Origin of the sequence: Nocardia panacis (assembly GCF_003598715.1) — a bacterium.
Classification (GTDB): domain Bacteria; phylum Actinomycetota; class Actinomycetes; order Mycobacteriales; family Mycobacteriaceae; genus Nocardia; species Nocardia panacis.
The window spans coordinates 57115-171656 of record NZ_QZFU01000055.1; the positions used below are offsets into that span (position 1 = coordinate 57115).

The 114542-nt window shown below is 68.0% G+C and carries 113 protein-coding genes (2 of these 113 only partly in view); 49 read left to right on the forward strand and 64 right to left on the reverse strand.

Annotated elements, in window-relative coordinates; translation table 11 throughout:
* Window positions 1-271: the 3' end of a RecB family exonuclease gene (locus tag D5S18_RS32680; RefSeq protein ID WP_120045004.1), read on the forward strand. It extends 617 nt beyond the left edge of the window; the window shows 271 of its 888 coding nt (coding positions 618-888); its start codon lies beyond the left edge, outside the window; its stop codon occupies window positions 269-271.
* A 5-nt stretch (window positions 272-276) separates the two neighbouring features.
* Here the strand turns inward: D5S18_RS32680 and D5S18_RS35130 are convergent, their stop codons facing one another.
* The 9 genes from D5S18_RS35130 to metH all read right to left on the reverse strand — a co-directional run bounded on the left by D5S18_RS35130 (window position 277) and on the right by metH (window position 11361).
* Window positions 277-444, reverse strand: coding sequence for a hypothetical protein (locus D5S18_RS35130; protein ID WP_158608042.1), 168 nt, complete (start codon window positions 442-444; stop codon window positions 277-279).
* Between the two features lie 106 nt (window positions 445-550).
* Window positions 551-1402: an ATP phosphoribosyltransferase gene (gene hisG / locus D5S18_RS32690; RefSeq protein WP_120045006.1), complete on the reverse strand. Its 852-nt coding sequence runs from the start codon at window positions 1400-1402 to the stop codon at window positions 551-553.
* 49 nt (window positions 1403-1451) lie between these two features.
* Complete coding sequence (locus D5S18_RS32695) at window positions 1452-1715, reverse strand: phosphoribosyl-ATP diphosphatase (protein ID WP_120045007.1); 264 nt, start codon at window positions 1713-1715, stop codon at window positions 1452-1454.
* 57 nt (window positions 1716-1772) lie between these two features.
* Window positions 1773-3590 carry a choline/carnitine O-acyltransferase gene (locus D5S18_RS32700; protein ID WP_120045008.1) on the reverse strand — a complete coding sequence of 606 codons (1818 nt, stop codon included), beginning with the start codon at window positions 3588-3590 and terminating at the stop codon, window positions 1773-1775.
* The gene (locus D5S18_RS32705; protein ID WP_120045009.1) at window positions 3587-4408 is read right to left on the reverse strand and encodes a class I SAM-dependent methyltransferase; all 822 of its coding nucleotides are present in this window, start codon (window positions 4406-4408) and stop codon (window positions 3587-3589) included. The genes D5S18_RS32700 and D5S18_RS32705 overlap by 4 nt, the downstream gene beginning before the upstream one ends.
* A gap of 16 nt (window positions 4409-4424) precedes the next feature.
* Window positions 4425-5282 (reverse strand): HalD/BesD family halogenase, encoded by an 858-nt coding sequence (locus D5S18_RS32710; RefSeq protein WP_120045010.1) that lies wholly within the window; start codon window positions 5280-5282, stop codon window positions 4425-4427.
* Window positions 5283-5348: 66 nt separating this feature from the next.
* The gene (locus tag D5S18_RS32715) at window positions 5349-6017 is read right to left on the reverse strand and encodes an HAD family hydrolase (RefSeq protein ID WP_120045011.1); all 669 of its coding nucleotides are present in this window, start codon (window positions 6015-6017) and stop codon (window positions 5349-5351) included.
* Between the two features lie 25 nt (window positions 6018-6042).
* Complete coding sequence (locus tag D5S18_RS32720) at window positions 6043-7611, reverse strand: serine/threonine-protein kinase (protein WP_120045012.1); 1569 nt, start codon at window positions 7609-7611, stop codon at window positions 6043-6045.
* Window positions 7612-7749: 138 nt separating this feature from the next.
* Window positions 7750-11361, reverse strand: a complete 3612-nt coding sequence (metH, locus tag D5S18_RS32725) for a methionine synthase (protein WP_120045013.1) — start codon at window positions 11359-11361, stop codon at window positions 7750-7752.
* Between the two features lie 156 nt (window positions 11362-11517).
* Here metH and D5S18_RS32730 point away from each other — a divergent pair, with 156 nt between their 5' ends.
* Together D5S18_RS32730 and D5S18_RS32735 are read left to right on the forward strand one after the other, a co-directional pair.
* Window positions 11518-12402 carry a PAC2 family protein gene (locus D5S18_RS32730; protein ID WP_120045014.1) on the forward strand — a complete coding sequence of 295 codons (885 nt, stop codon included), beginning with the start codon at window positions 11518-11520 and terminating at the stop codon, window positions 12400-12402.
* A gap of 79 nt (window positions 12403-12481) precedes the next feature.
* The gene (locus D5S18_RS32735; protein WP_239004157.1) at window positions 12482-15052 is read left to right on the forward strand and encodes an AMP-binding protein; all 2571 of its coding nucleotides are present in this window, start codon (window positions 12482-12484) and stop codon (window positions 15050-15052) included.
* On the opposite strand, the gene D5S18_RS32740 is transcribed toward D5S18_RS32735, so the two are convergent.
* Window positions 14954-15259 (reverse strand): hypothetical protein, encoded by a 306-nt coding sequence (locus D5S18_RS32740; protein WP_120045015.1) that lies wholly within the window; start codon window positions 15257-15259, stop codon window positions 14954-14956. The two genes, D5S18_RS32735 and D5S18_RS32740, sit on opposite strands and share 99 nt — an antisense overlap.
* 351 nt (window positions 15260-15610) lie before the next feature.
* On the opposite strand from D5S18_RS32740, the gene D5S18_RS32745 reads away from it, so the two are divergent.
* The 5 genes from D5S18_RS32745 to D5S18_RS32765 all read left to right on the forward strand — a co-directional run bounded on the left by D5S18_RS32745 (window position 15611) and on the right by D5S18_RS32765 (window position 25241).
* A complete protein-coding gene (locus tag D5S18_RS32745) occupies window positions 15611-16750 on the forward strand; it encodes an NsdA family TPR-like regulatory protein (RefSeq protein WP_120045016.1) in 1140 nt (379 codons plus the stop codon).
* Window positions 16751-16840: 90 nt separating this feature from the next.
* Window positions 16841-18328 carry a TIGR02677 family protein gene (locus D5S18_RS32750; RefSeq protein ID WP_120045251.1) on the forward strand — a complete coding sequence of 496 codons (1488 nt, stop codon included), beginning with the start codon at window positions 16841-16843 and terminating at the stop codon, window positions 18326-18328.
* Entirely contained in the window at window positions 18328-19689 is a 1362-nt protein-coding gene (locus D5S18_RS32755; RefSeq protein ID WP_120045252.1) for a TIGR02678 family protein, read from the forward strand. Before D5S18_RS32750 ends, D5S18_RS32755 begins: the two co-directional genes overlap by 1 nt.
* A gap of 1 nt (window position 19690) precedes the next feature.
* A complete protein-coding gene (locus D5S18_RS32760) occupies window positions 19691-23860 on the forward strand; it encodes a TIGR02680 family protein (protein ID WP_120045017.1) in 4170 nt (1389 codons plus the stop codon).
* 73 nt (window positions 23861-23933) lie between these two features.
* Window positions 23934-25241 (forward strand): MFS transporter, encoded by a 1308-nt coding sequence (locus tag D5S18_RS32765; protein WP_120045253.1) that lies wholly within the window; start codon window positions 23934-23936, stop codon window positions 25239-25241.
* On the opposite strand, the gene D5S18_RS34655 is transcribed toward D5S18_RS32765, so the two are convergent.
* The 3 genes from D5S18_RS34655 to D5S18_RS32775 are packed head-to-tail and all read right to left on the reverse strand — an operon-like array spanning window position 25148 to window position 28019.
* The gene (locus tag D5S18_RS34655) at window positions 25148-25723 is read right to left on the reverse strand and encodes a TetR/AcrR family transcriptional regulator (protein WP_147404334.1); all 576 of its coding nucleotides are present in this window, start codon (window positions 25721-25723) and stop codon (window positions 25148-25150) included. The two genes, D5S18_RS32765 and D5S18_RS34655, sit on opposite strands and share 94 nt — an antisense overlap.
* Window positions 25724-25782: 59 nt before the next feature.
* Entirely contained in the window at window positions 25783-26286 is a 504-nt protein-coding gene (locus D5S18_RS32770; RefSeq protein ID WP_120045018.1) for a M15 family metallopeptidase, read from the reverse strand.
* A 56-nt stretch (window positions 26287-26342) separates the two neighbouring features.
* On the reverse strand, window positions 26343-28019 hold the full coding sequence (locus tag D5S18_RS32775; RefSeq protein ID WP_120045254.1) for a fumarate hydratase: 1677 nt from the start codon (window positions 28017-28019) through the stop codon (window positions 26343-26345).
* A gap of 130 nt (window positions 28020-28149) precedes the next feature.
* Here D5S18_RS32775 and D5S18_RS32780 point away from each other — a divergent pair, with 130 nt between their 5' ends.
* Entirely contained in the window at window positions 28150-28617 is a 468-nt protein-coding gene (locus D5S18_RS32780) for a MarR family winged helix-turn-helix transcriptional regulator (protein WP_120045019.1), read from the forward strand.
* Here the strand turns inward: D5S18_RS32780 and mftD are convergent.
* Both mftD and mftE read right to left on the reverse strand, forming a co-directional pair.
* On the reverse strand, window positions 28603-29775 hold the full coding sequence (mftD, locus tag D5S18_RS32785) for a pre-mycofactocin synthase MftD (RefSeq protein ID WP_120045020.1): 1173 nt from the start codon (window positions 29773-29775) through the stop codon (window positions 28603-28605). The genes D5S18_RS32780 and mftD overlap by 15 nt on opposite strands.
* On the reverse strand, window positions 29775-30476 hold the full coding sequence (mftE, locus tag D5S18_RS32790) for a mycofactocin biosynthesis peptidyl-dipeptidase MftE (protein ID WP_120045021.1): 702 nt from the start codon (window positions 30474-30476) through the stop codon (window positions 29775-29777). Before mftE ends, mftD begins: the two co-directional genes overlap by 1 nt.
* A 66-nt stretch (window positions 30477-30542) precedes the next feature.
* Here mftE and mftR point away from each other — a divergent pair, with 66 nt between their 5' ends.
* From mftR to D5S18_RS32825, 7 genes are all read left to right on the forward strand, one after another.
* Window positions 30543-31163 (forward strand): mycofactocin system transcriptional regulator MftR, encoded by a 621-nt coding sequence (mftR, locus tag D5S18_RS32795; protein ID WP_120045022.1) that lies wholly within the window; start codon window positions 30543-30545, stop codon window positions 31161-31163.
* A gap of 87 nt (window positions 31164-31250) precedes the next feature.
* Complete coding sequence (locus D5S18_RS32800) at window positions 31251-32153, forward strand: STAS domain-containing protein (protein ID WP_120045023.1); 903 nt, start codon at window positions 31251-31253, stop codon at window positions 32151-32153.
* A 12-nt stretch (window positions 32154-32165) separates the two neighbouring features.
* Entirely contained in the window at window positions 32166-32558 is a 393-nt protein-coding gene (locus tag D5S18_RS32805) for an STAS domain-containing protein (protein WP_120045024.1), read from the forward strand.
* On the forward strand, window positions 32548-32961 hold the full coding sequence (locus D5S18_RS32810) for an anti-sigma regulatory factor (protein WP_120045025.1): 414 nt from the start codon (window positions 32548-32550) through the stop codon (window positions 32959-32961). Before D5S18_RS32805 ends, D5S18_RS32810 begins: the two co-directional genes overlap by 11 nt.
* Window positions 32954-33586 (forward strand): SpoIIE family protein phosphatase, encoded by a 633-nt coding sequence (locus D5S18_RS32815; RefSeq protein WP_120045026.1) that lies wholly within the window; start codon window positions 32954-32956, stop codon window positions 33584-33586. Before D5S18_RS32810 ends, D5S18_RS32815 begins: the two co-directional genes overlap by 8 nt.
* Window positions 33583-35823: a SpoIIE family protein phosphatase gene (locus D5S18_RS32820; RefSeq protein ID WP_120045027.1), complete on the forward strand. Its 2241-nt coding sequence runs from the start codon at window positions 33583-33585 to the stop codon at window positions 35821-35823. Before D5S18_RS32815 ends, D5S18_RS32820 begins: the two co-directional genes overlap by 4 nt.
* A gap of 84 nt (window positions 35824-35907) precedes the next feature.
* Entirely contained in the window at window positions 35908-36246 is a 339-nt protein-coding gene (locus D5S18_RS32825; RefSeq protein WP_120045255.1) for an STAS domain-containing protein, read from the forward strand.
* Window positions 36247-36249: 3 nt separating this feature from the next.
* On the opposite strand, the gene D5S18_RS32830 is transcribed toward D5S18_RS32825, so the two are convergent.
* Window positions 36250-37287, reverse strand: coding sequence for an LLM class F420-dependent oxidoreductase (locus D5S18_RS32830; RefSeq protein ID WP_120045028.1), 1038 nt, complete (start codon window positions 37285-37287; stop codon window positions 36250-36252).
* 73 nt (window positions 37288-37360) lie between these two features.
* Between D5S18_RS32830 and D5S18_RS32835 the strand changes: the two genes are divergently transcribed.
* Window positions 37361-37990: a cyclodeaminase/cyclohydrolase family protein gene (locus D5S18_RS32835; RefSeq protein ID WP_239004159.1), complete on the forward strand. Its 630-nt coding sequence runs from the start codon at window positions 37361-37363 to the stop codon at window positions 37988-37990.
* Window positions 37991-37993: 3 nt separating this feature from the next.
* Here D5S18_RS32835 and D5S18_RS32840 read toward each other — a convergent pair whose 3' ends face one another.
* Complete coding sequence (locus tag D5S18_RS32840; RefSeq protein ID WP_120045030.1) at window positions 37994-38887, reverse strand: NADP-dependent oxidoreductase; 894 nt, start codon at window positions 38885-38887, stop codon at window positions 37994-37996.
* A 67-nt stretch (window positions 38888-38954) separates the two neighbouring features.
* Here D5S18_RS32840 and D5S18_RS32845 point away from each other — a divergent pair, with 67 nt between their 5' ends.
* Both D5S18_RS32845 and D5S18_RS32850 read left to right on the forward strand, forming a co-directional pair.
* On the forward strand, window positions 38955-39371 hold the full coding sequence (locus D5S18_RS32845) for a winged helix-turn-helix transcriptional regulator (protein WP_120045031.1): 417 nt from the start codon (window positions 38955-38957) through the stop codon (window positions 39369-39371).
* A gap of 77 nt (window positions 39372-39448) precedes the next feature.
* The gene (locus D5S18_RS32850) at window positions 39449-40195 is read left to right on the forward strand and encodes a L,D-transpeptidase (protein WP_120045032.1); all 747 of its coding nucleotides are present in this window, start codon (window positions 39449-39451) and stop codon (window positions 40193-40195) included.
* Window positions 40196-40202: 7 nt separating this feature from the next.
* On the opposite strand, the gene D5S18_RS32855 is transcribed toward D5S18_RS32850, so the two are convergent.
* Complete coding sequence (locus D5S18_RS32855; RefSeq protein WP_120045033.1) at window positions 40203-41945, reverse strand: ABC transporter ATP-binding protein; 1743 nt, start codon at window positions 41943-41945, stop codon at window positions 40203-40205.
* Between the two features lie 142 nt (window positions 41946-42087).
* On the opposite strand from D5S18_RS32855, the gene D5S18_RS32860 reads away from it, so the two are divergent.
* Window positions 42088-42435 (forward strand): MarR family winged helix-turn-helix transcriptional regulator, encoded by a 348-nt coding sequence (locus tag D5S18_RS32860; protein WP_239004180.1) that lies wholly within the window; start codon window positions 42088-42090, stop codon window positions 42433-42435.
* A gap of 172 nt (window positions 42436-42607) precedes the next feature.
* On the opposite strand, the gene D5S18_RS32865 is transcribed toward D5S18_RS32860, so the two are convergent.
* Both D5S18_RS32865 and D5S18_RS32870 read right to left on the reverse strand, forming a co-directional pair.
* Window positions 42608-43198, reverse strand: coding sequence for a protein-tyrosine phosphatase family protein (locus tag D5S18_RS32865; RefSeq protein ID WP_203237028.1), 591 nt, complete (start codon window positions 43196-43198; stop codon window positions 42608-42610).
* A 17-nt stretch (window positions 43199-43215) separates the two neighbouring features.
* Window positions 43216-43929: a TetR/AcrR family transcriptional regulator gene (locus D5S18_RS32870; RefSeq protein ID WP_120045035.1), complete on the reverse strand. Its 714-nt coding sequence runs from the start codon at window positions 43927-43929 to the stop codon at window positions 43216-43218.
* A 52-nt stretch (window positions 43930-43981) separates the two neighbouring features.
* Here D5S18_RS32870 and D5S18_RS32875 point away from each other — a divergent pair, with 52 nt between their 5' ends.
* Window positions 43982-44317 carry a DUF1330 domain-containing protein gene (locus tag D5S18_RS32875; protein ID WP_203237029.1) on the forward strand — a complete coding sequence of 112 codons (336 nt, stop codon included), beginning with the start codon at window positions 43982-43984 and terminating at the stop codon, window positions 44315-44317.
* Between the two features lie 59 nt (window positions 44318-44376).
* On the opposite strand, the gene D5S18_RS32880 is transcribed toward D5S18_RS32875, so the two are convergent.
* Complete coding sequence (locus D5S18_RS32880; protein WP_120045037.1) at window positions 44377-44721, reverse strand: MerR family transcriptional regulator; 345 nt, start codon at window positions 44719-44721, stop codon at window positions 44377-44379.
* A gap of 59 nt (window positions 44722-44780) precedes the next feature.
* On the opposite strand from D5S18_RS32880, the gene D5S18_RS32885 reads away from it, so the two are divergent.
* Window positions 44781-45656, forward strand: a complete 876-nt coding sequence (locus D5S18_RS32885; RefSeq protein ID WP_203237030.1) for an aldo/keto reductase — start codon at window positions 44781-44783, stop codon at window positions 45654-45656.
* Here the strand turns inward: D5S18_RS32885 and D5S18_RS32890 are convergent.
* Window positions 45653-46489: a bifunctional 5,10-methylenetetrahydrofolate dehydrogenase/5,10-methenyltetrahydrofolate cyclohydrolase gene (locus D5S18_RS32890; RefSeq protein WP_120045257.1), complete on the reverse strand. Its 837-nt coding sequence runs from the start codon at window positions 46487-46489 to the stop codon at window positions 45653-45655. The genes D5S18_RS32885 and D5S18_RS32890 overlap by 4 nt on opposite strands.
* Window positions 46490-46651: 162 nt before the next feature.
* On the opposite strand from D5S18_RS32890, the gene D5S18_RS32895 reads away from it, so the two are divergent.
* Both D5S18_RS32895 and D5S18_RS32900 read left to right on the forward strand, forming a co-directional pair.
* Complete coding sequence (locus D5S18_RS32895) at window positions 46652-47506, forward strand: YdcF family protein (RefSeq protein ID WP_439651210.1); 855 nt, start codon at window positions 46652-46654, stop codon at window positions 47504-47506.
* A gap of 16 nt (window positions 47507-47522) precedes the next feature.
* The gene (locus D5S18_RS32900) at window positions 47523-48284 is read left to right on the forward strand and encodes a putative protein N(5)-glutamine methyltransferase (protein ID WP_120045039.1); all 762 of its coding nucleotides are present in this window, start codon (window positions 47523-47525) and stop codon (window positions 48282-48284) included.
* On the opposite strand, the gene D5S18_RS32905 is transcribed toward D5S18_RS32900, so the two are convergent.
* From D5S18_RS32905 to recC, 13 genes are all read right to left on the reverse strand, one after another.
* Window positions 48274-48768 (reverse strand): hypothetical protein, encoded by a 495-nt coding sequence (locus tag D5S18_RS32905; protein ID WP_120045040.1) that lies wholly within the window; start codon window positions 48766-48768, stop codon window positions 48274-48276. The genes D5S18_RS32900 and D5S18_RS32905 overlap by 11 nt on opposite strands.
* A gap of 3 nt (window positions 48769-48771) precedes the next feature.
* Entirely contained in the window at window positions 48772-49944 is a 1173-nt protein-coding gene (locus D5S18_RS32910; RefSeq protein ID WP_203237031.1) for a TFIIB-type zinc ribbon-containing protein, read from the reverse strand.
* Window positions 49945-50310: 366 nt separating this feature from the next.
* A complete protein-coding gene (locus D5S18_RS32915; RefSeq protein WP_239004161.1) occupies window positions 50311-51483 on the reverse strand; it encodes an SPFH domain-containing protein in 1173 nt (390 codons plus the stop codon).
* 122 nt (window positions 51484-51605) lie between these two features.
* Window positions 51606-53081 carry a flavin-containing monooxygenase gene (locus D5S18_RS32920; protein WP_120045043.1) on the reverse strand — a complete coding sequence of 492 codons (1476 nt, stop codon included), beginning with the start codon at window positions 53079-53081 and terminating at the stop codon, window positions 51606-51608.
* Between the two features lie 371 nt (window positions 53082-53452).
* Window positions 53453-54007 (reverse strand): DUF3558 domain-containing protein, encoded by a 555-nt coding sequence (locus D5S18_RS32925; RefSeq protein WP_120045044.1) that lies wholly within the window; start codon window positions 54005-54007, stop codon window positions 53453-53455.
* Window positions 54004-54390, reverse strand: a complete 387-nt coding sequence (locus tag D5S18_RS32930; protein ID WP_147404336.1) for a hypothetical protein — start codon at window positions 54388-54390, stop codon at window positions 54004-54006. Before D5S18_RS32930 ends, D5S18_RS32925 begins: the two co-directional genes overlap by 4 nt.
* Before the next feature lie 73 nt (window positions 54391-54463).
* Window positions 54464-54712: an Ada metal-binding domain-containing protein gene (locus D5S18_RS32935; protein WP_203237032.1), complete on the reverse strand. Its 249-nt coding sequence runs from the start codon at window positions 54710-54712 to the stop codon at window positions 54464-54466.
* A gap of 2 nt (window positions 54713-54714) precedes the next feature.
* Complete coding sequence (locus D5S18_RS32940; RefSeq protein WP_120045046.1) at window positions 54715-55434, reverse strand: 2OG-Fe(II) oxygenase; 720 nt, start codon at window positions 55432-55434, stop codon at window positions 54715-54717.
* Window positions 55434-56045 carry a methylated-DNA--[protein]-cysteine S-methyltransferase gene (locus tag D5S18_RS32945; protein ID WP_120045047.1) on the reverse strand — a complete coding sequence of 204 codons (612 nt, stop codon included), beginning with the start codon at window positions 56043-56045 and terminating at the stop codon, window positions 55434-55436. Before D5S18_RS32945 ends, D5S18_RS32940 begins: the two co-directional genes overlap by 1 nt.
* Window positions 56045-56530: an RNA polymerase sigma factor gene (locus D5S18_RS32950; protein ID WP_203237033.1), complete on the reverse strand. Its 486-nt coding sequence runs from the start codon at window positions 56528-56530 to the stop codon at window positions 56045-56047. Before D5S18_RS32950 ends, D5S18_RS32945 begins: the two co-directional genes overlap by 1 nt.
* Window positions 56531-56573: 43 nt before the next feature.
* A complete protein-coding gene (gene recD, locus D5S18_RS32955) occupies window positions 56574-58463 on the reverse strand; it encodes an exodeoxyribonuclease V subunit alpha (RefSeq protein ID WP_120045048.1) in 1890 nt (629 codons plus the stop codon).
* Entirely contained in the window at window positions 58460-61717 is a 3258-nt protein-coding gene (locus tag D5S18_RS32960; RefSeq protein WP_120045261.1) for a UvrD-helicase domain-containing protein, read from the reverse strand. Before D5S18_RS32960 ends, recD begins: the two co-directional genes overlap by 4 nt.
* A gap of 151 nt (window positions 61718-61868) precedes the next feature.
* The gene (gene recC / locus D5S18_RS32965; RefSeq protein WP_120045049.1) at window positions 61869-65195 is read right to left on the reverse strand and encodes an exodeoxyribonuclease V subunit gamma; all 3327 of its coding nucleotides are present in this window, start codon (window positions 65193-65195) and stop codon (window positions 61869-61871) included.
* Window positions 65196-65427: 232 nt separating this feature from the next.
* On the opposite strand from recC, the gene D5S18_RS32970 reads away from it, so the two are divergent.
* Entirely contained in the window at window positions 65428-65625 is a 198-nt protein-coding gene (locus tag D5S18_RS32970; RefSeq protein WP_239004162.1) for a hypothetical protein, read from the forward strand.
* Window positions 65626-65768: 143 nt separating this feature from the next.
* Window positions 65769-66614 carry a serine hydrolase gene (locus D5S18_RS32975; protein ID WP_239004163.1) on the forward strand — a complete coding sequence of 282 codons (846 nt, stop codon included), beginning with the start codon at window positions 65769-65771 and terminating at the stop codon, window positions 66612-66614.
* Here D5S18_RS32975 and D5S18_RS32980 read toward each other — a convergent pair whose 3' ends face one another.
* On the reverse strand, window positions 66615-68087 hold the full coding sequence (locus D5S18_RS32980; protein ID WP_120045052.1) for a cytochrome P450: 1473 nt from the start codon (window positions 68085-68087) through the stop codon (window positions 66615-66617).
* A gap of 132 nt (window positions 68088-68219) precedes the next feature.
* Here D5S18_RS32980 and D5S18_RS32985 point away from each other — a divergent pair, with 132 nt between their 5' ends.
* Together D5S18_RS32985 and D5S18_RS32990 are read left to right on the forward strand one after the other, a co-directional pair.
* Window positions 68220-69644 carry an NAD(P)/FAD-dependent oxidoreductase gene (locus D5S18_RS32985; protein ID WP_439651205.1) on the forward strand — a complete coding sequence of 475 codons (1425 nt, stop codon included), beginning with the start codon at window positions 68220-68222 and terminating at the stop codon, window positions 69642-69644.
* A 118-nt stretch (window positions 69645-69762) separates the two neighbouring features.
* The gene (locus tag D5S18_RS32990) at window positions 69763-70530 is read left to right on the forward strand and encodes a hypothetical protein (protein ID WP_239004164.1); all 768 of its coding nucleotides are present in this window, start codon (window positions 69763-69765) and stop codon (window positions 70528-70530) included.
* Window positions 70531-70586: 56 nt separating this feature from the next.
* Here the strand turns inward: D5S18_RS32990 and D5S18_RS32995 are convergent, their stop codons facing one another.
* On the reverse strand, window positions 70587-72062 hold the full coding sequence (locus D5S18_RS32995; protein WP_120045054.1) for an MFS transporter: 1476 nt from the start codon (window positions 72060-72062) through the stop codon (window positions 70587-70589).
* A 103-nt stretch (window positions 72063-72165) separates the two neighbouring features.
* Between D5S18_RS32995 and D5S18_RS33000 the strand changes: the two genes are divergently transcribed.
* Window positions 72166-72837: a TetR/AcrR family transcriptional regulator gene (locus tag D5S18_RS33000; protein WP_120045055.1), complete on the forward strand. Its 672-nt coding sequence runs from the start codon at window positions 72166-72168 to the stop codon at window positions 72835-72837.
* A 6-nt stretch (window positions 72838-72843) separates the two neighbouring features.
* Here D5S18_RS33000 and D5S18_RS33005 read toward each other — a convergent pair whose 3' ends face one another.
* The 3 genes from D5S18_RS33005 to D5S18_RS33015 form a co-directional block, all read right to left on the reverse strand.
* Window positions 72844-73521, reverse strand: coding sequence for an O-methyltransferase (locus D5S18_RS33005; RefSeq protein ID WP_120045263.1), 678 nt, complete (start codon window positions 73519-73521; stop codon window positions 72844-72846).
* Between the two features lie 95 nt (window positions 73522-73616).
* Window positions 73617-74876, reverse strand: coding sequence for an SPFH domain-containing protein (locus tag D5S18_RS33010; protein WP_120045056.1), 1260 nt, complete (start codon window positions 74874-74876; stop codon window positions 73617-73619).
* A complete protein-coding gene (locus D5S18_RS33015; protein ID WP_120045057.1) occupies window positions 74876-75310 on the reverse strand; it encodes an NfeD family protein in 435 nt (144 codons plus the stop codon). The genes D5S18_RS33010 and D5S18_RS33015 overlap by 1 nt, the downstream gene beginning before the upstream one ends.
* A gap of 62 nt (window positions 75311-75372) precedes the next feature.
* Here D5S18_RS33015 and D5S18_RS33020 point away from each other — a divergent pair, with 62 nt between their 5' ends.
* The 3 genes from D5S18_RS33020 (at window position 75373) to D5S18_RS33030 (ending at window position 77799) form a co-directional block, all read left to right on the forward strand.
* On the forward strand, window positions 75373-76182 hold the full coding sequence (locus tag D5S18_RS33020; RefSeq protein ID WP_120045264.1) for a DUF3097 domain-containing protein: 810 nt from the start codon (window positions 75373-75375) through the stop codon (window positions 76180-76182).
* A gap of 62 nt (window positions 76183-76244) precedes the next feature.
* Window positions 76245-77057 carry an Rv1486c family protein gene (locus D5S18_RS33025; RefSeq protein ID WP_120045058.1) on the forward strand — a complete coding sequence of 271 codons (813 nt, stop codon included), beginning with the start codon at window positions 76245-76247 and terminating at the stop codon, window positions 77055-77057.
* A gap of 1 nt (window position 77058) precedes the next feature.
* Complete coding sequence (locus D5S18_RS33030; RefSeq protein WP_120045059.1) at window positions 77059-77799, forward strand: serine protease; 741 nt, start codon at window positions 77059-77061, stop codon at window positions 77797-77799.
* A 29-nt stretch (window positions 77800-77828) separates the two neighbouring features.
* On the opposite strand, the gene D5S18_RS33035 is transcribed toward D5S18_RS33030, so the two are convergent.
* From D5S18_RS33035 to D5S18_RS33075, 9 genes are all read right to left on the reverse strand, one after another.
* Window positions 77829-78200: a hypothetical protein gene (locus D5S18_RS33035; RefSeq protein WP_120045060.1), complete on the reverse strand. Its 372-nt coding sequence runs from the start codon at window positions 78198-78200 to the stop codon at window positions 77829-77831.
* A gap of 121 nt (window positions 78201-78321) precedes the next feature.
* Window positions 78322-79362: a ferrochelatase gene (locus tag D5S18_RS33040; protein WP_120045061.1), complete on the reverse strand. Its 1041-nt coding sequence runs from the start codon at window positions 79360-79362 to the stop codon at window positions 78322-78324.
* On the reverse strand, window positions 79362-80198 hold the full coding sequence (inhA, locus tag D5S18_RS33045) for an NADH-dependent enoyl-ACP reductase InhA (RefSeq protein ID WP_120045062.1): 837 nt from the start codon (window positions 80196-80198) through the stop codon (window positions 79362-79364). The genes D5S18_RS33040 and inhA overlap by 1 nt, the downstream gene beginning before the upstream one ends.
* 44 nt (window positions 80199-80242) lie before the next feature.
* Window positions 80243-80962: a 3-oxoacyl-ACP reductase FabG1 gene (fabG1, locus tag D5S18_RS33050; RefSeq protein ID WP_120045063.1), complete on the reverse strand. Its 720-nt coding sequence runs from the start codon at window positions 80960-80962 to the stop codon at window positions 80243-80245.
* A gap of 79 nt (window positions 80963-81041) precedes the next feature.
* On the reverse strand, window positions 81042-82040 hold the full coding sequence (locus D5S18_RS33055; RefSeq protein WP_120045064.1) for a VWA domain-containing protein: 999 nt from the start codon (window positions 82038-82040) through the stop codon (window positions 81042-81044).
* Window positions 82037-83023: a DUF58 domain-containing protein gene (locus D5S18_RS33060; protein ID WP_120045065.1), complete on the reverse strand. Its 987-nt coding sequence runs from the start codon at window positions 83021-83023 to the stop codon at window positions 82037-82039. The genes D5S18_RS33055 and D5S18_RS33060 overlap by 4 nt, the downstream gene beginning before the upstream one ends.
* Entirely contained in the window at window positions 83020-84159 is a 1140-nt protein-coding gene (locus D5S18_RS33065) for an AAA family ATPase (RefSeq protein ID WP_239004165.1), read from the reverse strand. The genes D5S18_RS33060 and D5S18_RS33065 overlap by 4 nt, the downstream gene beginning before the upstream one ends.
* 103 nt (window positions 84160-84262) lie before the next feature.
* The gene (locus D5S18_RS33070; protein ID WP_120045067.1) at window positions 84263-85702 is read right to left on the reverse strand and encodes an NlpC/P60 family protein; all 1440 of its coding nucleotides are present in this window, start codon (window positions 85700-85702) and stop codon (window positions 84263-84265) included.
* A 293-nt stretch (window positions 85703-85995) separates the two neighbouring features.
* The gene (locus tag D5S18_RS33075) at window positions 85996-86547 is read right to left on the reverse strand and encodes an Rv1476 family membrane protein (RefSeq protein WP_120045068.1); all 552 of its coding nucleotides are present in this window, start codon (window positions 86545-86547) and stop codon (window positions 85996-85998) included.
* A 345-nt stretch (window positions 86548-86892) separates the two neighbouring features.
* On the opposite strand from D5S18_RS33075, the gene D5S18_RS33080 reads away from it, so the two are divergent.
* Entirely contained in the window at window positions 86893-89694 is a 2802-nt protein-coding gene (locus D5S18_RS33080; RefSeq protein ID WP_162501001.1) for an aconitate hydratase, read from the forward strand.
* A 111-nt stretch (window positions 89695-89805) separates the two neighbouring features.
* Window positions 89806-90378 carry a TetR/AcrR family transcriptional regulator gene (locus tag D5S18_RS33085; protein ID WP_120045070.1) on the forward strand — a complete coding sequence of 191 codons (573 nt, stop codon included), beginning with the start codon at window positions 89806-89808 and terminating at the stop codon, window positions 90376-90378.
* Window positions 90379-90384: 6 nt separating this feature from the next.
* Here the strand turns inward: D5S18_RS33085 and D5S18_RS33090 are convergent, their stop codons facing one another.
* Window positions 90385-90897 carry a MarR family winged helix-turn-helix transcriptional regulator gene (locus D5S18_RS33090; RefSeq protein WP_120045071.1) on the reverse strand — a complete coding sequence of 171 codons (513 nt, stop codon included), beginning with the start codon at window positions 90895-90897 and terminating at the stop codon, window positions 90385-90387.
* A 70-nt stretch (window positions 90898-90967) separates the two neighbouring features.
* On the opposite strand from D5S18_RS33090, the gene D5S18_RS33095 reads away from it, so the two are divergent.
* From D5S18_RS33095 to D5S18_RS33110, 4 genes are all read left to right on the forward strand, one after another.
* Window positions 90968-91471, forward strand: coding sequence for a cupin domain-containing protein (locus D5S18_RS33095; RefSeq protein WP_120045265.1), 504 nt, complete (start codon window positions 90968-90970; stop codon window positions 91469-91471).
* 108 nt (window positions 91472-91579) lie between these two features.
* Entirely contained in the window at window positions 91580-91984 is a 405-nt protein-coding gene (locus D5S18_RS33100) for an acyl-CoA thioesterase (protein WP_239004166.1), read from the forward strand.
* A 337-nt stretch (window positions 91985-92321) separates the two neighbouring features.
* Complete coding sequence (locus D5S18_RS33105; RefSeq protein ID WP_120045073.1) at window positions 92322-92774, forward strand: hypothetical protein; 453 nt, start codon at window positions 92322-92324, stop codon at window positions 92772-92774.
* Window positions 92775-92786: 12 nt separating this feature from the next.
* A complete protein-coding gene (locus D5S18_RS33110; protein ID WP_120045074.1) occupies window positions 92787-93746 on the forward strand; it encodes an MvdC/MvdD family ATP grasp protein in 960 nt (319 codons plus the stop codon).
* A 27-nt stretch (window positions 93747-93773) separates the two neighbouring features.
* Here D5S18_RS33110 and D5S18_RS33115 read toward each other — a convergent pair whose 3' ends face one another.
* Together D5S18_RS33115 and D5S18_RS33120 are read right to left on the reverse strand one after the other, a co-directional pair.
* Window positions 93774-94007 carry a helix-turn-helix domain-containing protein gene (locus tag D5S18_RS33115; protein ID WP_120045075.1) on the reverse strand — a complete coding sequence of 78 codons (234 nt, stop codon included), beginning with the start codon at window positions 94005-94007 and terminating at the stop codon, window positions 93774-93776.
* A gap of 155 nt (window positions 94008-94162) precedes the next feature.
* Window positions 94163-95794, reverse strand: coding sequence for an ABC-F family ATP-binding cassette domain-containing protein (locus D5S18_RS33120; RefSeq protein ID WP_120045076.1), 1632 nt, complete (start codon window positions 95792-95794; stop codon window positions 94163-94165).
* A 174-nt stretch (window positions 95795-95968) separates the two neighbouring features.
* On the opposite strand from D5S18_RS33120, the gene D5S18_RS33125 reads away from it, so the two are divergent.
* Window positions 95969-96730, forward strand: a complete 762-nt coding sequence (locus D5S18_RS33125; protein WP_120045077.1) for an SDR family oxidoreductase — start codon at window positions 95969-95971, stop codon at window positions 96728-96730.
* A 6-nt stretch (window positions 96731-96736) separates the two neighbouring features.
* Here the strand turns inward: D5S18_RS33125 and D5S18_RS33130 are convergent, their stop codons facing one another.
* Complete coding sequence (locus D5S18_RS33130) at window positions 96737-97714, reverse strand: hypothetical protein (RefSeq protein ID WP_147404338.1); 978 nt, start codon at window positions 97712-97714, stop codon at window positions 96737-96739.
* Between the two features lie 63 nt (window positions 97715-97777).
* On the opposite strand from D5S18_RS33130, the gene D5S18_RS33135 reads away from it, so the two are divergent.
* The 7 genes from D5S18_RS33135 (at window position 97778) to D5S18_RS33165 (ending at window position 102199) form a co-directional block, all read left to right on the forward strand.
* On the forward strand, window positions 97778-98851 hold the full coding sequence (locus D5S18_RS33135) for a lycopene cyclase family protein (RefSeq protein ID WP_120045079.1): 1074 nt from the start codon (window positions 97778-97780) through the stop codon (window positions 98849-98851).
* Between the two features lie 3 nt (window positions 98852-98854).
* Complete coding sequence (gene ku / locus D5S18_RS33140; protein ID WP_120045080.1) at window positions 98855-99748, forward strand: non-homologous end joining protein Ku; 894 nt, start codon at window positions 98855-98857, stop codon at window positions 99746-99748.
* 106 nt (window positions 99749-99854) lie between these two features.
* Window positions 99855-100205, forward strand: a complete 351-nt coding sequence (locus tag D5S18_RS33145) for a hypothetical protein (protein ID WP_120045081.1) — start codon at window positions 99855-99857, stop codon at window positions 100203-100205.
* Window positions 100202-100924, forward strand: a complete 723-nt coding sequence (gene atpB, locus D5S18_RS33150; RefSeq protein ID WP_120045266.1) for a F0F1 ATP synthase subunit A — start codon at window positions 100202-100204, stop codon at window positions 100922-100924. Before D5S18_RS33145 ends, atpB begins: the two co-directional genes overlap by 4 nt.
* A 29-nt stretch (window positions 100925-100953) precedes the next feature.
* The gene (gene atpE, locus D5S18_RS33155) at window positions 100954-101214 is read left to right on the forward strand and encodes an ATP synthase F0 subunit C (RefSeq protein ID WP_120045082.1); all 261 of its coding nucleotides are present in this window, start codon (window positions 100954-100956) and stop codon (window positions 101212-101214) included.
* Window positions 101215-101219: 5 nt separating this feature from the next.
* Window positions 101220-101672, forward strand: a complete 453-nt coding sequence (locus D5S18_RS33160) for a F0F1 ATP synthase subunit B family protein (protein WP_120045267.1) — start codon at window positions 101220-101222, stop codon at window positions 101670-101672.
* A complete protein-coding gene (locus D5S18_RS33165; protein WP_120045083.1) occupies window positions 101669-102199 on the forward strand; it encodes a F0F1 ATP synthase subunit B family protein in 531 nt (176 codons plus the stop codon). Before D5S18_RS33160 ends, D5S18_RS33165 begins: the two co-directional genes overlap by 4 nt.
* Before the next feature lie 3 nt (window positions 102200-102202).
* On the opposite strand, the gene D5S18_RS33170 is transcribed toward D5S18_RS33165, so the two are convergent.
* A complete protein-coding gene (locus D5S18_RS33170; protein WP_120045084.1) occupies window positions 102203-103690 on the reverse strand; it encodes an alpha/beta fold hydrolase in 1488 nt (495 codons plus the stop codon).
* A 171-nt stretch (window positions 103691-103861) separates the two neighbouring features.
* Complete coding sequence (locus D5S18_RS33175) at window positions 103862-104728, reverse strand: MetQ/NlpA family ABC transporter substrate-binding protein (protein WP_120045085.1); 867 nt, start codon at window positions 104726-104728, stop codon at window positions 103862-103864.
* 136 nt (window positions 104729-104864) lie between these two features.
* Here D5S18_RS33175 and D5S18_RS33180 point away from each other — a divergent pair, with 136 nt between their 5' ends.
* Genes D5S18_RS33180 through D5S18_RS33190 form a run of 3 tightly spaced genes read left to right on the forward strand, consistent with a single transcriptional unit; the run spans window position 104865 to window position 107426 of the window.
* On the forward strand, window positions 104865-105740 hold the full coding sequence (locus D5S18_RS33180) for a MetQ/NlpA family ABC transporter substrate-binding protein (protein WP_120045086.1): 876 nt from the start codon (window positions 104865-104867) through the stop codon (window positions 105738-105740).
* Window positions 105741-105745: 5 nt separating this feature from the next.
* Window positions 105746-106774, forward strand: a complete 1029-nt coding sequence (locus D5S18_RS33185) for a methionine ABC transporter ATP-binding protein (RefSeq protein WP_120045268.1) — start codon at window positions 105746-105748, stop codon at window positions 106772-106774.
* The gene (locus D5S18_RS33190) at window positions 106764-107426 is read left to right on the forward strand and encodes a methionine ABC transporter permease (RefSeq protein ID WP_120045087.1); all 663 of its coding nucleotides are present in this window, start codon (window positions 106764-106766) and stop codon (window positions 107424-107426) included. The genes D5S18_RS33185 and D5S18_RS33190 overlap by 11 nt, the downstream gene beginning before the upstream one ends.
* Before the next feature lies 1 nt (window position 107427).
* Here D5S18_RS33190 and D5S18_RS33195 read toward each other — a convergent pair whose 3' ends face one another.
* The 9 genes from D5S18_RS33195 to D5S18_RS33235 all read right to left on the reverse strand — a co-directional run.
* Complete coding sequence (locus tag D5S18_RS33195; RefSeq protein ID WP_120045088.1) at window positions 107428-107850, reverse strand: DUF4189 domain-containing protein; 423 nt, start codon at window positions 107848-107850, stop codon at window positions 107428-107430.
* 40 nt (window positions 107851-107890) lie between these two features.
* Entirely contained in the window at window positions 107891-108316 is a 426-nt protein-coding gene (locus D5S18_RS33200) for a DUF4189 domain-containing protein (protein ID WP_120045269.1), read from the reverse strand.
* A gap of 436 nt (window positions 108317-108752) precedes the next feature.
* Entirely contained in the window at window positions 108753-109121 is a 369-nt protein-coding gene (locus D5S18_RS33205; RefSeq protein ID WP_120045089.1) for a metal-sulfur cluster assembly factor, read from the reverse strand.
* Window positions 109114-109611, reverse strand: a complete 498-nt coding sequence (gene sufU / locus D5S18_RS33210) for a Fe-S cluster assembly sulfur transfer protein SufU (RefSeq protein WP_120045090.1) — start codon at window positions 109609-109611, stop codon at window positions 109114-109116. The genes D5S18_RS33205 and sufU overlap by 8 nt, the downstream gene beginning before the upstream one ends.
* 3 nt (window positions 109612-109614) lie before the next feature.
* Window positions 109615-110904 carry a cysteine desulfurase gene (locus D5S18_RS33215; protein ID WP_120045091.1) on the reverse strand — a complete coding sequence of 430 codons (1290 nt, stop codon included), beginning with the start codon at window positions 110902-110904 and terminating at the stop codon, window positions 109615-109617.
* Window position 110905: 1 nt separating this feature from the next.
* Window positions 110906-111688, reverse strand: a complete 783-nt coding sequence (gene sufC / locus D5S18_RS33220) for a Fe-S cluster assembly ATPase SufC (RefSeq protein ID WP_120045092.1) — start codon at window positions 111686-111688, stop codon at window positions 110906-110908.
* A 33-nt stretch (window positions 111689-111721) separates the two neighbouring features.
* Window positions 111722-112918 (reverse strand): Fe-S cluster assembly protein SufD, encoded by a 1197-nt coding sequence (gene sufD / locus D5S18_RS33225; protein ID WP_120045093.1) that lies wholly within the window; start codon window positions 112916-112918, stop codon window positions 111722-111724.
* A complete protein-coding gene (sufB, locus tag D5S18_RS33230; protein WP_120045094.1) occupies window positions 112918-114354 on the reverse strand; it encodes a Fe-S cluster assembly protein SufB in 1437 nt (478 codons plus the stop codon). The genes sufD and sufB overlap by 1 nt, the downstream gene beginning before the upstream one ends.
* Window positions 114351-114542 carry the end of a helix-turn-helix transcriptional regulator gene (locus D5S18_RS33235; RefSeq protein ID WP_120045095.1) on the reverse strand. The gene runs 618 nt beyond the window's last position, so only the last 192 of its 810 coding nucleotides appear in the window; its start codon lies off the right edge, out of view — the gene reads right to left on this strand; its stop codon occupies window positions 114351-114353. The genes sufB and D5S18_RS33235 overlap by 4 nt, the downstream gene beginning before the upstream one ends.

The window sequence follows — 114542 nt, forward strand, 5'->3', positions numbered from 1 at the left end:
CTACCTGGCCGACGAGGTGACGCTCACCTACGCCCCCGAGGAGGCGGAGCTGCTGCGCTTCGAACGCACGCTCGCGGCGCTGTGGGCGGCGGTGCGCGAGGCCGGGCGCACGGGCGAGTTCGCGCCGAATCCCAGTTGGCTGTGCGGATATTGCGCCTACCGCCCGCTGTGCCCCGAATTCGGCGGCACGCCACCGCCCTATCCGGGCTGGCCGGAGGGCGGGGCGGGCGAATCGGAGGCGGAGATCCTCGCCGAGGCTCTCGCCGAGTAGCGAACTCAGCGGTGGTGCACGATCGAGGCCACCAGATCCATGGCCTCGCCGTGCGAACCGATCAGGGCGATCACCGCGATGAGCACCAGCACACCCATCACATCACCCGTCACGACCAAGACGTTGCGGATGCGCGCCCATGCGCCGGTCGATACCGACTCGACAGCCTTCACTTCTTCCTCCCTGGCGCACATTACAGCGCACTTTAGCGATAGTGCGCGCCGATGCGGATCATTCTTCCGAACGATTCGTGAGGTTTTCGTGAATTGCGGCGGTGGGTCAGAAGGCGCGGCAGGACCGAATATCGGTGGCCAGAATGGCTTTCGCGCCGATATCGGCGAGTCGGTCCATCACCTCGTTGCCCTGCTTGCGCGGCACCAGCGCGCGCACCGCGACCCAATCAGGGTCGGTGAGCGGGGCGATGGTGGGCGATTCCAGGCCCGGCGTGATCGCCACGGCCGCCTCCAGCAGTTCCTTCGGGCAGTCGTAGTCGAGCATCAGGTACTGCTGGGCGAAGACGACACCCTGGACCCGCGCCACCAGCTGGTTGCGGGCCTTGTCGCGGTGATCGGATCCGGTGCGCTCGATGAGCACGCCCTCCGAATCACACAGCGTCTCGCCGAAGGGCGCCAGGTTGTGCTGGCGCAGCGTGCGCCCCGAACCGACCACATCGGCGATGGCGTCGGCGACGCCGAGCTGGATGGAGATCTCCACCGCGCCGTCGAGCCGGATGACCTCGGCCTCGATCCCGTGGCGCTGCAGGTCGCGCAGCACCAGATTCGGGTAGGAGGTGGCGATGCGCTTGTCGTAGAGGTCCTGCACCGACCATTCGCGCCCGGCCGGTGCGGCGTAGCGGAAGGTGGAGCGGCCGAAGCCGAGGGCCAGCCGCTCCTGCACCTGGGCGCCGGAGTCCAGGGCCAGGTCCCGGCCGGTGATGCCGAGGTCCAGTTCGCCGGAGCCGACGTAGATGGCGATGTCCTTGGGGCGCAGGAAGAAGAATTCCACCTGGTTCGCCGGGTCGAGGACGGTCAGGTCGCGCGAATCGGTGCGCCTGCGGTAGCCCGCCTCGGCCAGGATCGAGGTGGCGGATTCGGACAGAGCGCCCTTATTGGGGACGGCGACGCGCAACATGGATGGGGTTCCTTCCGGGGGTGGGGTCAAAGAATGGGGACTCGCGACATCACAGATGTCGGTAGACGTCCGCCAACTTCAATCCCCGGCCCACCATCAGCACCTGGACCCAGTACAGCAACTGCGAGATCTCCTCGGCGAGGGATTCATCGCTCTCGTGTTCGGCGGCCAGCCACACCTCGCCCGCCTCTTCCAATACCTTCTTGCCCTGGGCGTGGACGCCCGCATCCAGTGCGGCGACGGTGCCCGACCCCTCGGGGCGGGCGACCGCGCGATCCTGCAGCTCGGCGAACAGGGTCTCGAAAGTCTTCACGAGCGGTCATTCTCTCAGACCGGCGCGAACCCGCCGCAATTCGGTCGGGGCGGGCCGCTACCCGGCGGTCTCGAACAGCTCGATCAGCTCGGCCGCGGCCGCGCGCAGTCGCTCGGCGAAGGCGTACATCTGAGCGGCCACCGGTTTGGGGGTGGCGAGGTAGATGTTCCAGCGATCGGGCAGCAGGACGTAGGCGACGCCGATACATTTCGGGCTGGTGGAGCCGAAACCGAAGTAGCGGATATTCACCGAGGGCGCGGAGCTGGTGGACAGGTAGTCGTCGCGCATGATCGTCCAGCCGGGGCAGTCGTAGAGCGGAATCGGCGCGGTGACACCGAGTTCCGCGCCGCGGCGGCGCTGGATCCACTGCAGTTCCCACAGGTGCTGTTCGGGCGCGTCGCCCGCCCGACACTGTTTGGCCCGCGCCACGTGCGCGGCGGCGGCGCTCAGCGCGGCCGCGCGCCGGGCGGCGGCGTCGGCGGCCGGGTCCTGCATGGCGTCGACGAAGGCCACCATCTCGGGGGTGACCACCCGCATGGCCTCGGTGCGACCGTTGCGGTACTGCCTGGTGGCGATGGATTCGTAGGTCGCACCGGTCAGGCCCTTGCTGCGCCGGTGGGCGAGCTGATAGCTCAGCTGCGCGAAGGCATCGGGCGACAGGCCGAGCCGCTTGGCCCGATCGGTGCCGAAATCCTCGAAGGCGAGGGTGGCGGTGGCATTGTCGGCCGCGTAGTGGGCGAAGGACGCGCCCGCCGCGGCGATATCGGTGCGCTGGGCGGCGGTCAGCGCGAATTCGATCGGTTCGAGCGCGGGCAGGCCCTGCGCCGTCGCACCCGAGCGGTCGGCGTGCTCGGTCACCGTGGTCTCGAGCAGGCTGTCCACGAAGGACAGGATGGTGGTGCCGTCCAAGCCGCAGTGCTCGACATTGATACCCGCCTGGCCATCGCCGAAGACGACGAGCGAGACCGATTTGTCGAACCAGCGGTTGGCGCTGTCGCCGTGCAGCAGTTGGTCGCAGGCTTGCAGGGTGTCGCGGGGCGCGAAATCCTCCAGGCACAAGCAGAACAGCGCCGTCTCGATGACATCCAGCGCGACGGCGTTGACCGGGTCGGTGCGCAGATCGGCGCGGCTGCGCGCCCATTCGGCCCTGGCCTTGGTGGTCAGATGGCCGACGGCGGTATCGGTGCGGGCCGGGCGCGCGCCCGCCTTGAGCACGGCGCGCAGACCGTCGGCCAGATCCGCCGCCGAATACGGAAGGCCGTTGGGCCCGAGCACATCGAGCCGGAACATACTGCCCCGGAAGAACACTACGATATGGCGGGCCTGCGACGGGCCGGGCCACTGTGGACTGTAGGGCGCCCGCACGGTGTCCTGGAGCTCGCCGGGAATCCTGGTCTCGGAGAACAGGTATTTGTTCTGCCACATCGAAAGCCGCTGTCCACGTTGACGAACCGGCGCGACGGTCTCCTCGTCCAGTGCGCGCTTGTAGGCGAGCGCGGCCGTGATCAGACCGGCCGCGCGCGGAATCTGCCCCGGTCCGGTCGAGGCGGCGAGCGGGGTGTCGTCGCGGAAGAGGAAGAAGAAGTTGGCATTGAGCGCGATACGGTCGCGGCGGCCCAAATAGCGGGAGGGCCAGAACAAGTCGAGCCAACTGCCGACGCCGGGGGTGGCATCGTATTCGCGCAGCGCGCCATCCAGAACGCGACCGGGACCGTCGGCGCGCAGCAGATCGGCGACGGCGGCCTCGGTCGCCGCGTACTCCGCGGCGGTGAGCAGCGGCGCGGACCATTCCAACAGGCGCGCGCAACTGTGCTCGAGTGTCGGCAGCGGCACCCTGGGCAGGGTGTCCTCGGCGGCGAAGGTGCGTTCGGTCACTGCGGATCCTCGGATTCGGTCTGTGGTCGGGACAGGTAGAGGTGTGTATAGAGCCAACCGTCGGCTTCGCAGTCGGTGCTGTCGATCCCTTTGGCGGCCAAGGTGTTCAGCACTTGGTCGCGCTCGTCGTCGGAGGCGAAGCGGCGCTGCTCGAACAGGCCGGGCGCCCGCACGGTGCGGTAGCCGAGTCCGGCCAGGCGCGCCGCGATCGTCTCGAAGCCGTACATGCGCAGCACGAAGTGTGCCATCCACGGCCGCCGCACGGGATCGGCCGCGGCCACGCGCGTCAAGGTGCGCTCGGTGATGTAGCCGACGCAGCCGGTGGAGACGACCAGGTCGACGCCCGCGAGTACGCGGCGCTGCTCGGGTGTGGGATCGGAGTTCTCGAGATCGGCGTGCACGGTCTCGTGCAGCAGACCCGAGTCGCGCGCGTAGTCCAGCGGAGGCCGGGAGGCGTCCAAACCGACGAAGCGCACCTCGGGTCCGACATCGGCGGCGGCCAATCGCGTGGCGTCGCGATGGATCATGGCCGCGCGGTCCCCCTCGGCGGCATAGTAGTCGGTGAGGCCGCGCATGGTGGCGCCGAAGCGCAGAATCGCGGCGTTGACACCGTAGGAACAGCAGATATCGAGCACGGTCGGCGTCTGAACCCCGGTGGCGCGCCGGTATTCGGCCAACTGCCGCTCGAAATACGGCTTCGCCAATTCCGGTATGCGGTAGTTCAATTCGGCCATGCGCGCGTAGTAGCCGCGTGGATCGGGGCGTCGATATATCTCGTCGAAGGAGGCTTTCCCGGTCGTGTGCGGCGACACTGGCATATCCCCGAATTTCCTCTCAGTCGAGCAGTCGGTCGCCCCGTATCGCGGCCGACTCGCGGTGCTCGGCGCGCACCCGGCCGAACAGTTGGCGGGTGCGCGCGGCCGTCCCGATGACACCGGGACGGTCGGTATAGGCGAAGATCGCCGAATGACGTTGCCGTGCACCGGATACCGGCGAGACCCGATGCAGCGAGTAGCGGCCGAGGAACAGTTGCAGGTCGCCGGGGCGCAACTCGAGCCGCTTGATGAGGTGTTCGCCCGCGCCGGTCAGCACCGCGCGCACCGCGTCCGGACGCTCGGCGCGCGGCGCGCGAATATTGGGGCAGTACTCGAAGATTCCGCCCGATTCGGCGGGCTGGGTGAGCATGCTGACGGTGAATTCGTTGGTGTCGAAATGCCACGGATGCGCCATCCCCGGTGCGACCACATTCAGGCACAGTCCGGCCAGCGGGTCGGCGTATTCGTGCAGTTCGTCCATACCGAAACATTCGGCGACGAAACGTTGGAACGCCGCGTCGGTGTAGAGCCGCTCGATCAGCGCGCCCTCGGGGATGCGGTCGCGGGCGACGAAGGCATTGCCGCGTTCGAACACGATACGACCCGGATGATCCTCGGGCAGCGGCTCATCGAGCGGCAGGTTGTAGGCGTTGACCCGCTCGACGGTGTAGTAGGCGTGCGGCGCCGCCCGCTCCCCCTGCGCGCGCAGCGCCTCGAGCCGATCGGGCCGAATAAAACCGGACAGCACCGTGCATCCGGTCTCCGATAGCTCGGCGCGTGCCAGGGCGACGACGGCCGCGCGGGCTGCCGCGGCGCGCTCGGCAAGCGGATACCGTGCGGTATCGACGATCTCGTCGAGGACCCCCAGCGCAACCATGCGCGCAATTCTGGTGCAGCGCCCCGCGTCGCGCGCCCCTTTCGGCGAGATTGCCAGTGACAACTGTCACAAACCGTCGAGCGCCACCCGCAGATCGTCAATGGTGAGCCCCACCAGGGATTCCCGGAAGGTGCGACCGGGCGCGGCGGGCACCGGGATCTCGCACGGAATCACGATCACCGCGCATCCGGCCGCCTGCGCGGCCGCCGCCCCGGTCGGCGAATCCTCTACCGCGACACAGCTTTCCGGCGCGACACCGACGAATTCCGCGGCCCGCAGGTAACCGTCGGGCGCGGGTTTGCCGCGCGGCACCTCATCCCCGCACACAGTGACGTCGAAATACTCGCGCCCCAGCGTGTCGAGGCCGTACTCGGTGAACGCGCGCTTGGTATTGGTGACCAGAGCGGTCGACAGACCTGCCTCGCGCACCAGCGCCAGCGCATCCTTGGCGCCGGGCCGCCACGGGATCGGACCGGACATCAGTTCGACCATGCGTCGATCCAGGAACGCGGCGCACCGGTCGAAAGCCGCGGGCGTCGGCTCGATATCGAGTCCGGTGAAGATGATGCGCAGCGAATTCTCCACTGAGGAACCGATCAGCGCGTGCCGGATCTCGTCGGTCATCTCGCGGTCGAACTCCCGCGCCAATTCGCGCACCGCGAGATCCCACAGCTTCTCCGAATCGAGCAGGGTGCCGTCCATATCCCAAAGCACCGCGCCCAGTCGCGCACCCATCTGCCGCCCAGCCCTTCTCACAAACTTACAAACCCGAAGCCGCGATGAGCAGCCTGCCGCCGTCCGAGGAGACCTGGAACCAGCGGCTCTCCGAGGAGGTCGTGCCGTTCTTCAGGCTATAGGTGAGGCCTGCGACCACCCGATTGTCCCCGCTCGGAGTGATGCTCTGCACCCGCACGGACGACACCGACGACCAGAACTGGGCGTAGCTCTGATAGCCACCGGTCTGGGCCTGATAGGACGGCGCGAGCTGAGACCACGCGCCCGACACATTGCCCGGCAGCATCCCGTAGTAACCGCCGATGAATTGGGCGACCCGCTCACCCGCCGGCGGGCCGAACGGGGTGCTGGTGATGGTGTTGGGCTGCGAGGTGCTCGGCGCCGGAGTGCTGCTGGGTGTCGAGGGAGGAGAGCTGGGTGGCGGTGTGCTCGGCGTGATCTGTTGCGGCGCTTCGCCGATGGCCGCCGGGGGCGGCGGCGTCGCACTGGCGGGCGCGGCCGAGGACGCCGGCGCGGCGGTGGTCTCGTCCTTGCGACCGAGGGTGGCCGCGACGGCGACAACGCCCGCGATCAGCAACACCGCGACGGCGACCACCGCGGCCAACACCACGGGCCGACGGCGCGAACCACTCGGCAGCGCGGTGGTGCCCGGCGTGGTCGGCGGCGGTGTTGTCGGCACCACCGTGGTGAGCTGATCCGGTGCGGCCAGCACCGTCGTCGGTGCGACGGCGGCGGGCAGCACCCTGGTCTCCGGTAGCGGCTCGAGTTCCGGATCCCGGCCCGCCGCAACGGCTTCCAGCGCCCGCACGGCCTCGCGCATGGTCGGTCGCTGGTCGCTGGTCGGCGCGAGCAACCGCAGCAGCACCGGCGCCAGCGCGCCCGCGTTGACGGGTGCGGGCACCTCGCCGCGGGCCACGGCGTGCAACACGGCCAGCGGATTGTCGCCCTCACCGAAGGGCGGGCCGCCCTCCACCGCCGCGTACAGCGTGGAGCCGAGGGCGAAGACATCGGAGGCGGCCTCCGGCTTCTCCCCCCGCGCCACCTCCGGCGCGAGGTAAGCCGGTGTGCCCGCGAGGAATCCGGTGGCGGTCACCGTGACATCGCCGGAGGCGTGCGAGATGCCGAAGTCGGTGATCTTGACGGTGCCGTCGTCGCCGACGAGCAGATTGGCGGGTTTCACATCGCGGTGCATGATGCCCGCGTCGTGCGCGGCGGCCAGCGCGCCCGCCGCCTGCGCCCCGATCCTGGCCACCTCGGTGGGCGGCAGCGTGCGCTTACCGGACAGCCGCGCCGCCAGACTCGGCGCGTCCATGAACTCCATTACCAGCCACGGCTGCTCGTCCTCCTCGGCCACGTCGAAGACGGTGATGGCATTGGGGTGGTGCAGTCGCGCCGCGATGCGCCCCTCCCGCATGGCGCGCAACTTCGCTTCCAGCGCTTGGGTTTTCGACAATCCCGGCCCGAGCAGCAGCTGTTTGACCGCCACGGTGCGACGCAGCCGCACATCGGTGGCCCGCCAGACCACACCCATCGCGCCCGTGCCGATCGGATCGGTCAACCGATACCGGCCCGCGATCAACCGATCCGAAGTCATGGTCCGTGCCTCCCGCTAACCAAAGCTCAACGCGCCGAAGCGCTTTGCCCACGACAATGGCATATTCACCCGACAGACATCCACCGGCGACACTGCCATTGGGGATACACGGTGACCGCCGTCACATCACGAGGTCCACTAAACGTTGAAATATTTGGCCTCGGGATGCAGCAGCACGAACGCGTCGGTGGACTGCTCGGGATGCAACTGCAATTCCTCCGACAACCTCACCCCGATGCGGTCCGCGCCGAGCAGATCCACCAGTTTGGCACGATCCTCCAGATCGGGGCACGCACCGTAACCGAAGGACAGGCGCGCGCCCCGGTAGCCGAGCTTGAAATAGTCGAGCACATCGTCGGGATCCTCGGCGGCGACCGCGCGCCCCTCGAGCACGAGTTCCTCGCGCACGCGACGATGCCAGTACTCGGCCAGCGCCTCGGTGAGCTGGACGCCGATCCCGTGCACCTCCAGATAGTCGCGGTAGTTGTCGGCGGCGAACAGCTCATTGGCGAAATCGGCGATCGGCTGCCCCATGGTGACCAACTGGAACGGCAGCACATCCACCTGGCCGCTCGCACGGGCGTGCTCGCGCGAGCGGATGAAATCGGCCACGCAGAGGAACCTGTCGCGCTGCTGACGCGGGAAGGTGAACCTATAGCGCTGCGGCGCATCGGGATTCGGCTCGGTCAGCACGACCACATCATCACCCTCGGAGACCGAGGGGAAGTAACCGTAGACGACCGCCGCGTGCTGGAGCACACCCTCGGTGCTCAACCTGTCGAGCCAGGCGCGCAACCGCGGCCGCCCCTCCGACTCCACCAGCTCCTCATACGAGGGGCCGTCACCACCGCGCTGACCGCGCAGCCCCCACTGCCCGAGATAGAGCGCCCGCTCGTCGAGCAGCCCCGAATACTCTTGCAGGGAAAGACCTTTCACCACCCTGGTCCCCCAGAACGGCGGCACCGGCACCGGGATATCGGCGGCGACATCCGAGCGGGCGGGCACCAGCACCGGCGCCTCGGCCGCCTTGCGTTCGGCGGCGATGCGCTGGGAACGCTCGTGCCTGGCCCGGCGTTCGGCCGCCTTCGCCCGCTCGGCCGCGGCCTCGGGACTGTCGGGATCGCCTGCCCCGCCGCGCTTGCGGGTCATGATGTCGTCCATCAGGCGCAGACCCTCGAAAGCGTCGCGGGCGTAGTGCACATCGCCCGCGTAGACCGCGGTGAGATCGTTCTCCACATAGGAGCGGGTCAGCGCCGCGCCACCGAGCAGCACCGGGTACTGCTCGGCCATCCCCCTGGCATTGAGCTCCTCCAGGTTCTCCTTCATCACCACGGTGGATTTGACCAGCAGGCCGGACATGCCGATCACATCGGCCCTCTTGTCCACCGCGGCGTCGATGATGGTGGAAATCGGTTGTTTGATACCGAGATTCACCACCTCATAACCATTGTTGGACAGGATGATGTCCACCAGATTCTTGCCGATATCGTGCACATCGCCCTTGACGGTGGCCAGCACGATGCGACCCTTGCCGGAATCGTCGGTGGCCTCCATATGCGGCTCGAGGTAGGCCACCGCCGTTTTCATCACCTCGGCCGACTGGAGGACGAAGGGCAACTGCATCTGCCCCGAACCGAACAGCTCGCCAACGGTTTTCATCCCGGACAGCAGGGTCTCGTTGATGATCCGCAGCGGCGGGACCGTGGCCATGGCGGCGGTGAGATCGGCATCCAGTCCGGCCTTCTCGCCGTCCACGATCCGCCGCTCCAACCGCTCGAAAAGCGGAAGCGCCGCGAGCTCCTCCGCGCGCGAGGCCCGCGAGGACGCCGCCGAGACGCCCTCGAACAATTCCATCAACTTCTGCAGCGGGTCGTAGTCGGGCGTGCGGCGGTCGTAGATCAGATCCAGCGCGGTCTCGCGATGCTCCTGCGGAATCCGGCTGATGGGCAGGATCTTCGAGGCGTGCACGATCGCCGAGTCCAGCCCGGCCTGCACGCACTCGTGCATGAACACCGAATTGAGCACCTGACGCGCGGCCGGATTCAGGCCGAAGGAGATATTCGAAAGACCCAGTGTGGTCTGCACATCGGGATGGCGGCGCTTCAATTCCCGGATGGCCTCGATGGTTTCGGCGCCATCGCCGCGCGACTCCTCCTGGCCGGTGCCCAGGGTGAAGGTGAGCGTATCGATGATGATGTCGCTCTCGGCCAGCCCCCAGTTGCCGGTGATATCGGCGATCAGCCGCTCGGCGATCTCCACCTTCTTCGCGGCGGTGCGGGCCTGCCCCTCCTCGTCGATGGTCAGCGCCACCACCGCGGCGCCATGCTCGGCGACCAGGCGCATGGTTTGCTGAAAGCGGGAATCCGGACCGGCGCCGTCCTCGTAGTTCACCGAGTTGACCGCGCACCGGCCGCCCAGATGCTCCAAACCGGCCCGCAATACCGGGGCTTCGGTGGAGTCGAGCATGATCGGCAACGTGGACGCGGTGGCCAAACGCGCTGCCAGCTCCGACATATCGGCGGTGCCGTCGCGGCCGACGTAGTCGACGCAGAGATCGAGCATGTGCGCGCCGTCGCGGGTCTGATCCTTCGCGATATCCAGGCATTTCTGCCAGTCGCCCGCCAGCATGGCCTCGCGGAACGCCTTGGAACCATTGGCGTTGGTGCGCTCGCCGATCATGAGCACCGAAGCGTCCTGCTCGAACGGGACGGCGGTATACATGCTCGACACGCTCGGCTCGTGCACCGGGACGCGCCGCTCGGCGAGCGGGGGCAGCGCGGGCTCCACCTCGCGCACCGCCTCGGCCACCTGGCGGATGTGCTCGGGTGTGGTGCCGCAGCAGCCACCGACCAGCGCCAACCCGAATTCGGAGACGAATCCGCGCAGCGCCACCGCCAACTCCTCCGGGGTGAGCGGATACTCCGCGCCGTGCGCGCCCAGCACCGGCAGACCCGCGTTGGGCATGACCGAGACCGGGATGCGCGCGTGCCGCGACAGATGCCGCAGATGCTCGCTCATCTCGTCGGGGCCGGTGGCGCAGTTCAGGCCGATCATGTCCACACCGAGCGGTTCGATCGCGGTCAGCGCCGCGCCGATCTCGCTGCCGACCAGCATGGTTCCGGTGGTCTCCACCGTCACGTGGGTGATGATCGGGATGCGGCGACCCGCCCTTGTCATCGCCCGCCTGCTGCCGGTGATGGCGGCCTTGACCTGGAGCAGGTCCTGGCAGGTCTCGATCAGGATGGCGTCGGCGCCGCCCTCGAGCATGCCCAGCGCGGCCTCGGCGTACGCGTCGCGCAAGGCCGTATAGGGGGCATGACCGAGCGTGGGCAACTTGGTGCCCGGCCCCATCGAACCCAGCACATAGCGCGGGGTCCCGTCCGCGCCGGGACCCATCTCGTCGGCCACCTCGCGCGCCAACCTGGTGCCGCGCTCGGACAGGTCGCGAATGCGGTCGGCGATGTCGTAGTCGGCCAGATTGGGCAGATTGCAGCCGAAGGTATTGGTCTCCACCGCGTCGGCCCCCGCCGCGAAATAGGCGCGATGGATGTGGCGCAGCACATCGGGGCGGGTCTCGTTCAGGATCTCGTTACAGCCCTCGAGCCCGCGGAAATCATCCAGGCTCAGGTCGGCGGCCTGAAGCATGGTTCCCATCGCACCGTCGCCGATCACGACGCGCTTGCGGAGCGTGTCGAGCAGTGTGGTATCGAACCGGGTGGCATCGAACTCGGCGGGGCTGGGCACAGACATGGATTCAGGGTAGTCGGCGCGGGGGACGAACCCCCTGACGGTGCTTGCGGCTGTGCTGTGGCGCACACTGTCTTGGGTATCGCCCGTGGCGAACGGAGGCGCAACACAGTCGGGAGTAGGAACACACCGCGGCCCGCCACACCGTAGGCTGACCGAGTGAACCCCAGTGAACCTCCCGATTCCGAATTGCCGACGTTGCGCGATCCGGTGCTCGTCGCCGCCTTCGAGGGCTGGAACGACGCGGGCGACGCGGCCAGCGGCGCGGTCGAACATCTGGAATTGATCTGGGACGCCGAGCCTCTGGCCGAACTCGACTCCGAGGACTACTACGACTATCAGGTCAATCGGCCGACGGTGCGTCAGGTGGACGGCGTCACCAGGGAGATCCAGTGGCCATCGACCATGCTGTCGGTGTGTTCACCCCCCGGCAGCGACCGGGACGTGGTGCTGCTGCGCGGTATCGAACCGAATATGCGCTGGCGCAGTTTCTGCGCGGACCTGTTGGAGTTCATCGAACAACTCGGCGTGCAGACCGTCGTCATCCTGGGGGCGCTGCTGGCCGACACGCCGCACACCCGCCCCGTCCCGGTGACCGGATCGGCGTACAGCAAGGAGGCCGCCGAGCGCTTCGCCCTGGAGCAGACGCGCTACGAAGGCCCCACCGGCATCACCGGAGTCCTGCAGGACCAATGCGTGAAGGCGGGGGTGCCCGCCGTGTCGTTCTGGGCGGCGGTGCCGCACTACGTCTCCCAGCCGCCGAATCCGAAGGCCACCATCGCGCTGCTGCACCGGGTCGAGGATGTGCTCGATATCGAGGTGCCGCTGGGCGAGCTGCCCAAACAGGCCGAGGACTGGGAGACGGCGGTCAACGAGATGACCGTCGGCGATGACGAGATCAGCGAGTACGTGCGCTCTTTGGAGGAGCGCGGCGACGCCCAACTCGATCTGAACGACACCATGGCAAAGATCGACGGCGACGCGATCGCCGCCGAATTCGAGAAGTATCTGCGGCGCAGGGGGCCGGGCAGTTTCGGGCTGTAGGTCCGGTTTCAAGGTTCACCGAATATTCGCCGAGGGGCCACCCGCGTGCCCGAAATCGCTTGCCCCCTAGACTTCGCGGGTGACCATCCCCCCGATCGTCGCGCGGCTGAAAAGCCACGACGACCGGATCGCCGTCCTCTGCGCGCATGCCACCGCGGCGAATGTCACAGCGGCGCAACCGGTGACGGAGGATTTGCGAGCGATCACCTATGCGCGGCTGGCGGCACTCGTCGGGGCCTACGCGGCCGAGCTCGGACCGAACCGGCGTCTGGTGGCCATCGCGGCGCGCAATGACCTCGAGTCGCTGGTGGCCTATCTCGGCACGCTCGCCGCGGGCGGTGTGGCACTGCTCGCCGAGCGGATCACCGATGAGCTGGTCGCGGTCTACGATCCGGATGTCGTGGTGGACGGCGGATTCCGACAGATCCGCCACGGGCTGTCCCGGCACGCACTGCATCCGGAGTTGGCGCTGCTGCTGAGCACCTCCGGGTCGACGGGTTCGCCGAAACTGGTGCGGCTCTCGCGGGCGAATCTGCGCGCCAATGCCGAGTCCATCGCCGAATACCTCGCCATCGGGCCGACGGATCGGGCGGCCACCACGCTGCCGATGTTCTACTGCTACGGACTTTCGGTGGTGCACAGCCATCTACTGCGCGGGGCGAGTCTGCTGCTGACCGAGCGGTCGGTCCTTGACGAGCGCTTCTGGGTGGAGTTCCGCGCGCACCGGGCCACCTCGTTCGCGGCGGTGCCGCACACCGTCGACCTGCTCGACCGCATCGGCTTCGACCGGATGCGGCTGCCGGATCTGCGGGTGCTCACCCAGGCGGGCGGACGGCTCGCGCCCGAACAGGTGCGGCGATACGCGCGGCTCGGGGCCGAATCCGGTTGGGATTTCGTGGTCATGTACGGCCAGACCGAGGCGACGGCCCGAATGGCCTATCTGCCCGCCGAACTCGCGGACCGACATCCCGACTGTATAGGGGTGCCGATCCCCGGCGGTCGGTTCACCTTGGAACCGGTGGCGGGCGAAGCGGCGGCCGAACTGATCTACCACGGTCCGAATGTCATGCTCGGCTACGCGAATTCGCCCGCCGACCTGGCGCTCGGCGGCACCGTGGCGGCGTTGCGCACCGGCGATCTGGCCCGCCGCACACCAGAGGGCCTGTATCAGATCGTGGGGCGACGCAACCGCTTCGCCAAACTGTTCGGTCTGCGCATCGATTTGCAGCGCCTCGAATCCGGGCTGGCCGCCTCGGGTTTCACCGCCTGCTGCACCGAGGACGGCGAACAGGTGGTGTGCGCGGTCCTAGGCGATCATGTCCATGCCGCGGCAGGCGCCGCCGCGCTGACCGGACTCCCCGCCGACGCGATACGAATATGCCCGGTCGCCGAACTGCCGCGGCTGGCCAATGGGAAACCGGACTATCCCGCCATTCGCGGGCTGCGGACCGCACAGCCCGCGACTCCCCCACGCGACCTGTGCGCCCTCTACGCCGAAACCCTCGGCCTGCCGAGGCATTGCGTGCGCGCCGATCGCACCTTCGTCGAACTCGGCGGCACCTCGCTGACCTATATCGCCACCTCGGTCAAGTTGCAGCGCGCACTCGGCGCGCTGCCGCCGAACTGGCCCGAGCGCACCATCGCCGAGTTGGCGGCGCGGCCGCGCGAGCGCGGTCGATTCGGACGCACCCTCGACACGGCCACCGCATTGCGGGCCGCGGGCATGGTGTTGATCGCGGGTTCGCATATCGGGCTGTTCATGCTGTTGGGCGCGGCGCATGTGCTGCTCGCCGCCGCGGGCTACAACTTCGCGCGCTTCGCGGTGACCGCCGCCCCGCGCGCGGATCGGCCGCGGCGTGGGCTGCGCACGGCGGCGCTCATCGCCGCGCCGACCGCCACGTGGGTGGCGCTCACCCTGCCGTTCAGCGACTACTACGGCTGGCAGAACCTGTTGCTGCTCAATAAGATTCTCGGACCGCACGACAGCCCGACGGCCGGGCACCTGTGGTTCCTCGAGGTGCTGGTGTACTTCATGGTCGGTGCGGCACTGCTGCTGCGCATACCGAGGCTGGACGCGCTGGAGCGGCGCGATCCGTTCCGGTTCGCGCTCGGACTGTTCGCGCTGACACTGATATTCCGGTATTTCACCTTCGACCTGTATGCGGCCGAACAGGTTCCGTTCTCACCGTTGACCATCTGGTTTTTCACACTGGGCTGGGCCGCCGCCAAAGCCCGCGACACCTGGCAGCGCATGCTGCTGGGTGTGCTCGTATTGGTCACGGTGCCCGGCTATTTCGACACCGGCGAGCGGGAGCGGCTGGTCATCGCGGGCGTGCTGCTGCTGGTGCTGGCGCCCGCGCTGCGGGTGCCCGCACTGATCGCCGGGGCGGCGGCACTGCTCGCCGACGCCTCGCTGTACGTGTATCTGCTGCACTGGCAGGTGTATCCGCTGTTCGGACCGCATCGGCCCGCGGCGCTGGCCGCCTGCCTGGCCGCGGGCATCGCGATCGCCCGCACCGTGGCGCTGCTGCGCAGGCGCGGCCGCGCGCACTCAGCCTTGGACGGTCCACAGCCGCGCGGCGGCGTCCTGGGCGAGTTTGGCGATCAGGATATCGCGCGGAATCGTCTGACCGGCAAGGTGATCGAGTGAGGGCACCACGACGTGATGGGCGTCGGCGCGCAATAGCTCACGTGTGAGTTCGGCGAAGGCGGTGCCGTCACCGCCCGTCGATTCATGGAAGGTCGCGGCGAAGCACAGGCCTGCGGCTCGGGCGAGGGTGCTCATGGCATCCTCCATCTCCGCGCAGTGCCCGTCGGCCAGATCGTCACGCACGTATCCATAGATCAACGCTTCCACCCGAAACCTCCGTTGGGATAGGGGATCGCTGTTCTGTTTTCGGACCCACCGCCGGCGCGCGGGACGCTCCGGCGGAACCATGCTGCGAGAATACTGCGCATCTGCAAGTACAGATGTTCTTGCATCTGAGAATTGGCAAACGTTGGGCTCCCGCATCCAGGATGCGGTTCGCCAGAGTGCAAAAGCAGGTGTCAACCCGATGACATCTTTCTGCCCTATCCGGGCCACCGGGCGTTAACTGGTGCGATACTAGACCATGTGGCCGCTGGAGACGATCGACCCGTCTGGGCAGTCCGGATGCGTAGCGAGCGCGATGCCAGGGGGTGGTCACAAGCAGACGCGGTCCGAGTCATGCGGGCGAAATCCTCGCACAACCTACCGACCGACTCGACGCTGCTACGCAATTGGCGGCGTTGGGAATCGGGCGAGTCGCGCCCCGACGACTTCTACGCCCCCATCATCGCCGCCGCCTTCGACACGGTGACCGCGGCCTTCTTCCCGAAGGCCCGACCCAACCGTGACGACGAATTGCTCTCCGCCACCGGCATGGACACCCTCGAGTTCATCGGAAGGCTGCGCATGTCCGATGTCTCGGCCGCGACGCTGGACGCCATTCGCATCACCGCCGAGCGGCTGTGCTGTGAATACCCGGTCGCGGATCCGCGGGAACTGCATACCGAGGGCACCGCGTGGCTGCGCCGGATCACCTCGCTGCTCGACGGGCGGCTCACCCTGTCCCAGCATCGCGAAATCCTGGTGCTGGCAGGATGGGTCGCGCTGCTGGTCGGCTGTGTGGACTACGACCTGGGTCGACGCACCACCGCCGAGGCGACCCGCCGGGCCGCGCATTCGCTGGGGCTGGAGGCCGAGAATGCCGAAATCACCGGCTGGGCAGCCGAAATGGCATCCTGGTTCGCGCTGACCCAGGGTAACTACCGCGGGGCGATCGAGGCCGTCGAGGGTGGGGCCGCGGGCTGCGGGCAGCTCGGCGTCGGGGTGCAGCTCGCGGCGCAGCGCGCGAAAGCGCTTGCCAGAATGGGCGATCGAAAGGCCATGGACCAGGCGTTGGCCGAGGGGCGAGCAATCCTGGAGCGACTCGATCATCCGCCCAATCTGGACAACCATTTCGTGGTCGATCCGCAGAAGTACGACTTCTACGCCATGGACTGCTGCCGGGTGGCGGGCGAGGACGGGTCGGCCGAGTCGTACGCCCGTGAGGTCATTCGGAATTCGACGCGGGCCGATGGCAGCGTGCGCAATCCCATGCGGGTCTCCGAGGCGCATCTGACGCTGGCCGTGGTCGCGGTCCGGGGTCGGGAGCTGGAACGCGCCGTGGACGAAGGGATGCGCGCCTTCACGGGCAGACGGCGCTCGCTGCCCTCGCTCATGTGGATCGCGGGCGAGACGGCGCGCGAATTCATCGAGCGCTTCCCCGGCGATCCACGCACCAGGGTGTATCTGGACCAATTGCGCTCACTAGCCCCGGAATAAGAGCTCTCCCACATCAATAGCAATGCCCCCGCAAACCGGTCGGTGCCTGCCACTACGCTAGTGCCGGTGACCGACTCCGCCGATGAGCGGCTGCGGCTGTTCTCCTTCGCCGTCGCCGAGAAACGCACCGAGTACCTCTCGGTGCTGCACGCGTTCGACGCGGCGCGCGCCGCCTATGTCGTGCTGCTGCACGCCGATGATGTCGCGCGCTGGATCGAGCGGGAGGCGCGCGCGTCGGTCGAACTCACGGGCGCGGAGATCGGCCCGCTGCTCGACCAACTGCACCGGTGGGGCGTGCTCGAGCGCAGCTACGACGGCACTCGGGCCGCCACACTCGCCGAATATCGCAATCGGCATTTCGTATATCAGTTCTCCAGAGCCGGATTTCAGGCATATCGGGCAGTGGCGGGCGTCCTCGACGCGCGCTTGGACGAGGCGGCGCTGTCGCGACTCGTGCTGCCGGAACTGCTGGCCGATCTGGAGACGCTGGCCGAGGTGAACCGCGCGGGCGACGCGGAGCGCGTCTATCGCACCCTGCGCCGACTCGACGCGGCGCTCACCGATATGGCGGCGCGGGCCGCGCACTTCTACCTCTCCCTCGGCGACCTGGTGCGCACCACCGAGATCACCCCGGAATCCTTTCTCGCGCACAAGGACACGCTGCTGGCCCATATGCGCGAGTTCAGCATGGATCTGGCACGCTTCGCCCCGCGCCTGGCAGGCGCCATCGCGGTCATCGAGGAGACGGGCATCGCGGACCTCATCGAGCGGGCCGCCCGCTGCGATGAGCGGGTGCTGTTGAGTCAGGCGCAGCGGCAGGCGGATTGGCACGCCCGCTGGCAGGGGCTGCGCACCTGGTTCGTCGCACTGCCCGCCGCCGACGGATCGGGCGCCGAGCAGACCGAGGCGGACCGGCTGCGCGAGGCCACCATGAGCGCCATCGCGGCGGTGCTGTCGCTGCTGCGGCGGGTCACCGAGACCCGGCGCGGCGGGGTAAGCCGGGAGTCGGCGCTGCGCCATCTCGCCGGTTGGTTCATGGCCGCGCCCAGCGCGGAGGGCGCGCACGCCCTGTTCGACGCCGTCTTCGGGTTGGGCAGGCCGCGCCACCTGTCCATGGAACATCCCGACGCCGAACTGATTCCGCCCGGCCGCTCCTGGTGGGCGGCCCCACCGCTGGAGATCTCGCGCACCCTGGCCGAGACGGGCCGCACGCCCACCCCCGGCGCGCCCGCCCGCATCCAACGCAACGACGCGGGCGTGCGCCGCCTGCGCGAGGCCCAACTCGCCGCCCAGCGCGCCCGCGCCGCCGCCGCGACCTCCCTCGCCGCGGGCGATGTCCACGAGCGCACCCTCGACGAGCGCGAGACCGAGGTGCTGCTGCGGCTGCTCGACGCGGCCTCCACGGCCTGGGTGCCGGTCAGCGGAAGGGTCGACGGCACAACCGGATCCGACAGCGGGGTCACGCTCACCGTCTCCGAGCACACGGGCTCTACGATGGTGCGCACCACGCGCGGCCTGCTGCATCTGAACCAGCGCAAACTCGAGGTGCGCCCCACCCGCCGCGGCGGTCGCGCATGATCCAGGCGCGCCGCATCAATGCCCTCGCGCTGGACAATTATCAGCGCGCGGCCAGGGTCGTCCTGGCCAATCACCTTGTCACCAGGACCTATCCGGATCGGATCGCGCTACCGCTGATCCGGCGCTGGGCCACCGAATTGCGCGAGGATCTTGCCGAACTGTTCGGCTACCGCCTCGAGGTCACCGAAACGACGGCGCGGGTCTTCCCCCTGGTCGACAGACTGGATCCGGGCCGCCCCGCGCGCACCGCCGCCGACCGCGTCTTCGACCGCCGCCGCTACGCCTACCTGGCGCTGGCCCTGGCCGCGCTGGGTCGCGCGGGCGATCAGATCACGTTGTCGGAGTTGGCCGATCAGGTCGCCGCCTACACCGGCCGGATCGAGGGCTTGGCACTGTCCACCGACAGGTCGGCAGATCGGGACGCGTTCGTGGACGCGGTCGGTTGGCTGGCGGTGCGCGGGGCGCTGACCCTCGCCGACGGCGACGCGGGCGGCTGGGCGGCCGATCCCGAAGCGGGCGAGGCGCTCTACGATATCGACCGCCCGGTGGTCTTCGCGCTGTTCCGGCCGCCGCGGGCGCTACAGCATCTGCACAGCGTCGCGGGTCTGCTCGCCGAAGCGCCGCGAACCCTCGCCGAGAGTGCGCGCCGGGTCCGGCGCGCACTGGTCGAACGGCCGGTCGTGTACGCCGAGGACCTCGCGCCGCAGGAGCGGCCGCTGCTCGGTCAGGACCGGCTCGTCGCCGAGGTCGAACTGCTGACGGGTCTGCGGGCCGAGCGCCGGGCCGAGGGCGTCGCGCTCATCGATATCTCCGGCCGCCTCTCCGACACCCGGTTCCCGAGCACCGGCACATTGGCCCAGGTGGCGCTGCTGCTGGTCGGCGAGATCGCCGATCTGGTGCTCGATATCGACAACCCGCTCGAAACCCGCACGGGCGCACTGCAATACGATGACGATCTGGCCGATCGACTGGATGCCGCCATACCGGAGTCCACCCTGTTCACCCCCATGGCCGACCCGGATATCGAAGCGGCCGAGGAGGTTTCGCCCGAGGAATCGGAATTCCAAGCGCCACAGCAGTATCCGTTCGTACCCATGGCCTGGGTGCGCGAGACGGTGCAGGCGCTCGCCGACCGCTACGGCGCGACCTTCGCCGCGCAGTGGCAGGCCGATGTGCCCGGCCTCACCGGTGAGGTGCTCACCCTGCTGCAGCGGCTGCGCCTGCTCCGCACGGCCGAGGACGGTCTGCTGATCCTGCCCGCGCTGGCCCGCTATCGCGGCGCGGTGGTCACCGTGCGGACCAGACGGGCCGAGGAACTGTTCGTCACGGCCGCCGAAACCATGGTCACGGAAGGGATCTGACATGTCGCTCATTCACAGCGGGGTGCGTTTCGTCCCCACCCGCGCGGGCATCGTCAACCTGTGGGACTACCGCGACCAGGAATTCTGCTTCGCCGACGGACGTCTGGTGCTGCGCGGCCCCAATGGTTCGGGCAAGACCAAGGCGCTGGAGGTGCTGTTCCCCTTCGTCCTCGACGGGCGCATCGAGCCGCGCAGGCTCAACCCGTTCGCGGGCGAGGAGCGCACCATGAAGTCGAATCTGCTCTATCGCAAGCAGGAATCGGCCTACTCCTATGTGTGGATGGAGTTCGCGCGCGGCGATTGGGACGATCCCGAGATCGTGACCATAGGCATCGGGATGCGCGCCACCCGCTCCTCCGACAAGGTCACCCGCTGGTATTTCGTGGCCGACGGTCGGGTCGGCGTCGACTTCTCCCTCATCGGTCCCGACGATCGCCCCTTCACCCGCAAGCAGTTGGCCGAACAGATCGGCACCGACGCCATCGTGGACCGCCCGGTGGAGTACCGCACCGCCATCGACGCGCGCATGTTCGGCCTCGGCGCCCAGCGCTACGACCAGCTCATCAATCTGATCCTCACGCTGCGCCGCCCGCAGTTGGCGAAAAACCTGGACCCGCGCGGACTTTCGCAGGCACTGACCGACGGTCTGCGCCCACTCGACGATCAGCTCGTCCTCGACGCCGCCCGCTCCTTCAGCGATATGGAGGAGGTGGGCCGCACCCTGGAGGGCTTGGTGCACGCCGACGCGGCCACCCGCGCCTTCGTCGGCGTCTACCGGAAATATCTGGCGGTGCAGGCGAAGACGGATGTCGATCAGGTGCGCGCCCGCCTCGATGCCGTCACCCACGCGGGGACCGCCCTGTTCGCCGCCACCGCGTTGCGCGAACGCCGCGACACCGAGCGCGCCGCCGCCGAAACCCGCGCCGACGAGGCCGACCACGCCTACGAACAGGCACTCAACGACCGCGAAACCCTGCAGCGCTCCAGCGCTTACGAGGGCAAGCAGCAACTCGACGACCTCGCCGACGCCGTGCGCAGGCTCGAGACCTCCGCGGGCGTCCACCGCGACAAGGCCCTCAAGGCCCGGCAAACCCTGGACCAGCGCGCCCAAGAGGCCGAACGCGGCCGGGCCGCGGTCCAGGCGGCGGCCGCCGCTCGCACCCGAGGCGAGGACGAATTGCGCTCCGCCGCCGAGGAAGCGGGCATCGCCTGGACCGCCCCCGCCGAGGACGCCCGCGCCGACCAACTCACCGTCACCGTCCGCGCCCGCGCCGAGGAACGCGACGCCGATGTCCGCGCGGTCCGAAAAACCTTGGCGCTCATGGATACCGCCGCCGCCGAGCGCACCAGGGCCGAACGCCTCGCCGAACGCGCCCGCGAACTGCGCGATGCCGCCGCGGCCGAGGTGGCGCACGCGGAGGCCGCCGTGGTTCTGGCCCGCACCGAGGCCGCGGGCGCACTGCGCGGCTGGTGGGCGACCCACCGCGAGGTCTACGCCCCGGTCGCGGATGGACTGCACGACGCACTGGACACGGCACTGACCCTGGCGGGCTCCGATACCGCCGCCACCCCTGCGGAAATCCTCGCCGAACGCACCGAATCGATGGTCGACGAGATCCGCACCCGCCGCCAAGAAGCCAGGGCACGGGCCACCGCCGCCGCGACCCGCCGCGCCGAACTCGATGCCGAGCGCGCCGCCATCGCCGCCCAAACCGACGACGCCCCACCTTCTTTCGCCGCCCGCACCGACGACCGCGGCAATCTGCCCGGTGCGCCACTGTGGCGCCTGGTCCGCTTCGCCGACGACCTCTCCCCTACCGCCGCCGCGGGTATCGAGGCCGCACTGCAAGCCGCGAACCTGTTGGACGCGTGGGTATCCGAAACGCCCCCAACCGAATACACCTCCGAGCAATTCCTGGCGCCACTCCCCGTCGAACTTCGCCCCTCCGAGCGCAGCCTCGCGGAGGTGCTCGTCGTGGAAGACGACCCGACCATCCCGCGCGAGACCGTCACCGCGATTCTCGCGTCGATCGCCCTGCATGAGCATCCTGCCGACGGACTCGTCTCGATCGACACGACAGGCGGCTTCCGCCAAGGCATCCAGTTGGGCCGCCACCACAAGCCCGATGCGGAGTTCATCGGCGCCACGGCCCGCACCCGCCGTCGCGAACTGCGACTCGCGGAACTCGAAACCGCGCTCGGGACAGCGACGGCGGAAGAACAGGCCGCCCACGAAGCAGCCGTCGATACCGAAGCGACGCTGACCCGAATCTCCGCCGCCGCCAAGGCATTACCCCGCCCGGCAGCGATCGGCGCCGCCCTGCGCACCGTCTCCGAAGCCGCGGGCATGCTGCGCTCCCGAGGCGAAACCGCCACCCAGGCCGAACGCGACCTCGACCAGGCCGTCGCCGAGGCCACCGCCGTCGACAAGAAACTCCGCGCCGCCGCCGCCACGCACCGCACCCCGCGCGCGGCCCGCGATCTCGACGCCTTGGCCGCCGCCATCCGCCACTTCGAGAATGTCGGCACCGGCCTGCTGCGCCTGCGTACCGATCTGGAACGCGAACGCGAACGCGAACGCGAGAGCGCCGACCGCCACGACGAGGCGCGGGACCTGGCCGAGGCTTTCGCGGAGGAAGCCGAGGCGGCGCGGTCGGGCTACGACGAACAACTGCGCAAGCTGGAAACCCTGCGCGAGGCGCTGGGTGCGGGCGCGGCCGATATCGATCGGGAGTTGGCGCAGGCCCGCGCCAGGATCGAGGCGACGAAGGCCGAGCAGAAGACGGCGCGCAAGGCGGCCAACGCCGCGATAGAGGCGGTCGGCGACGCCGAGGCGGCCTACCGCACCGCGCACGAATCGTTGAGCACCGCGCTGACCGAGGTGCTGGCGGAGGTGAAAACCCTTGCGCCCTATGCCCGCCCGGATCTGTTGACCCTGCTCGGCGGCTCCCCCGACGGCCGCTGGCCCAGCAGCGACGCGGCATGGTCGACTCCCGAGCAACTGCTCTACCGGATCGCCGCCGCCGGTCCGGAGTCCGATTCGAGGGTGCTGCCCGACGAGGTGGCCGCACTGTTCGACAACCTCGCCGCCGCGACCGCAGCGGTGAAGGCGAGCGAGGCGAGCCGCAAATCCACCCGCAGCGCGGTGACCGCCGCGCTGCAGGAGTTCGACGCGGCACTGGCCGCCTCGGGCCGCGACTACCGCCTGCAATGGGATGCCGCCGACGGCCTCACCGTGGTGCAGGTCCAGGACGACAGCGGTATCGCCGCGCTGGCGGATTTCGCCGCCCGCATCAATGCCGCCCGCCGCGATCAGGAACTGCTGCTCACCGACGCCGAACGCCGCATCCTGGAGGACGCGCTGCTCACCGGTCTGGCCCAGCAGATCCACGAGCGCACCGGCGACGCGCGCGAACTCATCGCCAGGATGGGTGCGGAGATGAAACAGCGGCGCATGTCCTCGGGCAATACCATCGGCGTGCACTGGGTGCTGGCCGACGCGCTATCGGAGGCGGCGCGCGCGGTGTGCAAGCTGCTCGACCGCGACGCCGCCGCGCTCACCCCCGACGACCTGGCCGCCATCCGCGCGCATTTCGCCGCAGAGATCCGGGCCGCGCGGGCCGCGCACCCGGAGCGGTCCTATCCCGAAATCCTGGCCGCCACATTGGATTACCGCGCGTGGCGGGTGTTCTCGTTCACCATCGTCTCGGGCACGGGCAGCGAGGACAAACTCACCGTGGCCCGCCACAGCGCGCTCTCGGGCGGCGAGCAGTCGGTCTCCCTGCATCTGCCGCTGTTCGCGGCCGCGCACGTCATGCTGGATTCGGCCGATCCGCAGGCCCCGCGCCTGTTGGCGCTGGACGAGGCGTTCGCCGGTGTCGACGACAACGGTCGCAGCGAATTGCTCGGGTTGAGTGTGCAGTTCGATCTCGACCTGTTCATGACCGGATACGACCTGTGGATCACCTATGCGCACGTCCCCGGCTGCGCCCACTACGATCTCGCGCATTCCACGGCGGAGCACACGGTCAGCGCGACGCTGCTGGTGTGGGACAGCGGCGAATTGCTCGCCGAACACGACGGCTCGGATCTCACCGCCGCCCTCGGCTCACCCGGCCGCCGCAGGGTGGCCCACACCATCGAGGGCGGCCTCACTCTAGAATCCGTCTGACAACCAACCCGATCCAGATAGTTCGCAGGCATTCGTGATCACCGCACTCCCCCGCCGAGTCGCCGCCGCGACCATGGTCGGCACCACCCTCGAGTGGTACGACTTCATGCTCTACGGCACCGCCTCGGCGCTCATCTTCAGCAAGCAGTTCTTCCCGACGCTGTCCCCGGCCGCGGGCACCCTGGCCGCGTTCAGCACCTTCGCCGTCGGTTTCGGCGCGCGCCCGCTCGGTGGGCTGATCTTCGGACATTTCGGCGACCGGATCGGTCGCCGATCCACGCTGATCGCCTCACTGCTGCTGATGGGTCTCGCCTCCACCGCGATCGGGCTGGTGCCCAACTATGCGAGCATCGGCGTGTGGGCGCCCGTGCTGCTGGTGGCGCTGCGGCTGATCCAGGGTGTCGGACTCGGCGGTGAAGGCACCGGCGCGGTGGTGCTCTCGATGGAGTACGCGCCGCCAGGCCTGCGCAATCGCTACGCGAGCTATCCGCAGATGGGCACACCGGGCGGGCTGATCCTGGCCAATGCGATCTTCCTCGGTGTGAGCGCGCTGCTGCCCGAATCGGCCTTCCTGGAGTGGGGTTGGCGAATCCCGTTCCTGCTCAGCGCGGTCCTGCTGCTGGTCGGGTTGCTGGTGCGAGTGGGTATCGAGGAATCGCCCGATTTCATCGCGGCCAGGACGCGCGGCGAGGTGGTGGCCTTCCCGCTGCGGGAGTCGTTGCGGCTCGGTCCGATTCGGCTGCTGCTGATCCTGGGCGCGGCGGTGGCCACCGGCGTGGTGGTCTACCTGTTCATGGCCTTCACCCTGACCTACGGTGTGAAAGATCTCGGCCTCAGCCGGAATTACCTGCTGCTTGCGGTGATCGTGGCGGCGGTGCTGTGGTGTGCGAGCATGCCGCTGTGGGGTGCGCTGGGCGACCGGTTCGGCACGCGCTGGATCTTCGCGATCGGGCTCGGCGCGCTCTTGGTCTGGTGCGCGGTCTATTTCCCGCTGCTGGACACCGGGAGCAGGGCCGCGGTATGGGTGGCGCTGCTCGGCATGGGGGTGGTGCTGCCGATCGGGCACAGCGTCGGCGGCATCATCATCGCCGACCTGTTTCCGGCCAACGTGCGGTATTCGGGGGCTTCGCTGGTGGTGCAGGCCTCGATCGTGGTCGGCGGTTTCGCACCGTTGATCGCGACCGCCCTGTGGGAGTCGAGCGGCGGGTCCGGCTGGGTCACCCTCTTCGCCGTCGGCACCTGCGCGGTCAGCCTGCTGGCGACGATCGCGCTGTTCTGGCTGCTGCCTCAGCCCCCGATGCCCAGCGCCCCGACCAGCGCGGCGGTAAGCCGGGTCGTCACCAGTTCGGGCGGCCAACCGCACACCACGGCCAAGTCGTAGACCACCCGCTCGTCGAACAGGGTGATCCACAGCAGCACCGCGTAGGTGAGGTTCTCCTCCTGCGCGACAAGCGGCCCCAGCACCCCGGCGAGCAGGTCGTGCAGGGCGAGGACGGCCTCATCGCCCGCACCGAGCCGCTCGATGAATCCCTTGCTGCTGCGAATATGCCGCAGCGCCGGACCCCAGGTGCTGGTCTCGGCGACCCAGGCGCGGCAGCACTCGCGGAATCGGGCGAACGGGCTGCCGTCCGGCTCGACCGCGCCCAGTGCGAGCACCAGCCGCTCGATGGCCCGCCGCTGAAAAGCCAGCATCGCATCCTGCGGTGTGGCGAAATGCCGGTAGGCGGTGGCCACCCCAACCCCCGCCGCCCCGGCCAACTCCGGGATCGAGAACCCGAGCCGCCCGGCTACCAGCAGGCCACCGACCGCATCGACCAGCATCGATCGGCTGCGCCGAGCATCACTGCGGGTCTTGACGGGCACGAATCCCATCCTGCACCGACTGCGGGCCGGGGCGGATCGAACCGGCCGATTTCGCGCGGCTACCGGTCGTGCGCGTCCGGCCGCACGGGCGGGCAGGCGGCGCCGGGCAGGGTGGCGAGTTCGAAATGCCACCACTCGTTGCCATACATCCGGCACAGACCCCAGCGGGAGCCATTGGCCTCCAGCCATTGCGCACCCCCCTGCGGGCCGACATCCACGGCCCGACCGGAGACGTGGGTGGATTCCTCGGGCGGCAGCACCCAGCGACGCGCCTCGTCCGGGCTGCCGTGGGTGCGGATACCGTCCTCCCACAGCCATCGCTGCTGTTCCGGCGTGCGATACCCGGAGGTGATGGACAGCGGCACGCCCTGGGCGTGCGCCTCGCGCTCGGCCAGGGTGTAGGCCATCGCCAGCGACGGGTCCAGTCCCTCGGTCCCCGCCGCCGACCCGAGCGCGGCGCGCTGATCGGTGGGCGCCGCGTGCGCCGTCCCCGCCAGCACGGCGGTCAGCGCCGCCGCGGCTCCCAGAATTCGCGACCCCCGTTCGACATACCTCAGCAACATGCCGGCGATGTTAGCCGTAGGTGTCGCCAACTCGGGGAAGGCGCAGGCGCGAGCCTTTAGATCCGCTCTTTGGAGCGGGTGCGAACTCGCAGCGCGATCGGTTTCTGGGTCTCGGCGAAGAAGTCGTTACCTTTGTCGTCCACCACGATGAAGGCCGGGAAGTCCTCGACCTCGATCTTCCACACCGCCTCCATGCCGAGTTCGGGATATTCGAGGACCTCGACGGATTTGATGCAGTCCAGCGCCAACCGCGCCGCCGGTCCGCCGATGGAGCCGAGGTAGAACCCGCCGTGCTCCTTGCACGCCTTGGTCACCTGCGCGGAGCGATTTCCCTTGGCCAACATGACGTACGACCCGCCCGCCGCCTGGAACTGATCCACGTAGGAGTCCATCCGGCCCGCCGTGGTCGGCCCGAACGATCCGGACGCGTACCCCTGCGGCGTCTTGGCCGGACCGGCGTAGTAGACGGCCATCTCGCGCAGGTATTCCGGCATCGGCTCGCCCGCGTCGAGCCGTTCCTTGATCTTGGCGTGCGCGATATCGCGGGCCACCACCAGCGGACCGGTCAGCGAGAGTCGCGTCTGCACCGGATATTTCGACAGTTCGTCGCGGATCTGCGACATCGGCCGATTCAGGTCGACGCGCACCACATCGCCGCCGAGGATGTCATCGGTCTGCTCGGGCAGGTACTGGGCGGGCTCACGCTCGAGCTGCTCCAGGAATACGCCCTCGGCGGTGATCTTGGCCAGGGCCTGCCGATCGGCCGAGCACGAGACCGCGATCGCCACCGGGCAGCTCGCGCCGTGGCGGGGCAGGCGCACCACGCGCACATCGTGGCAGAAGTACTTGCCGCCGAATTGCGCACCGATACCGAAGGATTGGGTCAGCTTGAAGACCTCCTCCTCCAATTCGAGGTCGCGGAAGCCGTGCGCGGCGACCGATCCCTCGGTGGGCAGGTGGTCCAGGTAGTGCGCGGAGGCGTATTTCGCGGTCTTGAGCGCGAATTCCGCGCTGGTGCCGCCGATCACGACGGCGAGGTGGTACGGCGGGCAGGCCGCGGTGCCGAGCGAGCGGATCTTCTCGTCCAGGAATTCCAGCATCCGGGTGGGATTCAGGATGGCCTTGGTCTCCTGGTACAGGAACGACTTGTTGGCCGAACCGCCGCCCTTGGCCATGAACAGGAATTTGTAGGCCGGATGCGCCCGATCGCCCGGCGCGGAATACAACTCGACCTGCGCGGGCAGATTGGAGCCGGTGTTCTTCTCGTCCCACATGGTGATCGGGGCGAGTTGGGAGTAGCGCAGATTCAGTTTTGTATACGCGTCGAAGACGCCCCGACTGATCCATTCGGCATCGTCCGCGCCGGTGAGCACGCCCTCGGACTTCTTGCCCATCACGATGGCCGTGCCGGTGTCCTGGCACATGGGCAGCACACCGCCCGCCGAGATATTGACGTTCTTGAGCAGGTCCAGCGCGACGAAGCGGTCATTGCCGCTGGACTCCGGATCGTCGATGATGCGGCGCAATTGCGTCAGATGCGCGGGGCGCAGGTAGTGGCTGATGTCGTGCATCGCCTCTGCGGTCAGCAGCCGCAGCACCTCGGGATCGACCTGCAGGAAGGTCCGTCCGCCGCTGTCGAACGTGCTGACCCCTTCCGTGGTGAGCAGCCGATACGGCGTGTCGTCCGCGCCGAGCGGCAGCAGATCTGAATAGCGGAACTCCGGGGTCGTCACGTCTGCGAGCGTATCCACGGCCCCCGCTCACCCCTTGGTTAGGCAAGCCTTCCTCGGATGCCACGCATAGGTTGCACGTTCAACTCGGTGGTGCTACTTGTTACCTGACACGTCAGAATTTGGAGACACCGTGAGCGATCCTCACTGGCTCGATGACGTCGAGATGCGCGCGTGGCTCGGATTCGTGCGCACTCGCGATCTGATCGCCGCCGCGGTGGGGCGCGACTCGACCCGAGAGTCGAACCTCACCTATATCGAATACTCGGTCCTGGTCAACCTGGCGAACTCAGGCGAGCACCGGCTGACCTTCGCGGACCTGGCCGCCCGACTGGAGTGGTCGCAGAGCAGGCTCTCGCACCAGATCACCCGCATGGAGAAGCGCGGATTGGTGGTGCGCGAACCGATTCCGGACGACGCCCGCCGCACGGCCGCCCGACTCACCCAGCGCGGCAGCGAGGTGCTCGCCCGCGCCCAGCCCGCCCATATCAGCAGCGTGCGCAGACATATGCTCGACGTCCTCGACCGTGAGCAGTTGGCGGCGCTGGCCGATATCTACGACACGCTGCTCGCACACCACCGGGACCTACCCGGCGCCTAGCACCCGCTCGAAGCCGTCTGGCACCACGAGGTCACCCCGATCCAGTTCGGCCACCGTGGTTTTGCGCAGTCCGAGCAGCGCGGAATCGATACCGCCGCGCAGGATGTCGAGCACATTCTCCACGCCCGCTTGACCATTGGCGGCCAGACCCCACAGGTATGCGCGGCCGATCATCACCGCCCGCGCACCCAGCGCCACGGCCTTCACCACATCGCTGCCGCGCCGGATGCCGCCGTCGAGCAGCACCTCGACCTGCGTGCCGACCCGCTCGGCCAGCACCGGAAGCGCCCGGACGGCGGCGGGCGTGCCGTCGAGATTGTTGCCGCCGTGATTGGACACCGAGATGGCCGCTACCCCGGCGTCGACCGCGCGCAGCGCGTCATCGACCCGCATGACGCCCTTCAACATGACCGGACCGTCCCACTGATCGCAGATCCAGCGCACATCGTCCCAATCCGGTGCGGGCGTACCCATCCATTCGCCGTAGGCGGCGAAGAATCCGGGCGCGCCCCCGGACCCGACGGCCATATTGGGTGCGGTGAGATCCGGAATCGTCCCGGCGCGCAGGTAGGTCCTCAGCCAGCGCGGCTTGATCACGGTCTGCGGGGCGAACTTCAGCATGGTGCGCAGATCCAGCTTCTCGGGGATGACCGGACTGCCCCAGTCGCGGCCGTGCGAGAACGACCAGTCGAGGGTGAGGATCAGCCCAACGGCCCCCGCGCTTTTCGCGCGCGCCATGCGTTCGAGCATCTCGTCCTTGCCGCCGCACCAGTAGAGCTGGAACAGGGTGGCCGGGTTCGCGGCGATCACCTGCTCGATCGGCTTGCTGGCGAAAGAGCTGAGCCCCATGGCGATTCCGCGCGCGGCGGCGGCGCGGGCCACCGCGACCTCACCGTCGGGGTGCACGGCCTGCACTCCGGTGGGCGAGATCAGGACCGGCATCGAGAGTCGCTGCCCGACAACGGTGGTCGACTGATCGCGGGCGCCGATCGGACCGGCGGCGTGCGGGGCGAAGCCGAGTTCGGTGAAGGCGCGCTGATTATCCTCGATGGTCTGGCCGCGCTCGGATCCGGCGATCAGCGCGCCGTAGACCGATTTCGGCAATCGCTTCTCGGCCCGCCGCTGGGCCTCGGCGACGGTTTCGAACCACGGGTTCATCAGGGCTGTCCTTCCTGGAGATGTTCCGGCCACCACAGCCGGAGTCGGTCGAGCAGATCGTCGGTCGAGCGGTCGAGCAGCGCGCGCCCCTCGGCGGCGGTCGCGCCCGTGGGATCGCCGAGCACCCCATTGGGGCTGACGGCGCGCACGCCTTCGGCCATCAGTCGCGGCATGAGCTCGGAAAGCGGTGCGGTGACGCCCTTCTCGGCGCGGTCCAGGCGCACGCCCGCCGGATCGATGGCCAGGCACAGTGCGGTCTCGGAGCGGCCCGCGTGCGGATCGGAATATCCGCGCGGCGAATACGCGCGCACGTCACGCGATTCCGCGCGCAGCAGGGCCACCGCGCGCCGCAGCGGTTCGATATTGCCGCCGTGTCCGTTGACCAGCACGATGCGCGCGAAACTCGCGGTGGCGCTGCGGCACAGCTCGACGAGCACCAACTCCAGCGCGGCCTGTCCGATGGACAGGGTGCCGGGAAAGTCGGCGTGCTCACCGCTGGCGCCGTACGGGATCGCGGGCGCGACAAGCACTTGCGGCCGCGCCGCGCTCACCCTGCGGCACAGTGCCAGCGCCACATCGGTATCGGTGGACAGCGGCAGGTGCGGCCCGTGCTGCTCGGTCGCGCCGACGGGCACGGCCAGGATCGCGCCGCCGCGCGCGCCCGCCTCGGGCCAGGTGAGATCCGCCACACTGTCGACCACGCCGCGAGATTATCGTCAGTCACTGACATAATCAAGCGCGGCACCGGACGGCGATAATCACTACCCGTGACGGCAACGCGCGGGCGGCCCCGCGGCACCAGCAAACGCGAACTCGAACTGATAGCCATGCGCCTGTTCGACGAGCGCGGCTTCGAGGAGACCACCGTCGAGCAGATCGCCGCCGCGGCCGGAATCAGCGGCCGCACCTTCTTCCGCTACTTCCCCACCAAGGCCGAAGTGCTCTGGTACCAGTTCGACGCCGAGGTCGCCGCACTGCGGGCCGCCTTCGCCGACATGCCCGAGGACGTCCCCATGATGACCGCCGTGCGCCGAGTCGTGGTCAACGCCAACCGGTATCGCGCCGAGGACGTCCCCGAACTGCGCACCAGAATGCGCCTGGTCAGCTCGATTCCGGCGCTCGCCGCCACCGCGGGCGCGCACTACGACGCCTGGGAGCGGGCCGTCGGGGCGTTCGCCGCCGCCCGACTCGACCAACCCGAGGACGCCCTCATCCCCCTCGCCGTCGGCCGCTGCACCCTCGCGGCGGCCCGCGCCGCCTTCGACGCCTGGCTGGGTCGCGCCGACACGGATCTGACGGTCTATCTGGACGAGGCACTGACCGCTCTCGCGCGCGGATTCGCTCCTGATGTACCGGCAGGTTTCGGCGGCGAGGGGTCGCGGGTATGACTAGGCTCGGTAACGGCTCGCAACCGAGCAGCACGTTCAGTCCGATCGCTTAGACCGACCCAAGCGTCGAAAGGGGCAGGAAACTCCATGTCCGAGGTGTCCACGAGCCTTTCGGCGGATACGGTGGCCGCAGGCCCCGTCGACAACCTGCTCCCCGAGCTGGTCGAACATCTGCGGCAGAACCGCACGGCGCTGCGCGAGGAGTGGGCGCGCCGCATCGGCGATGCCCAACTGCTCACGGCGATGACGCCGGAGGAGGTCTTCTCCGAAGCCACCTCGATCTACGACAACTACGTCGAGGTGCTCGAAACCGGTAGCGCCGAGGCACTTCAGGCCTACGCCCGCGATCTGTCCGAGCGCATCATTCCCCGAGGCGTGGAGATCGAGGAGGTCATCGGCATCGTGCTGCTGCTGCGAGATGTGCTGGCCCGCTCGCTGTTCCAGAAGTATCAGGCCGATTTCGAACTGCTCAACGCGGTGCTCGACGCCTACGAGCCCGCGGCCAACCGCATCGCCAACACCGTGACCGTCTCCTTCGTCCAGGAACGCGAGCGCGTCATCCGCCAGCAGCAGGAGGCCATTCGCGAACTGTCCACCCCGGTGCTGCAGGTGCGCGAGCAGTTGCTCATCCTGCCGATCATCGGCGTCCTCGACGGACAGCGCGCCCGCCAGCTCACCGAACAGTTGCTGCGCGCCATCCGGGCCAATCGCGCCAAGGTCGTCGTCATCGATATCACCGGTGTCCCGAAGATCGACTCCACCGTCGCCAACCACCTGGTGCAGACCGTCGACGCCTCGGGTCTCATGGGTGCCAATGTCATCATCACCGGTCTGTCCTCCGAGATCGCCCTCACACTGGTCACCATCGGCTTGGATCTGTCCAAGATGAATGCGGTGGGCGACCTGCAGGGCGGCATCGAGGAGGCGGAAAGGCTGCTCGGGTACGAGGTTTCGCGCACCGAGCGCGCCGGCGAGCGTGACGGTCGCTGACCAGGCGGGGTCATGCCGGTTCCGATACTCAAGCAGGGAAACTATCTGATCGCGTCGGTCCAGTCCGCACTGACCGACGCCGATACCGAACGCCTCCAGGACGACCTGATGACGCAGGTCAGCAGATATCGCTCGCACGGCATCATCGTCGATGTCACCGCGATCGACGTGATGGACTCCTTCGCCGCGAGATCGCTGCGCACCATCGCGCACATGACGCGGCTGCGCGGCGCGGATACGGTGATCGTCGGCCTGCAACCGGAAGTCGCCTTCGCCATGGTCCAGTTGGGCCTCACCTTCGAGGATATGCACACCGCCCTGGATCTGGAGGAGGGCCTGGCCTGGCTGGCCCACAAGACGCCCGCCCGCCGCCGCCAACGAGACGGTCGTGACAGTGGCCGCTGAGAATGTGGTGATCGCGGTACAGGTGTCGGGCGACATCGTGACCGCGCGACAGGCCGGCCGTGAACTGGCGGCCAAACTCGGCTTCTCGCTGACCGATCGCACCATGATCTCCACGGCGATCTCCGAGATCGCCCGCAATATCACCAGTTACGCTGGGAGCGGAGAGATCCGGTTGCTCGTCGACGATCGCGAGGGTCGTCCGGCGCTGGTGGTGCAGGCCGAGGATCAGGGTCCGGGCATCCTGGATATCACCCGCGCCCTGGAGGACGGGTATTCCACCGGCCGCGGTCTGGGTTTGGGGCTGCCCGGCGCGCGTCGATTGATGGATCGGCTGTCCATCGAATCCGCGCCCGGCCGAGGCACTTTGGTGGAAATGTGGAAGTGGGTGCCCAGCGGTGCGTGAGGACGGGTTCATCGGCCGGATCGAGTGGGCGGTGGCCGGTCGGGCACTTCCCGGTCAGCGGGTCTCCGGCGATCGGGGCGTGGTGTTGGACGCGGGCGGCGATTCGGTGCTGTTCGCGGTGCTCGACGGTTTGGGGCACGGCGCGCCCGCCGCGGATGCCGCGGACCGGGCCGCGCAGGTCCTGGCGGACAACAGGGCCGAACCGCTGGATGTCCTGATGGTGCTGTGTCATCGGGCGATGGCCGATACCCGCGGCGCGGCGGTATCGCTGGCACTGTTCGAGGCGGGCGATACGGTGCGCTGGCTCGGGGTGGGCAATGTCGAGTCGCGGGTGCTCACGCTGGGGCCCGGCGGGCTCACCGTACGCGCCACCGTCTTGCTCACCGCGGGCATTGTCGGCTATCGGTTACCGCAAAACCTGCAGCCGCAGACCATTCCGGTCCGCCCCGGCGATTTGTTGCTGATGGCCACCGACGGTATCGTCCCCGAATCCGCCGACGGCATCGACCTTTCCAGGTCCACCGCCGAGATCACCGCCGAGATCCTGGCCAGGCACGCCAAGGACACCGACGACGCCCTGGTGCTCGCGGCGCGGCATCGCGGCGGGACGGCGACGCCCCCGTGAGCGCGACGCTGTCGGCCTTCCTCGACGACTACGCCGCGGCCCTGCGCCGCCACTTGGACGCGCCGGATCAGGCCGGTTTGGCCGAGGGCTACGAACTCGGCAGGCGCGCCCTGGTGGAGGGCATCAGCCTGCTCGACCTGACCGAGAACCACTACCGGGTGGCGCGGGCGGCGGGCGGCGGCGATCCGGCGGTCGACGAGATCGCGTTGGAATTCCTGTTGCAGACGCTGGCCGCGCTGGATATCGCCACCCGAGGCTATCTCGACGGCGCCCGCCGCTATGAGCAACAGCGTTCCCGCGCCGACGATCTCGCCGATCGCGACGCGTTCCGCACCGCGCTGGTGGAATCGCTGCAGGACGGCTTCTTCGTCGCCAACGCGCAGGGCGCCATCGTCGAGGTCAATTCGGCCTTCGGCGCGCTGACCGGATACGGCCCGACGGAGGTGCCCTATCCGCAACCGCATCCGTGGACCCTGCCCGACGGTCCGGACTATCGGGACCTGGTCTCCGAATCGCAGCGGTTCGTGCTGCCGATCCGCCATCGCGACGGGCGCGTGGTGTGGTTGGGGGTCAGCACCAGCGCCCTGATCAAACCGGAGAACAACGAGCGCATCTACGTCGGCACGATTCGCGATATCACCGCCGAGCACGACGCGCGGGCGCGCGAGCAGGCGGCCTCCCGGCTGGCGACGGCGGTCGCGGCGGCCACCAGCGTGGTGGAGGTGCTCGCGGTCGGCTTGGACGAGGTGCGGCGCACCGTGGGCGCGCAGACCGCGATCGTCTCGGTCTGGCCCGGTCGACAGACCGGGCCGGAGGTGTATATCTCCGGCGCGCAAGAGGATTCTGACGACGAGGGCCGCGCGCTGCTCGACCGGGCACGGCGCACCCCGGCCCGCAGCCTGTTCGCGATTCCGGACGGCGCCGACTACGCCGAAGGCATCGTCGCACCCCTCGGCGAGACGGGCGATGCCGCGCTGTGGCTGCGCTTCGCCGCGCCGCGCGCCGTCAGCGCCGCCGACTGGACGCTGTTCTCGCTGCTGATCGGTCATCTCAGCCTGGCGGTGCAGCGGGCGCGCAACTTCGACCAGGCCCGCTCCACCTCCCTGACATTGCAACGGGCCATGCTGGGGCCGATCGAATTGCCGCCGCGCTTCTCGGTGCACTACGAACCCGCGCTGCCGCCGTTGGAGATCGGCGGGGACTGGTACGACGTGGTGCCGCTCAAGGACGGCACCATCGGCGTCGTCGTCGGCGACTGCGTGGGTCGCGGTCTGTCGGCAGCCGTGGTGATGGGCCAATTGCGCACGGCGGCAAGGGCTTTACTGCTGCGCGGCGCCGGACCGGCGCAGTTGCTCACCGAATTGGATCCGGTGGCGGCCCGAATTCCCGGCGCCATGTGCACCACGGTGTGCGCCGCGGTCCTCGACCCGGTGCGCGGACTGGTCCGCTACAGCAGCGCCGGACATATGCCGCCCATCCTGGCCGAGGTGCGGGCGCGGGGCAGACTGCTGGAGAACGGGCGCTCGGTGCCGCTGGCCACCTTCGAACCCCCGCGCCGTCCCGAGGCCACCACCGCGCTCGCACCGGGGTCGACGCTGGTCCTGTTCACCGACGGCCTGGTGGAGCGGCGCGGGGTCGATATCGACGAGGGTTTCGCGGAGATCTCGGCGGTGCTGGCCGAGACCTCGGGCAAACTGCCGCGCGAGGTGGCCGACGCGGTGCTGTCGCGGCTGCGTCCCGCCGCGGGCTACGACGACGACGTGGCCATGGTGGTGTACCGGCAGCCGCCCGCCCCGCTGCATCTGGAGGTGCCCGCCGAGGCCACCCGGCTGGCGCCCATGCGCCGCGCGCTCAAGGCGTGGCTGGCCGCCGCCGCCGTCCCGCACGAGTTGGCCGCCGACCTGGTCGCCGCCGCCAATGAGGCGTGCAGCAATAGCATCGAACACGCCTACCGTACCAAGGATGCTGCGGCACAACCCGGTTCGGTGTTGCTGCGGGCCGAGTGCGGCACCCAGCAGGTGGTGATCCTGGTGCTCGACAACGGCACCTGGAAACCCCGATCGGCCGATCCGGGCCACCGGGGTCGCGGCATCGATATGATGCGGGCCCTGACCGAGGAATTGGATATCGACCACACCGGACCGGGCACCAGAGTCCGCATGTCGGTCACCTTGCCCGCCATCGCTTTTCCGGTGGCGAACCCACTGCGTGGGACGAACCGGCAGATTTCTGGGTGACGATGCGGCACGAAGGCACGGTTCATGGCAGATTGGAATGCTGTGACCAACACTTCCGGAGATGCGTATCCCTTGGCGGACACCATGACCACGTCGGTCGACGAACGCGACGGCGCGACCGTGCTCACCGTGGTCGGTGAGGTGGACCTGGCCACCGCACCCGCACTGGAGAGCGCGATCGAGTCGATCCTCGGCGGCAAACCCGCGGCGCTGGTCATCGACCTGACCGCCGTGGGGTTCCTGGCCTCGGCGGGCATGGCCACCCTGGTGGCCGCGCACAAGCGGGCGGGCGCGGCCACCGAGATCGCGCTCGTCGCGGAGGGTCCCGCCACCAGCCGCCAGCTCAGGATGACCAGCCTCGACCAGGTCTTCGCCATGCACACCACCCTGGACGAGGCCCTGGCCAGCCTGCGCAGGCGCTGAGTCTCAGCAGAGTTCGCGCAGTTGCTCGATCAGCTTGACCCGCTCGGCCGGGGTCGCCGCCATCGGAACGACGTTCAAGGTGGTGACCCCTGCCTCGGCGAAGGCGGCGATCCGCTCCTTGACGTAGCTCGCCGGGCCGATGAGCGAGATATCGCGAATCAGATCATCGGGGACGGCCTTGGCGGCCTCCTCCTTCTTGCCCGCGAGGTAGAGCTCCTGGATGCGGTCGGCCTGCGCGCCGTAGCCGTATTTGGTGGCCAGCGCGTGATAGAAGTTGCGGCCCTTCGCGCCCATACCGCCGATGTAGAGCGCCACGTGCGGTTTCACGAATTCCAGTAGCGGCGTGACGTTCTCGCCGATGGCCAGCGTGGGGCTGGCATACACCTCGAGCGCGCCCAACTGCGAATCACGTTTGGCCAGACCGTTTTCCAGCGCCTCGCCCCATACCTGCCGCGCCTTCTCCGGCAGGAAGAAAATGGGCTGCCAGCCCTCGGCGATCTCGGCGGCCAATTCCACATTCTTCGGACCGAGGGCCGCGAGCAGAACCGGAATGCGTTCGCGCACCGGATGATTGATCAGTTTGAGTGCCTTGCCCAGACCGGTGCCGCGCTCGGCGGGCAGCGGGATCCGGTAGTGCTTGCCCTGGTACTCGAGGCGTTCGCGCCGCCACACCTTGCGGCAGATCTCCACCAGTTCCCTGGTGCGACCGATCGGCGCGTCGTAGGGCACGCCGTGGAAGCCCTCGATGACCTGCGGGCCGGACGCGCCGAGCCCGAGGATGAAGCGACCGTCGGAGACGTGGTCGAGTCCGGCGGCGGTCATGGCGGTCAGGCTCGGGGTGCGGGTGTAGATCTGCAGAATCCCGGAGGCCAACAGCAGGGTCTCGGTCTTGGCGGCGAGATAGCCCAGCGCGCTCACCGCGTCGAAGGAGTACGCCTCCGGCACGAACACGATGTCCAGTCCGGCGCGTTCCAGATCGGCGACTTCGGCCGCCGCCTCTTTGAACCCGCCCGAATAGTTGATGCCCAATCCGATCTTCATAGCCGTAAACATAGTTGCGGTAGCGTTGGCCACGCACCGCACCCGCCCCCGAATACTGAAAGGCCATCCGCCCGTGTCGCAGCCGTTCGCCAAGGCCACCCTCGAGCAGTACCTGTCCGACCTGGCCGCGAAGATTCCCGCACCGGGCGGCGGCGCGGTGGCCGCGCTGCACGCCGCACAGGGCGCGGCGCTGGTCGCCATGGTCGCCCGCTACACCACCAGGGCCAAGGATGCGGACAACCGCCCGGTGGTGGACCGGATCATCGAGGCCGCCGACGCCGCGCGGGAGCGTTGCCTGGCGCTCGCCGACGCCGACGCCGCCGCCTTCACGGCGGTCGGCGAGGCGTACAAGCTGCCCAAGGACACCGAGGAGCAGGCGGCGGCCCGCACCGCCGCCATCAATGCCGCGCTCGTCCAGGCCGCGCAGGTGCCCGCCGCGGTGGTGGACGAGGCCGACGAGGTGCTGTCCCTGGCCACCGAGCTGTTCCCGATCGGCAACCCGAATGTCGTCACCGATATCGGCGCCGCCGCCGACGCCTGCCGGGCCGCCGCCCTGAGCTCCCAGCTCAATATCGAGATCAACGTCCGCTCGCTGCCCGCCGCCGAGGGCGACCGCTTCGCTTCCGTCCTGCTGCGCATCGAGGAGCTCGCCGCCCGCGCCGACGGACTGCACGCCGATGTGCTGCACGCAGTGCGCGGCTGAAAGCTAAGGCACGAGCACGATCTTGCCTCGGGTGTGGCCTGTTTCGCCGATCGCGTGCGCTTCGGCCGCATCCCGCAGCGGCAGTACGCGATCGACGTGCACCCGCAGTTCACCTCGATCCACCAGGCCCGCGATCACTTCCAGATCCGCGCCGTTCGGCTCGACATAGTGCCGCAGGTAGCGCGGATCGCTCTCGGCGTCATTGCCCAGCGTGTCGACGAGCACCCCGTTGGGGCGCAACACCTTCAGTGAGCGGGTGCCGTACTCGCCGCCGACGAGGTCGAGCACCAGATCGATATTGCGGGCCTGCTCGGTGAAATCCGCTGTCCGATAGTCGATCGGCTCGTCCGCGCCGAGTTCGCGCAGGAAATCGTGATTGCCCGCGCTCGCCGTGGCCAGCACGTGCGCGCCGCGCCACTTGGCGATCTGCACGGCGAGGTGGCCGACGCCGCCCGCCGCCGCATGCACCAGAACCCGCTGTCCGGCACGGACATTCGTCAATGCCTGCCATGCCGTGAGTACGGCGGTCGGCAATGCGGCGGCTTGCGGATGATCGATGGTCGAAGGTTTGCGAGCCGAGTATTCGACGGGCACCGCGACATACTCGGCGTACGCACCGAATCGACTCAGCACCATCGCGTAGACCTCCGTCCCCACCGCGACCCGATCCACACCCGCGCCGAGTTCGACCACCACTCCCGATACATCGAGTCCGAGGGTGAACGGTGGTTCGCCCAATTTGCGGATCTCACCCGAACGCAACTTCCAATCGGCCGCGTTCACACTGGTCGCGCCCACCCGCACCAGCACCTCACCGGGTCCCGGCACCGGCCGATCGACCTCGACTCCCTTCAGCACCTCGGGACCGCCCAATTCCTCTTGCACAATCGCGAACATGCTAAAGATTCTGCGGCGGCCTAGTATCCATTGGAAAGAAGGCACTTTCATGATCCCGAGGTACCCGATGGATACTGTCTGCGGCTGGGCCGAATCCGACAATCTGGTCGAAAGCTATCTCGAACGCTGTCCGGCCAGGGAGGTTCTGAGCGTCCTCGCCGACAAATGGGTGCTGCTGGTGCTCGGCACACTGCGCCAACACGGCGGGGCCGTCCGCTTCAACGACCTGCGCCGCCGTCTGGACGGCATCACCCAGAAGATGCTCACACGCACGCTGCGCAATTTGGAACGCGATGGACTGGTCCGACGCACCGTCTACCCCACGGTGCCGCCCCGCGTGGAATATTCGCTCACCGAATTGGGTGCGAGCCTGGGCGAATTGAGTCACGCCATGGGCGTCTGGTCGGTGCGCAACCACCAGCGGATCACGACCGCACGCCGGGATTTCGACACCCGCGCCGCGCTGGAACCGCAACCGCTCTGACTTCGCCCTGTTCCGGTTGATCATGGACGGCGTAAACTGAACTCTCGCGTACCACACCAGCTCGAAGGGGTGGAGCCATGAGGGGCGCACTCGAAAAACTATTTCTCGCCACCGCGATCATCGCGCTCGGCGCATTCGGATCAGGTGCGGCCACCGCCGCCATGATCGACGCACCACCGGCGGTCATCGGGATCGCACCCGCCAACGGTCAACTGGTCGGCATCGCCGCACCCGTCACGGTGCGCTTCGCCACCGAGGTGGCCGACCGGGCCGGAGCCGAACGAGCACTCGCCATCACCGCGCCGCGGCCGGTCAGCGGCACACTTTCCTGGCTCGACGGCCGGGACCTGCGCTGGACGCCCAATAGCGCGCTGCCAGCGAGCGCGCCGATCGATGTCCGTTTCGGCGGGATCCAGACCCGATTCCAAACCAATGCCGGGGTAACCGGCGAGGGCGACATGTCCGCGCACACCTTCAGCATCAGCATCGGCGGTCAGGTGGTGCGGACGATGCCCGCCTCCTACGGCAAGTCCGGTTGGGAGACGCCTGCGGGCACCTTCCCGGTATTGGAGAAGGCTCGCAGCGTGGTGTTCGATTCACGCACCATCGGCATCCCGCTCAGCTCACCGGAGGGCTACGTCATCAACGGCGAATACGCCGAACGACTGACCTGGGGCGGGGTGTACATCCATTCCGCGCCGTGGTCGGTTGCCCAGCAAGGCAATTCGAATGTCAGCCACGGCTGCATCAACCTCGCACCCGAGGACGCGGCCTGGGTCTACGACACCATCAATGTCGGCGACCCGGTGAATATCCACTGGTAAACCGTTCTCACGCGGCGATACTCACCGTCTCGTCACGGGAAACCAGTGCGGCGTAACGACCTTCGCGGGCCAGCAGTTCCTCGTGGGTGCCGCGTTCCACGATGCGACCCCGATCCAGCACCACGATCTGGTCCGCGTCGCGGATCGTCGAGAGTCGGTGCGCGATGGTGATGGTGGTGCGACCGGCCGCCAGCGCGTCCAGGGCCGACTGCATCTGCTGTTCGGTGCGGGTGTCCAGGGCGCTGGTGGCCTCATCCAGAACCAGGATCGGCGGGTTGCGCAGGATCGCCCGCGCCACCGCGAGACGCTGCTTCTCGCCGCCGGAGAATCGGTAGCCGCGCTCCCCCACCACCGTGTCGTAGCCGTCGGGCAGGCTCGCGATGTGATCGTGGATCCGGGCGGCGCGCGCGGCCGCGCGCAGTTCCGCGTCCGTCGCATCGGGTTTGGCGAAGCGCAGGTTATCGGCGACCGAGGCGTGGAACAGGTAGGTCTCCTGGGAGACCACGCCAACGGCGCGCGTCAGATCGGCGAAACTCATCTCGCGCACATCCCGTCCGTCGATGCGCACCCCTCCGCGCGTCACGTCATAGAGCCGCGCCACCAGATAGCCGAGAGTCGTTTTACCCGAGCCGGTTTCCCCCACCACCGCCAGACTCGTCCCCGCCGGGACCTCGATATCGATATCCGACAGGACCGCACGCTCCCCGTAGCCGAAGCCCACACCTTCCAATCGAACCCCGCCTTCGATGACCCCCATCGGCACCGGCCTCGCCGGCTCGTCCAGATCCGGTCGCAGATCGAGATATTCGAAGATTCGAGTGAACAGCGCCAGCGAGCTCTGCACGTCCACACCGGTATTCAACAACTGCACCATCGGCCGCAGCAGGCTCGCCTGCAGCGTGGTGAAGGCCACCAGCGTGCCGATCGACACCAGCGGATGACCCTGCGCCACCGTCAAACCCGCCACCCAGTAGATCACGGCGGGCATGGCCGACAGGACGATCTGGATCGTCGACTGCCGCCAGCGCCCGGCCATACTCGCGCGAATCTCCAAGTCCACCAAGCCGCGCGACTCCCGCGTGAAATCCCGCACCAGCGCCGGTGAACGACCCATGGTGCGCCCCAGGAGGATTCCGCTCACCGACAGCGACTCCTCCACGATCGCCGACATTCCGGCCAGCTTGCGCTGCCGCTCACCGGTGATCCGGCGACGCTCGCCGCCGACGCGTCGGCTCACCCACACGAAGAATGGCAACATCAGCAGCGAGACCAGCGTCAATCGCCAATCCAGCGCGAACATCGCCGTGACCGCCGCCAGCACCGTGGTGAAATTCGAGACCAGCGATGTAGCGGTCGAAGTGACCGTGGATTGCATACCCCCGATATCGTTCGCGATCCTCGACTGGATCTCACCCGTCCGGGTCGTGGTGAAGAAAGCCAGCGGCATCCGCTGCAATTGCGCGTACACGGCGGTCCGCAGGTCGTGCATGACCTCCTGGCCCACCGCCGTCGAGATATACGTTTGCAGCACGCCGAACACACTCGTCAGCACCGCCACCACGACCATGCCCAACGCCAGCAGGGTGAGCAGTCCGGTGCGGCCCTGCGGCAGCGCCTCGTCGAGGATCGCGCGGAGCATGAACGGCGAAGCCAACGCCACCAGCGACGACAATCCGACCAGGGCCGCCACCAGCGCCAGGCGGGTTCGGTACGGGTGGAACAGTCGCAGGATGCGGCGGAGTTCATGCATGGGTGCCCTCTTTCGTCTCTCCCCTTAACTGAGTATGGCTCATAATTGTTCCATGCAACAATGAGGTATCCTCACTGTCATGGGTGAGGGTGAGCTTGTCGAACTGTTCCTGCGGACCGGTCGGCGGATTCGGCGCAGGCAGATGGTGCTGTTGGCTCCGCTTGGGATCAGTCCGGGGCAGGCGAGGGCGCTTCGGGTTATCGGGAGGGGCGAGGGGGCGTTGCGGATGAGTGAGGTAGCGGCTCGGCTGGATATCGCGGCTCGGTCCGCTACCGGGGTGGTGGATTCGTTGGAGGGGATGGGGTTGGTTTCTCGGACTGTTGATTCCGGGAATCGGCGGGTTGTGCTTGTTGGGGTTACTGCCGAAGGGGAGAAGGTTTTGGGGGCAATGGTTTCGGCTCGGCTCGAGGCTGGGGAGGAGGTGTTTTCTGGTCTTTCTTTTGAAGATCGGGACCGGTTGTTGGAGGTTCTTCGGAAGTTGGATTCTTGAGGTTTTATTGCGTTTGAGGTTTTGCCCTTGTTGCCGGGTGGTTGCGTCGGGTGCCGTGGCGGGTTCGAGGCCGGGGTGATGTTATTGGCAGTGCAGGGCGTGTTGGGCGAGTTACCGGACTTGGAGATCCCGCTTTGGTACAGCTCGACGAAGTGCGCTACATCCCTTTCGGCTAGGACGTGGCGAACCGATTCAGGAGCGCGGCCCGTTGCGGCAGCTTGTCAATCCATTCGCGTTGCTCCGAGGTGTCCGGAACGGTGAGTCCACGAGCTTGTTCGAGTCGATGCCATGTTGTGTCTGGGTCGGAGCCATTGATGACGAGGAGCGCGGCGGCCAGTAGCGAGGCGCGGCCGATGCCGAAGCGACAGTGGGTGAGGACGTGTGCGCCTGCGTTCAGTTCCGCCGCTAGGTACTGGAGGGTCGGCAGCACGCCGGCCAGGTCGGGGACGCCGCGGTCGACGATTGGGATGGATACGAACCGCAGGCCGGCCTCGCGTGCCGTGCGTTCTTCGGCCTCGAGGTCGCATTCGTAGAGTTCAGTGGCGGTGAGCGCGCAGACCAAGTGGTCGACGCCGGACTCTTTCAGAGCGGTCATCTCGTCTTCGAGCCAGTCGCCACCGCGTGGCTTGGCCATGATGCTCAGCCGTCCGGGACCCTCATGGTCAACGGTGTAGAAGTTGGGGTGTATGCGCATGTCTACATCGGGTTGTGGTGCGGAAAGCGGCGCGAAGCCAGCTTGATCGTGAGAGATGTTGCCGGGCAAGGGTTTTGCGCGTCGGCTCAGGAGCGACCCAGCGATTTGACCAGGTCGATCATCTCGGCGTGGTGCAGGGCGGCGGAGTTGCTCGCGACGGAACCGATATGACCGTCGACCTCCAAGGCTACCCAGCCGTGCATGCGGCCCCATACGCGGAGCGCGAGCGTCGCGGCGGCGGCGGGTACGTCCGGGAGGTCTTGTTGGACTTTCGCCGCGTAGGCCGGTTGCAGATCGGACCAGGAGTTCTCCTGGACCTCGCCGCTGCGAGCATCGAGCCATGCGTCGGCCACCAATCGGGTCAATCCTCGGCAGACGCGGCGGGCGGTCCGGTCGACCGGGCCGTCTTCGGGCGGCTGATATCCGGGAACCGGGTGCCCGTAGAAGAGTCGGAAGCTTTCCGGGTTGGCCAGCGCCCATTCGCGCAAACCCTGACCCCAGGCCACCAGTCTGCCGCCGGGGTCGGTGGCGGGCACGGCGTCGACGGCGGCCTCCAGCGCCTCGGCGAGCGAGGTGCCGATTCCGCTGATCAGGGCGGTGATCAGGTCGTCTCGGGTGGGGAAGTAGCTGTAGATGGCGCGGGCGGTCATGCCCATCTCACGGGCGATGCCGCGCAGCGAGATCGACCCCGGCCCTTCCTCGGCCATCTGCTTCAGCGCGATCGCCATGATCTCCCGACTGGTCTCCGCCCGCAGCCGCTGCCTGCGGGTCGGCACGTTCACGTTGTCAACCTCACCCATATTGACAAGATACAGCGTTTCAATACTCTTATGCGTGACATTACTATACACTGTGTCCAAGATTGGGGATCGGATGTCCGCGTACGTCATCGTCAATGTCGAGGTACTCGATGAGGAGGCAGGCTGGGCCTACGCGCCCATAGCCCAGAAGTCGATCCTCGGCCACGGCGGCCGCTATTTGGTCGCGGGTCCCACACCCGAACCCGTGGAAGGCACCTGGGATTCACCCCGACTCATAGTCCTCGAATTCCCGGACATGGGTCGGGTGCGCCAGTGGTACGACTCTCCCGAGTACCGACAGGCCCGACAGATACGGGAAGGCAAAGCTCGGGTGCAGATGCTGTTCGTCGAGGGCTCGCCGCCCGAGGGCTTCACCCTCCCGGCCTGAGAACTCGTGGAAGTCCGGCAGATTCTCAGGCACCGCCCGAGAGATCCGCATCCGATAGATTACGACGCCGTCGTGGCGAGCAGTCCGGTGAGGGCTGAGCGGGCGTTCTCCAAAGTGTGGATCTGTTCTTCGATCCCGTGCAGTCGGTCGCGCAGGACTTCGGCGACGCAGGCGTTGACCTGCGGTCCCGGCCCTTCCACGCAGGGCAGCACTTGCCGAATGACGTTGGTGGACAGCCCCGCTGCGAGCATGGCGCGGATGTGCCCGACCACGACGGGTGCGTCCTCGGTGTAGCGGCGGTGGCCACTGACGGCGCGCTGCGTGGTGAGCAGCCCCTGTTCCTCGTAGTAGCGCAGCAACCTCGGGCTGACGCCGGTGGTGTGCGCGAGTTCTCCGATCCTCATGTGATCTGCCTCATGTCCGCTTGAATCTCACATCCATGTCAGATCTTACGTTGGTCGACATGACGACAACGACGAGCAAGTCCTTCAGTATCGGCGGCGATCTGCCGGTGCGCCGGATCGGTTATGGCGCAATGCGTTTGACCGACTCGCCGGAGACGCGCAACGGGGGCGCGGCGCATATCTGGCGACCGCCGACCGATCGCGCGGCGGTGATCGCGGTGCTGCGCGGCGCGGCGGATTTGGGGGTGAACCTCATCGATACCGCCGACTCGTATGCCCTCGGCGCCAACGAAGAACTCATCGCCGAGGCGCTGCATCCGTATGGCGAGGATCTGGTGGTGGCGACAAAGATCGGCAATACCCGACCGGGACCGCAGGAATGGGTGCCGCTGGGGCACCCGGCCTATCTGCGGCAGCAGACGGAACTGAGTTTGCGCAGACTGCGGGTGGACCGCATCGACCTGCTCTACTTGCACCGCATCGATCCCAATGTGCCTTTGGCCGACCAGGTCGGGACCTTGCGTCAACTCCGCGAGGAGGGCAAGGTGCGCCATATCGGTCTGTCGGAGGTGTCGGTGGCGGAACTGCGTGCGGCCATGGACATCACACCGATCGCGGCCGTCCAGAATGTGTACAACCTGGTCGCCAGGCAGCACGATGCCGTTCTCGAGTTCGCCGCCGAGCACGACATCGCCTTCGTGCCCTACTTCCCCGTGGCCATGGGTGAGCACGCGAGACCGGACAGCCCGGTCGCGGCGCTCGCGAAGGAGATCGGTGCGACACCCGCGCAGGTAGCGCTCGCCTGGTTGTTGCGGCGCTCGAAGACGGTCGTTCCGATCCCCGGCACCGCTTCGCTCACGCATCTCGCGGAAAACATTGATGCACTGGACATCACGCTGTCCGACGATCAGTTCGCCCGGCTGTCGGCGCTCTAGCGATTACCTGCGGCGTCGACCACGTGCCGCATGAGCAGGGCGGTGGTCACCGGTCCGACGCCGCCGGGCACGGGGCTCAGGGCGGCGGCGCGCCCGCGCACGGAATCGGCGTCGACATCGCCGACGATGCCGCCGTCGGCGGATTCGTTGGTGCCGACGTCGATGACGGTGGCGGATTCGGCGATGTGCTTGCCGGTGATGAGGCCGGCGCGGCCCGCAGCGGCGACCACGATCTCGGCGGTGGCGGTGACGGCGGCCAGGTCGGGGGTGCGGGAGTGGCAGACGGTGACGGTGGCGTCGGCGGCGAGCAGCAGTTGGGCCAGCGGTTTGCCGACGATATTGGAGCGGCCGACGACTGCGACATGCTTTCCGACCAGGGGGATCTCGTGATGCTTCAGTAGTTCGATCACGGCTTCGGCGGTGGCGGGGACGAATCCGGGCAGGCCGGTGGCGAGCAGACCGAGCGAGAGCGGGCTGACGCCGTCCACATCTTTGGGCGCGGCGATCGAGGAGGAGACGTCGTCGAGGGTGACGCCCGCGGGCAGCGGGGTCTGCAGCATGATGGCGTCGACGGCCGGGTCGGCGCTGCGGGCGGCGAGTTCGGCACGGAGGGTTTCGACGCTCGCATCGGCGCCGAGATCGACGGTGTCGCAGGCGATGCCGAGGCGTTCGGCGGCTTTGCGCAGCGAGTTCACATACCAGGCGCTGGCCGGATCGGCATTGGCCACGATCAGGGCCAGGCGCGGCGCGACCGCGAACGCGGCGGCGCGCGCTTTGGAATCGGCGTTGATGGCGGCGGCGAGGTCCTTGCCGGTCAGCGAAACGGTATCCACGTCCACACACCTTAACGGGCTCGACCACGACAGCAGCGCTGACCTCCACCGAATCCGCGGTCGGCGGCCGTATCGTGATCGATGCCGTACCCACGGCCATCTCTCTCAGCTGACGTACCTGAAAACCGTTCCCCGCGCGGAAAGGTGTCGACTGCTTTGAAGATCTCGAAACTCCTCGCCGCAGGATTCGCGGCCCTCGCACTGACCGGTCTGGCGTGCGGCCCTGCCACGGCGAGTCCCGAAACGGACGCGCTCTACAACTCGGCCCAGCGACATTTCACCGACGGTGACGACGCGGCGGGTCGCGCCGACCTGCGCGCCCTCATCGCGGCCGATCCGAATGACGGGCAGGCGCTTGCCCTGCAAGCCATCTGGTCGCACTACGCGGGTGACGTGCCCGCCGTCACCGATGCCATGAACCGGCTCAACGCGGTGGATCCGGCGCTGGCCGCAGGCACCGCGAATGTGTTCAACGCGATTTGTGCGGCGGTCGGCACGCTGCCGAATCCGTTGCCCGCGCTGGTCGGTCCGCAGACGGGCATCGTGGTGCTCGGGTACGGTCTGCTGCCGGACGGTGCGCTGCGACCCGAATTGGTGGACAGGTTGCAGGCGGCCTTCCTGCAGGCATTGGCCGCGCCGTTCTCCCCTGTGGTCGTCACCGGCGGTAATCCGCAGAACGGGGTGACGGAGGCGGAGGCGATGCGGGCCTGGCTGGTCGGGCACGGGTTGCCCGCCGCGCGGGTCAGCGCGGAGAACCGCGCCGGATCCACGGTGCAGAACGCGCTGTACAGCACCAGGCTGCTGCGGGATCTGGGTGCGTCGAGCGCGGTGGTGGTGACCTCGCCGAATCACATTCGCCGCGCGGTGGCCGATTTCATTGTGGCGGGCACGGCGGTCGTGGGTGCGATGACCTCGCTGGATCAACTGGTCTCCCAGATCATTCCGCCGGTCCGGAGCAATCAGCGCGGCATCTACCTGGATTCGACGCGGACTTTCCAACTGCCGACGGCCCGCTGATACCCGCTCCGGCAGGATGGGCCGGGTGGGTATTGTCGATCAGTTGCGGGCCGCGGGTTGCGTCTTCGCCGAGGAGGAGGCGCGACTGCTGACCGAGGCCGCCGGGTCCGAGGCCGAGTTGGCGAAGTTGGTCGCGCGGCGGGTCTCCGGGACGCCGCTGGAATATGTGGTGGGCTGGGCGGAGTTTCGCGGGCTGCGGGTGCGGGTGTGGCCGGGTGTGTTCGTGCCGAGGCGGCGCACCGCGTTCCTGGTGGAGTTGGCGGCCGCGGCGCGGCCGGTGACGGTGCTCGATCTGTGCTGTGGTTCGGGGGCTTTGGGGTTGGCGTTGGTTCGCGAGGTTCCGGGGGTGGAGCTGGTGGCGAGCGATATCGATCCGGTCGCTGTCGATTGCGCGCGGGTCAACCTGGAAGCTGTCGGCGCGCAGGTCTACCGGGGCGATCTGTTCGAATCGCTGCCGGTCACGCTGCGCGGCCGGGTCGATGTGCTGCTCGCCAATGTTCCCTACGTGCCGACCGAGGACATTGTCGAGATGCCACCCGAGGCGCGCGAACACGAACCGCGCGGCACCCTCGACGGCGGACCCGACGGGCTCGACATGCTGCGCCGAGTCGCCGATGGCGTGCTCGATTGGCTCGCACCCGGCGGGATGCTGCTGATCGAGATCAGTGCCGCGCAGGCCGAATCCGCTGTCGCCGAACTGACCCGTCGCGGGCTGGCCGCCGCTATCGCCGAATCGGAGGAGTACGACGCGACCGCCGTGGTCGGTGTCAGGCGCTGAGGCCCTTCCTGATCTGCGCGACCACATCCAGTTGGCCGCGCACCGCCGACATCCCGACTTCGAGCGCCGCGAGATCGGGTTTGGTGGCGGCCGTCGCGTATTGGGTCACACCGGCTTCGATGGCCTCGACCGCCTGCGTCGCCGAGGCGAGGAGATCGGCTTTGCCGGTCAGCCCGGAGAGGGCGACCAGGTGATCGTCCACGGCGAGGGCCGACTGTTCCAGGTCGGCGCGCAGCACGATGGTGGTGCCGTTATCGAGCGCCGAAACCCGACGCAGGGCGGTCATCGCGTCGCGCAGGCGGCGATGCAGTCGCGCCTCGGGATCGTGCGATCCAGCCCATGAGATCGGGGCGCGGGTCGGGTGACCCGGCACCACCTCATTGGCCTGTTCCTGCGCGCCGCGCTGCTTGCGACCGAGCATCGCGATGAGCGCGCCCGCGCCCACCACGATGACGACCAGAACAACTAGGAGGATGACGAGCACCGGCTATCTCCTGCCGTGGGTGGTGTGTCCGGACGAATGCCCGTGCGAGCGTAGATAGGAGAAGACGACGATCACGACGATGGCCGCGGCGAGTCCGATCACGATCGCCGCCGCGATCTTGATCTTGCTCCACGGACGGTCCCCGGACACCTGCCCGGTGAGCCCATTGATATAGACCTGGAACGGCTTCTCGTTGTAGATCACCGTCAGCAGCCACATCGGCAGCAGCAGATGTTTGAAACCGAGGTAGTTCCAGTTGGTTTGCAGGTGATGGATGCGCTGGTGGTCGCCGCCGATATCGGCGCGCACCGTCGACTCGATGACCTCCGCCATCTCCTGCTGCGCCTGCGGCAGTGACTCCTCGGCATCGTGGTCGTAGGTGCGGCACAGGTGGCCCGCCACGAATTCCGGGGAGTAGGAGCGGGCTTGGTCCACCGGCCACGGCTCGAGTGCCTTGATCCGCCTGTGGTCCAGGCTCGGGCCGTCATTGGCCAGCACCGGCAGATCCGCGAAATCATTGCCGACCTCACCGGCCACGTGATACCAGTTCGTCCTGGTCTCGTAGATCGGGTCGCCGTCGTCATCGGTGCCGACGCGGACCCGATAGTCGACGCCGCGCTCGCCCTCGTACCAGGTGCTGGTATCGGCGTCGTAGGTGAAGTAGGCGGTGTAGAGGCTGGAGAAAGCGCCGACGCGGCGATACTTCTTGAAATCGCTCGGGGCGAACCAGCGTTTGGTCACCCATTTCTCGATCAGTTGGCGCGCTTGCTTCTCGGCTACCTGGAAAGGCACCAGGCCGTCGACCGGGAGGCGGGCCGGGGCGTTGTGCACATCGTCGCGTTGGATCGGGGTGGCGCAGTACGGGCATTTCGTCGCGGTCAGGCTGCCGTTGAATTCGGTTGCGCCGCCACAGTTCTGGCATACGACCTCCCATTGGCCGCTGACCTGCGGTGCTGATTGGGCCGATTGCAGGGCGCGGAGTTCGGCCATTGCGGCGTGGAGTTCGCGGGTTTGGGGTGGGGTGTTGGGGGCGGTGATTTCGGAGTAGTTTCCGCAGCTCGGGCAGCGGAGTTTTTGGCTTGCTATGTCGAATGCCAGTTGGCCGCCGCAGGCTGAGCAGGGGTAGGTGCGGGTCATTTCGGTGCGGTGCAGCATGGCGCGATCCGGTGGGGACACCGGGGCCGACTGTGGCACCGCCGCTTGGGGCGGGCGCTGTGGTGAATTGGGCTGTGGGCCTGCCGGGTACGGCGGCGGACCCGACCGGGTTCCCACCGACTGCGACGGAAGAGGCGGTGGGCCGGATCGCGGCAACGGTGGCGGACCCGGCTGGGGCGTCGAGCCAACCGGCTGCCATGACTGATCCTGCGTCGGAAGAGGCGGCGGCACCGAGGTTTGCGCGGCCGAACCTGTAGGCAATGGCGGCGGGCCGGGTCGTGGCAATGGCGGCGGACCGGGCTGGGGTTGGCCCGGCGCGTCGCCCGACGGCGGTTCGTAATTCATGGCTTGCTCTCGGGGGGCTTCGTGGCTACTTCATGCCCTCACTCAGCGTGGCGGCAGCGGCGGCGGGTTGCCCGGCAGCGGCGGTGGCGCGGCGAACAGCGTCTGCAATGCCGGAACCGAGGCGGCCACGGCCCATCCGGCCATACCTTCGGCCCAGACATTCGTTTCGCGGGTGAGATGTCCGCTGGAGACGAAGGATCGCAGCTGATCGAGCGGATACGGCCCTGCCGCTTGACCATTCAATTCGATGTGGAAGACCTGCAGGCTGGGCAGCGGCGGCGGCGCGGCCTGCTGCGGCGCCTGCTGATATCCCTGCTGCGGATACCCTTGTGGCTGCGCGAATCCGCCCTGTGCGGTCCCGGCCATCTGCCCGCCGAGGACGACGCCGAGCCCGGCCTGCATGGCCGCGCCCGCGACGCCGCCGCCCTCGTTCTGCGCGGCGGCGAGCATGGCATCGGCGGCCCGCGCCTGGGTGTAGCGGTTCAGATCGCCGACATTGTTGAGGAAGCTGCTCTCCTCGAGTCCGCGCGCGACACCGCGCGTCATGGCCTGCTGGATTTCCTCGGGGAGGGAGATCGTCATGGTGACGGCATCGATGCCTAGGCCGAAGGACTGCACCCGCTGGGCCACGAATTCGCGCAGCTTATCCGACAGTTCGACCTGGCGGCCCTGCAGATCGATGGCGCCGAGACCGCTGGCCATGACCATGTCGGAGAAGGCGAGGGCGATATTGCGGCGGATCATCTCGGTGATCTGCTCCATGTCGACGACACTCTCGGTGCCGATGACCTGGCGCAGGAAGGTGGGCGCGTCGATGACCTCGACGATGGTGGTGCCATTGGCGCGAATCTGGACCATGCGGAAGTCGGGGTCGCGGACGGTGACCGGTTGGGGTGTGCCCCAGCGCAAGTCGGTGACGGGCCGGGTATTGATGTAGTAGACCTCGGACCGGAACGGGCTGTTGAAGCCGTGCCGCCACCCTTGCAGGGTGGACATGATGGGCATGTTCTCGGTGGTGAGGGTGTAGTGGCCGGGGCCGTAGGTGTCGGCGATCTGGCCCCGGTAGACGAAGATGGCCTGCTGGCCCTCCCGCACGATGAGTTCCGCGCCGTTCTTGATCTCGTTCTCGTAGCGGGGGAAACGCCACGCGAGGGTGGTATTCGTCTCATCGAGCCATTCGATGATGTCGACGAATTCGCCTCTGATCATATCCATCAGGCCCATAAGTCTGTCCGTCCTCCCTCGGGCGCGGCTCATCCGCAGCGCCAGAGTAACCCACGGGCGCGGCGAGGTTCGCGCCCCTTGCGATGTCCTTATCCATGGGAGCACATGGCGCGTTATTGCGTCGTGAACGACCCGGCGCGCTCGAAGCGAAGAGTGCCGTCGGCGATGGGGCTGCGCCCCAGCAGGATTCGGTCGCGCAGGTAGTTCATGCGCAGTTGCCATGGCCAGCGGTCGCCCTGGATGGGAAAGGCGGGTGCGCCGCGTTGGACGTAGCCGGGATTGAATTTCGCGAACAGCGGTTCCGCGCCGACCGCCGGGTCGCGGACCGGGACGGCGCGCGCGTAGCCGTGCGCCGCCATGTGACGCAGCAGGCGAATCACGTATTCGCTCACCAGATCCGCCTTGAGCGTCCAGGAGGCATTGGTGTAGCCGAAGACGTAGACGAAGTTCGGGACGTCGGAGAGCATCATCGACTTGTAGGCCATGCGCTCGTGCACCACGACTTCGGCTCCGTCCACCGCGAGTCGTGCGCCGCCGAAGGCGAGCAGGTTCAAACCCGTTGCGGTGATGACGATATCGGCGTCGAGGTCGGCGCCGGAGGCCAGGTGCAGGCCGGACTCGGTGAAGTGCGCGATGCGGTCGGTGACCAGGTCCAGCGCGCCTTTGCGGATCGCGCGGAAGAAATCGCCGTTGGGGGCCAGGCACAGTCGCTGGTCCCACGGGTTGTAGCGGGGGGTGAAGTGGGTGTCGATATCGAAGCCCTCGGGCAGCCAACGCTGCTGCCAAGAGCGGATCTTTCGGCGCATGCGGGCCGGATAGCGTTGGCTCAGTTGGTATATCGCGGTCGAGAGGGCGATGTTCTTCGCCCTGGCGAGCGCGTAGGCGAGGCGGGGCGGCAGGTGGCGGCGCAGTTTCAGCGCGAACTCGTCACGTTCGGGGGCGGAGATGATGTAGCTCGGACTGCGTTGCAGGATGGTGACATGCGCGCCCTGCGCGGTGAGCGCGGGGGCGAGGGTGACGGCGGTGGCGCCGCTGCCGATGAGCACCACCCGCTTGTCGGCAACGTCGAGCTGCCGCGGCCAACGCTGCGGATGGAGGATCGGTCCCGAGAAGCGTTCGACGCCTTCGAAATCCGGGGTGTAGGGCGTGTCGTAGCTGTAGTAGCCGGTGCAGCCCCAGAGGAATTCGGCGGTGAACTCGACCGTCTCGCCCGCGTGCTCGGCCCGCACGTGCCAGCGGTTCTCGGCCGAGGACCAGTCCGCCGAGACGACGCGATGCCCGTAGCGGATGTGTCGGTCGATACCCGCCTCGGCGGCGGTGTCGCGCAGGTAGGCGAGGATGTCCGCGCCGTCGGCGATGGATTTGTCGCCGAGCCAGGGGCGGAAGCGGTAGCCCAGGGTGTACATATCGGAATCGGAGCGAATTCCCGGATAGCGGAACAGGTCCCAGGTGCCGCCGAGGGTGTCGCGGGCCTCGAGCACTAGGTAGGTCCGGTCCGGCAGCGCGGCGCTCAGGTGGTGCGCCGCGCCGATGCCGGAGAGTCCGGCTCCGACGATGAGCACATCGATGTGCTCCTCAGCCGTTGTCATGGGTGTTGTCCTCCGGTCATCGGCCTGCGGGCCGTACCGCGCACGGCCGCGATGACTCCAGCGTAGTCGCGTGTCCCCTCCAGAACCTGGTCCGCCTGCGGCCCCAATGGACTTTGGGGCCGCAGCAGCCGAACCAACCGTTGCCCGAACCTATCTCAGGACCCCGGCCTCGAAAAAGATGCTGCCACACCCGCGACGGAAGGCCCAACCCACGAGCAAACGGGTGCGCGTGCATTAGTGCGTGCCCGATTTGTAGGTGTTTGGGGGTGTGGCGAACTGGGAAAAACGGTGCGGAAACTTGTTTGACGGTAACGAATTCGCATCGATTGGATGATGGTGTTGTAGAACTGTTGCCGAGTCGGCGCGCCGGATCAGGCGCCTGCGGGGAGGAGTGGGGTGACGGTTTCGGCGATATCGATTGCCAGATCGCACGTGGCGAGGTCGGTCGCGCTGGGCGGCACATTGGTGGATACGAAGAGCGATCCGGACTTCATCTCGACATTGACCTCACAGCCGCCGGGGATGGCCGGGTGCGCCTTGTAGCGCAGGGCTTTCCGGCCGCCGAGCACGACCTCCGCCGCGTCGGGGAATTTGGTCCGCACCAGGGCGAGGGTGCCGTTGGTGGTCTGGACGACGAAACCGTATCCGGCTTTGGCGATGAACAGGCAGCCTCGCCAGGTGGTTTCGGCCACGCGGTCGTTCTGCGGCGCGGGTGGTCGGGCATCCCACCGATGCTCGGCGAGCAATTGCGGTGTGAGTGCCTTGCAGGCATCGAAGACCTGCGGTGCACTGCTGGACGGCGGGATCGGGCTCGGTGAGGCCGAAGACGTTGGAACGGCCTTGGCACTGTCGCCGCAGGCCGTCAGCAGTGCGGCCGAGGCGAGCGCGAGCGCGAATCCCGTTCGCGCGACGCGGGCTGCCGTCATGCCTGGATCTCGCGCATCTTCGCGGCGAATTCGGCATCGGTGCGGGTGAACTCGTCGCAGATCGCCTTGAACAATGCGCGGATATCCTGTGCGGCCGTGATGTAGTCGGTCAACGTGTCGTAGGCGTTGTTCGGGCCGCCCGCACCCTTCTGCTGGAATATCTGGACCAGTTCACGCGCCGAGGTGAAACGTGCTCCCGCCTCCTCGCCGACGCCCCAGATGCTCTTGTACCCGAGCTGCTGTGCGATGGTCTGCGCGGCGATGAATTCGTTGATGAGCCCCTCACACGCGGCATCCAGCGCCACGAACCCCTGCGGATCCATCCGCACTTTCAACGCCCCGCTCTTCGCCTCATCGATATACGACGCGAACGAACTGCCCACCGCCCGCACCCCTTCCAGTCATGCCCCCTGCATCATATGGACGCACGCGCCACCTGTCCGGTTCCCGGCAATCTCAGCGCCCCGCCTTCCACACCGCGAACCGCTGCGGCAAGCAGACCGCGCAGGGCCGATATCCTGCCTGGACCGCCGTCGTCTCATCGGCGAAGAACACGCGCTGACTCCGATATGCCCCGCGCGCCAGCCACCGCGGCGCCGACGGACAGTCCAGACGACCATAGATCCGCCCCCGCCGATGTCCGCCGAAGAGTCCGGGTGTGGCACTGCGATATGGCCGTCCCGCACCATCCAGCAAGGTGTACATGACTATTCGGCGTCGTGCAGCACCAACCCGAGCGTGTGCCGGATGCCGCCGCGGATGCGGCTGACCCCGTGTCGCACGGGCGCGCGGGACCAGCCGCGACTGGAGGGTGTGGGCCGGTCGCGGGTGGTGAAGATCAGTCCGTGTCCCTGTTCGAGCACGGTCGCGGTGGCCTTGGATTGGGCGCGCAGGCGCTGTTCGACGAGCAGGAACTCCCCTCCGGTGAAGTCGATGCCGGGACGGTCGAGTCCGATCACCACCTGGAGGGGAAAGACCAACTCGCCGTATAGGTCTCGGTGCAGTGCGTTCCAATCCCCTTCGGTGTAGCGGAGCAGGATCGGCGTCGGGCGGGTCTGTCCTGCGGCATGGCAGATTCGCAGCCAGTCGTCGAAGTCGTCGGGCCACGGCGCCGGATCACCGAGCCGTGCCGCCCAGGTTCGAGCGATGGGCAGGAGCCTGCGGTAGCAGGCGGCCCGCAGTTCGGCGATCGGCTCCGGAATCGGATCGGCGAAGTAGCGGTAGGCGCCGCGGCCGAAGCGGTGGCGGGACATATCGATGGTGGCGCGGAAGATTGGCTCGTGCCACCGGGCGGTGAGGGCGGCGCATTCGGCCGGGGTGAGGATCGGGCCGGTCTGGGCGCAGCCCTCGGCGTCGAGTTCGGCGGCGAGCGCGGCCCAGGGTTGGTTGTCGACCCGATCTGCCAGTGCGGCAAGGGTTTCGGTCATCACGCCTCCAGGTCGAGCAGTGTGGCCTTGGCCGCGGTGCCGCCGACGTACTGACCGATGGCGCCATCGCTGCGCACCACCCGGTGGCACGGGATGACGACCGGCAGCGGGTTGGTGGCGCAGGCGGTGCCGACGGCGCGCACGGCGCGCGGATTGCCAACGGCAGCAGCCACCGTCGCGTAGCTGGCGCGGCGCCCGTAGCCGATCTCGGGCAGGTGTTCGATGACGGTGCGGCGGAAGCCGGTGGTCAACCGCAGATCCAGCGGGAGGTCGAAAGTTGTTCTGGCGCCGGTGAAGTACTCGTCGAGTTCGCGAGCGGCGGTGTCGAGGCGGGCCGGGGCGGCCAGGATGCGCGGACTGATCCGCGCGGCGAGGCCTTCGAGCACGGCGTCGTGGTCCTCGGTCGAGTAGGCCACGCGGACCAGGCCGACCGGGGTGGCGGCGAGCAGCAGCGCGCCGACCGGGCTATCGACGGTGCGGTAGGCGATATCGAGCAGTCCGGCCGCCTCGGCCGAGGCGGTCAGGCGGTGGCGCAGGTCGGCGAGGGTTTCGGCGCTGTCGGCGGCGAGTGCGTCGAACAGGCCGTCGTACCGGTCCTGATTCGGAACCATCATGGGCTGTCCTTCGGGTAGAGCTTGCGCAGGGTCTTCAGGCCGTCGGCGGCGGCGCGGCGGGCGGCGGCGGGCGAATTGCCCAGCAGCGCCGCGATTTCGGCGTGTGGCAGACCGGCGAGGTAGTGGTAGGCCACGGCTTGGCGCTGTTTGGTTGGCAGCGCGGCCAGTGCGGACCACAGGTCCGGATCGCGGCCTGCCGGATCGGAATTCGGTGCCGGACGTTCCGGCAGGACATCGGCGGGGACGGGTGCGCGGGTGCGGGCGCGGCCCACATCGATGGCGCGGCGGTGCGCGATGGTCACCAGCCACGCCTCGAGGTTGACGTTCGCGTCCAGGTCGGGATAGGCGCGCAGGGCGGACAGGAACGTCTCCGACCAGGCATCATCCGCAGCGGTGTCGAAGGGTCCGAGCACCGCGCGGCAGACGCGCAGCACCATCGGGCCGTACTCGGCCACCACCTGCTCGAACGGAGGCAATCTCACACCCGGTAGACGGCCGGTGCGGCCGATATGTGAGATCCGCAGGTCACGGCGTGATATCCGGGCGCGACAGGCCGCTGGCCCGCAGCACCCGGCGGTCGATGCCCGCCCGGATCGCGTCCTCGGCGCCGATGACGCGCACGTGCCGGCGCGCCCTGGTGATGGCGGTGTAGAGCAGTTCCCTGGTGAGCAGCGTGGACTCCGGTTCGGGCAGCACGATGGAGACCGTGTCGTACTGACTGCCCTGGCTGCGGTGGATAGTCATGGCGAAAACCGTGACCACCGAGGGGAATTGGGTGGGGTGCACCAGGTAGGGCGCGCTGCCGCGTTGCAGGGCCGCGCGCAGCGATCCGTCGGGCATGCGCACGATGACGCCGGTGTCGCCGTTGTAGATGCGCGCCTCGTGATCGTTGGCGGTGACCAGCAGCGGCTGGCCGGGGTACCACGGCACGTGGTGAGATTCCGGACCCGCACCGCTCGCGGCGGCCCAGTCGGCGGCGGTGCGGTCCCAACGTTCGACACCGAACGGACCCTGGCGGTGCGCGCACAGCAGCCGGTGCGATTCGAGGGCGGCGAGCGCGGCGGCGGCATCGCCTGCCAGTGCGGCCTCGGTGGTGGCGCGAGCGGCGCGCACCACATCGGCCCGCACCGCCACCGTGTCTTCCGGCGGGCCGAAGGACAGCTCCGAACCGCCTTCGCGCAGCAAATCCAGCGCCGCGTCCGCATTGCCCGCGCGCACCGCGACGGCGAGGTCGGCGATGCGGCCGCCGAAACGTCGACCTCGGGTCAGGCGGACGATGCCGCCGCGCAGGCGCTTTCGTTCCAGCGGGCTCAGCGACTCGGTATCCCCCTGCGCGCCTTCGGATTCCGGGCCGAGTATGCGGTCCAGCAGCGGATTGGGCACGGTGGCGACGGGTCCGAGCACCAGGTCGGCCAGGACCGCGCCGGCGTCGACGGAGGCCAACTGGTCCGGGTCGCCGACGAGCACCAGGCGGGTGTCCGGACGCAGTGCGGCCAGCAGGCTGCTCATCATGGTCAGCGACACCATCGAGGTCTCGTCCACCACGATGACATCGAAAGGGAGCCGGTTGAATTCGTGGTATCGGAAGCGGGTGCCGCGTCCGCGCTGCCAACCGAGCAGGCGGTGCAGGGTGGCGGCCGTCAGTTCCGGCAGGTCCAGTGCGGCCGCCTGTTCGCGCACCGCCTCCTGGAGGCGGGCCGCCGCCTTGCCGGTGGGCGCGGCCAGGGCGATCCGCAGCGCGGGCAGTTTGGGAGTGGCCCTGCGGTGCGCCTCGAGCAGCGCGAGGATGCGGGCGATGGTGTGGGTTTTCCCGGTGCCGGGTCCGCCCGCGACCACGGTGGTCCAGTGCGTCGCCGCCAGGGCGGCGGCCACGCGTTGACGGTCGGGGCCTGCGGCCGGCGGGGTGTCGAAGAGTCGATCCAGTTCGCGCCGGATCAGCTCCGGATCGACGGCGGGATGGTGCGCCGAGCGCTCGGTGAGCACCCGGCGAATGGTCTGCTCCTGCTGGTAGTAGCGGTCCAGATAGAGCAGCGGACCGTCCTGCGCCTCGACCAACCGCAGCGGCCGCAGCGGACCTGCCTGACCCCCGCACACCAGTGGGCTGCGGCGCAGCGCCGCCACGACCGCGTCGAAATCCGGCCACGGCAGCGTCGCCGGATCGATACCCGTCGCGAGGTCACGGGTCTCGTCGGCGTCGATGCCGATCTCACGCATGCGGCGCAGTTCGAGACAGACCGAGCCCGAGCGGACCGCGCGCACGGCCAGCGCCGCCGCGAACAGCACCGCCTCCTCGGATTCGCGACCGAGGCGGCCCAGGCGGAGGGCGACATGGACGTCGGCGGCCGAGAGCACACCGGCCTCATTGAATTCGCGCAGCAGACCGGTGCCGCGCTGGGCGATCTGGATCGATGTCACCGGGCCGCTCCCGCCAGCAACTCCGAGAGCGCGAGCACCAGCGCGTGCGGTGGGTGCCAGTCGAAAACACCGCAGCCGGACGGGGTTTCGGGGCCGACCATACCGCGCACGAACAGGTAGCGGCAGCCGCCGAGGTGGCGGGCCGGATCGTAACCGGGTAGTCGCCAGCGCAGGTAGCGGTGCAGCGCGACCGAATACAGCAGTGCCTGTAGCGGATAGTGCGAGCGCAGCATCTCCGCCGCCATGCGGTCGCGGGTGTAGTCGGCGACGGTGAGGTCGCCGGCGCCGAGCCGGTTGGTCTTGTAGTCGACCACGACGTAGCGGCCGTCGGTGGTGCGCAGGACGGCGTCGATACTGCCGGTGAGGTAGCCGCGCAGCGGGATATCGTCCAAATGGTCGAGCAGGTCGGCGTAGTCGCGCAGATCGTCGTCGGCGGGGAGGTGGGCGCGCAGCAGTTCGGCGATGTCGTGCAGGCCCGCCGCGGTGGGTCCGGCGGCGTCGCCGCCCGCGAGCGGGAGTTCGAAATCCAGTTCACTCAGGCGATTTCGCGTGGAGAACGCGGCGAGACTGCCGACATCCATGGGGGTGTGCAGGACGGCGAGCACGGCGGCGCCCAGAACGGCGGGATCGAGCTCGGCCATGAGTTCCTCGACGGCCGCGCGGCAGCGGGCGTGCACCTCGGTGGCCAGATCCGGTGCGTCGGTGTCGATATGCTCGAAGACGCCGTGCACCAGGGTGCCGAACTCCGCGCCGTAGGGCAGGCTGTTCATCAGCGAGGGCGCCGAATCCGGCGCGGCCGTCTCCGCTTCGACCGGGGCGGGGGTGTCCGGTTCGTCGCCCGCGTCCTCGGATACCGCGGCGGCCTCGTGCGCGCCCGCCGTGAGCGCCGAGTACGAGGTGCGTCGCCAGTGCTGATCGAGGGTGCGGGTGAACTGCGCGACCGCGAGGTCCCCGGTGGGGAGCTCCACGCGGACCCGCTGCGCGACGAGCTCGGCTTCGCCGTCCACCGGTTGGATGGCAATGGCCTCCGGCTTGCGCGCACCCCACGCCGAAAGCGACTGAACGACAGTGTCATCCGGGGGCACGGCGGCCCTCGCGGGCACGATGTCGCCGCCGTCGGGGCGACCCAGGATCATCCGGTGCAGCGGGGCCGCCGCGGTCGTGATGGACGGCGCCCACCAGGCCACGATCTGGCATTCGGCGCGGGTGAGAGCCACATAGAGCAGCCGCAGCTCCTCCCCTGCCTCCTCGGTTTCGCTGCGCAGCTTGCGTTCCGCGTAGCCCGCCGCGTCCTGACCGCCGACATCGAGGACGCGTTCGCCGTCCTGCCCGTGGAACAGCAGGGTCTGCGGATCCGGGTTCTTGGCGCTGTCCCAGGCGAAAGGCAGGTAGACGATGGGGAATTCGAGCCCCTTCGCCGCGTGCACGGTGGCGATCTGCACTGCCGCCGCATCGCGATCGAGCCGCCTGCTGCGATCGGCCACCGACCCGGAGGCCGGATCGCGCACCCGGTCGCCCAGCCAGCGGGTGAGCGCGGTCAGACCCAAGCCTTCGCTCAGGGCGACCTGATCCAGCAGTTGCGCCAGGTGCCGCAGGTCGGTCAGTTCCCGTTCGCCGTTCTCCAGACCGAGCAGCCGCTGCGCGAGCCGCGCCTCGGCGGCGAGCTTCGCGAAGACGGCGGCGAATCCGGCGCGGGCGAACAGCCGCGCGGCATCGCGCAGTTGCGCGCTCACCCGGCCGACCAGATCCGCGCCGCCCGCATCGATTTCGGCGGCGGTGCAGCCCAGGATCGGGGTGCGGGCGGCGAGCCGGACGCGGTCGGCGCGATGCGGTTGTTCCAGCGCCCGCAATACCCACAGCCAGTCGGTGGCGCTGGGCGTGTCGAAAACACTGGTGCCGCCCGCCAATACCGCGGCGATGCCGACCCGGTCCAAAGCCGCTCGCACCACATCGATTTGCGAGCGGGTGCGCACCAGGACGGCGATATCGCCGGGGCTGATCGGTCGGCGAGTGCCCTCGGCGGTGTCCAGTTGAATGCCCGAGGACAGCAACCGGACAATATCGGCGGCCATATCGCCCGCGACGTTGGCGCGCAGTCGGCCGACCGCCGGGAATCCCGATTTGTTCAGCGGCCCGGCGCCTTTGCGCGGCAGGCAGCGCAGGCGCAGCGGGGTGATCAGATCCTGCGGGCCGGTCAGCCGCGACCACGCGCGGGTGGCGGCCACCGGGTGCACGCGGATTTCGCTGTGCCCCAGGGCGGCTCCGCCGTGTAGGTGATCGAGGGCGGCGAGCAGTCCGGCGTCGCTGCGCCAGTTCGTGGTGAGTTCGCTGCGGTGATCGGCCAGGGCGACGGCATCGAGGTAGCTCAGGACCTCGGCGCCCCGGAAGGCGTAGATGGCCTGTTTCGGATCGCCGACCAGGACGAGGGCGGCGTGCCCGTGCAAGGCCAGGCGCAGGATGTCCCACTGCAGCGGGTCGGTGTCCTGGAATTCGTCGACCAGCGCCACCCGGTAGCGGTCGCGGATGCGGCGGCGGGCGGCGGGGCCGTGACTCGGGTCGGCGAGTGCGTCGTGCAGCAGCACCAGCAGGTCGTCGAAATCACGCAGGCCCGAAAGGCGTTTGCGCCGTTCGGTTTCCGCACGGACGGCGGCGGCGAAGGCGACACGCTCGCCCGCGGGGCCGGAGGCTTCGGGCGCGAGGCGGGCGTGCCGGTCGCGCACCGCCGCCGCGGCGAGTTGATGAGCCTTCTTCAGCGTGAAGGGTTGTTCGGCGCGGGCGTATCGGTTCAGGTAGAGGTCCTCGGCGACGGTGGCGACCAGGTCGTCGACGGAATCCACCAGTCGCGCACCGGGATCCTGCTCACCCGCCAGGCCGAGTTCGTCCAGCATGCGCTGGCAGAAGCTGTGCGTGGTGGCGATGGCGCCCGCGTCGAAGTCGGCGAGCGCGGCGAGCAGGCGGGCGCGCCTGCGCCGGATCTCGTCCGAATCCGCCTGTGCCAGTTGCCGGATCAGGTCGTCGGCGCTCGCGCGGGCGACCGCGGGCTCGGCCAGGGCGGCGGCGGCCGCCACGAACCTGTCCCTGGTGCGCTCGCGCAGTTCCCTGGTCGCGGCCCGGCTGAAGGTCACCAGCAGCAACTGCGAGATGTCCACACCCGCCTCGGCCACATAGCGCACCGCGAGGCCCACGATGGCGTGGGTCTTGCCGGTGCCCGCGCTGGCCTCGAGCACGGTGGTGCCGGTGGGCAGCGCGCCCATCGGGTCGAAGGCGTCGGCGGACTCGACTCGCGCGATGGTGCCCGCTATGGTCACGCCCGACACCGCCCTTCCCGCCAATGAACTACCCCTGCATCTTTCCCGACACGCCGACCGATCCTGCGGGGGCGCGCCGGGCTTGGTCGCGCCGGCTTCACGGCTGCCCCTGGGCCTCGGCCGCGAGCAGCGGGGTCCACATGCGCCGAGCCAGCGCGCCGAAGCGAGTGCTCTCGCCGGGTTCGCCCGCGGGAGCGGGAATTTCCATCAGATCGTCGAGGCGAGGGGCCGGACCCCAGACGTAGCGCAGGTGACGATCGGTGTGATCGCCGAATTGACCGGGACCATTGGGGCCGCCATTGAATTCGCGTTCGGCGGCCGAGCGCGCCTCCTCGGCGGTGGCCCCGCGCAAACGGCGCTCGGCGTAGACAGCCGACGCGGTGGGTGTGAGCGGAAGGGGTTCGGTCAGACCGGCGTCGCGCACGCGGACCAGGTCGCGCAGGTGGGTCAGCGCCGTCGGGGCGTCGGGTGCGGTGAGTTCGCAACGCCATGCGGGACGGTTGAATTGGCCGCGTCCGGTGGTGACCGCGCGCCAGGAGCGGTCCTCGGTCACCGCCAGGGCCAGCAGCGCGACCCAGGCGGCGATGCGATGCTTCGGGGCCAGGCGGGAGTAGGTGGTGCGGACCAGTGTCTCGCCGCGCACCTCGGGCACCGTGCCGGTGAGTCTGCGGCCGTCACCCAGATCGATCGCGATATCGACGGCGCGCGCCTGACCGGTGTAGTCGGCCTGCGCGGCGCGGACCAGCTTGTCCACCGTCTGCTCCACCTCGTCCAGGACCGCGCCGCCGAGTCCGAACGGGGGCAGGGTGCCGCGCCGCCACTCGGCCGCGCGCAGGGCGGCGGGTTGCGCGCCGGTGAGGCGGGCGGCGAGCATGCGCTCGCCGAGATCCCATTTCGCCAGGCCGTCGAGTTCGATGGGCAGGCGGTCGGCGATATCCTCCTCGTGCTCGGGCACGCGAATGCCCAGACGCTGCCAGAGGAAGCCGCGCACCGGATGCTCGGTGAACGAGATCAGTTCGGCCAGGCCGATATCCGAGGGTTCGGGCAGCGGGAGCGGGGCGGGCAGAAAGGCCGGGCGCGGCTGCGCGAGCGCACCGGCGGCATGCGCGCCCGCCAACGCGGCGGGATCGAAGCTGAAGGGTCGGTCGGCGCGGAAGTTGCGGCGGTCGAAGGATTGCAGCGGGTGCCGGGTCACCACCGCGCCCATGCCCTCGGGACCGACATGGGCACGCAGCGTATCGAGCAGTTCGGCGACGGGGATGGCGGGCGGGCGGTGCGCGCCCGTCACCGGGTCCGCGCCGGTGTGCAACAGCAGCAGGCGCTCCCCCGCCGCCATGATCGCGTCCAGGAGCAGTTGCCTGTCCTCGCCGCGCGAATCCCGTTCGCCCAGTTGCGGATCGCGAACCAGGATATCGTCGCCGTCCACACCGCCCGCGCGCGGGAACACGGCGTCGTCCAGGCCGAGCAGCACCACGACGCGGTGCGGCACCGAACGCATCGGCGCCATGGTGCACACCGTCAACTCGCCGGTGCGGAAATTGGCCCTGGTCGGCCGGGCGGCGAGCCGAGTGGCGAGCAGGATCGAGATATCCGGCAGCCGCAGCGGTTCCGCGCCCGCGTGTTCGGTGGCGGCCGAGAGCTCCCGCAGCGCCTCGGTGCGCACCCACGCCTGATTGGCGGGCACATCGGTGAGCAGATCCAGCGCCCGCTCGAGCAGCACGGCCCAGCGGTGCGCGGGCCAAGGGCCGCGCAGATCGCGCAGGCAGACCGCGAGCCGGTCAACGAATTCGGCGAAGCGCCCGGCCAGGTCGACGTCATTGCTGTCTACATCGTCGAGCGGCAGTGCCAGATCCAGCCAGTCGTCGGCGGATTCGGCGGCGGTGACGCCGAGCAGGAGACGATCGACGGCGGTATTGAGGGTGTTCTGCTTGAAATCGGCGAGGCCGAAATCCTGCCGCTGGCGCTGCCCGATCCCCCACCTGGCCCCCGATTCGGCGGCCCATTCGCGCAGGCGCTCGATCGCGTCGTCGTCGAATCCGCAACGTCGGCGCACGGTTTCGGCGGCCGCCAGATCCAGCACCTGGGTGATGGTGACTCGACCGTCGGCCAGCTCGAGCAGTATGCCGATCACCGTGAGCAGCGGATTGCTCACGCCCCGACCGCGATCGGCGAGCCGGACCCGCAGCAGTTGCGCGGGATGCGCCGAATCAGTCTGCGCCGCTGTCTCTCCCGCGACGCGCTGACCGAACGCCGCCAGGATCAGCGGGGCGTAGGACTCCACCTCCGGACACATGACGACCACGTCGCGGGGTTCGAGGGTCGGATCCGCCGCGAATAGTCCGAGCAGACATTCGCGCAGGACTTCCACCTGCCGGGTCGGGCCGTGGCACGAATGCACCTGCACGGTGCCATCGCCCTCGACCGGCGCGGGGGGCCAGTGATCGTCTCGGATACCTGTCTGCAACGCGGACAGCAGAGTTGGCGGCGGTTCCTTCGACGCGTGGTGCTCGTCGGCGCCCAGTCCGGACAGGCGCTGCTGCAACTCGCGCACATCGCGGCCGAGTCCGGCCAGCAGCGGGTGGCACACCGGCCGCGCCGAGCGATCGGCGCAACGACGCGCCGCCGGAGCGGAATTCGCGATCTCGGCCCACATGGCGGGACTCGGGTGCGGCAGCCAGAGTCGCACCTCGCGCGCCTCGGCCAGCGCCGCGAGCACCGCGCGCTGCTCGGTCGGCAGCCGGGTGAGGCCGAAAAATGAGAGACGCGTGGGCAATTCGACGATATCGGGTTCGGCGCGCAGCCGCGCGCACGCGGCGTCGAGACGTTCGGCGGGGCTCGCGACGGCTATCCGCGCGCGGAGTTCGCGCCACAGTCGCGGCTGCCAGGCCAGGTCATCGGGAATGACACCGCCAACGCCATCGGAGTCGACCCCCGCGGCCCAGGCGGTGAGCATCGCGGGGCGCTGCGTGGCGTAACTGTCGAACAGCGCCGTGAGCCGCGCCGCCGTGGCATAGCGCCTGCCGACCCGATAGCCATGTCCCGGAGCGGAATTCGCGCCCAAATGGCGGGCGAGGACCGTCGCCCACGGCTCGTCGACGCATTCGTCGAGCACCCGCAGCAGCGTCCACACCACCCGCTCCGAGGACCACGGATCGTCCTCGGGCCGCAGGCCGACCGCGGCGGCGAGCACGCCCCCGACCACGGCGGCGGGCGACGGGAACGCGATATTCGCGGCCACCCCGTCACCGCCCGCCGACACCCCGAGCAGACCGGACAGCCGCTGGGTGAGCCAGCGCTCGATGCCCTTCGCGGGGACGGCCACCACCTCGGCGGCGAACGGGTCGGGCAGCGGAACCGCCAGCAACGCACCGAGCGCGTCGGCCAGAACGTCGGCGCGTTCGGCACGGTGAATGCGCAGCGGCAACAGACGCCCTTCCGGTAGATAGTGGTTTGCGAGGCTCGGTCCCCTGCGCACGTTTATACGCGCAGCGACCGCGAGGCAATCCAAGCACCCCGGCGGTCGGGAAGTGAGTTGAAACACAGCGGCGCGAATTGCCCGGCCGTGTCACCGCGGACGGGCCGACGCGATGTGCGAAAGTGCTCGCCCAGGGAGGGCAGGCTGCGTTGAAAGGCTGGGTTCGCGTTTCATGGATGCGATGGTGATCCCTCTGGTCCCGAGAGGCGGATTCACGGTCCGCCGCGTGGGCGAGCGGTGGGAGCTGGTCAATTCTCGGCACTACGGCCGCACCGTCGTCCTGAAATCCTGGCCGAGGGACCGGCATACGGAGGCATTCGAGCACTGCTACCGGCTCAATGGCCGCACCGTCGAGGAACTGCGCGCCGCCTTCCGCTGAGCGGTCGGCGGGCCGGGCAGTACCAAAAACACTGCGCCGCAAGGTCGCTAGCACATCGGGCCGATGAGCTCAAGACGTGCGCCGCGGCGGCGGATGTGCCATTGTGGTCCCTCGTGCGTAACGCCATGGTCGCCACTCACCGCGTGGCCGCAACCGCCTGCCTCGCCACCGCCGCCGCTCTGCTCATCCCGAGCGCTCCCTCCGCGCTGCTACCTGCCGCGCAGGCCGCGCCCGTCGCCAGTCAGGGCTGCCTCGCGGGCTTCGACTGCGATATGAGTGCGCGCATCGCCAAGGTGAATGCCTTCCTCGAGAACAAAGGCATCGAAACCGGCTATGTGGTGCGCGACAGAGTCAGCGGCGGCGTGTTCGCCAATGACAAGGCCGACAGCGCCATCTGGACCGCCTCCACCATCAAGCTCGCCATCGCCGAGGATCTGCTGAACCGGGCCAGGGTCGGCGCGATCAACCTGACCCCCGAGGATCGCGGCACCATGGAATCCATGCTGGCCACCTCGAACGACAATGCGGCCGACCGGCTTTGGAACAAGTACTCCGGCATCGACCGGATGGCGTTCAACAATGCCTTCCGCGGCAACGGCATGTCCGGTCTGGTCCCCCAGCCGACCAATACCGCGCTGTTCCCCGACTGGTCGTTCCAGAAATGCTCCGCCGCCGACCTGGACCGCCTGATGAGCAATATCCTCGAGCGCATGCATCCCGACGACAAGGCCTACCTGCTCGACCGGATGCGCCAGGTGGACAGCAATCAGCACTGGGGCGTTTGGGGTGCGGGCGAGGCGATGCGCCCCGGCCTGAAGAACGGCTGGTCGGCCGAGCAGGGCGGCTGGGTGGTCAACTCGGTGGGCTTCGCCGGTCCGGACGAGCGCTACACCCTGGCCATCATGACCTCGATGGGCGACAAAGGCGGTTACACCGAGGGCGCGGACATCGATACCAAGGTCGCGGAGATGCTGTTCTCGGGACGGTAGTCACCTTCTGCGCAACCGCACCGGCCCGCCGTCGCGCGGGAAGGGTATGGAGCTGAATCCCCAAGGCATCCGGTATGTCTCGGGGATTTCCCATTCGTAGTCGCGGACCAGCGCGGCGATCAGCGTCTTCACCTCGAAGGCGCCGAAATGCATGCCGATGCATTTGTGCGCGCCCGCGCCGAACGGCAGCCAGGCCAGCCGGTGCGATTTGTCCTCCCGGCGCGATTCGGCGAAACGTTCGGGGTCGAAGCGCTCCGGGCGGGTCCACAGCTCGGGTAGCAGGTGGTTGATCTGGTAGGCCACGTCGACCTGGGTGCCCGCCGGAATGTATCGACCCTGGATCTCGGTGTCGCGCACGGCCCTTCGCGACAGGCCGGGCACCGGCGGCAGCAGCCGCAGGCTCTCCTTGACGACCAGATCCAGGTCGCGTAGTCGCTCGAGATCGGCGATTGTCGGCGATTCGACGTTCAATGCCAGTACCTCGGCGCGCACCCGGCGCTGCCATTCGGGATGTTTGCCCAGGTAGTAGGCGACGGCGGTGGCGGTGGTCGTGGTGGTGTCGTGGGCGGCCATGATCAGGAAGATCATGTGGTTGACCACATCCGCGTCACCGAACCAGCCGCCGTCCTCGCTGCGGGCGTGACACAGACCGGAGAAGAAATCGGGCGTCTCGACGCGGCGCTTGTCCGGCAGCATGGCGAAGAAGTAGTCCTCCAACACCTTTCGCCCCTGGAGACCGGCACGCCAGTGGCCGCCGGGCACCGGATGCCGCACGATCGACAGTCCGGCGTGGGTGCAGGCCAGGAAGGCCTCGACCAACTCGCGCCGCCGCGCGCCGACATCCACGGCCATGAAGATCTCGGCCGCGATATCGAGGGTCAACTCCTTGAATGTCGGATACAACCGCACCGTGTGCTCGCGCTCCCCCGGCGGCACCCACCGGGCCACCCCGGCCCGCACCACCGGGGTGAGCGCGGCCAAATGCGCCTCCAACCGCTCCCTGGTGAACGCCTGCTGCATGATCCTGCGATGGAATTTGTGCTCGTCGAATTCCAACAGCAGCAGGCCGCGCCGGAAAAACGGGCCGATGAAATAGTTCCACCCCTGGCCGAAATCGCGGCGGCGGTGCCCGATCACCTCATCGATCGCCTCAGGACCCGCCACCATGACCCGATCCTGGCCGAGTGAGCTGTGCACCGAGACCGGACCGAAGCGGCGGTAGCGGTCCATGAGTTCGGCCGGACCCCAGCGCAGATAGTGCAGCGAGCGCCCCAGATAGGGCAGGCCCGCGTCGCCGTGGACGATCGAGGTGTCGCTGTCGCGCGGGGGGCGGGCCAGCGTGGTCGAGCGGTGCGGGACCAGGCGCAATGCCAGATCGATCAGATGGTCCGAAGGGATTTCGAACAGTCCGAGATTCTCCGATTCGATAGGCGCGACCGGACCGGAATTGACGACACGGTCTCCGGCGACCACGGCAAACCTCCCTGAACGACCCGTCCCTATCGTATTCTCATTTCGGCCCTCGTTCGGGGGGTTCGGCCCGGTTCAGGGTTCCCGCGCGGCGCGTCATAGCGACCGGCTACGGTTGGCACGTCATGGATTGTCATGTCATCGAGGAGCAGGACGATGAGCACTCAACCAGCCCGGCACCGCGTGGTGATCATCGGCTCGGGATTCGGCGGACTGTTCGGGGCCAAACACCTCCGCCACGCCGATATCGACATCACCCTCATCTCCAAGACCTCCACCCACCTGTTCCAACCGCTGCTCTACCAGTTGGCCACCGGCATCCTCTCGGTCGGTGAGATCGCACCCGCCACCCGGCTGGTGCTGCGCAAACAGAAGAACGCGCAGGTGCTGCTCGGCGAGGTCATCGATATCGACCTGGTAGCCAAGACCGTCACCTCCGAACTATTGAACATGCGCACGGTCACCCCCTTCGACAGCCTCATCGTGGCCACCGGCGCGCAACAGTCCTATTTCGGCAATGACCGCTTCGCCACCTTCGCCCCCGGTATGAAGACCATCGACGACGCACTGGAACTGCGCGGGCGCATCCTCGGCTCCTTCGAGGCCGCGGAACTGGCCACCACCCAGTCCGCGCGCGACAGGCTGCTCACCTTCGTGGTCATCGGCGCGGGACCGACCGGCGTCGAATTGGCCGGGCAGATCGCCGAACTCGCCGATCGCACCCTCGAGGGCACCTTCCACAATATCGATCCGCGCGACGCCAGGGTCATCCTGCTCGAGGGCGCGGGCGCGGTCCTCGGGCCGATGGGGCCCAAACTCGGCGCGTACGCGCATCGGCGGCTGTCCTCGATGGGTGTCGAGATCCAACTCAATGCCATGGTCACCGATCTGGACGCGCGCGGGGTCACCGTGAAGGACGCCGACGGCACGGTGCGGCGCATCGAATCCTCGTGCAAGGTGTGGTCGGCGGGTGTGCAGGCCAGCCCGCTCGGGCGCATGCTCGCCGAGCGGTCCGAGGGCACCGAGGTGGACCGGGCGGGTCGGGTCGTCGTCGAACCGGATCTGAGCATCAAGGGGCATCCGAACGTCTTCGTTGTCGGCGATCTGATGTCGGTGCCCGGTGTGCCAGGGCAGGCCCAGGGCGCGATCCAGGGCGCGACCTACGCGGCCAAGGCCATCAAGGCCGGGCTGAAAGGTCAAGCGCCGCAGGACCGCAAACCGTTCAAATACTTCAACAAGGGCAGTATGGCGACGATTTCGCGTTTCAGCGCCGTCTGCCAGGTCGGCAAATTCGAATTCGGCGGCTTCATCGCGTGGCTGGCCTGGCTCGCGTTGCACCTGTACTACCTGATCGGCTACCGCAGCCGTATCGTCACGGTGATCCAGTGGTTCGTCACTTTCCTCGGGCGCGGCCGCGGCCAGATGGCCGCCACCGAACAGTGGGTATTCGCCCGCCTGGCACTGGAATTGGTCAATGCCGACGGTCAGGACAGTGAACTGGCGGGGGCGGTCGGCGCACCGCCGTCGGTCGAGCAGGCACCGGATACTCGCACCGGGTAATTGTTCGCGGAAATGTTGCGCGAGCTCACTTCACACCAATCCACCCAGACCACCGATCCGAATGTGGGTCAGCAATACGAATGCGACACCCCTCTCGGATGAAAGGTGATCTATCGGCATGGGTAAACACAGGGTTCCCAATCCGCAGCGGCAGAAAATGGGGACGATGGTCGCGGTGGGCGCCGTACCGCTCGTGCTGGCGCTAGCGGGGACCGGAACCGCCCACGCGGCATCCCCCGGTGACCCCGCGGTGGCCCAGCCCGAGCAGGCGCAGTGGCCCCCGGCCCCGGCCCCGAATGTGCAAACCTATTCGGGCCTGGCGATTCCGGACAATACGAAGAGTTCGCTCCAGTGGTCGCGCTCGGCGCCCGACCGGAGCTATCTCGCGCCGGTCGGGGTGCTGCACGGCCCGATGGCGGTGGCCCCGGTGCCACCGATCGCGCCGCCGCCGGGCAAATTCCGCTTCGGCGACACGGTGGTCGACGCGCCGGACTGGATCGATCGGGACCTGGCTATCCAGATCAATGACAATGCCGCCCTCACCGAGGCGAATCTGGCGACCTTCCTGGATTCGATCGGTATGGAGCGCAGCCGCTCCGATCGGATCGCCGGGCAAACCGTCGGCACGGCGGCCGTCGGCGCGCTCGCCGGGGCGAGCGCGTCGGCGCCGATGGCGCTCACCTCCGCCGCCGTCGGCGGTGTACTCGGTCTGGTGCTCGGATTGCCGATATTCCCGGTGGGGTTGGTGGCGGGTCCGCTGCTGGGCGCGGCCGTGGGAGCGGGAGCGGTCGCGGTGCCCGCGGCCGCGATGGGCGCCGCCGCCGGTGCGGCCCTCGGCGCGATCACCGCGTTCAACGCGCCGTCACGGGTGATTCAGAACGCCTGACGCACGGATCGGGCGGTGGATCCGACGATCCACCGCCCGATGTCATCATCACCCGATCAACGCTTGCCGCGACCGGTCCACCAGACCACGGCGGCCATGGCCAGCAGGACCGCCGCGCCCGCCGAGGTCGCGACATGCATTCCGGTGACGAAGGATTCGCGCGCGGCGTGCAGCACGCCCGCATTCGAGCCGGAACGCACGATGGTCTCGCCGAGGGTGTCGGCGAATTCGCCGCCGGACCGAAAGACCAGCGCGGCCAGCGATCCCAGCAGTGCCAGACCGAGCGCGTTGCCGAGTTCGAAACTGGTCTCGGAGATACCCACCGCGGAGCCTGCCCGCTCCGGCGGCACCGAGGCCACCGACACCTCCGAGATGAGGGTGAAGGAGATGCCGTAGCCGATGCCCGCCACCATCGATCCGATGATGTACCAGACCAAGCCGCCGTCCACACCCATTCCGAGCAGCAGCAGATTGCCCACCGCGGCGGAGATCAGGGCGAAGGCGAAGGCCCGCTGCACCCCGAACCACGTCCCGATGCGACCGCCGTACATGGAGAACAGGAATACCGTCACCGCCATCGGCAGGCCGAGCAGCGCCGCAGGCAGCGGCTCGCGCCCGGTGACCGACTGCAAATAGATGCTGGTCAGGTAGCTCATGGCGGCCAGCGACATCATGCCGGTGACTCCGGAGCCGATGGCGATCGAGAAGCGCACCCGCCGGAACAGGCTCAGATCCACCAGCGGGTCCGGGATGCGGGTCTGCCGTCGCACGAACAGCACCAGCACCGCGATACCGATCAGCCCGATGAGTGCGGCGCTGAGTTCGAAACCCTCGGCCGCGATCTGCTTGATGCCGTAGACCAGCGGCAGGATGCCGCCGATGGACAGCGCGACACTGGGCAGATCGATCGGGCCGCGCACGCCGGAGCGGTGTTCGGGCAGCACGAACGGACCGACCGCGAGCAGGATCAGCACCACCGGCACATTGATGAGAAAGACCGAACCCCACCAGAATTGGTGCAGCAGCAGACCGCCGATGATCGGTCCGACGGCGGAGCCGCCCGCGAAGAACGCGGTCCAGATGCCGATGGCGGCGGCGCGCTGTTTGCTATCGGGGAAGAGATTGGAGATGAGCGCCAGACTCGACGGCAGCAGCGTCGCGCCGCCGATGCCCATGAGGGCGCGCGCCCCGATGAGCACCTCCGGGCTGGGCGCGAACGCGGCCACGGTGGAGGCGATGCCGAAGACCGCCGCGCCCACGAGCAGAATATTGCGGCGGCCGATGCGATCGCCGAGATTGCCCATGGTGATCAGCAGGCCCGCGATGAGGAAGCCGTAGATGTCCAGGATCCAGAGTTGCTCGGCCGCGGTCGGGTCCAGGTCGGCGGTCATGGTGGGCAGCGCCAGGAACAGCACCGACACATCCATCGACACCAGCAGCACCGGGAGCAGCAGCACGGCGAGGCCGAACCAGGCGCGGCGGGATCCGGTCGCGTCGGGGGCGACCCGCCGGGCCGAGTCCACGTCAGTCATCGACTTCCTCTCGGGATGGAAACGAATCGCTGCGCGTACGACGTACGCACGGAACGGGTACAGTGTACGCACAGGGACTCGGGGAAAGAAAGCGAGTAATGGGATGACAGAGGCGAAGCTCACTCGCGCGGCCATTGTCGACACCGCCATCGAAATCGCCGACGAGGAAGGTCTGGACGCCCTGTCCATGCGGCGCATCGCCGACCGCCTCGGCGTCGGGGCCATGTCGCTGTACCGACATATCGCCAACAAGGACGAACTCCTGGAGGCCATGACCGACGAGGTCTCGGGCCGCTACCCCTATCCCGGCGGCGACAGCCACACCTGGCGCGAACGGGTGCGCATCGCGGGCGAGATCGACTGGGTGCTCTACCAGGAGCATCCGTGGGTGCTGCTCACCTTCGCCACCCCCCGCTACAGCATGGGACCGCAGAGCCTTTCCTCGCTGTCCTGGTTGGTCCAGGGGTTCGGCCAACTGAATGTCCCCACCCGCGAGGCCACCGCCATGGCCTTCAGCGTATGGAACCACATCTCGGGGGCCACGCTGCCGCATATCAGCGCCTGCCTCATGGCGCGCAAGGGCATGAATCCCGGAGGCTCCAACGGGCTGCGCGCCCTGCTGGCGGGTCAGTCGCGCGAGCCGGTCCCCGCCGCGCTGGCCGCACTCAATGGCGCAGGCGACAGCAATCTCACCCAGGAGGAACTGCTGTTCCTGGGCCTGGAGGCACTGTGCGATGGCTTCGCGGCGCGGGCGGCGGGCTCGACCTCGATATAACGTGAACTATTCGACGGGGTCACCGTCCACCACGGCGTAAACGAAACCGTCCCAACCCTTGTCGCCGACCGTTTGGATCACCGTCGCGTCGGCGGCGAACTCGGTGGCGAACAGTTCGATCACCTCGCGGCTGGCGCGGACCGCCGGATCCTGCGAATCCGCGTCGGCCACACCGCCGTCGCGCACCACATTGTCGACGATGATGACCGCGCCGGGGCGGGTCAGGCGCAGCGCCCACCGCACATAGTTGGCATTGTTGACCTTGTCGGCATCGATGAAGACCAGATCGAACGGTTCGGGACCCTCCTCGGCCAGCACCGGCAGACTCTCCAGCGCCGCGCCGACCCGGATCTGCACCCTGTCCCCCACACCGGCCCGATCCAGGTTGGCCCGCGCCACCTCGGCGTGGTGCGGCTGGAACTCCAGGGTGATCACCTGCCCCTTCGGGCCGACCGCGCGCGCCAACCACAGGGTGGAGTACCCGCCGAGGGTGCCGATCTCCAACACCCGGCGCGCGCGGGCGGTGCGCGCCAGGAGGTTCAGCAGTTTGCCCTGGGTGGCCGACACATCGATCGCGGGCAGACCGGCCGCCGCGTTCGCCGCGCGCGCCGCCTCCGAATCCGCGTCGACGACCAGCGTCCGCACCAGATAGTCATCCACCCGAGCCCATACGGTTTGCGTCATATCGGCAGTCTGCCACCGGGATCCGGTGCGGTGGACGATCGACATTCTCACAGACGAATCCGCCCCCGGCCCTTGCGGACCGGGGGCGGTATGACCTATTGCGTGTAGGTGCTCGGCGGTTGCCACGGCCTGCCGTGCGGATCGTCCGGACGCAGCGGCGGCGTCTGCAGGCTCTGCTGGGATTCCGGAGGCTGAAAGGTCTGCGGTGTCGGTGCGGGCGGCGCGGCGAGCCGAGGCGCGGGCGGCGGGGCCGCGGACAACCCCTCGACCGGAGTGCGTGCGGTGGCCTCGGCGGCGCGCACGGCCCGCTCGATATTCGGATCGGAGCTGGTGTCGAACCAGTCCGCGACATCGGAGTCGTCCTCCGGCTTGGCCGGTGCGCTGTCCTCGGCGGGCGGTTCGTAACGGAAGACGCCGTCCTCGCCCTGGGAGCCGAAACTCTTGGCGAAACCCTCCAGTGCCTTGCCGAAGTCACTGGGCACCAACCACACCTTGTTGGCATCGCCCTTGGCCACCAGCGGCAACGTCTGCATGTATTGGTAGGCAAGCAGTTCCGGCGTCGGCTTGCCGGATTTGATTGCGGCGAAGACCTTCTCGATGGCCTTGGCCTGGCCCTGCGCCTGCAGGTAGGCGGCGGCCCGCTCACCCTGCGCGCGCAGGATGCGACTCTGCCGCTCACCCTCGGCGCCCAGGATGGAGGCCTGCTTGGAACCCTCGGCGGACAGGATCTGGGCCTGCTTGGCGCCCTCGGCCGTCTTGATCTGCGCTTCGCGGGTGCCCTCCGCGGTGAGGATCATGGCCCGCTTCTCGCGGTCGGCCTTCATCTGCTTCTCCATCGACTCCTGGATCGACGGCGGCGGATCGATACTCTTCAACTCGACCCGCGCCACCCGCAGACCCCAGCGGCCGGTGGCCTCGTCCAGCACACCGCGCAGCTGGCCGTTGATCTGGTCGCGGGAGGTCAGCGTCTGCTCCAGGGTCATCCCGCCGACCACATTGCGCAGCGTGGTGACGGTGAGCTGTTCGACCGCGGCGATGTAGTTGCTGATCTCGTAGACGGCCGCCTGCGGGCTGGTGACCTGGAAATACACCACGGTATCGATGTGCAGGGTCAGATTGTCCTCGGTGATCACCGGCTGCGGCGGGAAGGACACCACCCGCTCGCGCAGATCCACCTTGGCGCGCACCCGGTCCGCGAAGGGCACCAGGAAGGTCAACTGGCCCGAGACGGTCCGGGAATAGCGCCCGAGCCGCTCGATGACCGCCGCCTCCGCCTGCGGAACCAGGGCGATCGATTTGAACACCACCACCACGACCAATAGGACGAGGACGGCGGCGACGATCAGTACAGCCATTAGGGCCCCTTCCAGACGACGGCCGTCGCGCCGTCGATCCTCATGACGTACACCGTTTCTCCCTCCGGATACTCCACCGTCGGATCGAAAGGTCGAGCGGACCATACCTCGCCGCCCAATTTGATCCGGCCCGGATTGTGCTCGCTGATCGGCGCGAGCACCAGCGCGGTCTTTCCGGGGAGCGCGTCGGTATTGGTCGGTGTCGGCGGCGGAGTCGCGAAGCGCCGCAACAGAACCGGCCGAACCACGAAAAGCAGCAGCAGCGAGACGACCCCGAATATCACCGCGTCGATGACCAGCGAGGTGCCCGCGCCGAATCCGATACCGGCGGTGATGATCGCACCGCCGCCGAGCATGAGCAGGGTGAAATCACCGGTGAGCATCTCCGCCGCCGCGAGCAGCACACCCGCGACCAGGAAAAAGATTGCGGCCACACAACCACTCTAGTGGCAGCGGCGGCGCCGACTGCTAGGTTCGGCCGGTGAGTTCGCGCGATATGTATGGCGACATCTTCGACGGACATGCCCGCAAAAAGGCGCGCGCGGCGCCGAAGGTGGCGGCCGAACGCGAATTGGTCGTGGAGGATGCCGCGACCGGATTCTGCGGCGCCGTAGTGGGTTTCGACCGCGGCTACGACGGCGAGTTCGTGAAATTGGCGGACGCGCGCGGCACGGTGCGATTGTTCGCCATGCGCGAGGCGGCATTTCTCATCGATGGTCGGCCGGTCACTTTGATGCGCCCGAAAGCGGCCCCGGCCGGTTCGATCCGATCGGCGTCCGGATCGACACGGGTCGAGGGTCTGCGGGCCAAGGTCGCGAAATCCAGCCGGATCTGGGTGGAGGGCGTGCACGACGCCGCGCTGGTGGAGCGGGTGTGGGGGCACGATCTGCGGGTCGAGGGCGTGGTCGTCGAACATCTCGAAGGTTTGGACAATTTGGGCGAACGGCTCGCCGAATTCGCACCGGGACCGGGTCGCCGGGTCGGCGTGCTGGTCGATCACCTGGTCACCGGGTCCAAGGAGACACAGCTGACCACCGGGCTCGGACCGCACGTGCTGGTGACCGGACATCCCTACATCGATGTGTGGCAGGCGGTGCGGCCCGCCGCGCTCGGTATCGCGGCGTGGCCGGAAATTCCGCGCGGGGAGGATTGGAAGACCGGGATCTGCCGTCGCCTCGGCTGGGGTGCGCCGCAGGACGGGTGGCGGCGGGTCTACAACGCGGTGAACTCCTTCCGCGATCTGCAGGCTCCGCTCATCGGTGCGGTGGAACGGCTCATCGACTTCGTTACCGAACCTGAACCCTAGCGATAGCGGGGCTGTCGCGAGTGGATGCCGAGCCCGGGGGGAAGCCTCTATGCTCGATGATTATGTGCTCTCCCAGTGCCACGCTGACCGTGTGGGCCGGTTCCTGGCTCGCGGGCCGCAGCGCGCCCGACGACGTGCTCGAAGCCTTGCACGCGTGGGCGCCCAAGCACACCATCGCGGCGGGCGATCCGATCACCGGTGGCCGCACGGACCTGCCGTGGTCGGCGCACGGACATCAGCCGGGCACCGGGATCATGGCCCTGCTCAAGGTGATTCGCGAAACCATGGGCGTGCCGGGCGCGCAGTTGCGGCTGGTGCTCCCGGTGCCGGGTGATGTGCGCGGGCTGCCGGTCGGCACGGCCTTCGCCGGCGATGCCACCGAGGCGGGCGAGGGTTTGCTCCTGGGCGTCCCCGGTACGGACGGCACCGGACTCATCCCGCAGCGCGCCGCCGAGGACACCCTGCAGTGGACCGTCTACAGCACGCCGATCCCGCCCCCGCCGGGTCCGGATATGTCGCTGGGCGAGGCGGAATTCACCATGCGCGAGGCGGTTCGGGACGCGGCCGACGCGCTCATGCAGTTGCACACGACCGCGCTCGGCGGTTCGGACTCCGATCCGCGCGAACTCATCGAGGCGGAACTGGCAGGCTACGCCCGCCATGACTACCCGGAGTCGATGCCCTTGCGCGCCAAGCGAATTCTCGACACCGCCGACCACGTGGCGGCGATTCTCACGGTGGCGCAGCGGGAACCGGCCTCGGCGCCCACCTCGTCGAGCGCGCTCGTTTCCCAGGAGACGCTGCTGCGGCCACTGTGGGATGCCATCCGGGCGGCGCGGTTGGTGGCGGTGCACACCGCGGCGCGGGGGGCCTGAGATGTTCCGGTGTGCGGTTTTGGTCGCCGCATCGCTGGTCGGTCTGGTTTTCGCGGCAGCGCCCGGTGCCGCGGTGGTGGGTGGCGATGCGGCGGTGGCCGCCGACTACCCGTGGCTCGCGGCCGTCGGGTCCCCTGCGTTCGTGGTGCGCCCCGGCGGTCACTTCTGCGGCGGGGTGCTCATCACGCCGGACAAGGTGCTCACGGCGGCCCACTGCGTCTCGCTGGAGGAGCCGGTGCCGTTCGCGATCGACGTCACCTTCGGCCGCACCGATCTGCGCGAGTCGACCGGAAATACCGTATCCGTCAGCAGTATTCGGATCCATCCGGATTTCGGGGAGCTGGACGCCGCGGGCGATACGGCCTATCACAATGATCTGGCTCTGCTCACCCTGGACCATCCGGTCGCGGGGCCGGTGCTGCAAATCGCTGCCGCGCACGGCGATTCGGCTACCGTAGTCGGATGGGGTGTGACAGCGCCCGGCGACTGGTCCAATAGCGCGCTGCACGCCGCGACGGTCCCGCTGCTCCCCGACTCCGCCTGCGCGCGGGCCTACGGTCCGGCCTACGATGCGCGAATCATGCTGTGCGCCGGATCGACTCCGGCCGATACCGCCGAATTCGACAGCGGCGGACCGATTCTGGTGGACGGTAAGGCGATCGGACTCACCTCGTGGGGCCGGGGCAGCGCACAGGCCGGATATCCAGGGGTCTACACCCGGCTCTCGACCATCGACTTCTGAGGATGCGGGGCGGCACGCCCCGCATGTCATCAGCGCGGGAAAGTGTACTTCGTCGGCGTGTGGCCCTGCTGGGCCGAACCGGTGATCCCACCCTCACTGAAATCCTCGCGAAGCAGCTTGTGCGGATTGCCCGCGTCATCGGCCTGCCAACAGTTGCCGGTGCGGCCGCGATACGCCTCGCAGACAATCCGGGTGCCGGTGCCGTACGGCGAGTCCAGGCGGTCGCGCCGTTCGGTCGGATTCCAGTAGTTTGGGTCGGACGGCAGCACGAAATCGTAGGTCTCCACGACCTGGATCACCGTATTGGGCTGCTGGACCGGCCATTCGTCGGCGGTGGCCAGACCCGCGCCGAGGACCAGAGCGGCACCCGCCGCCGCGACGGCGACGGTCGAGCGCGTCATGCTCCGGAAGAGTGCCCTCATTGATTTCCCTTCGGATTCGGACAGATGATGGGCTAGCGACAATAGCGATCGCACACTAGTCGTCGCAGCCGGCAATCACCTTCCCGAGACTGGGGATACGTCAGTCGGCAATGGGTGCGCCGCAGCAGCCGACGGCGCAGGGTGCGCCGTTGCGGGTGCAGCCGTAGCCCGGCACCGTGCCCAAACGCGCTGGGGCCGCGTCGGTTCGGAGTTCCTCCACCAAATCGGCCACCATGCGGGCGAAGCGGGGATCCGGGCCGGGTGTGGCGGCGCGGGCGAAGGCGATACCGAGTTCGGCGGCGCGCTGCGCGGCCTCGTTGTCCAGATCCCAGATGACCTCGAGGTGGTCGGAGACGAAGCCGACCGGGCACACCACCACCGCCTCGACACCGGCCGCGCCGAGCCCGTCGAGGTGGTCGACGATATCGGGCTCCAGCCACGGCACCTGCGGCGGCCCCGACCGCGACTGCCACACCAGGTCGTAGTCGGTGAATCCCGTTGCCGCAGCACACAATCGGGCCGCCTCGGCGACCTGGCGGCTGTAGAGCCGACCGGCGCCGGGCGGTCCGGCGACGAGATCGGCGCGATCCGGCACCGAATGCGCGGTGAACACCAAGCGCGCCCGCTCCCGCACCGCGGCGGGCAGTTCCGCCCGCGCGGCCCGAATGGCATCGGCGAACGCGGCGATGAACAGCGGATGATCGAAATACTGTCGCAGCCTGCGCAATTCGGGTGCGTCATCGCCGAGGGCCGCCCTGGCGCGGACGATATCCTCCTGATACTGCAGGCAGCCGGAATAGCCGCCCCACGCCGAGGTCGGGAAGACCAGCGCGGAGCCGATCCCGTCCTCGCGCATGCGGGCGACCGTATCCTCCACCATCGGATGCCAGTTCCGATTGCCGAAATACACCGGCAATTCGATACCGCGCGCAGCGAATTCGGCCTCGATCGCCTCGATGATCGCCAGATTGAGCGCGTTGATCGGCGAGACACCGCCGAAGTGGAGGTAGTGCTTGGCCACCTCCTCCAGGCGCGCACGCGGCACCCCTCGGCCCCGAGTGACGTTCTCCAGGAACGGCAGCACATCCTCGGGGCGTTCGGGGCCGCCGAACGACAGCAGCAGCAGCGCGTCGGGCGACATCAGTTCGCCGAGAAGTTCTCCGGGAACCAGGTGTTGTGGCTGGCCCCGCCATCGACGTAGATGATCGAACCGGTGGTGCCCGGCAGCCAGTCCGACAGCAGTGCGCACACCGACTTGGCCACCACCGACGGGTCGTCGACATTCCAGCCGATCGGCGAGGCGCCGTCCCAGTACATGTTGAGCTGGTTCAGCTTGGCGGCGTCATCGGTGGCGGTGCCCGCGATGGCCTTGGCGGCCAGGGTCTTGATCGGACCCGCCGCGATCAGGTTGGAGCGAATTCGCTTGGCCGCGCCCACCTCTCGCGCGACATACCGGTTGACCGACTCCAGCGCCGCCTTGGCCACGCCCATCCAGTTGTAGAACGGCATGGCGGTGCGCGGATCGAAATCCATACCGACGATCGAACCGCCCTCGTTCATCACCGGCAGCACCGCGCGGGCCAGCCCGGCGTAGCTCCATGCGGAGATCTCGAAGGCCTTGGCGGCGTCGGGACCGGGACCGTCCAGGAACGGCACCGCGTCCGGACCCATCAGGGTCTTGGGGGCGAAGGCGATCGAGTGCAGCACACCGTCGATGCCTTCCGGCGCGAGTACGCCCACCCGCTCGGCCAGGACGGCCAGATCCTCTTCGCTGGTGACATCGAGGGGGATGGCGGGCGGCACCTCCTGCGGCAGCCGCTTGGCGATCCGGTCGATCAGCCGCAGGCGCTCGGGGATGCCGGTGATGAGCACCTTGGCGCCCTGCTCCTGCGCCACCGCCGCCGCGTGGAAGGCGATGGAGGAGTCGGTGATGATGCCGGTGATCAGGATGGTCTTGCCTGCGAGCAATCCGCCCATGGGTTTTCGGTTCTCCTGAGGTTGAAGGTGATGTTCGCGGAAGGTCAGTGACCCATGCCCATGCCGCCGTCGACGGGGATGACGGCCCCGGAAATGTAGGCCGCGTCGTCGGAGGCCAGGAAGCTGATGGCCGCCGCGACATCCTCCGGCTGCCCGATGCGGCCCGCCGGAATGATCTTCAGCGCGGTCTCGCGCATCTCCTCGGTCATTTCGTCGCGGGTCATATCGGTGTCGATGAGGCCGGGGGCCACGACATTGGCGGTGATATTGCGGGTGCCGATCTCGCGGGTGATGGCGCGTGCCATACCGATCAGGCCCGATTTGGCGGCGGCGTAGTTGACCTGGCCGGGAGCGCCGAATGTGCCCACCACCGAACCCAGAAAGATGATGCGGCCGAAACGCGCCCGCAGCATGGCCCGCGAGGCCCGCTTGGCGACCCGGAACGCGCCGGTGAGGTTGGCATCGATGACGCGGGTGAACTGCTCCTCGCTCATCCGCATGAGCAGCGTGTTGTCGACGATGCCCGCATTGGCCACCACCACCTCGACCGGACCCTGCAGCGCCTCGACCTCACTGAAGGCCCGGTCGATCGAATCCGCGTCCGTCACATCGCATTTCACGCCATTCAGCCCCTCGGGCACCCCCGAGCCGCGGTGGGTGACCGCCACCCGGTGCCCGTCGGCGAGCAGACGCTGCGCGACGGCGAGTCCGATACCGCGATTTCCGCCGGTCACCAGGACCGATCGAGATGTGCTGTTCGACATGGCGACAAACCTACCCCGTCCCGAGGCCGCGCCCGCTACCGGATCGGCCCCGAATTCGCGCTGGATTCTTGTCCGGAAACTACGGAAGACGCTGGCGGTAGAGGAGTCCCGTCAGTACGCCCGCCGCGGTGATGAGCAGGCCGAGCAGCAACCACGGGCGGCTCGCGTCACCCATCGTCGTCTCGAAACCGATCTGCTCCTGCAGGGTGTCGTAGACCTTCGACAACTCCTGCAGGGTCGAGGCGGTGTAGAACTCGCCGCCGGACAGCTTGGCGATCTCCTGCATGGCGGCATCGTCGACCTCGACCTTGACCCGCTGCATCGAGCCGTCCTCCCTGGGGATTTCGACCGTGCCCCATTTGGTGCCGAACGAAATCGTGGAGATCGGAATGTTCTTCGTCTTGGCCAGGCGGGCGGCGACGAATTCGTGGCGCGGATTGTCGGCGTCCTCGAAGGCGGGGACGGTTTGCTTGCCGTCGGACATGAGCACGATGCGCGCGGGCGGCGGCTCCGGACCGCCGAGCAGGGTGCCCAGGGTATCGATGGATTGCAGGGAGGTGAGGATGCCCTCGCCGGTCGCGGTGCGCTCGGCCAGTTTCAGGTTATCGATCGCGGCCTTCACGGCCCCGTGATTGGTCGTCGGCGAGACCAGCACCGACGCGGTGCCCGCGAAGGAGACCAAACCCAGGTTGATACTCGCGGGCAAGCCGTCGACGAAATCCTTACCGGCCTTCTTGGCCACCTGGATTCGGGTCGGCGGCACATCGGTGGCCTCCATCGACAGCGACACGTCGATGGCGAGCATGACGGTGGCCCGGTTGCGCGGCACCTTCTTCGTCGCCTGCGGACCGGCGGCGGCCACCGTCAACAGCACGAGCCCGACGAGCAGCAGCACCACCGGCGCGTGCCGAAACACCCTCGGCCCCTTGGGCGCGACCGATTCCAGCAGCTCCATATTGGAGAACTGGAGCACCCGCCGCGTCCTGCGACGCTGCACGAGCACGTAAACCAGCGCCAGCAGCGCGATGACCAGGAGGAAGGCCAGCCACACCGTGGCGGAGAAGTGGGAAATACTCACTGGCGTGGCACCCGCCCGCTCGGGGCGCCCAAGCTGTGGCGCCGGGTGGAGACGAACCGGACCACATCGGCGATCCAGTCCCGGTCGGTCCGCAGCGACAGCACCGGCGCGCCGCAACTGCGCAGCGCCTGCTCGACCTGTTCGCGGTGGCGGCCCGCGGCGGCCGCGAAATCCGCGCGCAACGTCGGGGTCAGCGTGAACTCGCGGGTGCGGCCCGACTCCGGATCATGCAGCAGCACATCGCCCACATCGGGCAGCGACAGATCGCGCGGATCGAGGACCTCCACCGCCAGCAGATCGTGCCGGGCCGAGATGGCGCGCAGCGCGCGCTGCCAATCGATATCGCCGAGGAAGTCGCTGATCACCACGGCCAGACCGCGTTTGCGCTGCGGGCGGCGCAGCGCCTCGATCCCGGCGCGCAGATCACCGCGCACCCCGTCGGGGACGTGCGGGGTGGTGGCCAGCGTGCGCAGCAGCGACTGCGCGTGCACGCGGCCGCTGCGCGCGGGAATACGGGTCAACCTGTCGCCGGTGGCCACCACGGCGCCGATCCGGTTGCCGCCGCCGCTGGTCAGATGGGTGATCGCGGCCGCGGCCGCGATGGCCAGATCCCGCTTCTGGCACAGCGCGGTGCCGAAATCGAGGCTGGCGGACAGATCCACCACCAGCCACGTCTCCAACTCGCGGTCGGCGATCATCTGCCGCACATGCGGATGGGTGGTGCGGGCGGTGACCGACCAATCCATTTGGCGCACATCGTCACCCGGCTGATAGGCGCGCGCCTCGCCCGGCTCGGAGCCGGGGCCGGGGATCAGGCCGAGATGATCGCCGTGCAGCACGCCGTCGAGTTTGCGGCGCACGGTCAACTCGAGGGTCTTCAGCGCAGCGGCCAGCTTCGGATCGGTGAGCTCACCGGATCGGAAGGACGGCGGCGCGTGCTGGGGACTGTCCACGCGTTCGGGCGGATTCGCGGCGGCGGTCACTTCGACTGGGGGGCCGCAGCCTGCGGTACCGGCTGCGGAACCTGCTGCTGCGCGGGAGCGGCGGGCGGCGCGGGGGCCGCCGGACCGCTCGGCGGCACCGCCTGCGGGGCGACCTGCGGCAGGCCGACCGTCTGCAGGACCCGCTTGATCACCTCTTCCGGGGTGATCTCGTCGGCCAGCGCGTCGTAGGACAGCACCAGGCGGTGGCGCAGCACATCCGGGATCACCTCGACCACATCCTGCGGCACCACGTAATCCCGGCCGCGGATCAGCGCGACCGCGCGGGCCGCGGCGATGATGCCGAGGCTGGCGCGCGGCGAGGCGCCGTAGGACACCCAGCTCGCCACATCGGGCATACCGAATTCGGCGGGGGTGCGGGTCGCGGCGATCACCCGGACCACGTAGTCCACCAGTGCGTGGTGCACGAAGGTATTGGCCGCCAACTTCTGCAAGCGGATGAGCTCTTCGGGTTCGAGGATGCGCTTGGGCTCCGGCGGGGTGACACCCATCCGGTAGATGATCTCGCGCTCCTCCTCGACCGAGGGGTAGTCGACGACGATCTTGAACAGGAAGCGGTCGCGCTGCGCCTCGGGCAGCGGGTACACGCCCTCGCTCTCGATCGGGTTCTGGGTGGCCATCACCAGGAAGGGATCCGGCATCGGGTAGGTCTTGCCGCCGATGGAGACGTGCCGCTCGGCCATCACCTCGAGCAGCGCCGACTGCACCTTGGCCGGGGCGCGGTTGATCTCGTCCGCGAGGACGAAATTGGCCACCACCGGACCGAGTTCGGTATCGAATTCCTCGCGGCCCTGCCGGTAGATGCGGGTGCCGATCAGGTCGGTTGGCACCAGGTCGGGGGTGAACTGCACGCGCGCGAACGAGCCGCCGACCACCTTCGCGAAGGTCTCCACCGCCAGCGTCTTGGCGATACCGGGCACACCCTCGAGCAGGACGTGACCGCGCGCGAGCACACCGACGAGCAACCGCTCCACCAGCCGGTCCTGACCGACGATCACCCGCTTGACCTCGTAGATCGCCTTCTCGAGAGTCTGCACGTCACGCTCCAGGGTGTTCGGCGCGGGCGCGTCCTGCACCGCCTCCGCTCCGCTCACACCGTCCGTCGAAGTCACCAACATCCCCGCTTTCGCCTTTGTCCTGTGCGTGCTGCACCACAACTATTCCAGGTATCTCGGCAAAGTGCCGCAGGGGACCCACGTTTGATCGCGTTGGGTGACTGCCCTAGGTGATGATGCGGACCGCGTAGGGCATGATGCCGCCGTTTCGGACCGCGGAGACCTTCACTACCTCTCCGGATTGGGGGGCTTCGACCATTTGTCCGTTGCCCAGATACAGCGCGACGTGCTCGCTGCCGTTCGGCCCCCAGAAGAGCATGTCGCCGCGTACCCGTTCGGCGACGGGAACCCTTGTGCCCGCGTTGTATTGGTAGCCGCTGTAGTGCGGTAGGGAGACGCCGATTCCCGCGAAGGCGTAGATCATCAGGCCGGAGCAGTCGAAGCCGACCTTGTTGTAGTCGCCGTAGCTGTCGGCGACGCCGCCATCGTGGATGCCCAGGGTGGGGCCGTTCTCGTCGCCGCCACCCCAGGAGTACTGCACGCCGAGTTGGGACATGGCGCGGTCCACCACGGTTTCCACCGCATCGGAGCCGCCGATGGCGGGCATGGTGGGGGCCGGGTCGCGCTTGGGTTTGGCTTGGGGGTGGACACCTTGGGGCGCTTCGTCCCGCAAGTCCGTGTGGGGCCGTTTGCCTTCGGCGGCCTTCGCGGCGCGATCCCTGGCGGCCTGGTCGGCGGCGGCCCGCGCCGCGGCGGCCTGCGCGGCGGCGCGGATGGCGGCCTCCTCGGCGCGACGGCGCTGATCCCAAGCGAGGTAGGCGTCGCGCTGGGCCACGAGTCCGGCCACGTTCTGGCGGGCCGCGTCCAGCTTGGTCTGCGCGCCCTGACGCTGTTTGACGAGCGTATCCCGCGCTCCGGCTTGCCGATCGGCCTCGACCTTTGCCGCGGCGACGGCCTGTTCGGCGTCGGCCTTCTTGGCCTCGGCCGCCGCCGCGGCGGCGTCGGCCTCGGACTTGGCCTGGCGCGCCAGGGAATTCAGATTGCCGCGCGTGATCTGCGCGCGCCGCAGTCCGTCGAGCACCTGCTGCTGCTGTTTGGACACCATGGCCAACACCCTGGCGCGATCGAGCACGGTGTCGGGACTGGCGGCGGCGAGGAAGGTGATCATCGTCGGGGTGGCCGGTTTGGTGTACGCCCTGGCCGCGAAGACGTCGAAGTTGCTTCTGGCCTGGCCGACTTTGGTTGTGGCCTCGGCCAATTCGCGCTCGGAATCGGTGACCGACGCGGCGGCCCTTTCGCTCGCGTCTCTGGCGTCCTGCAGATCGACCAGGGCCTTGTTGACCGCTTCGCGTTTGAGTGCGACGGCCTCGTCGAGCTGTTGGAGTTGCTGTTCGGCGCTAGCGACCTGATTGATCAGTCCGCCGACCTCGGCCACGCCCGCGTCGACCTGTGCGCCCGCGTCGGAGAGTTGACCGTCGCTGGGATTTGGCGGAGGAGGGGGCACCGCGCCCGCCTGCGCCGCCGTCAGCACGATGGCGACGGATATCAGCAATCCCAGAGCGACCAACGCCGGGCGTCGGGTTCCGACCTCGCCGTTGTTGCGCATCGCACCTCCCAAGGATCCGACCCGTGGCCCACGCCTCAGCAGCACCAATCGAACCATCAAGCTCAGTGGTCGACGGAGAGCCCTAGCAACACTTCTTCCCCATCAGCAAACAATCGAACCGTACGACACTTTATTCACTGAGGAAACTCCGACCACAGAATCACATCCGGGTAATTCGGACGTTGCCCGTAGGTAGCCTTACGACCATCAAGGTTTCTACGGAGAAAACAAACCGGTCGTATAGAAAAGTTGCTGAGCGGATACCGACCCGGTGGTATGTGTCCCGAAAGTCGCTAGTTGGCGGACTCTTGGCGTCTGCGACGGGCCTTGACCCAGTACAGACCGCCGATGGCCGCGACCAAGGCGACCAGGATCAGGCAGGTGGCCGTGGTCCAGGAGATCGGATCCGGCTTCTGCAGGCTGTCGACGAAGGCCTGCGCGGCCTCCACGCTGTGCCCGGCGTGGCGATTCTTGGCCGCGTCCTCGGCGCGCTCGAGCCGATCCCGGCTCAGCGTGTCGCTGTAGGTGCCGGCCCAGTCGTCGCTGAGCACCACCACCGTGCCGTGATGGGTCGCGCCGAGCCGGGTGGCCAGATCGCGCAGGCTCGACTCCGGAAATGGATTGCCCGGCACCACGACGACACTCAGGGGGATGCCGTGCTCGCGGGCGTCGGCGGCGATACCGGCCAGGTCGTAGGTGTCCAGCTCGTCGGTCTCGATACCTTCGACAACGGCCACATGGTGCTTGGACAGATCCGCATCGAGTGTGGTGAGCGTCGATTCGTCCACGGAGGGCGGCAACACGGCGGCCATGGGAGTGAACACCGAGGTATGCGAGACGGTCATCTTCCATCCGGTCTGTCGAGCCGCATCGGCGGGGCGAGGCGGGGCAAGGCGAGGGCATCAACACTGCTGGGCGAGCGAGACCGGGAACCTTCCCGGCGCGAGCTCCCGACGAACTCGAAAGCACAGTACGCGACCACAACTCGACACACGAGCACGCGCCGCGCCGACTACCCCCCGCCGCAATTCACAGGACAAGCGTACTGTTAGGGTCGACGTCATGGGGAACCAGCACCCTGTTCGCCCCGGCGGGCACGGTGCGGGCGCCCTCCGAAGACTTGAATCCTTCGAGACCTGCCGTCGGCACAGCCCCGCCGACGGCACCCCTCACAGACGAGTGGAGCTGACGTGACGACAAGTATCGATACTTTCGGCGCCAAGGGCACCCTCGAGGTGGGAAGCAACTCCTATGAGATCTTCCGCCTCTCCGCCGTGCCGGGCACCGAGAAACTTCCCTACGCACTGAAGGTCCTCGCGGAGAATCTCCTCCGCACCGAGGACGGCGCGAATATCACCGCCGACCATATCCGGGCCATCGCGAGCTGGGACCCCAACGCCCAGCCCGACACCGAGATCCAGTTCACCCCCGCCCGCGTCATCATGCAGGACTTCACCGGCGTGCCCTGCATCGTCGACCTGGCCACCATGCGCGAGGCCGTGGCCACCCTCGGCGGCGACCCGAACAAGGTGAACCCGCTGGCCCCCGCCGAGATGGTCATCGACCACTCGGTCATCATCGACGTCTTCGGCCGCGCCGACGCCTTCGAACGCAATGTCGAGATCGAGTACCAGCGCAATGGCGAGCGCTACCAGTTCCTGCGCTGGGGCCAGAGCGCGTTCGACGATTTCAAGGTCGTGCCGCCGAGCACCGGCATCGTGCACCAGGTCAATATCGAGCACCTGGCCCGCGTCGTCATGGTTCGTAACGGCCAGGCCTACCCGGACACCTGTGTCGGCACCGACTCGCACACCACGATGGTCAACGGCCTTGGCGTACTGGGTTGGGGCGTCGGCGGTATCGAGGCCGAGGCTGCCATGCTCGGCCAGCCGGTGTCCATGCTCATCCCGCGCGTGGTCGGCTTCAAGCTGACCGGTGAGATCCAGCCGGGCGTCACCGCCACCGACGTGGTGCTCACCGTCACCGATATGCTGCGCAAGCACGGCGTGGTCGGCAAATTCGTCGAGTTCTACGGCAAGGGCGTGGCCGAGGTGCCGCTGGCCAACCGCGCCACCCTGGGCAATATGAGTCCGGAATTCGGTTCCACCGCCGCGATCTTCCCGATCGACTCGGTGACCGTGGACTACCTGCGCCTCACCGGCCGCAGCGACGAGCAGGTCGCGCTCGTCGAGGCCTACGCCAAGGAACAGGGCCTGTGGCACGACGCCGACTCCGAGCCCGCCTACTCGGAGTACCTGGAGCTCGACCTGGGCACCGTGGTGCCCTCGATCGCGGGTCCGAAGCGTCCGCAGGACCGAATCCTGCTCTCGGAGAGCAAGATCGCCTTCCGCAAGGACATCCACAACTACACCTCCGATCCCGAGGGCGCCCCGCACTCGCATCTGGACGAGGCGATCGAGGAGTCCTTCCCGGCCAGCGACGCGCCGGTGCTGTCCTTCGCCGATGACGACGCGGTGCTGCCCACGGCCGCCAACGGTTCGACGGGCCGCCCGACCAAGCCGGTCAAGGTGCACACCGACGAGTACGGCGATTTCGTGCTCGATCACGGCGCGGTCGTGGTCGCCTCCATCACCTCCTGCACCAACACCTCCAACCCGTCGGTCATGATCGGCGCGGCCCTGCTGGCCCGCAACGCGGTGGAGAAGGGTCTGACCCGCAAGCCATGGGTGAAGACCTCGATGGCCCCCGGCTCGCAGGTCGTCAACGGCTACTACGAGAAGGCAGGTCTGTGGCCGTACCTGGACAAGCTGGGTTTCAACCTGGTCGCGTTCGGCTGCGCCACCTGCATCGGCAACACCGGCCCGCTGCCGGAGGAGATCTCCAAGGCGGTCAACGACAACGACCTGAGCGTCACGGCGGTGCTCTCGGGCAACCGCAACTTCGAGGGCCGCATCTCCCCCGATGTGAAGATGAACTACCTGGCCTCCCCGCCGCTGGTCATCGCCTACGCGCTGGCCGGAACCATGGACTTCGACTTCGAGCACGACGCGCTCGGCACGGATTCCGAGGGCAACGAGGTCTTCCTGAAGGACATCTGGCCCGCCCCGCAGGAGATCCAGGACACCATCGACCGGGTCATCTCCCGCGATATGTTCCTCGAGGACTACAAGGACGTCTTCAAGGGCGATGAGCGCTGGCGCGGCCTGCCGACCCCCGAGGGCAAGACCTTCGACTGGGACGCGCAGTCCACCTACGTGCGCAAGCCCCCGTACTTCGACGGTATGCCGCAGACCCCGAAGCCGGTCGCGGACATCAAGGGTGCGCGGGTGCTGGCGCTGCTGGGCGATTCGGTCACCACCGACCACATCTCCCCCGCGGGCAACATCAAGCCGGGCACCCCGGCCGCGCAGTACCTGGAGGCCAATGGCGTCGAGCGCAAGGACTACAACTCCTACGGCTCGCGGCGCGGCAACCACGAGGTCATGATCCGCGGCACCTTCGCCAATATCCGGCTGCGCAACCAACTCCTCGACGACGTCTCGGGCGGTTACACCCGCGACTTCACCCTGGAGGGCGGCCCGCAGGCGTTCATCTACGACGCCTCGCAGAACTACCAGGCCGCAGGCGTCCCGCTGGTGGTGCTCGGCGGCAAGGAATACGGTTCGGGCTCCTCACGTGACTGGGCGGCCAAGGGCACCAGCCTGCTGGGCGTGCGGGCCGTGATCACCGAATCGTTCGAGCGCATCCACCGCTCCAACCTCATCGGCATGGGCGTGGTCCCGCTGCAGTTCCCGACGGGCGAATCGGCCGCGTCGCTGAAGCTGGACGGCACCGAGACCTTCGATATCGAGGGCATCGCCAAGCTGAACGAGGGCGTCACCCCGAAGACGCTGAAGGTCACCGCCACCAAGGAGAACGGCGAGGTGATCACCTTCGACGCGGTCGTTCGCATCGACACCCCCGGTGAGGCGGACTACTACCGCAACGGTGGCATCCTGCAGTTCGTGCTGCGCAACATGATCAAGGCGTAACCTCGCCGGAGATCATCGACGTGCGCTTCCCCGCTGCCTTCGCCGCAGTGGGGAGGCGCACGATTTCGTCTTGGTGCTTTTCGACCCGCACCATCGAGTACGGAGGCTTTATTGCCCAAGGTCAGTGACGACCACCTCGCGGCCCGCCGCTCCCAGATCCTCGACGGGGCGCGCGGTTGTTTCGCCGAATACGGCTACGACGGTGCGACGGTGCGACGGCTCGAGGAGACCACCGGTCTGTCGCGCGGCGCCATCTTCCACCATTTCCGCGACAAGGACGCGCTGTTCCTGGCCCTGGCCAAGGAGGACGCGGAGCGGATGGCCGATGTCGCCGCCAATCAGGGTCTGGTCCAGGTGATGCGCGATATGCTCGCCGACCCGGCCCAATTCAATTGGCTGGGTACGCGTTTGGAGATCGCGCGGCGGCTGCGCACCGATCCGGAGTTCCGGGCCAACTGGGAGGAACGCTCCGAGGAGTTGAACGCGGCCACCCTGGCCCGCCTGGAGCGGCGCAAGGCGCAGGGCGCGCTGCGCGACGATGTGCCCACCGATGTGCTGCTCGGCTACCTGGAGTTGGTGCTCGACGGGTTGATCGCCCGGATCGCCTCGGGACACACCAGTGAGAATCTGGCGGCCGTCCTGGACCTGGTGGAAGCGTCGGTGCGCCGCCGAGCGGATCAGTAGGCGCGGCTACCGCTGATCCCCTGGTTCCAGGCTGTGCAGCAGGATCCGGGCGATGCGGTCGAGTTCGCGGCGGTCCTCGGCCGATAGCGCCGCGAGCAGGCGGGTCTCGTTGGCGGTGTGCGCGGTCACCGCGCGGTCGATCAGGTCGCGGCCCTTGTCGGTGAGGGCGACGCGGATGGCGCGGCGGTCGACGGTATCGCCGACGCGGCGCACCAGTTCGGCCGATTCGAGCCGGTCGAGGCGGCCGGTCATACCCGCGCGGGACAGCATGAGGGTGTCGGCGAGGACCGAGGGGTTGAGTTCGTAGGGCGCGCCCGCGCGGCGCAGCGCGGCCAGCACATCGAATTCGCCGCGCTGCAACCCGAATTCGGTGAAGACCGATTCGATGGCCCTGGCGGCCGCCTGGTGCAGTCGACCGACTCGGCCGACGATCGCCATGGCCTCCAGGTCGAGGTCGGGGCGCTCGGCGCGCCACTGGGCGAGGATCGCGTCGACGGCGTCGGTGCGGTGTTCGGACATGGACGGATTCTATTCGATGACATATAGTTTGGTCGCGAACTATCAATCAGCGAATCACTTGGAGTCGGTCATGACCAACGAATCCCCCGACCGAGCCGCCGCCGTCTGCCAACCGGAGGACGCCGAGGTGCGTCGCACACCCGAGGTCCGAATGCGACTACTACTCGACGCCCCCGCCACCGGCGGATCGGTGAGCACCCTCGAGGTGACCATGGGACGCGGCGCCGACGGCGCCGTCCCGCACTACCACACCAAATCCGACGAGCTGTTCTACGTGGCCGAGGGCGAACTTCAGGTCATGGCCGGTGACCGGATCGTCACCGTCGGCGCGGGCGGCGCGGTGAGCGTGCCCCGCTTCATGCCGCACGCCTTCGGGGCCGCACCGGAAAGCTCGGCCCGCATCCTCATCGCGCTCATGCCCGGCGTCGAACGCTTCGCGTATTTCCGGGTGCTGGAACGCCTCGCCGCCGGGGAGGTCACACCCACCGAGCTGATCGCGGCCCAGGAGGAGTTCGACAACTACTTCGTGGAGGCGCCGCGCTGGTTGGACGAGCGCAACGCCAACCGGCAATAAATGACAGAGCCGGTAATGCCCGTCGGGCCGCGGCTGTGGCCCACCTATCAGCGTCGATCCGGAACATTCGGTTCGCACCGTGCGGTTGACCCGGTTATGACGTTCTTCGTGCCCGTCGTTGTCCGCGGCTACGAGCTCGATACCCAGGGCCACCTCAACCAGGCGGTCTACCTGAGCTACGCCGAGCACGCCCGATGGGAGCTGCTGCGGGCGGCGGGGCTGCCACAGGACAAGCTGATCGCCTCGGGCGTCGGGCCGGTAGTGCTGGAGACCACCATCAAGTACCGCAGCGAGCTGCGCGGTGGGGACGAGGTCACCATCAGCTGCGAATTCGGTTGGGCCAGTGGCAAAGTCTTCTCGATGACGCAGCGGGTCGAGAAGTTGGACGGCACGGTGTCGGCGGAGATCACCGTGGTGGCCGGACTACTCGATCTGACGGCGCGCAAGCTGGTTCTCGATCCGGGCGAGCGGTTCCGCGCCTTGGCTGAGCAGCCGGAGCTGCTCGGACTGTAGGTCCGGAATTGTCGGCGCGAGAATGCCACAGCGGGTAGGGGACCCGGCGCTACGAGCGCGAAAGCGCCTGGCGTAAGCGCGAACGCGCTTACAGGTGAACGGCCGCCAACTCGCGGCTAAACGATCAGGTCCTCTCGTTTGAAAATAGCTGTCAAATTGCTTCCGGATGGTTTCCCGGTCATCGAAAATCTTTCGGCGCTAGCGCATCCCACGCCCAGATCGGGTTTGCCGGCCGCTGTGAAATCTCCCGATACCGTCCAAACGGACCCCGGTGCGCGCTATGATCCAGAGCACGCTCGGGGGTCCTGGCAAATCGCGAGCAGATCGGAGACAGCTTATGACCGACGCATTCCACCGCTCCGGAATCGCCCCGACCGGTGACCGCGTCCCACCGCTGCACGGTCTACTCGTCGGGGAGTCCGAGTGCGAGATCACCGTCCGCGTCGCCGAGGGCATCTGGACTTTCCGCCGCGACGACGTCCGGCTGCGCGAGGGCGGAACGCAATCCGCCTGCGCCGAGGGCCGCCCCGTCATGGTCGACATCCGCGCGGGCGCGACGGCCGATTTCACCCGCCGCCTGCGCATCGACCTGGTCGACCGCCCGCTGACCCTCTCCGAGGAGCCCTCCGAGGCGCTGGGCGACGAACTGCTGCAACAACTCACGGCTTCCTGGGCCGACAGGCTGCGCCTGCCCGGTCGCGCGGATTACACCCCCGCCACCTATACCTACTGCCAGACCAGGTCGGCCGGGGGCAGCGACGACGGCATCAACTGCGACAGTCTCGACTGAGCGGATTCGACGATGGCACCGGGTTCGGTCCTCATAGTGTCCGAATCGGCGGATCTGCACGCCTCGGCGATGACGGCGACGCTGCGAGAACAGCACGGGCTCACCCCGATTCACCTGGACCTGCGCGACTTCCCCACGGAATTCGGCAGTTTCCGGGTCGATCGGCTCGGCACCACCCGCTCGCTGTCGCATCTGATCGGTTTGGACGAGGTGGGCGCGGTGTGGTGGCGGCGGCCGCATCCGAGCGTGGTGCCCGCGGGGGTCCGGGCCGCCGACGACGCCTACCGGCAGGCCGAATGCGATGCGTTCATCCAGGGTCTGCTGTGGTCGATTCCGGCGCTGTGGGTCAATGATCCGGGTGCGGATCGCACGGCGGGCCGCAAGATCGTCCAGTTGGAGACGGCGCGACGCGCGGGCTTCGCCGTCCCGGAGACGCTCATCACCAATGATCCGGACGAGGCCAGGGGGTTCGTCGAATCCCGGCCCGGCCCGGTGGTTTACAAGCGCACCGGCACCAGCCGCGCCGAATTCTCCGAGACTCGGATCATCGCGGCGACCGATTACGCCAAGCTGGCGGGTATCCGCTCCGCGCCCACCACCTTCCAGGATTACATCGCCGCCGAATGCGATCTGCGCGTGGTCTGGGTCGACGGGGTCGAGTGGACGGTGCGCATCGACTCGCAGGCCGGGGTGGGCCGGGTGGATTCCCGGCTCGACACCTCGGTGGAGTTCCGCCCCGATACCCTGCCCGCCTCGGTCAGCAAGTCACTGGCCACCCTGATGGGTGCGCTCGGATTGTCCTTCGGCGTCTTGGATATTCGGCTCGGCACGGACGGCGAGTACTACTTCCTGGAGGTCAACCCGCAGGGGCAGTTCGCCTATCTGGAGATCAAGACCGGTCTACCGATCTTCCAGAGCCTCGGCAACCTCCTGGTGCACGGCGACGGCGCTGTCCCAGAGTGGACGGACTGAGCCGCGCCTCGATTCGCGCGCCGAAACCTATTGGCTCTTGCGACGATTCGCGCCACCTCGGCTGCGGAGTTGCACATGCGACTCCACCAGCACGTTGTGGATGAAGCCGTAGGAGCGCCCGGTCGCCCGCGCCAGCGAGCGAATGCTCGCCCCCGCCTCGTATTGCTTCTTCAGCTGGGACTGTAGACGGTCACGCGACTTGCCGGTGACGCGCGTGCCCTTACCCAATGTGGCCTTGCCTGATGTGGGCCTGTCGCTCATGGCTATCCTCCGAGTCGCCGAGCAGCGTCTTTCCAGGCTAGGTTGTCCGCAGGCCGTGATCAACGGGTCACTGTGATGAAACTCACCTACGGCGAAGAAGTTCCGAATTTCCCGGCGTGGCGTGCGAGTGTCGCGCTGCCCCGCCGGATTACGGATCAGGCCAACTGGATGAGTTCCAGGTACTCCTTGGACCAGTGGTCCTCGGCGCCGTCGGGCAGCAGGATGACGCGCTCGGGATTGAGCGCCTCGGCCGCGCCCGGATCGTGGGTCACCAGGACCACCGCGCCCGTGTAGCTGCGCAGCGCGTCGAGCACCTGCTCGCGGGAGATCGGATCCAGGTTGTTGGTCGGCTCGTCGAGCAGCAGGACATTCGCCGCCGAGGAGACCAGACCCGCCAGGGCCAGACGCGTCTTCTCACCACCCGACAGGGTGCCCGCGGGTTGCTCCAACTGGGGACCGGTGAACATGAACGCGCCGAGCAGGCCGCGCAACTCCTGCTCCCCCGCATCGGGGGCGGCATGGCGGATGTTCTCCCAGACGCTGGCCGAATCGTCGAGGGTGTCGTGCTCCTGGGCGAAGTAGCCGATCTTCAGGCCGTGACCGGGAACCAGCCCGCCCGCCGTGGGCTGTTCGACGCCCGCGAGCAGGCGCAGCAGCGTCGTCTTGCCCGCGCCGTTGAGTCCGAGCACCACCACCCGACTGCCGCGATCGATGGCCAGGTCGACACCGGTGAAGATCTCCAGCGAGCCGTACAGCTTCGTCAGGTTCTCGGCCATGAGCGGGGTCTTGCCGCAGGTGGCCGGGCTCGGGAATTTGATCCTGGCCACCTTGTCGGCCACGCGCACATCGTCCAACTCGGCCATCAGGCGCTCGGCGCGCTTGACCATATTCTGCGCGGCGACGGCCTTGGTGGCCTTCGCGCCGAGTTTGGCGGCTTGGGCCTTGAGCGCGCTTGCCTTCTTCTCCGCGTTGGCGCGCTCGCGGCGGCGGCGCTGCTCATCGGTGGCGCGGGCGTCGAGATACTTCTTCCAGCCCATGTTGTAGACATCGGCCTCGCCGCGCACCGCGTCGAGGAACCACACCTTGTTGACCACAGCGTCGAGCAGTTCCACATCGTGGCTGATGACGATCAGGCCGCCGTCGTGGCTCTGCAGGAAGCCGCGCAACCAGGTGATGGAGTCGGCGTCGAGGTGGTTGGTCGGCTCGTCGAGCAGCAGGATGCGATCGGAGCGGCCGCCGCTGCCGTCGGAGGCCGAGAACAGGATGCGGGCCAATTCGATGCGGCGACGCTGACCGCCCGACAGGGTGCGCAGCGCCTGCCCGAGCACCCGGTCCGGTAGGCCGAGGCTGTGGCAGATGCGGGCGGCCTCGCTCTCGGCGACGTAGCCGCCGAGAGCGGAGAAGCGCTCCTCGAGGCGGCCGTACTTGCGGACCGCCTTATCCCGCTCGGCCTCGTCGGCCACCTCGGCCATCAGCGCCTGCTGCTTCTCCATATCGCGGATCAGGGTGTCCAGGCCGCGCGCGGAGAGCACCCTGTCGCGGGCCAGCACATCGAGATTGCCCTCGCGGGGATCCTGCGGGAGGTAGCCGATCTCGCTGGAGCGCAGGATGGCGCCCGCGTACGGCTCGCCCTCGCCCGCCAGGATCCGCAGCGTGGTGGTCTTGCCCGCGCCATTGCGCCCGACCAGGCCGATCCGGTCGCCCGCCTGCACCCGCAGCGCCGGACCGGGGGCCGAGAGCAGGGTGCGGACTCCGGCCCGGACCTCCAGGTCGGTCGCGGTGATCACAGATATCTCCTAAAAGGCGGCGCGTGCTGAGCGGTAGCGGGTTTACTTCAGTAGGGTGCGCGGGTCGGCGCACACGAACAACCGATTTTACCTGTGCCGCACCAACAGACCGCATTCGCGCGGTGTGACCGCGGCTACGATCGCGCGCGGACGGTTCAGTAACGTGCCTTGAGTATGAACGATCTGATTGGCAAGAGCGCGCTGGTCTCCGGGGCCAGCCGGGGCATCGGCAAGGCGGTGGCGGCCGAACTGCTGCGCCGCGGCGCGAATGTGGTGATCACCGCGCGCAAACCGGAACCGCTGGAGGAGGCCGCCGCGGACCTGCGGGCACTCGGCCATCGCGGCGAGGTCGTCGCCCTCGCGGGCAATTCCGGCGATGCGCAGAGCCGGGCCGACGCCGTCGAGCGGGCTGTTTCCGAGTTCGGCTCGCTGGACATTCTCATCAACAACACCGGCATCAACCCGGTCTACGGGCCGCTCATGGACGCCGACCTGAGCGCGGTCCGCAAGATCTTCGACATCAACGTGGTCGCGGCCCTCGGCTATATCCAGGAGGCGCACAAGGCGTGGATGCGCGAGCACGGCGGCGCGGTGGTGAATGTCGCCAGCGTCACCGGGTTGCGCTCCACCGGGATGATCGCCGCCTACGGCGCGTCCAAGGCCGCGCTCATCCGGCTCACCGAGGAACTCGCCTGGGAACTCGGCCCGAACATCCGGGTCAACGCGGTCGCGCCCGGCGTGGTGAAGACAAAATTCGCCGACGCGCTCTACTCGGCCGACGAGGAGCGGGTGGCGGCGGGCTATCCGATGAAGCGGCTCGGCGTGCCCGAGGATGTGGCCGAACTGATCGGGTTCCTGGTCTCCGACTCGGCGCGCTGGATCACCGGGGAGACGGTGCGCGTCGACGGCGGGTTGCTCGCCACGGGCGTCATCTGAGCAGGCTCAGCGCCAGATCAGTGCCCCGAGGGTGTCGGCGTTGCGGTAGTGCAGGTACTTCTGCACCAGGGCCGGATCGACGGCATCCTTCGCGGTGGCGATGGTGATCACCACGAAGGACTTCTGGCTGCCGTCCTTCCACTTGCCGGTGGTGAAGTTGTCCACGAAGGTGCCCTTGCGCAGGCTCAGATCCCGGTCGCTGAATTTGCCCATGGCGGCCGCGGCCTTGTCGGCGTCGGCCATGCCGAGGATGAACTGGGTCAGCATGAGTCCACCGCCCTCGGCCTTGTAGACCAACTCGGCCGCGTAGGTGCAGCCGAGGGCGGTGAGTTTGCCCTGCTTCTCGATCGAGGCGCAGGTGTCGTGGTCGCGACCCGACACCCAGTCGGCGTGCAGGGCGATATCGGCGTATTTGAAATCCCAGTCCTTGCCGCCGTATTCGGCGTAGCCGAGTCTGGCGCCGGTCGGGGATTTGGGTGCGCCGGTGGGTCTGCCGAAGGTCGGTGTCGGCAGGTTCGTCGGCGGGAAGGTCGTTTCCGGGGGGAGGGTCGGGAAGGTGTCCTCGGCGGCGTTCGTGGATTCCTTGTCGCGGGTGACGTAGGCGACCGCGCCGATACCGAGGCCGAGGAGGACGACCAGGCCGAGCACCACGCCGATGAATACGCCCGCGTTCGACTTGGGCGCAACGGGATTGGCTTGGTAGTACGGGTTGGACGGTTGGTAGGCCTGATTCGGTTGGTAGGCCGGGGGTTGCGGATAGGCGGGCGGCTGCTGGTAGGGCGGCGGCGAAGGAAAGGGCTGCTGCACTGTGGGGCTCGATCTGGCGACCGAGGGTGGCGGCTGGGAAATCACGGTCGGCTGCGACTTGTCGAATGTCGGCGGGGTCGGATTCGCGGGGGGTATCGGTTGATCCCACCAGTTGGCGGGGTCTTGGGGTTGCGGTCCGTTGCCCTGCGTCACCTTGTCATCCCTTCCGCCATTCATCGGACCACACGCTACCGGGCCGGTAACGGTGCCATAGGCTCGCCCGGACCGAGGGAGGACGCGATGCGCGCGCAGGTGCTTGTCGTCGGGCTCGGCCCTGCCGGACGGGCGCTGGCGCACCGGTGTCGGACCCGCGGCCTCGCTGTTGTCGCGGTGGACCCGCGTCCGGATCGACCGTGGACCGCGACGTACGCCGCGTGGCGCGACGAACTGCCCGAATGGCTCGATCCGGGTGCCGTCGCCGCGACCGTCGAGGCGCCGGTGGCGTGGGCGCGGCGGGAATTCCGAATCGACCGGCCGTATTCGGTGCTCGATTCCGGGCGGCTGCGGGACTCGCTGAGTTTGGCGGGTGCGGAGATCGTCGCGGACCGGGCCGTTCGGCTGACGCGACGTGCGGTCACTCTCGCCTCGGGGCGACGACTCACCGCCGACCGGGTGATAGATGCTCGCGGTATCCCGCGTTCGCCCCGCCGGGCCGAGCAGACCGCCTACGGCGTCCTCGTCGAAGGAAGCGTCTGCGAACCATTTTTCATGGATTGGCGACCGGACAACGGCGCCGATCCCGAGGCGCCGCCCTCGTTCCTCTACGCCGTTCCGCTCGCCGCGGGGACCATGCTGCTGGAGGAGACGTGCCTCGCCGGACGTCCCGCGCTGAGCCATTCGGTGCTGCGCGAGCGGTTGATACGCCGATTGCGGTCCCGTGCAATACCTTTCACCGAGGAGGTGGTGGAGCGAGTTCGTTTTCCGGTGCAGGGTGCACGACCCGCGCGGCATGCGTTCGGCGCGGCGGGCGGATTCACCCATCCCGCGACCGGATACAGCGTCGCCGCGACCCTTTGCGCCGCCGATGCCGTCGCGGCGGGCGACTCCCCCGCTTCGCTTTCCGCCCGCGCGGTCCACGCGCTGCGAATCGCCGGACTGCGTACGCTGCTCACCCTGCCACCCGCCGATATTCCGCTGTTCTTCGAGTTGTTCTTCGAGCTTCCCGCCGAACAGCAGCGGGCGTATCTTTCGGGGCGCTCCGATCTACCGGGTACGGCCGCCGCCATGCGGGCGCTTTTCGCCGCCGCGCCCGCGCGGGTGCGGCGCGTCATGGCGCATTCGCTCGCGCCGGAGAATGGGTTCGGCCATGATTGAGCAATGGCACGAGCTATTTGGAAGGGCTCGATTGCGTTCGGGCTGGTCAATGTCCCGGTCAAGGTCTACACCGCGACCGAGGATCACGATATTCGCTTCCATCAGGTGCATGCCAAGGACGGCGGTCGCATCAAATACGACAGGGTGTGCGCGGTCTGCGGAAACTCCGTGCAGTACGCCGATATCGATCGCGCCTACGAATCCCCCGAGGGCGACAAGGTCGTATTGACCGAGGAGGATTTCGCGAAACTGCCCGCCGCGGAAAAGCACGAGATCCCGGTCCTGCAGTTCGTGCCGTCGGATCAAATAGATCCCATCCTCTACGACCGCAGCTACTATTTGGAGCCCGATTCCAGTACACCGAAAGCGTATGTGTTGCTGGCGAAGACGCTCGAACACATCGATCGCACCGCGCTGGTGCACTTCACGCTGCGGCAGAAGACGCGGCTGGCGGCGCTGCGGGTGCGCGAGGGGATGCTCGTGCTGCAGACGCTGCTGTGGCCCGACGAGGTGCGCTCGGTGGAATTCGACTCGCTGGTGGATGTGGCCGAACCGCGCCCGCAGGAGATCTCCATGGCCGAGACGCTGGTGGCGACCATGTCCGATGATTTCGACCCGAGCCTCTACACCGACGAGTATCAGATCGAACTCCAGAAGGTGTTGGACGAGGCGATCGCCAGTGGCACCGGGAAGGTGACACCGCGCGCCGAGGTCGCGCCCGCCGGACTCGATGCCGAGGTGGTCGATCTGGTGGCGGCGCTGCAGCGCAGTCTGGAGGCGAGTGGTCGCCGGGCCGCCGCAGGCGAGTCCGCGGCGAAGCCCGCCGCGAAGAAGGCGGCCAAGAAGGCCGCTCCGAAGAAGGCGGTCAAGAAGCCTGCGGCGCGCAAGGGCGCCTGACCGGGTCGCACCAGATTCTTTTGTCCTCTATGTCCCATTCCTTCGGTTCTTGTACTACATTTGGTAGTAGGCGCGGGAGCGTCAACTCATCGCCGAGGGAGGGCAGATGTCGATCAACGTCGATCGCCGCCCGATCATCGCCTGTGCCGCAGCGGGACTCGTGGTTCTCGCCGTGGCCGGGGGGCTGGATCGGATACTTCTAGGGACATTCGTCTGCGTCGGACTCGCCTTGGGGCTGGTCAACGCCTGGCTCACCCGGATCGGGGTGGCCCGCGCAACCGGTTCCGGCACTGGATATTTGGCGGCACTGTCGAATCTTCGACTGCTCGTCGTCACCGTGGTCGCGCTAGCCGTCGGGGTGCTAGCACGACCGGACGGGTTGGGAATCCTCTTCGGACTCATGGCATTCCAGCTCGCCGCCGCCGCGTGGACCACCGCTTCGAGGGCCACCGGATGACGAAAATCGAAGTGGGACACCATGAAATCGCGCGTCTATGGGGAATGGAATTTCATGTCGACACCATCGCGGCCACCGCCGTCGCGGCGGTCGCCGTACTCGCGCTGGCCTTTCTGCTGCGCCTGCGGCTGACCTCCGGCGTCCCCAACGGGGTGCAGTTGTTCTTCGAGACCGTGACCGTGCAAATGCGCGGTCAGGTGGAAAGCGCTGTGGGACTGCGCATCGCGCCCTTCGTCCTACCGCTGGCGGTCACGCTGTTCGTGTTCGTCCTGCTGTCGAACTGGCTGTCGGTGCTGCCCGTGCAGTACGGCGGCGGCGAGTTGATCGCACCGCCGGCGGCGGATGTCAACTTCACCTACGCACTGGCACTGTTCGTCTTCGTCGGCTACCAGGTCGCCGGCATGGCGCGGCGCGGACCGCTCGGACATGTCAAGCAGGTGCTCAAAGGGCATATGGGGTGGGGACCGATGGTGCTCATCAATGTCATCGAGGAGTTGGCCAAACCGCTCTCGCTGGCGCTGCGGCTGTTCGGGAATATGTTCGCGGGCGGCGTGATGATCTCGGTGATCGCCCTGCTGCCCGCCTGGCTCAGCTGGGGCCCCAATGCCGCCTGGAAACTGTTCGACCTGTTCGTCGGGCTGATCCAAGCATTCATCTTCGCGCTGCTGACCGTCCTGTATTTCGGCCAGGCCACCGCGTCCGAACACGAGAACCACTGAGCTTCAACTTCAAAGAGGAAGGAAAACCCATGGCAGCGGTGACCCACGAGACGATCGTCCAAGCGGCGGCACTGGTCGCGGGCGGACTCATGATGGTCGGCGGCGCGATCGGCGCGGGCTACGGCAATGGCATGGCGGGATCGGCGCTCATCAACGGCATTTCCCGGCAGCCGGAGGCCGAAGGCAAGCTGCGCGGCAACTATCTCATGGCGGTCAGCCTGGTCGACGCCGTGTATTTCATCAACCTGACCTTCATGGCACTGTTCGCGTTCGCGACGCCCGGCAAGTGAACGCCATGACCGAACATCGAGCGGGACAGAACTTTCTGCTGCCCGACGGCACCTTCTTCGTCGAACTGGCGATCTTCCTGATCGTCTTCGGCGTCATCCGGATCTGGGTGGTGCCACCCGTCCGGGAGGTGCTGGCGCAGCGCGCAGCACGCGTCGCGCAGACCACCGCGAATCAGGCACGGGCACAGTCGATTTCCGCCGAGGCCGCACATCGATACCGCAGCGCGGTCACGGCGGCGGGGGCCGAGGCGGCGCGGATGTGCGCACAGGCGAGAAAGGAAGGACAAGCGTTGGTGCACGCGACGCGCGAGGAACAACAGCGCCGAACCGATGCTATGGTCGCCGATGCCACCGCGCGACTGCGCACCGACGCCGCCGAATCGGCGCTCCGATTCGGCGCGCACCTCGATCCGCTGGCAGGCAGGCTGGCCGATCGCGTACTCGGAGGACGACGATGACCGACGACCGCAGCGGACTCTACGACATCACCTGGGACTGGCCGGTTTTCCTCAGCCAGCTGTTCGGATTCGCCGTCATCGTCGGGGTGCTCGCGAAGTGGGTCCTCCCGCCCGTGCGAACCGCCATGCGGCGCGCGCAGGACACCATCGACACCCAAATGGCCGACAGCGCAAAGGCTTCGGTCGACCTCGCGGCCGCCGAACGCGCCTTCGCCGCGGCCGTGCACGCGGCCGAGGCCGAGGTCGCTCGCATCCACCGCGAGGCCCGCGAGGACGCCGAGGGCATCCTCGCCGGTCTGCGGGAGACCGCGGCGACCGAGACCATCCGGGTGCGGCGTGCGGGTCTGCGGAACCTGTCGCGGACTCGCGACCGGCTCGAGGCCGAACTCGCGGGCGATCTGACCACGGCGGTCCTGGACCGCACCGAGTCGATCCTGCGGGAACGCCTCGAATCGCCCGAGGCCAAGGCCGAGAGTATCGATCTATTCCTCGCCGAACTGGCCGACGGTCTCGCCGAGGAGGCGTAGCGCTCAGCCCGCCGCGCAGGTCATATCGGCTTCCGGGAGGACGCCGGTGCGCAGATAGCCTGCGGCCACCGCACGCGCGCACGCGCTCTTGTCCAGTACGCCGTGCGCCACCTTGTCCGGCATGGTGACCAATCGGGAACCGGTCATCATGCCGTGCAGGGCGATTCCCTCCTCGTAGGCGGTTCGGGTGTCCATGACCGACTGCAGGATCAGCGAGGGCAGCGCGTTGCCGATGACGGTGGGCGGTTCCACCGGAGCGGGCCAGAACGCGCAGACGCTGGGGTGATTGGCGTAGGAGCCGAAGAGGGGTTCGGTGGCGCGACTGGCCTCGAGATTGCGCCAATACCAGTCCGGGTCGCGCGGGGCGGGCGCGTCGCCGCACTGGATCATCATCTCCACGGCGCTATCGGAACCCGGACCCCACTCATCGCGCAGGGTCTGCTCCAGTTCGCTGTCCGGGGCCTGCGCCCGGCCCTCGGCCGCGTCGAGGAGTTGGCGCAGCTGAACCGCCAACGACACGTAGCCCTGGCTCCCCGCGACCCCCTCGAACAGGATCAGCGGCAATTCGTGCGCTTCGACTCGCTGCGCGCCGACGGTGATGGGTTCGCGCGCGGACCGCCGCAGCAGTTCGGTGATCTTGGCGCGCACCGCCGAAGCCGTGGCGCCCAAGTGATATTCGCCGTCCCGCGCCGCCACCCACCCGGCCCAGACATCGAAGGCGACCTCATTGGGTTTGCCCATCTGCTGGATCATGCCGACGGAATAGCGGACCGGATCGATGGCGCTGTCGAGTACCAGGCGGTCGATGCGGTCCGGAAACATCTGCGCGAAAACGGATCCCAGATAGGTGCCGTAGGAGGTGCCGATATAGCTGATCCGCTGTTCGCCGAGCACCGCGCGAATCAGATCCATATCGCGCGCGGTATTGCGGGTGGTGATGTAGCGGTAGGCATCGCCGGTCTCGCGACAGCGCGCTGCCAGATCCGCGTGCAGCGCGAGGGTTTTCTCGAAACCCGCCCGGTCGAGTCCCGCCGCCCGCAGTCCCGAGGGCGTCGGCCAATCGCAGTGCATCGGGGTGGAACGACCGATCCCTCGGGGATCCATTCCGATCAGGTCGTAGCGCTCACGCAAACCGCCCGACTGTATTTCGTCCTCGAGCAGGGCGGTATCGAGTCCGGACGCGCCGGGACCGCCGGGATTGGAGATCAGCACGCCGTGCCGCCGCGCCGAATCCGCGGCGCGGGCGCGCGAGATCGCGACCGTGATCGTGCGTCCCTGCGGCTCGGCGTAATTCAGCGGAACGGTGACATCGGCGCACTCCGCGCCCGCCGCGTCCAACTTCTCGTCCCCGCACGGCTGCCACCGCAACTGCTGGCGCTGCAACCGCTCCAGACCGTTGACCTCGGCCGCCGAACCGCACCCGGCCACCGATCCCGCGAGAATCAGCGCCGCGCCCAGCCCCGCCCACCGTCGAAAAACGTCTCGTCCCACCGGATTCCTCTTCGCTCGCCCGTGCGATCAACCCTAGAATCCCGACGAATCGGACACATCCTTCGAACGCCTACCCCCGCGACGACCTCCGACGTACCCCCGCTACCCACTTTCGGCCATCGGTGGACAGACGTGGCGCGCCGAGTGCCCTGGGGCACTCGGCGCGGGCGGCTACTTGCGGAATTTGGATTCGAGGTCGATGAGGGTGGATTGGAGGTCGGCCTGGGAGTTGGTTTTGAAGGTGCCGTCGTAGTCCTTCTCAGCGCGGATGGCGGCTTCCACTTCGGGGTCGTGGTAGAGCTCGGCCAGTTTGCGGTATTTGGGGTTGTCCTTCTCGACGGCGCGGGTGGCGAAGATGTTGATGTACTGCTTGAGGTCGGGGCGTTCCGGGTCGTCGGAGTAGATGGTCTCTTTTTTGCCGAGACCGGCGGGACGGGCGAAGGCGTCGTCGACGAAGGCGGCGTCCACGCTGTCGAGGGATTGGGCGGTGAGGGTGGGGTCGATGGTATTCAGTCGCACCTTGGACGCGCCGGTGTCGACATCCTCGATCTTGGAATCCCAGGTGGGTCCGCCCTTGAGGACGATAAGACCCGCCGCGGCCAGACTCAGCAGCGGGCGCACCTGGTTGGCCGGATTATTGCTGAGGGTGATCTGACCGCCCTTGGGGATATCGGCGACGTTCTTGTGCTTCTTCGAATACAAAGTGAGCGGGTAGATCTCGGTCGCGCCGATCGGCACCAGCGTATCGTTGTTCCGCGCGTTGTAATTGGCCAGATAGCGCAGATGCTGGAATTTGTTCAGATCGATTTGGCCTTGGGACAGCGCCGGATTGGGCTGGTTGTAGTCGGTGAAATTGATGAGCTCCACCTTGATGCCCTGTTCGGCGGCCTTCTTCTTGTAGACATCCCAGTGCGGCAGGGAGAGATCGTTCACACCGATGCGCACCACATCGGAGGAGTGTTGTTCACCACAGGCCACACCGGTTGCCGCGAGGGCGAGTAGAGCCGAAATCGCCAGCACACGGCGCAGAATTCGCATTGCCAGCAAGCTAGCCGAAACAATCGCCTCGGTAAAGGGTTTCCCTCGAGGCAATCGCAACTGTTGCCGGACGGATGCTCGAACCGCTTGGATTACCGGGTTCATAGGCATTGCGACAAGCATTACAGGAGCACGTGTGAAATTCCATCGGGCACTGGCGATCCCGGTCCTGGTAGCTACGGCCGCCCTCACCCTGGCGGCATGCGGCTCCGAAGACAAGACCTCCTCCGACACGGTAGTGCGCATCGGCACCACTGACAACGATCACACCTGGGAGGTCTTCGAGCAGCGGGCCAAGGAGCAGGGCATCAACCTGAAGGTGACCACCTTCTCCGATTACAAACAGCCCAATCTCGCGCTGTCGCAGAAGCAGATCGATCTGAACCTCTTCCAGCACATCCAGTTCCTCGGCGACTACAACGTGGCCAACAACGACGATCTGACCCCGATCGGCTCGACCTACATCGTGCCGCTGGGCGTGTATTCGAAGAAGCACAAGACGCTGGCCGAGATCCCGCAGGGCGGTGAGATCGCCATTCCGAACGATCCGACCAATCAGGCCCGCGCGCTGTTCGTGCTGCGCTCGGCCGGACTGGTGAAACTCGCGGGCGAGGTCGCACAGCCGACCCCGGCCGATGTGGACAAGGCCGCCTCCAAAGTGAAGGTGACGGCCGTCGACGCCGCGCAGACCGCGCTGTCGCTGGCCTCCGTGGACGCCTCGGTCATCAACAACACCTTCCTCGATCGTTCGGGTATCGACCCCAATTCGGCCCTGTACAAGGATGATCCGAAGGACGCGGGCGCCGAGCCCTACATCAATGTGGTGGTCGCCCGCAAAGCCGACAGGGACAACCCGCTCTACCAGCGCGTGGTCGACCTGTGGCACGACCCGGCGGTGCAGCGGGCACACGCCGAGACCACCAAGAGCACCTCGGTCGAGGTCAAGCGCACCCCGGCCGAACTCGAGCAGATTCTGGCGCGAGTGCAGCAGACCGCGCGCAAGTCGAAGTGAGCCAGGTGAGCGAGCAGCCGCCCGCCGTCGAATTCCGGTCCGTCACCAAGGTTTTCGGCAAGGGCGCGGATCGGCACGTGGCGCTGGACGGGATCGACCTGCGCATCGAGAAGGGTGAGATCTTCGGCGTCATCGGCTATTCCGGCGCGGGCAAATCCACCCTGGTGCGTCTGATCAACGCGTTGGAGCGGCCGACCAGCGGGACCATCGAGGTCGGGGGCGCGCCGATCACCGGGACGTCCGAAGCCGGTGTGCGCCGCCTGCGCCGCGAGATCGGCATGGTGTTCCAGCAGTTCAACCTGTTCCGATCCCGCACGGCCGCAGGCAATATCGAATATCCGCTGAAGGTGGCGGGGTGGAAACGCGCCGAACGCAAGGCGCGGGTGGCCGAACTGCTGGAATTCGTCGGCCTGACCGACAAGGCGCGCAGCTATCCCGATCAACTCTCCGGTGGGCAGAAGCAGCGGGTCGGTATCGCCCGCGCGCTGGCCACCAGCCCGGCGCTGCTGCTGGCCGACGAATCCACCTCGGCACTGGATCCGGAGACCACCGCCGAGGTGCTGCGGCTGCTGAAGAAGATCAATCGGGAACTCGGCGTCACCATCGTGGTCATCACCCACGAGATGGATGTGATTCGCGCGGTGGCCGATCGGGTCGCGGTGCTCGCCGAGGGCCGGATCGTCGAATTGTCGAGCACCTTCGACGTTTTCGCGAACCCGCAGGCGACGCCGACCCGATCGTTCGTGGCGACCGTCCTGCACGATCGGCCCTCCGATACCGAACTGGCGCGGTTGCGCGACAAGCACGGCGGCCGAATGGTCACCGTCGACATCGACGACGAGCGCGGTTTGGGCGCCGCCCTGGCCGCCGCCACCCGCGCCGACGTGCGCTTCGAAGTGGTGTTCGGTGGTGTGAGCACCCTGCAGGACAAGACATTCGGCAGTGTCACGCTGGCCCTGCACGGCTCGGACGACGCGGTGGACGAGGTTGCCGCCGCACTCGACCGCAGGGAAAGGAACTCCGGTGCACACTGATTGGGACAAACTGCGACCGGTGCTGTTCGAATCCATCGGCGACACCATCTATCTGGTGAGCGTCGCCTTCGTGGTGGGCGGGGTGATCGGCCTGTTCCTCGGCACCGCCCTCTACACCACCCGCCGGGGCGGACTGCTGGCCAACGCGCCGGTGAACGTACTGCTCAATGTGCTGGTGAATGTGGTGCGGCCGATTCCGTTCATCATTCTGCTGGCCGCGCTCGGCCCGGTGACGCTGCAGGTGGTCGGCACCACGATCGGTAGGGATGCCGCCGCCTTCGTCATGATCGTCGCGGCCTCCTTCGGGGTCGCGCGCATTGTCGAGCAGAACCTGGTGACCGTGGATCCCGGCGTCATCGAGGCGGCCCGCGCGTGCGGGGCCGGACCGCTGCGGATCATCGCGACCCTGCTCATCCCGGAGGCGCTGGGGCCGCTGATCCTCGGCTACACCTTCGTGGTGATCGCCATAGTCGACATGTCGGCCATGGCGGGCACGGTCGGCGGCGGCGGACTGGGCAATTTCGCCCTGGTCTACGGATATCAGCGCTTCAACTGGCAGGCCACCTTCGTGGCGATGCTGATCATCGTCATCGGGGTGCAGGGCGTCCAGTTCTTCGGCAACTGGTTGGCTCGGAAGGTGTTGCGCCGCTGATTTACTCGGCGTTGCTGGTGCATTCGGTGCGCAGGATGTTGGCGCGCGGCGGCGCCGCGCTGAACGAGGTGACCGGCGGACCGAAGGCGTCGACGGCGGCCTGTTCCGCCTCCGCCTTGGTGGGGGCGGAACGGCCGATCATGGCCCCCTTCTTCGCCGCGATCGACCCGCAGCCGTCGACGAAGCGGACGATCACATTGCAGTTGGCGGAACTGCACCGTCCGAGCACCGAGGCGTCGGCGTCGGCCCAACTCGGAAAGTCGGAGGCCCAGATGGTGTGCACCTCATCGCCCACCACCTCCACCGCCATGGCCCCGTAGAGGCGGCCATCCGCCCCTGGTTCGGCGGACGCGCCGCCCGCGTCCACTATCCCGGCGACCGCGGACGCGACAACGATCAGGGCGGCTCTGCCCAGTAAAGACATTGCGAGGATCTTCCCGTCTAACTCATGGGGACGTGTGAACTCAGCGGACGTTCTCGGTGCAGGCCGCCGCCACGACGGCCGCGGCGCGTGGCGAGGCGCTACCCAAGTCGGGAAAGGGCGGGGCGCTCTCGCCCAAGCCCGCCACCGCCGTCTCTTCCGCCTCCTGGCGCGAACCCGCTGCGGCCCAACCGAATCGGCCGTCCGCGCCGCGGGCGACGGCGGCACAGCCGTCGCTGTAGCGCAATTGGATCTGGCAGTCGTATTCACCGCACTGTCGTTGCGCCTCGGCATCGGCGGCCACCCAACTCCGCTGATCGGTGGACAGACCCACCTTGCCGGTGCCCGGTGAGATGGTGACGGTGCCGAACAGCGTGCCCGCCGCCTCGGCTGTCCCGGCCGCGAGCACACCGAGGGCGGCGGCCGAGGCCACCGCGACGCCGAGAACCGAATTGCGCAGTAGCGACACCACAATCTCCCCATCTCACGAAGACCGACGGCTCGATCATGGTCGAGCCCGCGAGACCTGTCCAGTATCCCGTTGCCGCTCAGGGGAATTCCCTACCGTGAGCAACAATGCGCCAAGCCGGACGCATCCGGTTTTTCGCTCATGCCAACTCCCGGTATGGACCGCGATCGATCGCCAGGTAGACCGCATTGCGCAGCGCATTGGCCTCGGCGGTTCGCCCGCGCGGATGCGATCCACCACGTCCTGACTCGGATCGGGTGGGAGAACCCCCGGTCCGATGACCACCGCAGGGACCTACGTGTGGTTGCGCACGTATGAGCCCCGGCGGCCGACTATCGGCCGGGGGCGCATAAATCGCTGCGTCATCACCACATTCGAAAGTGTACAGAAACGACGGCCGCCGAATTCTCCGGCGGCCGTCGCTGTATCGCGAGGATCAAACGGTGAACCCGAGTGCGCGCAACTGTTCGCGCCCGTCCTCGGTAATCTTGTCGGGACCCCACGGCGGCATCCAGACCCAGTTGATCTTGAGATCCTCCACCAGCCCGCTGCGCACCAGCGCGTTGCGGGTCTGATCCTCGATGACATCGGTCAGCGGGCAGGCCGCCGAGGTGAGGGTCATATCCAGGGTGGCGATATTCTCGGTGTCGACCGTCACGCCGTAGACGAGACCGAGATCGACCACATTGATGCCGAGCTCGGGATCGACGACATCGCGCATGGCCTCCTCGATATCCTCGAGCAGTTTGATCTCCTCGGCCGTCAGCTCGAGTTCCGCCGCTTCGGCGGCCGGTGTGTCACTCATGATGTTCCCCATTCGTGGACGGTTCGGTGCCCATGGTGGGCGCGGCGACCGCGGCGTCGGTGATACGCACGACGGCGTCCTTGAACGCCATCCAACCGAGCAGCGCGCATTTCACCCGCGCCGGATATTTACTGACCCCGGCCAGCGCGACCCCGTCACCGATGATGTCCTCATCGCCCTCGACCGCGCCCCGGCTGGAGATCATCTCGGAGTAGGAGTCGACCACCTTCAGCGCCTGCTGCACGGGCAGTCCGATGACCTGGTCGGTGAGAATCGAGGTGGCGGCCTGGCTGATCGAGCAGCCCTGGCCGTCGTAGGACACATCGCGCACGTCGCCCGCGGCATCCAGGTCGACGCGCAGGGTCACCTCGTCACCGCACGTCGGGTTGACGTGATGCACCTCGGCGCCGAATGGTTCGCGCAGGCCACGGTGGTGCGGGTGTTTGTAGTGGTCCAGGATGACTTCCTGGTACATCTGCTCCATGCGCATGCTTTATGCAACTCCAGTGTGACCATTGTCGGCATTCGCTCCGCTCACGCCGAAGAAGCTTTGAGCCTTCCGCACCGCGGCTACCAGCGCGTCCACCTCGTCGAGCGTGTTGTAGACCGCGAACGAGGCGCGCACGGTGGCCGGGACGGCGAGCCTGCGCATGATGGGCCATGCACAGTGATGGCCGACGCGGACCGCGACACCCTCGTCGTCCAGGATCTGGCCGACATCGTGCGCGTGGATCCCCGCCACCACGAACGACACCGCACCGCCCCGGTCCACATTCTCGGTGGGGCCGATGAGCCGAACGCCCGGCAGGGCGCCGAGACCTTCGAGTGCCGCGCCGGTGAGCGAATGCTCGTGCGCCGCCACGGCTTCCATGCCGATCCCGTCGAGATACCGCACGGCGGCGGCCAATCCGATGGCCTGCGAGACATTCGGCGATCCGGCCTCGAACCGCTGCGGCGGCGCCGCGTAGGTGGTGGCCGCCATGGTGACCGACTCGATCATCGAGCCGCCGGTGATGAACGGCGGAGTCCGCTCGAGCAGCGCGTAGCGACCGTAGAGAACACCGACACCGGAAGGTCCGAACATCTTGTGCCCGGAGAAGGCGGCGAAATCCACGCCGAGCTCGCGCAGCCGCACCGGCGAATGCGGCACCGACTGGCAGGCGTCGAGCACGGTGAGCGCGCCGACCGCCTTGGCGCGGCGCACCATTTCGGCGACATCGGCGATCGCACCCGTGACATTGGACTGGTGGGTGAACGCCACCACCTTTGTCGCGGGCGACAATTCGAGCGAATCCAGGTCGATGCGGCCGTCGTCGGTGATGCCGTACCAGCGCAGTGTCGCGCCGGTGCGGCGCGCCAACTCCTGCCACGGCACCAGATTCGCGTGATGCTCCAACTCGGTGATCACGATCTCGTCGCCGGGACCGACCCGGTACGGGAATCGGTCGTCGGCGAAGGAGTACGCCACCAGGTTCAGCGATTCGGTCGCGTTCTTGGTGAAGACGATCTCGTTGGCGTCGACACCGACGAATTCGGCGATATCCGCGCGGGCCGCCTCGTAGGCGTCGGTGGCCTCCTCGGAGAGCTGGTGCGCGCCACGATGCACGGCCGCGTTGCTCGAGGTGAGGAAATCCCGCTCGGCGTCGAGCACCGGCGTCGGCCGCTGGGACGTGGCCCCGGAATCCAGGTACACCAGCGGTTTTCCGTCGCGCACGGTGCGGCTCAGGATCGGGAAATCGGCCCGGATCCGAGCCACATCGAGCGTGCGCACGGTGGTTGTCATATCAGGCTCCTACGGCCGCTGCGTTCGCGCCGGTGAAGCGGACGTAACCGTTGGCGTCGAGTTCCTCGGCCAGTTCCGGTCCGCCCTCGGCCACCACGCGCCCATTGACGAAGACGTGCACGAACTGCGGTTTGATGTAGCGCAGGATGCGGGTGTAGTGGGTGATCAGCAGGATGCCGCCGTCCTCCCGCTCCCGGTACCGGTTCACACCCTCGGAGACGATGCGCAGCGCATCGACATCCAGGCCCGAGTCGGTCTCGTCCAGGATGGCGATCTTCGGCTTGAGCAGACCCAACTGCAGGATCTCGTGGCGCTTCTTCTCACCGCCGGAGAAGCCCTCGTTCACGCTGCGTTCGGCGAAGGCGGCGTCGATCTCCAGTTCCGACATCGACTCCTTCACCTCCTTGACCCACTGGCGCAGCTTGGGGGCCTCGCCGCGCACGGCGGTGGCGGCGGTGCGCAGGAAGTTCGACATCGACACGCCCGGCACCTCGACCGGGTACTGCATGGCCAGGAACAGGCCCGCGCGCGCCCGCTCGTCGACGGACATGGCCAGCACATCCTCGCCGTCCAGGGTGATCGAACCCTGGGTGACGGTGTACTTGGGGTGTCCGGCGATGGCGTAGGACAGGGTCGACTTGCCGGAACCGTTCGGACCCATGATCGCGTGCGTCTCACCGGATTTCACGGTCAGGTTCACACCGTTGAGGATCTTGATGGGCGGGGCGGACTCGTCCGGGTTGGCGACCTCGACGTGCAGGTCCTTGATTTCCAGGGTGGTCATGAAGTTCCTTCGGGAAGTGGGTGGCTGGCCGGCTCAAACGCCGATCGCGGCGAGTTCGGCCTCGACGGCCGACTCCAACCGCGCCCGGATCTCGGGGACGGCGATCTTCTGGATGATCTCGTGGAAGAATCCGCGCACCACCAGGCGGCGGGCGGCCTCCTCCGGAATGCCCCTGGCGCGCAGGTAGAACAACTGCTCGTCGTCGAAGCGACCGGTGGCGCTGGCGTGACCGGCGCCGATGATCTCGCCAGTCTCGATCTCCAGGTTGGGCACCGAATCCGCGCGCGCGCCATCGGTGAGCACCAGATTGCGATTGACCTCGAAGGTATCGGTGCCCTCGGCGGCGGCGCGGATGAGCACATCGCCGACCCAGACGGTGCGGGCATCGCCCTTCGGGGAATGCGGATCGCCTTGCAGCGCACCCTTGTAGAGCACATTCGACTTGCAGTTCGGCACCGCGTGATCCACCAGCAGGCGCTGTTCGAAATGCTGACCGGCGTCGGCGAAGTAGAGGCCGAGCAGTTCGGCGTCGCCGCCCGGACCGGCGTATTTCACGGTGCCGGTCAGGCGCACCAGATCGCCGCCCAGGGTGACGACGGTGTGGCGCAGGGTGGCGTCGCGGCCGAGGCGGGCGTGATGGGCGGTGGCGTGCACGGCGTCGTCGTCCCAGTCCTGGACCGCGACCACGGTGAGCTTGGCGCTGTCGCCGAGCACGAATTCCACGTTCTCCGCGAAGGTTCCGCCGCCGCGCTGATCGATGACGGCGGTGGCGACCGCGAAATTGTCGAGCCGGATCTGGAGGTGCCCGTAGGCCGTCTTGTCCACGCCGGGGCCGGTGACGGTGACGACGATCGGTTCGGCCACTTCGGTTTCCGCGCCGACCGAGATGATCGTCGCCTGCTCGAAACCGGAATACGCCTGGGCGGCAACGCGATCCGCGGGAACGCCCGCGACGCCCAACCGCTCGTCGGTGCGCTCGACCGTTTCCACGGTGACGCCCGCGACCGGAGCGACCTCGACCCTCGCTCGACCGTCGCGCACCGCGGTGCCGTCGTGCAGTCCGCGCAGGCGCCGCAGCGGGGTGAAGCGCCACGCCTCGTCCTTGGCCGAGGGGATCTCGAACGCGTCGACATCGAACGAGGTGAAGACCTCGCCCTTGTTCAGCGCGGGACGGGCCTCCGCGGCGGCGGCGACGTTTCCTGCGGCCTCGGCGACATTCTCCACGGCCATCAGCCGACGGCTCCTTCCATTTGCAGTTCGATCAGGCGGTTCAGCTCGAGCGCGTACTCCATCGGGAGTTCCTTGGCGATCGGCTCGACGAAGCCGCGCACCACCATGGCCATGGCCTCGTCCTCGGTCATCCCGCGGCTCATCAGGTAGAACAGTTGATCCTCCGACACCTTGGAGACGGTGGCCTCATGGCCCATCGTCACGTCGTCCTCGCGGATATCGACGTAGGGGTAGGTGTCGGAGCGGCTGATGGTGTCCACCAGCAGCGCATCGCATTTCACCGTGGACTTCGAGCCGTGCGCGCCTTTGTTCACCTGGACCAGGCCGCGATAGGAGGCGCGGCCACCGCCGCGCGCCACCGACTTGGACACGATGGTCGAGGAGGTGTGCGGGGCCAGGTGCAGCATCTTCGCGCCGGTGTCCTGGTGTTGGCCCTCACCCGCGAAGGCCACGGAGAGCACCTCACCCTTGGCGTACTCGCCCGTCATCCAGACGGCCGGGTACTTCATGGTGACCTTGGAGCCGATATTGCCGTCGATCCACTCCATGGTCGCGCCCGCCTCGGCCTTGGCCCGCTTGGTGACCAGGTTGTAGACGTTGTTGGACCAGTTCTGGATGGTGGTGTAGCGGCAGCGGCCGCCCTTCTTCACGATGATCTCCACGACCGCGGAGTGCAGCGAATCGGACTTGTAGATCGGTGCGGTGCAGCCCTCGACGTAGTGCACGTACGCGCCCTCGTCGACGATGATCAGGGTCCGCTCGAACTGGCCCATATTCTCGGTGTTGATCCGGAAGTAGGCCTGCAGCGGGATGTCGACCTGCACGCCCGGCGGCACGTAGATGAACGAACCACCCGACCACACCGCCGTATTCAGCGCGGAGAACTTGTTGTCGCCCGCCGGGATGACCGAGCCGAAGTACTTCTGGAAGATCTCCGGATGCTCCTTGAGACCGGTGTCGGTGTCGAGGAAGATCACGCCCTGCTTCTCCAGGTCCTCGCGGATCTGGTGGTAGACGACCTCGGATTCGTACTGGGCCGCGACGCCCGCGACCAGGCGCTGCTTCTCCGCCTCCGGGATGCCGAGCCGGTCGTAGGTGTTCTTGATGTCGGCGGGCAGATCGTCCCAGCTCGCCGCCTGCTTCTCGGTGGAGCGCACGAAGTACTTGATGTTGTCGAAGTCGATGCCGTCGAGGTTGGAGCCCCAGGTGGGCATGGGCTTGCGGTCGAAGATGCGCAGCGCCTTGAGCCGGATGTCGAGCATCCACTGCGGCTCGTTCTTCTTGCCCGAGATATCGCGGACGACGGCCTCGGACAGACCGCGCTGCGCGCTGGCTCCGGCGACATCCGAGTCGGCCCAGCCGTAGCCGTAGTGACCGAGGGAGGCGATCGTCTCTTCCTGGGTCAGTGGCTGCGCCTGGTCGGTGGTTGTCGTCATTCGGCGCTCCTTCCGGAGTCGTTCGGTCCGGCCGTCATGGGCTGGGCGGCGGATTCGGTTGTGGCTGTTCTGTTTTCGGTATCGGGCAGGATGAACAACGGCACGTGCGTTGTGCACGCGCAGTCGCCGTTGGCGATGGTGGCCAACCGCTGCACATGGGTGCCGAGCAGGTCGCGGAAGGCGGCCAG

Bases quoted from the DNA above. Each gene is read 5' to 3' on its own strand.
- D5S18_RS33000 (WP_120045055.1), top strand. From the start codon at position 72,166: ATGACAGAGGCGAAGCTCACTCGCGCGGCCATTGTCGACACCGCCATC.
- D5S18_RS32925 (WP_120045044.1), bottom strand. From the start codon at position 54,007: ATGACGGCAGCCCGCGTCGCGCGAACGGGATTCGCGCTCGCGCTCGCC.
- metH (WP_120045013.1), bottom strand. From the start codon at position 11,361: ATGTCTGTGCCCAGCCCCGCCGAGTTCGATGCCACCCGGTTCGATACC.
- D5S18_RS32940 (WP_120045046.1), bottom strand. From the start codon at position 55,434: ATGACCGAAACCCTTGCCGCACTGGCAGATCGGGTCGACAACCAACCC.
- D5S18_RS32995 (WP_120045054.1), bottom strand. From the start codon at position 72,062: ATGACTGACGTGGACTCGGCCCGGCGGGTCGCCCCCGACGCGACCGGA.
- D5S18_RS32830 (WP_120045028.1), bottom strand. From the start codon at position 37,287: ATGAAGATCGGATTGGGCATCAACTATTCGGGCGGGTTCAAAGAGGCG.
- D5S18_RS33035 (WP_120045060.1), bottom strand. From the start codon at position 78,200: ATGACGCGCTCGACCGTCGCCGTCGCGGCGGCGGGTGCCGCTCTGGTC.
- D5S18_RS32860 (WP_239004180.1), top strand. From the start codon at position 42,088: ATGGTGCTGTTGGCTCCGCTTGGGATCAGTCCGGGGCAGGCGAGGGCG.
- D5S18_RS33145 (WP_120045081.1), top strand. From the start codon at position 99,855: ATGTCGATCAACGTCGATCGCCGCCCGATCATCGCCTGTGCCGCAGCG.
- fabG1 (WP_120045063.1), bottom strand. From the start codon at position 80,962: ATGTCGAACAGCACATCTCGATCGGTCCTGGTGACCGGCGGAAATCGC.
- D5S18_RS32760 (WP_120045017.1), top strand. From the start codon at position 19,691: ATGTCGCTCATTCACAGCGGGGTGCGTTTCGTCCCCACCCGCGCGGGC.
- sufB (WP_120045094.1), bottom strand. From the start codon at position 114,354: ATGACGACAACCACCGACCAGGCGCAGCCACTGACCCAGGAAGAGACG.
- D5S18_RS33175 (WP_120045085.1), bottom strand. From the start codon at position 104,728: ATGCGAATTCTGCGCCGTGTGCTGGCGATTTCGGCTCTACTCGCCCTC.
- D5S18_RS33215 (WP_120045091.1), bottom strand. From the start codon at position 110,904: ATGACAACCACCGTGCGCACGCTCGATGTGGCTCGGATCCGGGCCGAT.
- D5S18_RS32880 (WP_120045037.1), bottom strand. From the start codon at position 44,721: ATGAGGATCGGAGAACTCGCGCACACCACCGGCGTCAGCCCGAGGTTG.
- D5S18_RS33090 (WP_120045071.1), bottom strand. From the start codon at position 90,897: ATGTCCGAACACCGCACCGACGCCGTCGACGCGATCCTCGCCCAGTGG.
- hisG (WP_120045006.1), bottom strand. From the start codon at position 1,402: ATGTTGCGCGTCGCCGTCCCCAATAAGGGCGCTCTGTCCGAATCCGCC.
- D5S18_RS32800 (WP_120045023.1), top strand. From the start codon at position 31,251: ATGTCCGAGGTGTCCACGAGCCTTTCGGCGGATACGGTGGCCGCAGGC.
- D5S18_RS33115 (WP_120045075.1), bottom strand. From the start codon at position 94,007: ATGAGCGACAGGCCCACATCAGGCAAGGCCACATTGGGTAAGGGCACG.
- D5S18_RS32720 (WP_120045012.1), bottom strand. From the start codon at position 7,611: ATGACTTCGGATCGGTTGATCGCGGGCCGGTATCGGTTGACCGATCCG.
- D5S18_RS32745 (WP_120045016.1), top strand. From the start codon at position 15,611: ATGCGGGCGAAATCCTCGCACAACCTACCGACCGACTCGACGCTGCTA.
- atpE (WP_120045082.1), top strand. From the start codon at position 100,954: ATGGCAGCGGTGACCCACGAGACGATCGTCCAAGCGGCGGCACTGGTC.
- D5S18_RS32990 (WP_239004164.1), top strand. From the start codon at position 69,763: ATGGGTAAACACAGGGTTCCCAATCCGCAGCGGCAGAAAATGGGGACG.
- D5S18_RS32900 (WP_120045039.1), top strand. From the start codon at position 47,523: ATGGGCCGGGTGGGTATTGTCGATCAGTTGCGGGCCGCGGGTTGCGTC.
- sufU (WP_120045090.1), bottom strand. From the start codon at position 109,611: ATGCGCATGGAGCAGATGTACCAGGAAGTCATCCTGGACCACTACAAA.
- D5S18_RS33065 (WP_239004165.1), bottom strand. From the start codon at position 84,159: ATGTTGGTGACTTCGACGGACGGTGTGAGCGGAGCGGAGGCGGTGCAG.
- D5S18_RS33010 (WP_120045056.1), bottom strand. From the start codon at position 74,876: ATGGCTGTACTGATCGTCGCCGCCGTCCTCGTCCTATTGGTCGTGGTG.
- D5S18_RS32765 (WP_120045253.1), top strand. From the start codon at position 23,934: ATGGTCGGCACCACCCTCGAGTGGTACGACTTCATGCTCTACGGCACC.
- sufD (WP_120045093.1), bottom strand. From the start codon at position 112,918: ATGGCCGTGGAGAATGTCGCCGAGGCCGCAGGAAACGTCGCCGCCGCC.
- D5S18_RS32770 (WP_120045018.1), bottom strand. From the start codon at position 26,286: ATGTTGCTGAGGTATGTCGAACGGGGGTCGCGAATTCTGGGAGCCGCG.
- D5S18_RS33030 (WP_120045059.1), top strand. From the start codon at position 77,059: ATGTTCCGGTGTGCGGTTTTGGTCGCCGCATCGCTGGTCGGTCTGGTT.
- D5S18_RS33025 (WP_120045058.1), top strand. From the start codon at position 76,245: ATGTGCTCTCCCAGTGCCACGCTGACCGTGTGGGCCGGTTCCTGGCTC.
- D5S18_RS33005 (WP_120045263.1), bottom strand. From the start codon at position 73,521: ATGACGCAAACCGTATGGGCTCGGGTGGATGACTATCTGGTGCGGACG.
- D5S18_RS32805 (WP_120045024.1), top strand. From the start codon at position 32,166: ATGCCGGTTCCGATACTCAAGCAGGGAAACTATCTGATCGCGTCGGTC.
- D5S18_RS33105 (WP_120045073.1), top strand. From the start codon at position 92,322: ATGACCGACGCATTCCACCGCTCCGGAATCGCCCCGACCGGTGACCGC.
- D5S18_RS32915 (WP_239004161.1), bottom strand. From the start codon at position 51,483: ATGGATATGATCAGAGGCGAATTCGTCGACATCATCGAATGGCTCGAT.
- D5S18_RS33095 (WP_120045265.1), top strand. From the start codon at position 90,968: ATGACCAACGAATCCCCCGACCGAGCCGCCGCCGTCTGCCAACCGGAG.
- D5S18_RS32985 (WP_439651205.1), top strand. From the start codon at position 68,220: ATGTCATCGAGGAGCAGGACGATGAGCACTCAACCAGCCCGGCACCGC.
- D5S18_RS32715 (WP_120045011.1), bottom strand. From the start codon at position 6,017: ATGGGTGCGCGACTGGGCGCGGTGCTTTGGGATATGGACGGCACCCTG.
- D5S18_RS33135 (WP_120045079.1), top strand. From the start codon at position 97,778: ATGCGCGCGCAGGTGCTTGTCGTCGGGCTCGGCCCTGCCGGACGGGCG.
- D5S18_RS32855 (WP_120045033.1), bottom strand. From the start codon at position 41,945: ATGCATGAACTCCGCCGCATCCTGCGACTGTTCCACCCGTACCGAACC.
- D5S18_RS33160 (WP_120045267.1), top strand. From the start codon at position 101,220: ATGACCGAACATCGAGCGGGACAGAACTTTCTGCTGCCCGACGGCACC.
- D5S18_RS32870 (WP_120045035.1), bottom strand. From the start codon at position 43,929: ATGGGTGAGGTTGACAACGTGAACGTGCCGACCCGCAGGCAGCGGCTG.
- D5S18_RS32935 (WP_203237032.1), bottom strand. From the start codon at position 54,712: ATGTACACCTTGCTGGATGGTGCGGGACGGCCATATCGCAGTGCCACA.
- D5S18_RS33075 (WP_120045068.1), bottom strand. From the start codon at position 86,547: ATGACCGTCTCGCATACCTCGGTGTTCACTCCCATGGCCGCCGTGTTG.
- D5S18_RS33195 (WP_120045088.1), bottom strand. From the start codon at position 107,850: ATGTCTTTACTGGGCAGAGCCGCCCTGATCGTTGTCGCGTCCGCGGTC.
- D5S18_RS33205 (WP_120045089.1), bottom strand. From the start codon at position 109,121: ATGAGTGACACACCGGCCGCCGAAGCGGCGGAACTCGAGCTGACGGCC.
- D5S18_RS32705 (WP_120045009.1), bottom strand. From the start codon at position 4,408: ATGCCAGTGTCGCCGCACACGACCGGGAAAGCCTCCTTCGACGAGATA.
- D5S18_RS33040 (WP_120045061.1), bottom strand. From the start codon at position 79,362: ATGTCGCCCGACGCGCTGCTGCTGCTGTCGTTCGGCGGCCCCGAACGC.
- D5S18_RS33125 (WP_120045077.1), top strand. From the start codon at position 95,969: ATGAACGATCTGATTGGCAAGAGCGCGCTGGTCTCCGGGGCCAGCCGG.
- D5S18_RS32840 (WP_120045030.1), bottom strand. From the start codon at position 38,887: ATGTTCGCGATTGTGCAAGAGGAATTGGGCGGTCCCGAGGTGCTGAAG.
- D5S18_RS32825 (WP_120045255.1), top strand. From the start codon at position 35,908: ATGACCACGTCGGTCGACGAACGCGACGGCGCGACCGTGCTCACCGTG.
- D5S18_RS33070 (WP_120045067.1), bottom strand. From the start codon at position 85,702: ATGCGCAACAACGGCGAGGTCGGAACCCGACGCCCGGCGTTGGTCGCT.
- ku (WP_120045080.1), top strand. From the start codon at position 98,855: ATGGCACGAGCTATTTGGAAGGGCTCGATTGCGTTCGGGCTGGTCAAT.
- inhA (WP_120045062.1), bottom strand. From the start codon at position 80,198: ATGGGCGGATTGCTCGCAGGCAAGACCATCCTGATCACCGGCATCATC.
- D5S18_RS32710 (WP_120045010.1), bottom strand. From the start codon at position 5,282: ATGGTTGCGCTGGGGGTCCTCGACGAGATCGTCGATACCGCACGGTAT.
- D5S18_RS32845 (WP_120045031.1), top strand. From the start codon at position 38,955: ATGGATACTGTCTGCGGCTGGGCCGAATCCGACAATCTGGTCGAAAGC.
- D5S18_RS32945 (WP_120045047.1), bottom strand. From the start codon at position 56,045: ATGGTTCCGAATCAGGACCGGTACGACGGCCTGTTCGACGCACTCGCC.
- D5S18_RS33020 (WP_120045264.1), top strand. From the start codon at position 75,373: ATGTATGGCGACATCTTCGACGGACATGCCCGCAAAAAGGCGCGCGCG.
- D5S18_RS32885 (WP_203237030.1), top strand. From the start codon at position 44,781: ATGACGACAACGACGAGCAAGTCCTTCAGTATCGGCGGCGATCTGCCG.
- D5S18_RS32850 (WP_120045032.1), top strand. From the start codon at position 39,449: ATGAGGGGCGCACTCGAAAAACTATTTCTCGCCACCGCGATCATCGCG.
- D5S18_RS32960 (WP_120045261.1), bottom strand. From the start codon at position 61,717: ATGGGCGCGCTGCCCACCGGCACCACCGTGCTCGAGGCCAGCGCGGGC.
- D5S18_RS33130 (WP_147404338.1), bottom strand. From the start codon at position 97,714: ATGAATGGCGGAAGGGATGACAAGGTGACGCAGGGCAACGGACCGCAA.
- mftD (WP_120045020.1), bottom strand. From the start codon at position 29,775: ATGAACCCGTGGTTCGAAACCGTCGCCGAGGCCCAGCGGCGGGCCGAG.
- sufC (WP_120045092.1), bottom strand. From the start codon at position 111,688: ATGACCACCCTGGAAATCAAGGACCTGCACGTCGAGGTCGCCAACCCG.
- D5S18_RS32970 (WP_239004162.1), top strand. From the start codon at position 65,428: ATGGTGATCCCTCTGGTCCCGAGAGGCGGATTCACGGTCCGCCGCGTG.
- D5S18_RS33165 (WP_120045083.1), top strand. From the start codon at position 101,669: ATGACCGACGACCGCAGCGGACTCTACGACATCACCTGGGACTGGCCG.
- D5S18_RS33110 (WP_120045074.1), top strand. From the start codon at position 92,787: ATGGCACCGGGTTCGGTCCTCATAGTGTCCGAATCGGCGGATCTGCAC.
- D5S18_RS32920 (WP_120045043.1), bottom strand. From the start codon at position 53,081: ATGACAACGGCTGAGGAGCACATCGATGTGCTCATCGTCGGAGCCGGA.
- atpB (WP_120045266.1), top strand. From the start codon at position 100,202: ATGACGAAAATCGAAGTGGGACACCATGAAATCGCGCGTCTATGGGGA.